This window comes from Bradyrhizobium sp. CW1 (genome assembly GCF_023100665.1).
Lineage (GTDB): Bacteria > Pseudomonadota > Alphaproteobacteria > Rhizobiales > Xanthobacteraceae > Bradyrhizobium > Bradyrhizobium canariense_D.
In genome coordinates, this window is sequence record NZ_CP064684.1 from 7,169,192 (window position 1) to 7,283,181 (window position 113,990).

General features: G+C 64.3%; 109 protein-coding genes, 1 other RNA gene and 2 pseudogenes (2 of these 112 running past the window's edge). 53 read left to right on the forward strand and 59 right to left on the reverse strand.

All coding sequences use genetic code 11. The annotated features are described in order from the left end of the window. Positions 1-1,331 carry the 3' portion of a methyl-accepting chemotaxis protein gene (locus IVB54_RS34365; RefSeq protein ID WP_247294131.1) on the forward strand. Its footprint begins 94 nt before the window's first position, so 1,331 of the gene's 1,425 nt are visible here — the last part of the coding sequence; its start codon lies off the left edge, out of view; its stop codon occupies positions 1,329-1,331. Between the two features lie 742 nt (positions 1,332-2,073). Here the strand turns inward: IVB54_RS34365 and IVB54_RS34370 are convergent. Beyond that, positions 2,074-2,463, reverse strand: a complete 390-nt coding sequence (locus tag IVB54_RS34370; protein WP_231191003.1) for a hypothetical protein — start codon at positions 2,461-2,463, stop codon at positions 2,074-2,076. Continuing rightward, a complete protein-coding gene (locus IVB54_RS34375) occupies positions 2,429-2,692 on the reverse strand; it encodes a hypothetical protein (RefSeq protein WP_083926371.1) in 264 nt (87 codons plus the stop codon). Before IVB54_RS34375 ends, IVB54_RS34370 begins: the two co-directional genes overlap by 35 nt. Positions 2,693-2,867: 175 nt before the next feature. Between IVB54_RS34375 and IVB54_RS34380 the strand changes: the two genes are divergently transcribed. The 5 genes from IVB54_RS34380 (at position 2,868) to IVB54_RS34400 (ending at position 9,900) form a co-directional block, all read left to right on the forward strand. Next, positions 2,868-3,203, forward strand: a complete 336-nt coding sequence (locus tag IVB54_RS34380) for a hypothetical protein (RefSeq protein WP_083926372.1) — start codon at positions 2,868-2,870, stop codon at positions 3,201-3,203. A gap of 366 nt (positions 3,204-3,569) precedes the next feature. After that, positions 3,570-5,474 (forward strand): ATP-binding protein, encoded by a 1,905-nt coding sequence (locus tag IVB54_RS34385; RefSeq protein ID WP_247336589.1) that lies wholly within the window; start codon positions 3,570-3,572, stop codon positions 5,472-5,474. A gap of 435 nt (positions 5,475-5,909) precedes the next feature. Continuing rightward, complete coding sequence (locus tag IVB54_RS34390; protein WP_247776943.1) at positions 5,910-6,374, forward strand: (2Fe-2S)-binding protein; 465 nt, start codon at positions 5,910-5,912, stop codon at positions 6,372-6,374. Between the two features lie 8 nt (positions 6,375-6,382). Continuing rightward, positions 6,383-8,560: a molybdopterin cofactor-binding domain-containing protein gene (locus IVB54_RS34395; protein WP_026232772.1), complete on the forward strand. Its 2,178-nt coding sequence runs from the start codon at positions 6,383-6,385 to the stop codon at positions 8,558-8,560. Continuing rightward, positions 8,557-9,900, forward strand: coding sequence for a cytochrome c (locus IVB54_RS34400; RefSeq protein ID WP_018454598.1), 1,344 nt, complete (start codon positions 8,557-8,559; stop codon positions 9,898-9,900). The genes IVB54_RS34395 and IVB54_RS34400 overlap by 4 nt, the downstream gene beginning before the upstream one ends. A gap of 190 nt (positions 9,901-10,090) precedes the next feature. On the opposite strand, the gene IVB54_RS34405 is transcribed toward IVB54_RS34400, so the two are convergent. From IVB54_RS34405 to IVB54_RS34425, 5 genes are all read right to left on the reverse strand, one after another. After that, a complete protein-coding gene (locus IVB54_RS34405) occupies positions 10,091-10,915 on the reverse strand; it encodes a TIGR00282 family metallophosphoesterase (RefSeq protein WP_018454599.1) in 825 nt (274 codons plus the stop codon). Continuing rightward, positions 10,893-11,489, reverse strand: coding sequence for a 5-formyltetrahydrofolate cyclo-ligase (locus IVB54_RS34410; protein ID WP_018454600.1), 597 nt, complete (start codon positions 11,487-11,489; stop codon positions 10,893-10,895). The genes IVB54_RS34405 and IVB54_RS34410 overlap by 23 nt, the downstream gene beginning before the upstream one ends. A gap of 228 nt (positions 11,490-11,717) precedes the next feature. Beyond that, positions 11,718-11,877, reverse strand: a non-coding RNA gene (gene ssrS / locus IVB54_RS34415) — 6S RNA. A 48-nt stretch (positions 11,878-11,925) separates the two neighbouring features. After that, on the reverse strand, positions 11,926-12,309 hold the full coding sequence (locus IVB54_RS34420; RefSeq protein WP_007599950.1) for a cell division protein ZapA: 384 nt from the start codon (positions 12,307-12,309) through the stop codon (positions 11,926-11,928). Next, complete coding sequence (locus IVB54_RS34425) at positions 12,306-12,596, reverse strand: DUF4164 domain-containing protein (RefSeq protein WP_007599949.1); 291 nt, start codon at positions 12,594-12,596, stop codon at positions 12,306-12,308. Before IVB54_RS34425 ends, IVB54_RS34420 begins: the two co-directional genes overlap by 4 nt. Here IVB54_RS34425 and IVB54_RS34430 point away from each other — a divergent pair. The 9 genes from IVB54_RS34430 to IVB54_RS34470 all read left to right on the forward strand — a co-directional run bounded on the left by IVB54_RS34430 (position 12,595) and on the right by IVB54_RS34470 (position 22,515). Continuing rightward, positions 12,595-12,753 (forward strand): hypothetical protein, encoded by a 159-nt coding sequence (locus IVB54_RS34430; protein WP_018454601.1) that lies wholly within the window; start codon positions 12,595-12,597, stop codon positions 12,751-12,753. The two genes, IVB54_RS34425 and IVB54_RS34430, sit on opposite strands and share 2 nt — an antisense overlap. Before the next feature lie 185 nt (positions 12,754-12,938). Continuing rightward, positions 12,939-14,924 (forward strand): transketolase, encoded by a 1,986-nt coding sequence (tkt, locus tag IVB54_RS34435; protein ID WP_018454602.1) that lies wholly within the window; start codon positions 12,939-12,941, stop codon positions 14,922-14,924. Positions 14,925-15,071: 147 nt separating this feature from the next. After that, positions 15,072-16,079, forward strand: a complete 1,008-nt coding sequence (gap, locus tag IVB54_RS34440) for a type I glyceraldehyde-3-phosphate dehydrogenase (RefSeq protein WP_018454603.1) — start codon at positions 15,072-15,074, stop codon at positions 16,077-16,079. Positions 16,080-16,231: 152 nt separating this feature from the next. After that, positions 16,232-17,428 (forward strand): phosphoglycerate kinase, encoded by a 1,197-nt coding sequence (locus IVB54_RS34445; protein ID WP_018454604.1) that lies wholly within the window; start codon positions 16,232-16,234, stop codon positions 17,426-17,428. Between the two features lie 67 nt (positions 17,429-17,495). Continuing rightward, positions 17,496-18,563, forward strand: coding sequence for a class II fructose-bisphosphate aldolase (gene fba / locus IVB54_RS34450; protein ID WP_018454605.1), 1,068 nt, complete (start codon positions 17,496-17,498; stop codon positions 18,561-18,563). Between the two features lie 274 nt (positions 18,564-18,837). Beyond that, positions 18,838-19,863 carry a class I fructose-bisphosphate aldolase gene (locus IVB54_RS34455; RefSeq protein ID WP_018454606.1) on the forward strand — a complete coding sequence of 342 codons (1,026 nt, stop codon included), beginning with the start codon at positions 18,838-18,840 and terminating at the stop codon, positions 19,861-19,863. A 3-nt stretch (positions 19,864-19,866) separates the two neighbouring features. Continuing rightward, positions 19,867-20,541 carry a thiamine phosphate synthase gene (locus tag IVB54_RS34460; protein WP_018454607.1) on the forward strand — a complete coding sequence of 225 codons (675 nt, stop codon included), beginning with the start codon at positions 19,867-19,869 and terminating at the stop codon, positions 20,539-20,541. A gap of 8 nt (positions 20,542-20,549) precedes the next feature. Next, the gene (locus tag IVB54_RS34465; RefSeq protein ID WP_018454608.1) at positions 20,550-21,644 is read left to right on the forward strand and encodes a tetratricopeptide repeat protein; all 1,095 of its coding nucleotides are present in this window, start codon (positions 20,550-20,552) and stop codon (positions 21,642-21,644) included. 85 nt (positions 21,645-21,729) lie between these two features. Continuing rightward, entirely contained in the window at positions 21,730-22,515 is a 786-nt protein-coding gene (locus IVB54_RS34470) for an inositol monophosphatase family protein (protein ID WP_018454609.1), read from the forward strand. A gap of 33 nt (positions 22,516-22,548) precedes the next feature. On the opposite strand, the gene IVB54_RS34475 is transcribed toward IVB54_RS34470, so the two are convergent. The 4 genes from IVB54_RS34475 to IVB54_RS34490 all read right to left on the reverse strand — a co-directional run bounded on the left by IVB54_RS34475 (position 22,549) and on the right by IVB54_RS34490 (position 29,554). Then, the gene (locus IVB54_RS34475) at positions 22,549-23,688 is read right to left on the reverse strand and encodes an AAA family ATPase (RefSeq protein ID WP_018454610.1); all 1,140 of its coding nucleotides are present in this window, start codon (positions 23,686-23,688) and stop codon (positions 22,549-22,551) included. 262 nt (positions 23,689-23,950) lie between these two features. After that, positions 23,951-27,103 (reverse strand): efflux RND transporter permease subunit, encoded by a 3,153-nt coding sequence (locus IVB54_RS34480; RefSeq protein ID WP_018454611.1) that lies wholly within the window; start codon positions 27,101-27,103, stop codon positions 23,951-23,953. Positions 27,104-27,109: 6 nt separating this feature from the next. Next, a complete protein-coding gene (locus IVB54_RS34485; protein ID WP_085351844.1) occupies positions 27,110-28,303 on the reverse strand; it encodes an efflux RND transporter periplasmic adaptor subunit in 1,194 nt (397 codons plus the stop codon). A 231-nt stretch (positions 28,304-28,534) separates the two neighbouring features. Beyond that, positions 28,535-29,554, reverse strand: a complete 1,020-nt coding sequence (locus tag IVB54_RS34490; RefSeq protein WP_247294142.1) for a cyclopropane-fatty-acyl-phospholipid synthase family protein — start codon at positions 29,552-29,554, stop codon at positions 28,535-28,537. Positions 29,555-29,770: 216 nt separating this feature from the next. Between IVB54_RS34490 and IVB54_RS34495 the strand changes: the two genes are divergently transcribed. The 4 genes from IVB54_RS34495 (at position 29,771) to IVB54_RS34510 (ending at position 32,598) form a co-directional block, all read left to right on the forward strand. Then, on the forward strand, positions 29,771-30,790 hold the full coding sequence (locus tag IVB54_RS34495) for a flagellar motor protein MotA (protein WP_018454614.1): 1,020 nt from the start codon (positions 29,771-29,773) through the stop codon (positions 30,788-30,790). A gap of 4 nt (positions 30,791-30,794) precedes the next feature. Continuing rightward, the gene (locus IVB54_RS34500; protein WP_018454615.1) at positions 30,795-31,823 is read left to right on the forward strand and encodes a peptidoglycan -binding protein; all 1,029 of its coding nucleotides are present in this window, start codon (positions 30,795-30,797) and stop codon (positions 31,821-31,823) included. Further along, positions 31,823-32,269, forward strand: a complete 447-nt coding sequence (locus IVB54_RS34505) for a GNAT family N-acetyltransferase (protein ID WP_018454616.1) — start codon at positions 31,823-31,825, stop codon at positions 32,267-32,269. The genes IVB54_RS34500 and IVB54_RS34505 overlap by 1 nt, the downstream gene beginning before the upstream one ends. Positions 32,270-32,379: 110 nt before the next feature. Further along, on the forward strand, positions 32,380-32,598 hold the full coding sequence (locus IVB54_RS34510; RefSeq protein WP_018454617.1) for a hypothetical protein: 219 nt from the start codon (positions 32,380-32,382) through the stop codon (positions 32,596-32,598). Between the two features lie 15 nt (positions 32,599-32,613). On the opposite strand, the gene IVB54_RS34515 is transcribed toward IVB54_RS34510, so the two are convergent. The 4 genes from IVB54_RS34515 to IVB54_RS34530 form a co-directional block, all read right to left on the reverse strand. Further along, on the reverse strand, positions 32,614-32,784 hold the full coding sequence (locus tag IVB54_RS34515) for a hypothetical protein (protein ID WP_157642917.1): 171 nt from the start codon (positions 32,782-32,784) through the stop codon (positions 32,614-32,616). 146 nt (positions 32,785-32,930) lie between these two features. Then, positions 32,931-33,104 (reverse strand): hypothetical protein, encoded by a 174-nt coding sequence (locus IVB54_RS34520; protein WP_018454619.1) that lies wholly within the window; start codon positions 33,102-33,104, stop codon positions 32,931-32,933. 25 nt (positions 33,105-33,129) lie between these two features. Next, a complete protein-coding gene (locus IVB54_RS34525; RefSeq protein ID WP_018454620.1) occupies positions 33,130-33,339 on the reverse strand; it encodes a hypothetical protein in 210 nt (69 codons plus the stop codon). Positions 33,340-33,761: 422 nt separating this feature from the next. Then, a complete protein-coding gene (locus IVB54_RS34530) occupies positions 33,762-35,588 on the reverse strand; it encodes an ABC transporter ATP-binding protein/permease (RefSeq protein ID WP_018454621.1) in 1,827 nt (608 codons plus the stop codon). A gap of 220 nt (positions 35,589-35,808) precedes the next feature. Here IVB54_RS34530 and rpmE point away from each other — a divergent pair, with 220 nt between their 5' ends. Next, positions 35,809-36,036 (forward strand): 50S ribosomal protein L31, encoded by a 228-nt coding sequence (rpmE, locus tag IVB54_RS34535; RefSeq protein WP_018454622.1) that lies wholly within the window; start codon positions 35,809-35,811, stop codon positions 36,034-36,036. 88 nt (positions 36,037-36,124) lie between these two features. Here rpmE and IVB54_RS34540 read toward each other — a convergent pair whose 3' ends face one another. Further along, positions 36,125-36,634: a DUF1465 family protein gene (locus IVB54_RS34540; protein WP_018454623.1), complete on the reverse strand. Its 510-nt coding sequence runs from the start codon at positions 36,632-36,634 to the stop codon at positions 36,125-36,127. Positions 36,635-37,158: 524 nt separating this feature from the next. Further along, a complete protein-coding gene (locus tag IVB54_RS34545; RefSeq protein WP_018454624.1) occupies positions 37,159-37,350 on the reverse strand; it encodes a DUF1192 domain-containing protein in 192 nt (63 codons plus the stop codon). 111 nt (positions 37,351-37,461) lie between these two features. Between IVB54_RS34545 and IVB54_RS34550 the strand changes: the two genes are divergently transcribed. Then, positions 37,462-38,460: an NAD(P)H-quinone oxidoreductase gene (locus tag IVB54_RS34550; protein ID WP_018454625.1), complete on the forward strand. Its 999-nt coding sequence runs from the start codon at positions 37,462-37,464 to the stop codon at positions 38,458-38,460. A gap of 154 nt (positions 38,461-38,614) precedes the next feature. Further along, the gene (locus IVB54_RS34555; protein ID WP_247776944.1) at positions 38,615-41,491 is read left to right on the forward strand and encodes an EAL domain-containing protein; all 2,877 of its coding nucleotides are present in this window, start codon (positions 38,615-38,617) and stop codon (positions 41,489-41,491) included. 13 nt (positions 41,492-41,504) lie between these two features. Here the strand turns inward: IVB54_RS34555 and IVB54_RS34560 are convergent, their stop codons facing one another. Beyond that, entirely contained in the window at positions 41,505-41,774 is a 270-nt protein-coding gene (locus IVB54_RS34560; RefSeq protein WP_018454627.1) for a hypothetical protein, read from the reverse strand. A gap of 144 nt (positions 41,775-41,918) precedes the next feature. Here IVB54_RS34560 and IVB54_RS34565 point away from each other — a divergent pair, with 144 nt between their 5' ends. After that, positions 41,919-43,415: a diguanylate cyclase gene (locus IVB54_RS34565; RefSeq protein ID WP_247294148.1), complete on the forward strand. Its 1,497-nt coding sequence runs from the start codon at positions 41,919-41,921 to the stop codon at positions 43,413-43,415. Between the two features lie 106 nt (positions 43,416-43,521). Here IVB54_RS34565 and IVB54_RS34570 read toward each other — a convergent pair whose 3' ends face one another. Continuing rightward, positions 43,522-44,397, reverse strand: coding sequence for a UTP--glucose-1-phosphate uridylyltransferase (locus tag IVB54_RS34570; RefSeq protein ID WP_026232775.1), 876 nt, complete (start codon positions 44,395-44,397; stop codon positions 43,522-43,524). A gap of 203 nt (positions 44,398-44,600) precedes the next feature. On the opposite strand from IVB54_RS34570, the gene IVB54_RS34575 reads away from it, so the two are divergent. Both IVB54_RS34575 and IVB54_RS34580 read left to right on the forward strand, forming a co-directional pair. Further along, positions 44,601-45,998, forward strand: a complete 1,398-nt coding sequence (locus tag IVB54_RS34575; protein WP_198293349.1) for a lytic murein transglycosylase — start codon at positions 44,601-44,603, stop codon at positions 45,996-45,998. Positions 45,999-46,213: 215 nt separating this feature from the next. Continuing rightward, on the forward strand, positions 46,214-47,902 hold the full coding sequence (locus IVB54_RS34580; protein WP_018454631.1) for an SGNH family hydrolase: 1,689 nt from the start codon (positions 46,214-46,216) through the stop codon (positions 47,900-47,902). Between the two features lie 174 nt (positions 47,903-48,076). On the opposite strand, the gene IVB54_RS34585 is transcribed toward IVB54_RS34580, so the two are convergent. Then, positions 48,077-48,445, reverse strand: a complete 369-nt coding sequence (locus tag IVB54_RS34585; protein WP_018454632.1) for a CsbD family protein — start codon at positions 48,443-48,445, stop codon at positions 48,077-48,079. Between the two features lie 73 nt (positions 48,446-48,518). Continuing rightward, on the reverse strand, positions 48,519-49,256 hold the full coding sequence (locus IVB54_RS34590; protein ID WP_018454633.1) for an SDR family oxidoreductase: 738 nt from the start codon (positions 49,254-49,256) through the stop codon (positions 48,519-48,521). A 99-nt stretch (positions 49,257-49,355) separates the two neighbouring features. On the opposite strand from IVB54_RS34590, the pseudogene IVB54_RS34595 reads away from it, so the two are divergent. Together IVB54_RS34595 and IVB54_RS34600 are read left to right on the forward strand one after the other, a co-directional pair. Then, positions 49,356-50,136 (forward strand): annotated as a pseudogene (locus IVB54_RS34595) (SDR family NAD(P)-dependent oxidoreductase). A gap of 201 nt (positions 50,137-50,337) precedes the next feature. Then, entirely contained in the window at positions 50,338-51,225 is an 888-nt protein-coding gene (locus IVB54_RS34600; RefSeq protein ID WP_018454635.1) for a TauD/TfdA family dioxygenase, read from the forward strand. Positions 51,226-51,382: 157 nt separating this feature from the next. Here the strand turns inward: IVB54_RS34600 and IVB54_RS34605 are convergent, their stop codons facing one another. Then, positions 51,383-52,027 carry a YqgE/AlgH family protein gene (locus tag IVB54_RS34605; protein ID WP_018454636.1) on the reverse strand — a complete coding sequence of 215 codons (645 nt, stop codon included), beginning with the start codon at positions 52,025-52,027 and terminating at the stop codon, positions 51,383-51,385. A 142-nt stretch (positions 52,028-52,169) separates the two neighbouring features. On the opposite strand from IVB54_RS34605, the gene IVB54_RS34610 reads away from it, so the two are divergent. The 3 genes from IVB54_RS34610 to IVB54_RS34620 all read left to right on the forward strand — a co-directional run bounded on the left by IVB54_RS34610 (position 52,170) and on the right by IVB54_RS34620 (position 55,526). Beyond that, the gene (locus IVB54_RS34610; RefSeq protein WP_018454637.1) at positions 52,170-53,009 is read left to right on the forward strand and encodes a protein-disulfide reductase DsbD domain-containing protein; all 840 of its coding nucleotides are present in this window, start codon (positions 52,170-52,172) and stop codon (positions 53,007-53,009) included. Between the two features lie 138 nt (positions 53,010-53,147). Beyond that, entirely contained in the window at positions 53,148-54,506 is a 1,359-nt protein-coding gene (locus IVB54_RS34615) for a flippase (protein ID WP_018454638.1), read from the forward strand. 195 nt (positions 54,507-54,701) lie between these two features. Continuing rightward, positions 54,702-55,526, forward strand: a complete 825-nt coding sequence (locus IVB54_RS34620) for a sulfite exporter TauE/SafE family protein (protein ID WP_018454639.1) — start codon at positions 54,702-54,704, stop codon at positions 55,524-55,526. 47 nt (positions 55,527-55,573) lie between these two features. Here the strand turns inward: IVB54_RS34620 and IVB54_RS34625 are convergent, their stop codons facing one another. From IVB54_RS34625 to cysG, 12 genes are all read right to left on the reverse strand, one after another. Next, positions 55,574-56,362, reverse strand: a complete 789-nt coding sequence (locus IVB54_RS34625) for a 3-hydroxybutyrate dehydrogenase (protein ID WP_018454640.1) — start codon at positions 56,360-56,362, stop codon at positions 55,574-55,576. Position 56,363: 1 nt separating this feature from the next. Next, positions 56,364-57,539 (reverse strand): patatin-like phospholipase family protein, encoded by a 1,176-nt coding sequence (locus IVB54_RS34630; protein WP_018454641.1) that lies wholly within the window; start codon positions 57,537-57,539, stop codon positions 56,364-56,366. A 78-nt stretch (positions 57,540-57,617) separates the two neighbouring features. Then, complete coding sequence (locus IVB54_RS34635) at positions 57,618-58,121, reverse strand: CAP domain-containing protein (protein ID WP_026232777.1); 504 nt, start codon at positions 58,119-58,121, stop codon at positions 57,618-57,620. A 90-nt stretch (positions 58,122-58,211) separates the two neighbouring features. Next, positions 58,212-59,249, reverse strand: coding sequence for a sulfate ABC transporter ATP-binding protein (locus IVB54_RS34640; RefSeq protein ID WP_026232778.1), 1,038 nt, complete (start codon positions 59,247-59,249; stop codon positions 58,212-58,214). After that, complete coding sequence (cysW, locus tag IVB54_RS34645; protein ID WP_018454644.1) at positions 59,239-60,150, reverse strand: sulfate ABC transporter permease subunit CysW; 912 nt, start codon at positions 60,148-60,150, stop codon at positions 59,239-59,241. The genes IVB54_RS34640 and cysW overlap by 11 nt, the downstream gene beginning before the upstream one ends. A 10-nt stretch (positions 60,151-60,160) precedes the next feature. After that, positions 60,161-60,997 carry a sulfate ABC transporter permease subunit CysT gene (cysT, locus tag IVB54_RS34650; protein ID WP_083926373.1) on the reverse strand — a complete coding sequence of 279 codons (837 nt, stop codon included), beginning with the start codon at positions 60,995-60,997 and terminating at the stop codon, positions 60,161-60,163. Between the two features lie 36 nt (positions 60,998-61,033). After that, the gene (locus tag IVB54_RS34655) at positions 61,034-62,047 is read right to left on the reverse strand and encodes a sulfate ABC transporter substrate-binding protein (RefSeq protein WP_018454646.1); all 1,014 of its coding nucleotides are present in this window, start codon (positions 62,045-62,047) and stop codon (positions 61,034-61,036) included. A gap of 108 nt (positions 62,048-62,155) precedes the next feature. Continuing rightward, positions 62,156-62,887 carry a phosphoadenylyl-sulfate reductase gene (locus IVB54_RS34660; protein WP_018454647.1) on the reverse strand — a complete coding sequence of 244 codons (732 nt, stop codon included), beginning with the start codon at positions 62,885-62,887 and terminating at the stop codon, positions 62,156-62,158. Continuing rightward, positions 62,884-63,399 (reverse strand): DUF934 domain-containing protein, encoded by a 516-nt coding sequence (locus IVB54_RS34665; RefSeq protein WP_018454648.1) that lies wholly within the window; start codon positions 63,397-63,399, stop codon positions 62,884-62,886. Before IVB54_RS34665 ends, IVB54_RS34660 begins: the two co-directional genes overlap by 4 nt. Next, positions 63,386-65,041, reverse strand: a complete 1,656-nt coding sequence (locus tag IVB54_RS34670; protein ID WP_018454649.1) for a nitrite/sulfite reductase — start codon at positions 65,039-65,041, stop codon at positions 63,386-63,388. Before IVB54_RS34670 ends, IVB54_RS34665 begins: the two co-directional genes overlap by 14 nt. Before the next feature lie 11 nt (positions 65,042-65,052). After that, positions 65,053-65,370, reverse strand: a complete 318-nt coding sequence (locus IVB54_RS34675) for a DUF2849 domain-containing protein (RefSeq protein ID WP_007599842.1) — start codon at positions 65,368-65,370, stop codon at positions 65,053-65,055. Then, positions 65,367-66,791, reverse strand: coding sequence for a siroheme synthase CysG (gene cysG / locus IVB54_RS34680; protein WP_018454650.1), 1,425 nt, complete (start codon positions 66,789-66,791; stop codon positions 65,367-65,369). Before cysG ends, IVB54_RS34675 begins: the two co-directional genes overlap by 4 nt. Positions 66,792-67,036: 245 nt before the next feature. Between cysG and cysD the strand changes: the two genes are divergently transcribed. From cysD to IVB54_RS34695, 3 genes are all read left to right on the forward strand, one after another. After that, on the forward strand, positions 67,037-67,831 hold the full coding sequence (cysD, locus tag IVB54_RS34685) for a sulfate adenylyltransferase subunit CysD (RefSeq protein WP_026232781.1): 795 nt from the start codon (positions 67,037-67,039) through the stop codon (positions 67,829-67,831). Positions 67,832-67,850: 19 nt separating this feature from the next. Next, the gene (gene cysC / locus IVB54_RS34690; RefSeq protein WP_018454652.1) at positions 67,851-69,767 is read left to right on the forward strand and encodes an adenylyl-sulfate kinase; all 1,917 of its coding nucleotides are present in this window, start codon (positions 67,851-67,853) and stop codon (positions 69,765-69,767) included. 294 nt (positions 69,768-70,061) lie between these two features. Next, positions 70,062-72,227: a malate synthase G gene (locus IVB54_RS34695; protein WP_018454653.1), complete on the forward strand. Its 2,166-nt coding sequence runs from the start codon at positions 70,062-70,064 to the stop codon at positions 72,225-72,227. Positions 72,228-72,325: 98 nt separating this feature from the next. Here IVB54_RS34695 and IVB54_RS34700 read toward each other — a convergent pair whose 3' ends face one another. Then, complete coding sequence (locus IVB54_RS34700) at positions 72,326-72,481, reverse strand: Thivi_2564 family membrane protein (RefSeq protein ID WP_007599832.1); 156 nt, start codon at positions 72,479-72,481, stop codon at positions 72,326-72,328. Positions 72,482-72,754: 273 nt separating this feature from the next. On the opposite strand from IVB54_RS34700, the pseudogene IVB54_RS34705 reads away from it, so the two are divergent. Then, positions 72,755-74,847, forward strand: a pseudogene (locus IVB54_RS34705) (methyl-accepting chemotaxis protein). Between the two features lie 48 nt (positions 74,848-74,895). Here the strand turns inward: IVB54_RS34705 and IVB54_RS34710 are convergent. Beyond that, positions 74,896-75,549 (reverse strand): DUF2865 domain-containing protein, encoded by a 654-nt coding sequence (locus IVB54_RS34710; RefSeq protein WP_018454654.1) that lies wholly within the window; start codon positions 75,547-75,549, stop codon positions 74,896-74,898. Between the two features lie 17 nt (positions 75,550-75,566). Beyond that, complete coding sequence (locus tag IVB54_RS34715; RefSeq protein ID WP_204513289.1) at positions 75,567-76,385, reverse strand: L,D-transpeptidase; 819 nt, start codon at positions 76,383-76,385, stop codon at positions 75,567-75,569. 210 nt (positions 76,386-76,595) lie between these two features. Here IVB54_RS34715 and IVB54_RS34720 point away from each other — a divergent pair, with 210 nt between their 5' ends. The 5 genes from IVB54_RS34720 to IVB54_RS34740 all read left to right on the forward strand — a co-directional run bounded on the left by IVB54_RS34720 (position 76,596) and on the right by IVB54_RS34740 (position 80,706). Beyond that, the gene (locus tag IVB54_RS34720; RefSeq protein WP_026232782.1) at positions 76,596-77,708 is read left to right on the forward strand and encodes an AI-2E family transporter; all 1,113 of its coding nucleotides are present in this window, start codon (positions 76,596-76,598) and stop codon (positions 77,706-77,708) included. 78 nt (positions 77,709-77,786) lie between these two features. Continuing rightward, positions 77,787-78,158 carry a DUF883 family protein gene (locus IVB54_RS34725; protein WP_026232783.1) on the forward strand — a complete coding sequence of 124 codons (372 nt, stop codon included), beginning with the start codon at positions 77,787-77,789 and terminating at the stop codon, positions 78,156-78,158. 76 nt (positions 78,159-78,234) lie between these two features. Beyond that, the gene (locus tag IVB54_RS34730) at positions 78,235-78,690 is read left to right on the forward strand and encodes a hypothetical protein (RefSeq protein WP_018454658.1); all 456 of its coding nucleotides are present in this window, start codon (positions 78,235-78,237) and stop codon (positions 78,688-78,690) included. A gap of 176 nt (positions 78,691-78,866) precedes the next feature. Further along, the gene (locus IVB54_RS34735) at positions 78,867-80,009 is read left to right on the forward strand and encodes an OpgC domain-containing protein (protein WP_018454659.1); all 1,143 of its coding nucleotides are present in this window, start codon (positions 78,867-78,869) and stop codon (positions 80,007-80,009) included. Between the two features lie 67 nt (positions 80,010-80,076). Then, positions 80,077-80,706, forward strand: a complete 630-nt coding sequence (locus tag IVB54_RS34740) for a TetR/AcrR family transcriptional regulator (RefSeq protein WP_026232784.1) — start codon at positions 80,077-80,079, stop codon at positions 80,704-80,706. A 7-nt stretch (positions 80,707-80,713) separates the two neighbouring features. Here IVB54_RS34740 and IVB54_RS34745 read toward each other — a convergent pair whose 3' ends face one another. From IVB54_RS34745 to urtA, 15 genes are all read right to left on the reverse strand, one after another. Next, the gene (locus IVB54_RS34745; RefSeq protein WP_018454661.1) at positions 80,714-82,372 is read right to left on the reverse strand and encodes an HWE histidine kinase domain-containing protein; all 1,659 of its coding nucleotides are present in this window, start codon (positions 82,370-82,372) and stop codon (positions 80,714-80,716) included. A 296-nt stretch (positions 82,373-82,668) separates the two neighbouring features. Further along, positions 82,669-83,292: an urease accessory protein UreG gene (gene ureG / locus IVB54_RS34750; protein ID WP_026232785.1), complete on the reverse strand. Its 624-nt coding sequence runs from the start codon at positions 83,290-83,292 to the stop codon at positions 82,669-82,671. Between the two features lie 158 nt (positions 83,293-83,450). Beyond that, complete coding sequence (locus tag IVB54_RS34755) at positions 83,451-84,179, reverse strand: urease accessory protein UreF (RefSeq protein ID WP_018454663.1); 729 nt, start codon at positions 84,177-84,179, stop codon at positions 83,451-83,453. Then, positions 84,160-84,777 (reverse strand): urease accessory protein UreE, encoded by a 618-nt coding sequence (locus IVB54_RS34760; protein ID WP_018454664.1) that lies wholly within the window; start codon positions 84,775-84,777, stop codon positions 84,160-84,162. The genes IVB54_RS34755 and IVB54_RS34760 overlap by 20 nt, the downstream gene beginning before the upstream one ends. Positions 84,778-84,791: 14 nt before the next feature. Further along, a complete protein-coding gene (locus tag IVB54_RS34765; protein ID WP_007599815.1) occupies positions 84,792-85,091 on the reverse strand; it encodes a putative quinol monooxygenase in 300 nt (99 codons plus the stop codon). Between the two features lie 142 nt (positions 85,092-85,233). Further along, on the reverse strand, positions 85,234-86,949 hold the full coding sequence (gene ureC, locus IVB54_RS34770; protein ID WP_018454665.1) for an urease subunit alpha: 1,716 nt from the start codon (positions 86,947-86,949) through the stop codon (positions 85,234-85,236). 37 nt (positions 86,950-86,986) lie between these two features. Next, positions 86,987-87,526 carry an HD domain-containing protein gene (locus IVB54_RS34775; RefSeq protein WP_026232787.1) on the reverse strand — a complete coding sequence of 180 codons (540 nt, stop codon included), beginning with the start codon at positions 87,524-87,526 and terminating at the stop codon, positions 86,987-86,989. A 57-nt stretch (positions 87,527-87,583) separates the two neighbouring features. Continuing rightward, on the reverse strand, positions 87,584-87,889 hold the full coding sequence (locus IVB54_RS34780; protein ID WP_007599812.1) for an urease subunit beta: 306 nt from the start codon (positions 87,887-87,889) through the stop codon (positions 87,584-87,586). 9 nt (positions 87,890-87,898) lie between these two features. Next, positions 87,899-88,201 (reverse strand): urease subunit gamma, encoded by a 303-nt coding sequence (locus IVB54_RS34785; protein WP_018454667.1) that lies wholly within the window; start codon positions 88,199-88,201, stop codon positions 87,899-87,901. Positions 88,202-88,225: 24 nt separating this feature from the next. Next, positions 88,226-89,056 (reverse strand): urease accessory protein UreD, encoded by an 831-nt coding sequence (locus IVB54_RS34790; RefSeq protein ID WP_018454668.1) that lies wholly within the window; start codon positions 89,054-89,056, stop codon positions 88,226-88,228. Between the two features lie 30 nt (positions 89,057-89,086). After that, positions 89,087-89,782 (reverse strand): urea ABC transporter ATP-binding subunit UrtE, encoded by a 696-nt coding sequence (urtE, locus tag IVB54_RS34795; RefSeq protein ID WP_007599806.1) that lies wholly within the window; start codon positions 89,780-89,782, stop codon positions 89,087-89,089. A 3-nt stretch (positions 89,783-89,785) separates the two neighbouring features. Further along, positions 89,786-90,547, reverse strand: coding sequence for an urea ABC transporter ATP-binding protein UrtD (gene urtD, locus IVB54_RS34800; protein ID WP_018454669.1), 762 nt, complete (start codon positions 90,545-90,547; stop codon positions 89,786-89,788). Next, on the reverse strand, positions 90,544-91,722 hold the full coding sequence (gene urtC / locus IVB54_RS34805; RefSeq protein ID WP_026232788.1) for an urea ABC transporter permease subunit UrtC: 1,179 nt from the start codon (positions 91,720-91,722) through the stop codon (positions 90,544-90,546). Before urtC ends, urtD begins: the two co-directional genes overlap by 4 nt. After that, the gene (gene urtB / locus IVB54_RS34810; RefSeq protein WP_018454671.1) at positions 91,719-93,326 is read right to left on the reverse strand and encodes an urea ABC transporter permease subunit UrtB; all 1,608 of its coding nucleotides are present in this window, start codon (positions 93,324-93,326) and stop codon (positions 91,719-91,721) included. Before urtB ends, urtC begins: the two co-directional genes overlap by 4 nt. An 84-nt stretch (positions 93,327-93,410) precedes the next feature. Further along, a complete protein-coding gene (urtA, locus tag IVB54_RS34815; RefSeq protein ID WP_247776945.1) occupies positions 93,411-94,733 on the reverse strand; it encodes an urea ABC transporter substrate-binding protein in 1,323 nt (440 codons plus the stop codon). Between the two features lie 479 nt (positions 94,734-95,212). Between urtA and IVB54_RS34820 the strand changes: the two genes are divergently transcribed. The 3 genes from IVB54_RS34820 (at position 95,213) to IVB54_RS34830 (ending at position 97,547) form a co-directional block, all read left to right on the forward strand. Further along, the gene (locus IVB54_RS34820; RefSeq protein ID WP_051112971.1) at positions 95,213-96,754 is read left to right on the forward strand and encodes a DEAD/DEAH box helicase; all 1,542 of its coding nucleotides are present in this window, start codon (positions 95,213-95,215) and stop codon (positions 96,752-96,754) included. A 23-nt stretch (positions 96,755-96,777) separates the two neighbouring features. After that, positions 96,778-97,065, forward strand: a complete 288-nt coding sequence (gene infA / locus IVB54_RS34825; RefSeq protein WP_007599789.1) for a translation initiation factor IF-1 — start codon at positions 96,778-96,780, stop codon at positions 97,063-97,065. A 269-nt stretch (positions 97,066-97,334) separates the two neighbouring features. Further along, on the forward strand, positions 97,335-97,547 hold the full coding sequence (locus IVB54_RS34830) for a cold-shock protein (RefSeq protein WP_007599788.1): 213 nt from the start codon (positions 97,335-97,337) through the stop codon (positions 97,545-97,547). A 101-nt stretch (positions 97,548-97,648) separates the two neighbouring features. Here the strand turns inward: IVB54_RS34830 and IVB54_RS34835 are convergent, their stop codons facing one another. The 4 genes from IVB54_RS34835 to IVB54_RS34850 all read right to left on the reverse strand — a co-directional run bounded on the left by IVB54_RS34835 (position 97,649) and on the right by IVB54_RS34850 (position 100,610). Then, the gene (locus IVB54_RS34835; protein WP_039799130.1) at positions 97,649-98,269 is read right to left on the reverse strand and encodes a TadE/TadG family type IV pilus assembly protein; all 621 of its coding nucleotides are present in this window, start codon (positions 98,267-98,269) and stop codon (positions 97,649-97,651) included. Between the two features lie 23 nt (positions 98,270-98,292). After that, entirely contained in the window at positions 98,293-98,865 is a 573-nt protein-coding gene (locus IVB54_RS34840; RefSeq protein WP_026232791.1) for a TadE/TadG family type IV pilus assembly protein, read from the reverse strand. A gap of 270 nt (positions 98,866-99,135) precedes the next feature. Then, positions 99,136-99,630 carry a pilus assembly protein N-terminal domain-containing protein gene (locus IVB54_RS34845; protein ID WP_018454676.1) on the reverse strand — a complete coding sequence of 165 codons (495 nt, stop codon included), beginning with the start codon at positions 99,628-99,630 and terminating at the stop codon, positions 99,136-99,138. A 152-nt stretch (positions 99,631-99,782) separates the two neighbouring features. Beyond that, the gene (locus IVB54_RS34850) at positions 99,783-100,610 is read right to left on the reverse strand and encodes a sterol desaturase family protein (RefSeq protein WP_018454677.1); all 828 of its coding nucleotides are present in this window, start codon (positions 100,608-100,610) and stop codon (positions 99,783-99,785) included. Positions 100,611-100,871: 261 nt separating this feature from the next. On the opposite strand from IVB54_RS34850, the gene IVB54_RS34855 reads away from it, so the two are divergent. The 10 genes from IVB54_RS34855 (at position 100,872) to IVB54_RS34900 (ending at position 109,792) form a co-directional block, all read left to right on the forward strand. Continuing rightward, the gene (locus IVB54_RS34855) at positions 100,872-101,036 is read left to right on the forward strand and encodes a Flp family type IVb pilin (RefSeq protein ID WP_007599783.1); all 165 of its coding nucleotides are present in this window, start codon (positions 100,872-100,874) and stop codon (positions 101,034-101,036) included. 73 nt (positions 101,037-101,109) lie between these two features. Beyond that, entirely contained in the window at positions 101,110-101,250 is a 141-nt protein-coding gene (locus IVB54_RS34860; protein WP_162496356.1) for a hypothetical protein, read from the forward strand. A 122-nt stretch (positions 101,251-101,372) separates the two neighbouring features. Continuing rightward, positions 101,373-101,897, forward strand: a complete 525-nt coding sequence (locus tag IVB54_RS34865) for a prepilin peptidase (RefSeq protein ID WP_018454679.1) — start codon at positions 101,373-101,375, stop codon at positions 101,895-101,897. 127 nt (positions 101,898-102,024) lie between these two features. After that, complete coding sequence (gene cpaB / locus IVB54_RS34870; protein WP_018454680.1) at positions 102,025-102,822, forward strand: Flp pilus assembly protein CpaB; 798 nt, start codon at positions 102,025-102,027, stop codon at positions 102,820-102,822. Between the two features lie 11 nt (positions 102,823-102,833). Beyond that, positions 102,834-104,309, forward strand: coding sequence for a type II and III secretion system protein family protein (locus IVB54_RS34875; RefSeq protein ID WP_247776946.1), 1,476 nt, complete (start codon positions 102,834-102,836; stop codon positions 104,307-104,309). Between the two features lie 17 nt (positions 104,310-104,326). Further along, positions 104,327-105,064, forward strand: coding sequence for a CpaD family pilus assembly protein (locus tag IVB54_RS34880; protein ID WP_018454682.1), 738 nt, complete (start codon positions 104,327-104,329; stop codon positions 105,062-105,064). Further along, positions 105,061-106,329 (forward strand): AAA family ATPase, encoded by a 1,269-nt coding sequence (locus tag IVB54_RS34885; protein WP_018454683.1) that lies wholly within the window; start codon positions 105,061-105,063, stop codon positions 106,327-106,329. The genes IVB54_RS34880 and IVB54_RS34885 overlap by 4 nt, the downstream gene beginning before the upstream one ends. A gap of 21 nt (positions 106,330-106,350) precedes the next feature. Further along, on the forward strand, positions 106,351-107,814 hold the full coding sequence (locus tag IVB54_RS34890; protein WP_247776947.1) for a CpaF family protein: 1,464 nt from the start codon (positions 106,351-106,353) through the stop codon (positions 107,812-107,814). 16 nt (positions 107,815-107,830) lie between these two features. Continuing rightward, complete coding sequence (locus IVB54_RS34895; protein ID WP_026232794.1) at positions 107,831-108,808, forward strand: type II secretion system F family protein; 978 nt, start codon at positions 107,831-107,833, stop codon at positions 108,806-108,808. A 9-nt stretch (positions 108,809-108,817) separates the two neighbouring features. Further along, positions 108,818-109,792, forward strand: coding sequence for a type II secretion system F family protein (locus tag IVB54_RS34900; RefSeq protein WP_018454686.1), 975 nt, complete (start codon positions 108,818-108,820; stop codon positions 109,790-109,792). Between the two features lie 74 nt (positions 109,793-109,866). On the opposite strand, the gene IVB54_RS34905 is transcribed toward IVB54_RS34900, so the two are convergent. From IVB54_RS34905 to IVB54_RS34915, 3 genes are all read right to left on the reverse strand, one after another. Continuing rightward, on the reverse strand, positions 109,867-110,694 hold the full coding sequence (locus tag IVB54_RS34905) for a tetratricopeptide repeat protein (RefSeq protein ID WP_026232795.1): 828 nt from the start codon (positions 110,692-110,694) through the stop codon (positions 109,867-109,869). Between the two features lie 94 nt (positions 110,695-110,788). Then, a complete protein-coding gene (locus IVB54_RS34910) occupies positions 110,789-112,297 on the reverse strand; it encodes a metallophosphoesterase (protein WP_085361622.1) in 1,509 nt (502 codons plus the stop codon). A gap of 281 nt (positions 112,298-112,578) precedes the next feature. Continuing rightward, positions 112,579-112,782: a hypothetical protein gene (locus tag IVB54_RS34915; RefSeq protein WP_018454690.1), complete on the reverse strand. Its 204-nt coding sequence runs from the start codon at positions 112,780-112,782 to the stop codon at positions 112,579-112,581. A 202-nt stretch (positions 112,783-112,984) separates the two neighbouring features. Between IVB54_RS34915 and IVB54_RS34920 the strand changes: the two genes are divergently transcribed. Further along, a protein-coding gene (locus tag IVB54_RS34920; protein ID WP_085361623.1) for a leucyl aminopeptidase family protein crosses the window boundary here: on the forward strand, positions 112,985-113,990 show its 5' portion. The gene runs 368 nt beyond the window's last position; the window shows 1,006 of its 1,374 coding nt (coding positions 1-1,006); the start codon lies at positions 112,985-112,987; its stop codon lies beyond the right edge, outside the window.

Below are 113,990 nucleotides of genomic sequence, written 5' to 3' on the forward strand. Positions count from 1 at the left end.
TCGGCGTGGAACTGGCTGACATCGCCGGCAACGTCCAGGAAGTCGCAAGCCGCGTCGCGAACCAGTCGGAACGTTTCCACCACCTCCAGGAAACCGCCGAGACGATGGTGTCGGCCAACCACGACATCGCCAATGCGTCACAGGCGGTGCAAACGACCACGTCAGCGGCGGTCGGCGAGATCGCGCAGTCGCGCGGCGCAGTCGACGCCGCGGTTAGCCACATCTCCGAACTCGTTGCAGCCGTCGAACGCATCGAGGCGCGGCTCAGCGCAGTCGGCTCCGCGCTGGCACAAGTCGCAAAGGTCTCCGGCTCGATCGAGGCGATCGCGAAGCAGACCAATCTGCTCGCGCTCAATGCCACCATCGAGGCGGCACGCGCCGGCAATGCCGGCCGCGGCTTCGCGGTGGTGGCAAGCGAGGTCAAGAACCTCGCGGAAGCCACCCGCCAGGCCACGCACCAGATCTCCGACACCGTGCGCGATCTCGACGGCCAGATCGAAGGTCTGATCGGCGAGAGCAGCGATGCCTCGCAGCGCGCGAAGACGGCCGGCGAAGGCGCCCAGCGGATCTCCGGCATCATCTCGCGGGTTCAGCAGGGCTTCGCCTCGGTGGAAGCGGAGATCGGCAGCGTCACGCGCGCGGCAACCTCCAACCTCGGACACTGCGACACCGTCATCAGCGAGCTCAACGAACTCGCCAAGGGCGTCGATCTCTCCTCACGCGATCTCAAGAACGCCGATCAGCGCGTGACCAAACTGCTCGACACGTCGGAAGGGCTGATCGCGCTGATCGCCGACAGCGGCGTCGAGACATCGGATGCGCCGCTGATCCGAATTGTCGTCGAGATCGCAAAGCGGATCTCGGACGAGTTCGAAGCCGCCATCGGCCGCGGCGAGATCACGCTCGACCAGTTCATGGACGAGAACTATCGGGAAATCCCCGGCACCGATCCCAAGCAGTACAACACCAACTATGTCGACTTCACAGACCGCGTGCTGCCCGCGATCCAGGACCCGATCCAGAAATCCGATCCCCGCATCGTGTTCTGCGTCGCCTGGGCCAAGGGCGGCTATCTGCCGACGCACAACCCGAACTACCGCCTGCCGCAGGGCAAGGACCCGGTCTGGAATAACGCCAATTGCCGCAACCGCCGCCTGTTCACCGATCGCGCGGTGCAGAAGGTCGCGGCCAACACCAAGCCGTTCCTGCTGCAGACCTATCGCCGCGACATGGGCGGCGGGCAGTTCGTGCTGATGAAGGACCTGTCCTCGCCGATCATGATCCGCGGCAAGCACTGGGGCGCCTTCCGGATGGGCTTTCGGCAGAGCTGAGGGTCGTCGCGACGCGCTTGCGGCGGGGGCGCATGGTCTCCCTGAATCAGAAACCTCGAAAACAACCCCATGCACAGTAGCCGGGGCGGGCAGAATCAATGGCTTAAGCGCCTGATGAATCCCTCGATCCAGACGCCTCTGAAGCGCTTGCGCCGTCGGGCAAAACAGGCGTATACTGCTATTATTCCGAAATTTCCATCCCCTCCTCTTCTCCCCTCGCGAGAGAAGCCGATTTCGATAGCCCCGCCCCGCTTTCCGTAGACGGCGCTGGCCGCGCGCTGTACGGCCTTCCGGGCCTACGCTTGGGCGGCCCGGTAGCTGTGCTTGGCAATGAACGGACTACTTCTTTTGCTCGGTGGTCGTCGTGGCGGCCGGGGTGCCGTCGCGAGCGTCCCGTCGCTCGTCGCGTCCCGTACGCCTCTCTTGGCGCCGCTCTGTGCGTCCCGTGCGGCGTTCCTGGCGGCGCTCTGTTCGCCCGCTGCGCCGCTCCTGGCGGCGTTCTGTGCCTGACTTCGGCGCGTCCGCTGGCGGCGTGGTAGGCGCGGCGGCTGGCGCAGTGGTTTGAGCAACAGCCTCTGAGGCCGCCAAAATTGAGGACGAAACCACAAGCCCAAACACCCCTGCGTATCCAAGGAAGGTTAGTGCGTTGCGACGACAGACCTGTTTCGGCTCCGAACGTTCATTCATGGTCAGGCTCCCGGTTGCTGCCCCTTAGAGCATGTCACCAGCGTCGGTGGCCTAGTTATTGATCTGGATCAACTTGGTTCGGTGCTTCGAGCCACGTTGGGATTTCGGCCGATGGGATCGACACTCTCGGAAAGTGAGGGATGACAGTCCCTGCACTGACGATCAGTCCGTCGTTGAATTTGGTTCGCGCAAAATCCTTGGCTGCTGCTTCGCTTTCAAACGTGTTGGTTAGCCGCGGATGTCGCCGTCTTGACAGTGTGCCATCCAGCGGCACTTCAAAAGTGACGTACCAAGTGTGTTTCATGCCTAAAGCCGCCCCGTCGGTACCGTGGCCTATCCCCGCCAGACAAAGCAAAGCCGCCACCGGGACGAAGCGATGGCGGCTTCTTCCTGGCTTGCGAAACCGGCCTTTACCGCCTGGCTCCGACACGATTGACGCCACCATTCGCATTGCCGCCGGCGTTATGACGGACTGCGGCGCGCGCCACCGGGCGGGGCCTGAGCACGACGCCTGCCCGAGCAACGCAACCCGCTGGGTAGGCAGTGTATTGGCAATACACGACCGCATTGGCTGGGCCTGGATTGAGCGTGAGACCTGCAAGGCCCAACAGGGCGCTGGCAGCAATCCCGGCAACAGTCGCTGACCTGATCGAAAGATGCTTGCTCGGATGCATGGCGGACCTCTCTCTTGGAACTTGCGCAACTGAGGCTCATCGCCTTCTCAGGTGCGGCAGAACACAGCGTAGTCGCCGCAGTGCGCGGGTTCGATTGATCTACATCAAGCTCCTGCGCGGAGAGAGCCGCAATCTCGCGAGCGGGGCTTAAGGAATTCATGGAAGGGTTTCTGTCATGCTCCGCTTCATTCTTGCTTCTCTTGCAGCTTTCGTTTTGCTCACCGCCTGCTTGATCCCCGATGATGCCGAGGCTCGGCGCGGCGGAGGTGCCTATCGGGGTGGCGGCGGTTATCGCGGCGGTGCGGTCGCAGTTCGAGGACCGCGAGGCGGCGGCGCTGTTGCGGTGCGCGGCGCAGGCTACCGTGGCTACGGCTATCGGGGCGGCTATCGCGGCTACGGCTATCGGGGCTACGGTGTAGGAGCGGCAGCGGTAGGCGCGGCTGCCGTTGGCACTGCTGCGTACCGCCGCAGTTGCTACGATGCTTACGGAAACTATATTTGCGCCTATTAACCCGTCGACCGCGACTTCCATCGTCTTCCGCTCAAGTCCGCGCCTGATCGAGCGAATAGGCGTGGACGGTGAAGAGCGGCTTCGGGCTTTGGCCGGGACCGGCTGATAGACGGTGAACGGCTTCGGGCTTCGCATGGCTTGCTCCTGTTGAAGCTCGGGCGAACCCCGAGCTTCAACTTTCAGCCACCGTTAGCGCGTGCAGTTAAACCAAGATTTCGGCTGGAATTCATTGTCCCCGGAATCGTTGCGGTCCGCTGCCGCTGGGTCCAGTCCTGATCGCTCTCCCCGGCCAAGCCGCCGACAGCCGTTTTTCGGCCTATTAAACATTCGGCCGTGCCATTAGGCTCCGGGACCGAGGGGACTAGGATGGCAATGCGGTTTTGCCTGTTCTCACTATCCTGGCGATCCTTTTGCAGGCGGACCTTCGCCGCCCCGCTGGTCGTCGCATTGTTGCTGGCAACACTGGGGCCGGGTCGGGCGGCTGATCCTGAGCCCAAGCGCGTTTTGATGCTGCAATCATTCGGCCTCCGCTTCAAACCGTGGACCGATTTCGCTGAGTTTCTTCGCCCTCAAATGATCAAGCAATCGAAAGTCCCAATCGACTTTCAGGACCACTCGCTGCTAAGCGCCCTTGTGGACGACGACAAGGCGCTCGCACCCTTTATCGGTTACCTCCAAGCATTGTACGGGGCCAAACCTCCCGACCTCATTGTCGCCCTCGGTGCGCCAGCTGCCGAGTTTGTGCAGCGGTATCGCGCTCAGCTTTTCCCCAAGACACCAATGATGTTTACTTCCGTCGAGGCGCGACGGGTCCAATACGACAAGCTGACCGAGTATGACACCGTGGCCGCTGCGGCTCATAATTTTCCTGCCGCCATCGAAACTATTCTGAAGGTGTTGCCCGACACGAAAGTGATCGCCGTCGTGAATGGGGCTTCGCCCAATGAAACATTTTGGCAAGGGGTATTGGAGCGAGAACTCGCACCGTTCAGCGGGCGGGTTGAACTACGATGGTATAACAAGCTGTCATTTGAAGATATCCTGAAAGACGCGGCACATCTTCCACCTCACAGCGCCATCTTCTGGCATCTGATGAGCGTTGATGCGGCGGGTGTTACACATGAGGGCACTGCCGCCTTGCACAGGCTCTCGGCTGCCGCCGATGCTCCCATCTTTTCCTATCTTGACGGATTTTTTGATGGCTCGATTGTCGGCGGCTCTATGCATTCGATCGAGAAGGGCATGACTATCGCAGCCGCGGCGGCAATCCGTATTCTAAACGGTGAAAAAGCTGGCGACGTAAAGGTCGCACCCAGCCAATTCGAGCTGCCAAGGTTCGATTGGCGGCAAATGCAGCGGTTCGGGATCAGCGACAGCCACCTGCCGCCCGGCAGCACGGTCTACTTCCGCGAGCCATCGGTGTGGGAACGGTATTTATGGCTGATCGCATCCGTCGTCGCGGTTTTTCTCATACAAGCCGGGCTTATTGCTATCCTGCTACGTGAGCATCGCCGTCGTCAATTCGCCGAAGTACAGTCGCGACAGCGCATGACTGAACTGGCCCACGTTAATCGCTTCGCGACCGCTGGCGAACTGACCGCCTCGATTGCTCACGAGATCAACCAGCCGCTTGGGTCTATTCTGACGAACGCCGAAACCGCAGCCGCGATCCTGCAATCGCAGCGTCCCGATATCGCTGCACTTTCCGATGTCGTTGAACTCAGGGAAATTGTGAACGATATTTTACAGGATGACCGGCGTGCCACCGAGGTCATTCGCAGGATGCGCAGCCTCCTAAAGAAGGCGCCGTTCGAATTGAAGCAACTGGACCTCAATGAGGTTGTGCAAGAGACGGTCAGATTTCTTTCGGCGCTAACCGTCAGCCGAAAATTCGAAATGGTCAACGTGATCACGCCAGATGCGCTACCGATCCTCGGCGATCGCATTCAGCTTCAACAAGTCATTTTGAACCTTGTGCTGAACGGGGTCGAGGCTATGAAGGACACGTCTCACGAAAGCCGCACTATCAGCATCCGGACCGCGCGCGTCGAGCAATTCGCCGAGCTATCCGTGTCAGATCGCGGACCCGGCATTCCAGAAGACAAATTGAAACAGGTTTTCGAGCCGTTTTACAGCAGTAAAGCGGAAGGCATGGGCATGGGCTTGTCCATTGCGCGCACCATTATCGAAGCACACAACGGGTTCATATCAGCGAGCAATCGGGAGCATGGCGGTGCCTCGTTCGCGATCAGGCTTCCCTTTGTCGCTTGATCCAAAACGGCGCCCGTACGCGGAGACGGACCCCTCACCCGAATGAGCCTGCGTCTACCGGCCTCGCTGCCCTCTCCCACAAGGGGAGAGGGCACAACAATGAGTCGCGGCAATTGATCGCGCCGTCGATCGACTTCCACAATCGCACGAGTTTCGTCATCGCATGATTTTGCGCATTCGCACGATCTTCTGTGGCCATCAATGACGCTTGTGAGCAAAATGCGTCAGAAAATGACGATTATCATATCAATTAGCCCAAAATTACTGCAGTGATCGCCGCACAAATTCGTGAACGTCATGGCCTAACGCGCTCACTGCGCAAAAATGCATTGCCGGACATGTCGACGCTTCATCGTTTCGCATCGATATGATTATTGTGCGCGCAAATTCGCTGACTAGATCGCCGCAAGCGATCGAGCGAGCAAGGGGATGCATATGGCAACTGTTCTCACCATCAACGGCGAAACGAAATCGTTCGACGCGCCACCTGACATGCCGCTGCTGTGGGTGCTGCGCGACGTCCTTGGGATGACCGGCACCAAGTTCGGCTGCGGGATTGCGCAGTGTGGCGCCTGCACCGTGCACGTCGACGGCAAGGCAGTCCGCTCCTGCGTCTTGCCGGTCAGCGCGGTCGCGAACCGCGCCATCACCACGATCGAGCATGTCGGCAGCACGCCAGCGGGCGCAAAGGTGCAGAAGGCCTGGCTCGATGCCGAGGTGATCCAGTGCGGCTACTGCCAGTCCGGCCAGATCATGTCGGCCGCGGCACTGCTGGGGGCAACGCCCAGCCCTGACGATTCCGACATCGACGCCGCGATGGCCGGCAACATCTGCCGCTGCGGCACCTATGTGCGCATCCGCGAGGCCATCAAGCAAGCCGCCTCCGGCCGTCAGTCGTGAGGTCCGCCATGATCACCGACAAGACTCTTCCTGACGTCTCCCGCCGTGCGGTTCTGACCGGCGGTCTCGCCACCGGCTTCCTGCTCGCCTTCCATCTGCCGCTCCGCGCCGCCGTCAACGAGCCGGAGCAGCCGAAGGACACGACCGACGGCAAATTCGCGCCGAACGCCTTCATCCGGGTCGAAGACACCGGCCGCACCGTGCTCCTGATGCCGCAAGTCGAGATGGGCCAGGGGGTCTATACCTCGATTGCGATGATCCTGGCCGAAGAGCTCGACGCGGATTGGGCAAAGGTTGCGGTGCTGCACGCGCCGCCCAACGACAAGCTCTACGCCAATCCGGCGTTCGGCCTGCAGGCCACGGGTGGTTCGACCTCGATCCGCGCCTGGTGGAATCCGTTGCGCGCCGCCGGCGCCAGCGCGAAGGCGATGCTGGTGCAGGCCGCAGCGGCGCAATGGCAGGTCGAGCCGGCAAGCTGCACGACATCGAAAGGCGAGGTCGTGCATGCCGCAAGCGGCCGCAAGCTCGGCTATGGCGAACTGGCACTGGCCGCACAGGGCCAAACGCCGCCGAAGGACGTCCGGGTGAAGGACCCCAAGGACTTCGTCATCATCGGCCAGCCGCTGAAGCGGCTCGACACGCCGGACAAGGTCAATGGCAAGGTCGTCTACGGCATCGACGCGATCCTGCCCGGCATGAAGATCGCCGCGATCGCCAATTGCCCGGTCTTTGGCGGCAAGGTCGGCAAGGTCGACGACAGCGCGGCGGTCAAAATTGCGGGCGTACGCAAGGTCGTGGTGCTCGAGGATGCGGTCGCGGTGATCGGCGATCACATGTGGGCCGCAAAGAAGGGCCTCGATGCGCTCAAGATCGAGTGGAACGAGGGACCGAACGCGAAGCTCAGCACGAAGGACGTCTGGCAGCATCTGCGCGCCGCCAGCGAGAAGGACGGCGTGGTCGCGAAATCGGTCGGCGACATCGCCAAGGGGCTCGCCAGCGGCGACAGGTTCGAGGCAAGCTTCGAACTGCCGTTCCTTGCGCATGCCTCGATGGAGCCGATCAACGCCACCGTTCACGTCAGGCCGGATGCCTGCGAGATCTGGACCGGCACGCAGATCATGACGCGCGTGCAGTCGGAGGCGGCGAAGGCTGCGGGCCTCCCGGTCGACAAGGTGATTGTCAACCAGCATCTGCTCGGTGGCGGCTTCGGCCGCAAGCTCGAGCCGGATATGGTGGTGGCCGCCGTGAAGATCGCAAAGCAGGTCGACTATCCCGTCAAGGTGATATGGACCCGTGAGGAGGACATCCAGCACGACGTCTACCGTCCGGTCTATCGCGACCAGGTCACGGCGTCGCTGGTCGACGGCAAGGTCGCGGCCTGGAAGTACAAGGTCGCCGGTTCCGCCGTGCTGGCGCGCTGGCTGCCGCCGGCGTTCCAGAAGGGTATCGACATCGACGCGGTCGATGCCGCCGTGGATGCACCCTACGACTTCACCAACTTCCATGTCGAATATGTCCGCGCCGAACCGCCGGCGGTGCCCACCGGCTTCTGGCGCGGCGTCGGTCCGAACAACAACGTGTTTGCGGTCGAATGCGCGATGGACGAGCTCGCGCGCAAGGCCGGCAAGGATCCGGTCGAATTCCGCCGCTCGATGCTGACGAAGAATCCGCGCATGCTCGCGGTGCTCAATCTTGCCGCCGAGAAATCTGGCTGGGGCCAACCGCTGCCACCGCGCGTCGGCCGCGGCGTCTGCGTCCAGCCGTCGTTTGCAAGCTTCCTCGCCACCGTGGTGGAAGCGGAGATCGACGATATCGGCGAGATCGTGCTCCGCCGTATCGTCTCGGTGGTCGACACCGGCATCGCGGTCAACCCCGACACGGTGAAGGCGCAGATCGAAGGCGGCCTGGTGTTCGGCCTCACCGCCGCACTCTATGGCGAGATCACCATCGAGAAGGGCCGCGTGCAGCAGTCGAACTTCCACGACTACCGCATGATGCGCATCAATGAGACACCGAAGATCGAGGTCGTCGTCGTCAAGAGCGGCGAAGCGCCCGGCGGCATCGGCGAGGCCGGCGTCAACGCCGGCCCGCCGGCGCTGCGCAACGCCATTTACGCAGCAACCGGCGTGGCGCTGCGGCGCCTGCCGATCGATCGGAAACTGCTGGCTGCGGGGAAAAAGGCATGAGCGGCAAGATGCGTATCCTCACTGGCATCGTCGTGATCGCCATTGTCGTCGTGGCGCTCGGCGTCTGGATCATCCGCGGGCCCGGCCCGCTCGACTTCGCCGGCGGCACCAAGGTGGCGCTGGCGGATTACCGTGCCGGCAAACCGGCCGGCGTGCCGGCAAAGTTGGAGAAGGCGAGCCTGGTCGAACGCGGCGAATACCTGGCGAAGGCGGCCGACTGCATGGTTTGCCACACCAAGCCCGGCGAGACGGACTATTCCGGCGGGCTCGGCTTCAAGCTGCCGTTCGGCACGCTCTATTCCACCAACATTACGCCGGACACGGACACCGGCATCGGCAATTACAGCGACCAGGATTTTCTCAACGCCGTCCAGCGCGGCAAGCGCCATGACGGCGCCCGGCTCTATCCGGCGATGCCCTACACGTCCTACACCTACATGACCGACGACGACGTGCTGGCGGTGAAGGCCTATCTGTTCAGCCTGCCTGCGGTGCGCGCGAAGCCGCCGGAGAACACGCTGTCCTTCCCTTTCAACCAGCGCTGGGCGATGATTGTCTGGTCGGCCGTGTTCAATCCGGACACGCGCTTTGCGCCCGATACGTCGAAGAGCCCGCAGTGGAATCGCGGCGCCTATCTCGTGGAGGCGCTGGCGCATTGCGGCGAATGCCACACGCCGCGCAATCTCGGCTTTGCGCTGGACAACCGCAAGAAATTTGCAGGCGCGATCACGGCCGGGTGGCGCGCCTTCAACATCTCCTCCGACAAGGCCACCGGCCTCGGCAGCTGGCGTGACGAGGACCTGGTCTCCTATCTGTCGCTCGGCCATGCGCCGGGCCACGGCTCGGCGTCGGGTCCGATGGGCGAAGCGGTCGACCACAGCTTTAGCCAGTTCGCGCCTGAGGACATAAGCAGCATCGTCGCTTATCTGCGCAGCGTGCCGCCGCAGCCCTCGCCCGACCTGCCCGCAATCACCGCGCCCGTCGCACCCGCCTCGCACAAGGACGGCGTCACGGCGGATGCGCGCGGCAAAATGGTGTTCGCCAGCGCCTGCGCCAGTTGCCATGGCTGGAGCGGCGAAAGCCCGGTCTCGCCGATGGCGACGCTGACCGGCACCTGGGCCGTCAACGACCCCGCCGCCACCAACGTCGCGCAAATCGTGCTGTCAGGCACCAAGCGCGACACGCCGGACGGCGCGCTGTCGATGCCGGCGTTCGGCAAGGCCTATAGCGACGACGAGATCGCGGCGGTGGCGAACTACGTGACAGCGCGGTTCGGCGCGAAGGGCTCGAAGCTGACGGCGAAGGATGTTGCGGAGTTGCGGGAGCAGACGGCGGAGTAATTCTCGCGCCGACTGACGCTGCACCCTCTCCCCTTGCAGGAGAGGGTGGCTTCGCGAAGCGAAGCCGGGTAAGGGGTTGTCTCCACGCGTCCAACTCGCATTTGAATTCGCGGAAGCGACCCCTCATCCGGCGCTTCGCGCCACCTTCTCCCACAAGGGGAGAAGGTGCAGCGGGATCTGCCGCTGCAATTCAGCTCAGCCAGAATTTCGGCGTCGTCGGCTCCAGCCTGCCGCCGGCGCGCACCGGCCCAATACGGAGCGCAAGCCCCGTCGCGTCATCCGTCTCGACCGCAACGCCGCTGAGCGTCGCAGCGCCCGCTGCCGGCTCGAAGCGGCCTGAGGGGATCCCGGAGGTGAACCTGCGCAACGGCTCCTCCTTCTGCATGCCGATGATGGAATCGTAGTCGCCGGTCATGCCGGCATCGGTCATGTAGGCGGTGCCGCCCGACAGGATCTGGTGGTCGGCGGTCGGCACATGGGTGTGGGTGCCGACGACGAGGCTGGCGCGGCCGTCGCAGAAGAAGCCGATGCCCTGCTTCTCGCTGGTCGCCTCGCAATGGAAGTCGACGACGATGGCGTCCGCGGCAATGCCGAGCGGGCAGGCGCCGAGCTCGCGCTCGAGGGCCGCGAAGGGATCGTCGAACGGGGTCATGAAGACGCGGCCCAAAGCGTTGACGACGAGCGCGTGCTTGCCGTTCTTGGTCTCGACCAACGCGGCGCCACGGCCGGGCGTCCCGCGCGGATAGTTCGCCGGCCGCACCAGGCGCTCCGCGCGCTCGATGAACACCAGTGCTTCGCGCTGATCCCAGGAGTGATTGCCGAGCGTCACCGCGTCGGCGCCGGCGTCGAGAAACTCCTGATAGATCGCTTCCGTGATGCCGAAGCCGCCGGCGGAATTCTCGCCGTTGACGACGACGAAATCGAGCGACCAGTCCTTGACCATGCCAGGCAGATATTCGGCGATGGCATTGCGCCCGGCACGGCCGACGACATCACCCACGAAGAGAATGCGCAACTTCAGAACTCCGGAAATCGAATACGTCCGATTCCGTTAGCACATAATCCAGCGCCACGTCGTGGGCTAGTGCCGGAACCGCCTTGATCTCCTGCGCTGCAAAAGCGAGCCCGATGCCGACGATGGTCTTGGTTTTTCGCAGATGCGCGAAGGTGTGGTCGTAGTGCCCCGCGCCATAGCCGATGCGATGGCCGAGACGATCGAAGGCAGCGAGCGGCGTCAGCATGATGTCGGGAATGACTTCAGCGGCCCCAGGCGACGGCTCGGGAATGCCGAGCGGGCCGAGCATCAGGCGATCGTTCGGATGGAAGATGCGGAAGATCAGCGCCTGGCCCCGCGCAGTGACGCAAGGCAGCGCAAGCCTGGCACCCTGCTCGGCGAGCTTCTTCAGCAGCGGCATCGGATCGATCTCGCTGCGGATCGGCGAATAGCCCGATACGATGCTGCCAGGCAGAAGCTGGAATGGCAGCCCGCGCTTGGCGAGCTTGGCGGCGGCGGCGATGCGTTTCTTTTCGCTCAGCGCATCGCGCGCCGCGAGGGCTTTGGCACGGAGTTCGGCTTTGGTGTTGGTCATGCGCGCTTGCTCCGAAGGCTGAGCCTTGCTCCGCCGTCATCACCCGCCTTGTGCGCCCTTGCGCACTGGGGCGGGTGATCCAGTATTCCAGAGACGCCAATGCAAAAACCTCGACAGCGCGGCGTACTGGATGCCCCGCCTGCGCGGGGCATGACACCGAAATCAAACCGCGAGCGTGTCGGGGACGCAATTTCGACAGGCACGAACCAGAAGGAAGAAAAACAAAAGTGCGAAGCCGCGAACGCCGTTGAAGCACTCGATCCCGGAGTTCCCTACGAAAGTAGGTGGGCACCATATGTCCGAGCCCACGGGCCCGGCCAGGGACAGTTCCCTAAAGGATCGATAAGGCCCCGGGGATAATGGCTCCTGACGCGCGTCGCAGCCCCGCTTGGGCAATGTAACAACGATGCTGACGAATCGCCAGCCCGGTGAAGGGTCAGCCGATGGCGATCCCGTTGCCGACGGTGCGGTTCAGGACCTGGGTCGACTTCTCGATGCGCTCGGCGGCAGAGTTCAGTGCGTTCACGACCGCGGTCTGGGTCAACCGGGCGCGCTCGACGGCGGCGTTGCGGAAATCCCGCAGTTCGGTCAGCTCCTGCTCCATGGTCCGGATGCGGTTGCCGGCATCGACCAGTTCGTCGCAGACGGTCAGCGCCGCCATCACGGTGAGCCTGGCATCACCGATCTCGCCGAACTTTCCGCGCAGCGACTGAATCCGCGTCTCCAGGCTTTCAGCCAGCTTGAGCAGCCGCACCTCCTGGCCTTCCTCGCAGGCCATGCGGTATTGCCGGCCGTTGATGGTGACGTTGATGTGGCTCATCCGTCCTCTCCGGTATCGAGCACCGAACGTATCGTGACGATCGCGGAATCCAGCCGATCGGAGATCTCGCGGCTGGAGCGCTCGAGCTTGCGTGCCTTCACCAGCGCGCCGTCGAGCTCGTCGGCAAGCCGCGAGCGGTCCGCGCCGAGCGCCTGAATCCGCGCCGCGAGCTCGTTCTCGTCGCGATCGGCATCGCGCCGCCGCTCCACCGCGCTTTCGAGCGAGTCGAGCGCCGCCATGAGCCTGCGGGTCGCGATCTCGATCTCGACGGCCGAGGACTCGGTCATGGCAGAGCTGTTGGATACGCGATCGTTCATGCAGTCAGCGGCGGAACCTGTGGCCTTGCCCTTGGAGTTTTCCTTTGGGCTTTTCCTGGGGCTTGCCGTCCGGCAAAAGACTCGGTTCGGCAAGCGGTTAGAAGCAGAAATTTACGTGGCAAGCTAGGGAATCGCAACGCCGCCGCGAAACCTATGCACTGCTAAGCAACTTTTGCGGCCAAACCGGCGTTTGATTGCCTTGGCCTGTCGGAACCGAGATGCTATCCCAGCCGCGACCCCAGCGGCCGAAAGGCTCCTTCCGGCGCGGCCAAATCCAGCCACAAGCGCCTCATTTCAGACGGATTTTCAGACATGACGCAGGTCGATCACAACCGTATGGCCAATGCGATCCGCGGCCTTGCCATGGACGGCGTCGAGAAGGCGAAATCGGGTCATCCGGGCCTGCCGATGGGCGCCGCCGACATGGCGACCGTGCTGTTCACGCAATTCCTGAAATTCGACGTCGCCGCGCTGGACTGGCCGGACCGCGACCGCTTCGTGCTCTCGGCCGGGCACGGCTCGATGCTGATCTATTCGCTGCTGTATCTGATCGGCAGCCCAGAGATGACGATCGACCAGCTCAAGGACTTTCGCCAGTTGGGATCGCTGACACCCGGACATCCCGAGCACGGCCACACCAAGGGCATCGAGACCACCACCGGTCCGCTCGGCCAGGGCATTTCCACCGCCGTCGGCATGGCGCTCGCCGAGAAGATGCTCGCCGCCGAGTTCGGCAAGAAGATTGTCGATCACCATACCTATGTGATCGCTTCCGACGGCGATTTGATGGAAGGCGTGTCGCAGGAAGCGATCGCGTTGGCCGGGCACTGGAAGCTCAACAAGCTGATCGTGCTCTATGACGACAACGGCATTTCGATCGACGGTCCGACCTCGCTTTCCGACTCCGTCGACCAGGTGAAGCGGTTCAAGTCGGCGGGCTGGGCCGCCGAAAAGATCGACGGCCACGACCAGGCCGCAATCGCCGCCGCGATCACGCGCGCGCAGAAATCAAACAAGCCGACGCTGATCGCCTGCCGCACCACCATCGGCTTCGGCGCCCCGCATAAGGCCGGCACCAACAAGGTGCACGGCGAAGCGCTCGGCGCCGACGAGCTCAAGGCCGCCAAGGAAAATCTCGGCATTTCGCTGGAGCCGTTCTCGGTGCCCGACGACGTGCTCAAGGCCTGGCGCGCGGCCGGCAGCCGCGGCGCGGCGGCACGACAGGAATGGGAAGCAAGGCTCGGTGAACTCGGCAGCCGCAAGCGCGCCGAGTTCGAGCGTCGCCTGCGCCACGAGCGCCCGGCCGCGCTCGCGAAGGCGGTGCGCGCCTACAAGAAGGAGCTGCTGGAAAAGCCGATGAATGCGGCGACCCGCAAATCCTCCGAAGCCGTGATCGAAGTGATTGCCGGCGCGATGCCGATGGAATTTCTGGCGGGCTCGGCCGACCTCACCGGCTCCAACAACAACAAGGCGAAGTCCGCAACCGCGTTCTCGGCCAAGACGCCGAAGGGCCGCTTCATCCATTACGGCATCCGCGAGCACGGCATGTGCGCGGCGATGAACGGCATCTTCCTGCACGGTGGTTTTGCGCCGAACGGCGCGACCTTCCTGGTGTTCACCGATTATGCGCGGCCCGCGATGCGGCTCGCCGCATTGATGGGGACCGGGGTCGTTTATGTCATGACCCACGATTCCATCGGCCTCGGCGAAGACGGCCCGACCCACCAGCCGGTCGAGCATCTCTCAGCACTTCGCGCCATTCCCAACATGCGCGTGTTCCGTCCGTGCGATTCCATCGAGGTTGCCGAGTGCTGGGAGCTCGCGCTCAACCGCATCGACGGCCCGACAGTCTTGGCGCTGACCCGTCAGAACCTGCCGCAACTGCGCACCACCGCACCGAACGAGAGCCCCTGCCGGTTCGGTGCCTACGAGCTGGTGGCCGCCCAGGGCGAAGCCAAGGCGACGCTGTTCGCCTCGGGCTCCGAAGTGGAGATGGCCGTGGCCGCCCAGAAGCAGCTCGCCGAGCGCGGCATTCCGACCCGGGTGGTTTCGGTTCCCTCGCTCGAGCTCCTGCTAGCGCAACCAAAGGAGCGCCGCGACGAGATCATCGGCAATGCCCCCATCAAGGTCGCAATCGAGGCCGCCGTGCGCTGGGGCTGGGACGCCGTGATCGGCCAGGATGGCGAGTTTATCGGCATGCACTCCTTCGGCGCCAGCGCCCCTCTCAACAAGGTATTCCAGCACTTTGGCATTACCGCCGAGGCCGCGGTTAACGCCGTTCTGAAACGCGTTTCCTGAGAGTTGAGATTACCGAAAAAAAGGACTACCTAACGTCCCATATGATCAAGCCCCGCCCGGCCGAACCGGGCGTCCGCCCTAAAAAAACCCTCGCAGGCGCGCTAGCGCGTTGTGCGGGATGACAACGGTCATTGAAGGAGACGAAACATGGCAGTCCGCGTCGGAATCAACGGTTTTGGCCGCATCGGCCGCAACATTCTGCGGGCCATCGCTGAGTCCGGCCGCAAGGACATCGAGGTCGTCGGCATCAACGACCTCGGCCCGGTCGAGACCAACGCCCATCTGCTTCGCTTCGACAGCGTCCATGGCCGTTTCCCCGGCACCGTGACCGTCGATGGCGACACGATCAGCCTCGGTGGCAACAAGATCAAGGTGACCGCCGAGCGCGATCCCTCGAAGCTGCCCTGGAAAGATCTCGGCATCGACATCGCGATGGAATGCACCGGCATCTTCACCTCGAAGGACAAGGCCTCCGCGCATCTGACTGCCGGCGCCAAGCGCGTTCTCGTTTCTGCGCCCGCCGACGGCGCCGACGCCACCATCGTCTACGGCGTCAACCACGACACGCTGACCCGGGAACATCTGGTCGTCTCCAACGGCTCCTGCACCACCAACTGTCTTGCGCCGATCGCCAAGGTGCTGAACGACCTCGTCGGCATCGAGACCGGCTTCATGACCACGATCCACGCCTATACCGGCGACCAGCCGACTCTCGACACCATGCACAAGGATCTCTATCGCGGCCGCGCGGCTGCGATGTCGATGATCCCGACCTCGACCGGCGCCGCCAAGGCGATCGGCCTCGTGCTGCCGGAACTGAAGGGCAAGCTCGACGGCGTCGCGATCCGCGTGCCGACCCCGAACGTCTCGGTCGTCGATCTCAAGATCGTGGCCAAGCGCGCCACCGATCCGAAGGAAATCAACGAGGCGATGAAGCGTGCCTCCGAGCAGCAGCTCAAGGGCATTCTCGGCTACACCACCGCGCCGAACGTCTCGATCGACTTCAACCACGACCCGCACTCCTCGACATTCCACATGGACCAAACCAAGGTGCAGAACGGCACGCTGGTGCGCGTGATGTCCTGGTACGACAACGAGTGGGGCTTCTCGAATCGTATGGCGGATACCGCCGTCGCGATGTCGAAGGTGATCTAACTCCGCTCTCGTGTCCCGGACGCGACGTAGCGTGAAGCGCTGCGTCGCAGAGCCGGGGCCCGTTTAACTAACCGCGGGACTCGCCGCAATTTGGGTCCCGGTTCTGCACGGCGGCACTACGCGCCGCGGTGCGCCCGGGACAAGGGCCTCCGATGACGAAATCATTCCGCACCCTCGACGACGTCGATGTGAAGGGCAAGCGCGTGCTGCTGCGCGTTGACCTCAACGTGCCCATGGAGAACGGCCGCGTCAGCGACGCAACCCGGCTCGAGCGCGTCGCGCCGACCATCACCGAAATCTCGGACAAGGGTGGCAAGGTCATCCTGCTCGCGCATTTCGGCCGGCCGAAAGGGCGCGATGCCAAGGACTCGCTCAAGCCCGTGGCCGAGGCGCTGTCGAAGGTGGTGAAGAAGCCCGTCGCCTTCGCCGACGACTGCATCGGCGAGCCCGCGGTCAAGGCCGTTGCCGGCTTGAAGGACGGTGACATCCTCTGTCTCGAAAACACCCGCTTCCACAAAGAGGAAGAGAAGAACGATCCGGCCTTTGTCGCGGAGCTCGCAAAACTCGGCGACATCTGGGTCAATGACGCGTTCTCGGCCGCGCACCGCGCCCACGCCTCGACCGAAGGCCTCGGCCACAAGCTGCCCGCCTATGCCGGCCGCACCATGCAGGCCGAATTGGTCGCGCTGGAGAAGGCGCTGGGCTCACCGACCAAGCCTGTCATCGCTATCATCGGCGGCGCCAAGGTCTCGACCAAGATCGACCTGCTCGAAAACCTCGTGACTAAGGTCGACGCGCTCGTGATCGGCGGCGGCATGGCCAACACCTTCCTGCACGCCCAGGGCGTCGGCATCGGCAAGTCGCTGGCCGAGAAGGATCTCGCCGCGACCGCGTTGCGCATCATGGAAAAGGCCGAAGCCGCCAACTGCGCCATCATCCTGCCGGTCGACGCTACCGTCGCCTATCATTTCGCGGCCAACGCGCCGTCGCACGCCTATGGCCTCGACGCGATCCCGGCCGACGGCATGATCCTCGACGTCGGTCCGCAGTCGATCGCACGTGTCCATGCCGCGATCGACGATGCGGCGACGCTGGTCTGGAACGGACCGCTCGGTGCCTTCGAGATGCAGCCGTTCGACCGCGGCACGATGTCCGCCGCCAAGCATGCCGCCGAGCGCACCAGGGCCAAGAAGCTGATCTCGATCGCGGGCGGCGGCGACACCGTCGCGGCTCTCAACCAGGCCCATGTGGCCGGTCAGTTCACCTATGTCTCGACCGCCGGTGGCGCATTTCTTGAATGGATGGAAGGCAAGCCCCTGCCCGGCGTCGAAGTTCTGCGCACCAAGTAATCGGTCGGCAAGTCGTCAGCCGCCTTCAAGCAGTGGCCTTGCAGGCCCAAACGGGAGAAAAACACAGATGGCTCGGATCACGTTGCGTCAATTGCTCGACCATGCGGCGGAGAACGATTACGGCGTCCCGGCCTTCAACATCAACAACATGGAGCAGGCGCTGGCGATCATGGACGCGGCCAACCAGGTCGACGCGCCCGTCATCATCCAGGCCTCGCGCGGTGCGCGCTCCTACGCCAACGACGTCATGCTCAAGCACATGATGGACGCGGTGACCGAGATCTACCCGCACATCCCGGTCTGCGTGCATCTCGACCACGGCAACGAGCCGGCCACCTGCATGACCGCGATCCAGGCCGGCTTCACCTCGGTGATGATGGACGGCTCGCTCAAGGCCGACGGCAAGACCCCCGGTGACTGGGGCTACAATGTCGGCGTCACCAAGACCGTAACCGACATGGCCCATCTCGGCGGCATCTCGGTCGAGGGCGAGCTTGGCGTGCTCGGCTCGCTCGAGACCGGCATGGGCGACAAGGAAGACGGCCACGGCGCCGAGGGCAAGCTCAGCCACGACCAACTCCTGACCAATCCGGATGAAGCCGTGAAGTTCGTCCAGGAGACCCAGGTCGACGCGCTCGCGATCGCGATGGGGACGTCTCACGGTGCCTACAAATTCACCCGCAAACCCGACGGCGACATCCTCGCCATGAACGTGATCGAGGAGATCCACCGCAAGCTGCCGAACATGCATCTCGTCATGCACGGCTCCTCCTCGGTGCCGCAGGACCTCCAGGACATCATCAACGCCTATGGCGGCAAGATGAAGCCGACCTGGGGCGTGCCTGTTGCCGAGATCCAGCGCGGCATCAAGAACGGCGTGCGCAAGATCAACATCGACACCGACAACCGCATGGCGATGACCGGCCAGATCCGGAAAGTGCTCAAGGACAATCCCGAAGAGTTCGATCCGCGCAAGTACCTGAAGCCCGCGATGGAAGCGATGACCAGGCTGTGCAAGCAGCGGCTCCAGGAATTCAATACCGCGGGCCAAGCCTCCAAGATCAAGAAGGTGCTGACCACGGCCGAGATGGCCAAGCGCTACGCCAAGGGCGAGCTCGCCCCGAAGGTGGCGTAAGCTGCTCTATCCTTCCCCTCTCCCCGCCCTTCGCGGGGAGAGGGTTGGGGTGAGGGGCTCTCTCGGCAGATGAGATGACTGCGGGACCTGTACCCCCCTCACCCGGATCGCAAGGGCGATCCGACCTCTCCCCGAAGCGGGGCGAGGTGAAGAGTCGCCCGGCCGGCCCAACGCTGCCCCAGCCCTTACCCTGCGACGAACGTTAACTCGGCATTTGCCCGAGAACGGTCTATTTTCACCGGCAAGGGCAGAATCGTTTTGGGAGGACATCTCGATGAATCTGACTGAGCTGAACAGGATCGCGACCGCCCTGGTCGCGCCCGGCAAGGGCATCCTTGCCGCCGACGAATCCTCCGGCACCATCAAGAAGCGTTTCGACGCGATCGGCGTGGAATCGACCGAAGAGAACCGCCGCGACTATCGCGAGATGCTGTTCCGCTCGAACGAAGCCATGAGCCGCTACATCTCCGGCGTCATCCTCTATGACGAGACGATCTGGCAGAACGCGAAGGACGGCACGCCCCTGGTCAAGCTGATCGAGAGCAGCGGCGCCATCCCCGGGATCAAGGTCGACGAAGGCACCCAAGCCCTGCCGATGTGTCCGGGCGAGCTCGTCACCGTCGGGCTCGACAAGCTCGCCGAACGGCTGAAGAAATATCACGAGCGCGGCGCACGCTTCGCCAAATGGCGCGCGGTGATCGACATCGGCAGTGGCATCCCTTCCATGACTGCGATCAGCGTCAACGCCCACGCGCTGGCGCGCTACGCAGCGCTGTGCCAGGCCGCGCAGATCGTGCCGATCGTCGAACCCGAAGTGTTGATGGACGGCGATCACGACATCGATCGCTGCTATGAGGTGACGAGCCGTGTGCTCAACAAGACGTTTCAGGAATTGCGCGTGCAGCGCGTCGCGCTCGAGGGCATGGTGCTGAAGCCGAACATGGCCATCTCCGGCAAGAAGTGCGCGAAGCAGGCTTGCGTCGAGGAGGTCGCGGAGAAGACGATACGGCTGCTCAAGGCGTGCGTGCCCGCGGCGGTGCCCGGCATCGCCTTCCTCTCCGGCGGCCAATCGGATGAAGAGGCAACGGCGCATCTCAACGCCATGCACAAGCTCGGCCCGCTGCCCTGGGGCCTGACCTTCTCCTATGGTCGCGCACTCCAGGCCGCGCCGCAGAAGGCCTGGTCAGGCAAGGCCGAGAACGTCGCGGCCGGACAAAGCGCATTCAGTCACCGCGCGCGCATGAATGGCCTCGCCTGCAAAGGCGAATGGCAAAGCAGCCTGGAACAGAAAGCGGCCTAGATCTTGTCGAACAAATCTCCTCCGCCGCGCCCGGCGCCGCGCCTTTATCTCGCGACGCCTGTCGTCGACGATCCCGCTTCGCTCCTGGCCGAGCTGCCCGGCCTGCTCGCCGCCGCCGATGTCGCGGCCGTGCTGCTGCGGCTGAAGCAGACCGATCAGCGCACCATGATCTCGCGGATCAAGGCCTTGGCGCCGCCGGCTCAGAAAGCGGGCGCGGCGCTGCTTGTCGATGGCCATCCTGAGCTCGTCGCACGCGGCGGCGCCGACGGCGCGCATCTGCCCGGCATCGCCGCGCTGAAAGAGGCGCTGCCATCGCTGAAGCCCGATCGCATCGCGGGCGTTGGCGGGCTGACGACGCGGCACCATTCGATGGATGCGGGCGAGATTGGCGCGGATTACGTGCTGTTCGGCGAACCCGACGCAAAGGGCCAGCGGCCGTCGTCGCAAGCGATCGCTGAGCGGCTGGACTGGTGGGCCGAGCTGTTCGAACCGCCCTGCGTCGGCTTTGCCATCTCGCTGGAGGAGGCCCACGAATTCGCCGCCAGCGGCGCCGATTTCGTGCTGGTGGGCGACTTCATCTGGGCCGATCCGCGCGGACCCAAGGCTGCGCTGATCGAGGCCGACGCTGCGATCAAGAAGGCTCATGCGACTGCGCTTGCAGACCAGGAGCACGGCTAGCGCCCGACATGAAGCTCCCGCGCATCATCATGCTGGCCACGCTGCTGCTGACGGCGCCCGCGGCCGCGCAGCTCCAGATCACGCCGCCGGTGGCAACGCCGGGCGCTTCGGCCGAGAAAACCAAAGACAAGCCGAAGGCCACGCCGCACACCATCACCAAGAAGAAGGAAGCGCCGCCGGCACCCAAACCTTCAGCCTCCCCGAAACCTTCCGCTTCCCCAAAGCCTGCTCCGGCCGCGACCGTGATTCCGGCGCCGCCGACCGACAACCCCAACGTCGATCTGGTGTACGGCGCCTATCAGCGCGGCCAGTACAAGACCGCCTTCGAACTCGCCACGGCCCGTGCCGAAACCGGCGATGCCAAAGCGATGACCATGCTGGGTGAGCTCTATTCCAACGCCATGGGCATCCGACGCGACTACACCAAGGCGCTGCAATGGTACAAGCGCGCCTCCGACGCCGGAGACCGCGAGGCGATGTTCGCGCTCGCCATGCTGAGGATGACCGGCCGCGGCGGCCCGGTCGACAAAAATGAGGCGGTCAAGCTGATGGCGTCCGCCGCCAAGCTCGGCGAACCCAAGGCGGCCTATAATCTCGCGCTGCTCTATCTCGACGGCCAGACCCTGCCGCAGGACGTCAAGCGCTCCGCCGAGCTGCTGCGCCAGGCGGCTGATGCCGGCCTGCCCGAGGCGCAATACGCGCTCGCGACCTTCTACAAGGAAGGCACTGGCGTGCCGAAGGATTTGGAACGGGCGGTGCGTCTGCTCCAGGTCGCCACGCTGACCGACAATGTCGATGCCGAGGTCGAATACGCCATCGCGCTGTTCAACGGCACCGGCACGCCGAAGAACCAGCCGGCGGCCGTCGCCCTGCTCCGCAAGGCGTCCCGCCAGGGCAGCGCGATCGCGCAGAACCGGCTGGCCTGGGTGCTGATCAACGGCATGGGCACGGCCGTGGACAAGGTCGAAGGCTTCAAGTGGCATCTGGTGGCCAAGACCTCCGGCAAGGGCGATCCGGAGCTGGACAAGCAATTGTCCGATTTGCCGGCCGAGGACCGGGCCAAGGCCGAGGCCGCCGCCAGGAAATGGCTCGGGGCCAAATGACTTGACGTTGAGGCCCCCGCAGGGCACCCCATCCCTCAAACAGGCGCGATTTCGCGCCATTTCCCCCGATCAAGACCGGAAGCTCATGCTATATTCCGCAACTATCAACGTCATGGTCAAGGCCGCGCGCCGCGCCGGCCGCAGCCTCAAGCGCGATCTCGGCGAGATCGAGCATCTCCAGGTCTCGCTGAAGGGACCGGCGAATTTCGTCTCGCTGGCCGACAAGCGCGCCGAGGAGATCCTCTACCAGGACCTCGCCAAGGCGCGGCCCGGCTACGGCTTCATCGGCGAGGAAGGCGGAACGCGCGAGGGCTCCGACAAGAGCCACACCTGGATCGTCGATCCGCTCGACGGCACCACCAACTTCCTGCACGGCATCCCGCAATTCGCGATCTCGATCGGGCTTTCGCGCGAGGGCACGATCATCGCCGGCGTGATCTACAATCCCGCCAATGACGAGCTCTACATCGCCGAGCGCGGCAAGGGCGCCTTCCTCAACGACCAGCGGCTGCGCGTGGCCGGCCGCCGTCAGCTCAACGAATGCGTGGTGGCCTGCGGCCTGCCTCATATCGGCCGCGGCGACCACGAGGAATTCCGTCGCGAGATGACCGCGATGCAGGAGCGCGTCGCCGGCCTGCGCCGCTTCGGCGCCGCCTCGCTCGACTTGGCCTTCGTCGCCGCCGGCCGCCTCGACGGCTACTGGGAGCGCAATTTGCAATCCTGGGACATCGCGGCGGGTCTGATCATGCTGCGCGAGGCGGGCGGAACGATCACCGACATCGATACGCCGGGCGACGCGCTGGTGACAGGCAATGTCGTGTGCGGGAATGAATACGTGCACGGGGAATTGGTGAAGATCTTGCGGAAGTAGGCCGCAGCAGCACGACGGCTCGATCGACGACGGTTAGGAATCGTCGTCCTCATCGTCCTCGTCGGCTTCGTCGTCGCGATATTCACCGCCGATGGTCAGGCCCTCGATCGCCGTGGCGCCTTTCGACTTGATCACCCGGCGGAGCGGGACCGAACTCTCGCTTCGCAGTGCGTCCATCAACTGTTCCGAATGGGTGACAATCCAGATGTCGGCGCGGCGCGATGCCTTGGCGATGAGCCGGGCCAGCGGCGCAAGCAGCGACGGATGCAGGCTGGTCTCGGGTTCGTTCAGCGCAATGAACGGCGGCAGCCGATAGCCCATGAATACCGCGAGCAGGCAGATGTATTTCAGCGTCCCGTCGGATAGTTCATGAGCCCTGAACGGCCGCGGCATATCCGGCAATTGCAGATCGAATTCACACCTGCCATTTTCTTCCCATGCGCGGAGTTCGGCACCCGGGAATGCATCCTGGATCGCGTCCTGCAGGTCGTCGGCGTCTTCCCGAATGACATAGAGGGTCGCCAGGGTGGCAGCCAGATCGATGCCATCGGCGCTGAGCGAGGGCGTTGCGATCGCCAGACAAGGCTTTCGTATCGGTGACGCCGGATCAGTGCGAAAGTCATGATAGAATCGCCAGCCCAGCATTGCATTTCTGATCAGGTCGATTTCCGGGCATTGCTTGCCATCGGAAAAAGCCGCAAGCGCGGTCTCTGACGGCAGCACCGCATCCTTGTGAGCGTTCCAGGCGCCACTCTCGCCGCGGACGCTGATGAGCGAATTGATCCGCTCCATCAGCTTGACCGTGCGTTTGCCGCGCGTCGTTTCGATCGTTTCGGCCTTGATCATCGGCTCGCCGGAAAATGCCGCCTGAAGCGGGCTGGGAAATCCGAGCTCGATGGAATATCTCATGCCGTCGAATGTCGCCGACAGCCGCAGCCGCCCGTCTTCGCCTCGCTTGCGTATGCCGGACCAGCAGACCGAATTCAAACCGCCTTCATCGGCGATCGTGCGGGTGATCTGACCGGTCGCCGCGTCGCGCAACAGCGACAAGGACTTGTAGAGATTGGACTTGCCGACTCCATTTTCGCCGACGAACACCGACAGGGGATGGATGGGTATGGAGAGCCGCCGAATGGAGCGATAGTTCGAGATCGCAATGTCGGTCGGACGCATCACATGCTCTCAATCGGCGGGCTATCTCCGCATTCGCAGTAAGGTGCGAATACGATGTTTCAATCCAGGGGTGCAGTCTGGATTGAGGCCTCCGAGAAATCAAGCCGACCGATCCGGCGTTCAATGGCCGACTCTCACCAGCGCAAACCCGACGGTCATCATCCGCGAAGGCGGATGATCCAGTATTCCAGAGACGCCGCTCGGATACGGAAAGGCCGCGGGGTACGGCATGCCCCGCCTGCGCGGGGCATGACACCTCACCTTACAGCTCGGCCGGCGCCGGCGGCCCGTACATCTCGCCCTGCTTCGCCGCCTTCTCCCGATCCCCGCCCAGCACGCGCTGCACCGAGACGAAGAACACCGGCACCATCAGCAGCGCCAGGATCACTACCGCGATCATGCCGCCCATCACGACACTGCCGAGCGCCTGCTGGCTGGCGCCGCCGGCGCCATGGGCGATGGCCATCGGCAGCACGCCGCAGATGAAGGCAAGGCCGGTCATCAGGATCGGGCGGAAGCGCAGGCGGCAGGCCTCGATGGTGGCGTCCACCAGCGGCTTGCCTTCTTTCCGCAGATCCTTGGCGAACTCGATGATCAGGATCGCGTCCTTGGCCGCAAGGCCAATGATGGTGATCAGGCCGACGGTGAAATAGACGTCGTTGGGCAGGCCGCGCAGCATCGCCGCGACCACCGCGCCGACGATGCCGAGCGGCACGGTGAGCAGCACCGCGAGCGGAATGGTCCAGCTCTCGTAAAGCGCGGCCAGACACAGGAACACCACGAATACCGAGAGCCCGAGCAGGAACGGCGCCTGCGAGCCCGACAGCTTCTCCTGGAGCGACTGCCCGGTCCATTCATAGCCGAAGCCGCGCGGCAGCTTGCCGGCAAGCCGTTCCATCTCCGCGATGGCATCGCCCGAGGTGAAGCCGGGTTTCGCCTCGCCCGAGATGCGCACCGCCGGATAATAATTGAAGCCGGCGATCTGCGTCGGTCCGCGCGCCCATTCCACGGTGGTAAAGGACGAGAACGGCACGAGCTGGCCGCGGCTGTTCTTGACGTTGTAGTTGAGGATGTCCTCGGTCCGCATGCGGTCGCGGGCATCGGCCTGCACCACGACACGCTGCATGCGGCCGCGGTTCGGGAAGTCGTTGATGTAGTTCGAGCCGAGATTGGTCGAGATCGTATTGTTGATGTCCTCGAAGGTGACGCCGAAGGCGCCCGCCTTTTCGCGGTCGATCACGAGATTGACCACGCCGGCCTCGGGCAGGCCCTCGACATAGACCTTCTGCAGCACAGCGCTCGCATTGGCCTCCGCGATCAACTGATCGGCGGCGCGCATCAAGGCCGGATAACCCTTCTGGCCGCGGTCCTGGAGACGGAACGAGAAGCCCGAGGAGTTGCCGAGATTGTCGATTGGCGGCGGCTGCAGCGCGGAGATTTTTGCGTCGCGGATCGACGACGACAAATCGCGGTTGATGTCGGCGACGATCGCGGCCGCAGAATCCTTCGGCCCGCGTTCCGACCAGTCCTTCAGGGTGATGAAGGCCTGCGCGGTGTTCATGCCCTGGCCGGAGAAGCTGAAGCCGGTGAGGAAGGTGACGTTGTCGACGCCCGGACGCTGCGCCAGGTATTTTTCCACTTTCTCGATCACCGCCTCGGTTCGGCCGTAGGACGAGTCCGACGGCGTCTGCACGTCGGTGGTGACGAAGCCCTGGTCGTCGACGGGCAGGAAGCCGCCGGGCAGATTGACGAAGGCCCAGGACAGGCCGGCGAGCAGCGCGACATAGACCAGCATCAAGCGGCCGGTGCGCTTCAGCGAGAAGCCGACGGTGCGGGAATATCCCTCCTTGCTGCCGTCGAGCATGCGGTTGAACCAGCCGAACACGCCCTTCTTGGCATGGCCATGACCGGCCGCGACGGGCTTGAGCAGCGTCGCACACAGTGCCGGCGTCAGCGACAGCGCGAGGAAGGCCGAGAAGCCGATCGCGGCGACCATGGTCACGGAGAACTGGCGGTAGATGATGCCGACCGAGCCCGGGAAGAACGCCATCGGCACGAACACGGCCATCAAGACCAGCGTGATGCCGATGATGGCGCCGGTGATCTGCGACATCGCTTTCCGCGTCGCTTCCTTGGGCGGCAGCCCCTCCTCGGCCATGATGCGCTCGACGTTCTCGACTACGACGATGGCATCGTCGACGAGGATGCCGACGGCGAGCACCATGCCGAACATCGAGAGCATGTTGATGGAATAGCCGGCGAGCAGCAGCGTGGTACAGGCGCCCAGCAGCGCCACCGGCACCACGATGGTCGGAATGATGGTGTAGCGGATGTTCTGCAGGAACAGGAACATCACCACGAACACCAGCACGATGGCTTCGACCAGCGTCGACAACACCTTCTTGATCGAGGCCTCGACCACGGGCGTGATGTTGTATGGAATCTCGTAGCCGATATTGGCCGGGAAGAAGCGAGACAGCTCCTTCATCTTCTCTTCGACGGCGCTCGCGGTCGCCAGCGCATTGCCGGTCGGCGACATCAGCACGGAAAGACCGGCGGTCGGCTTGCCATCGAGACGGGTGTTGAACTGGTAGCTGAGGCCGCCGACCTCGATCCGCGCGACATCGCGCAGCCGCACGGTCGACCCGTCGGCATTGGCGCGCAGGATGATGGTACCGAATTCATCCGGGGACGAGAGCTGGCCCTTGACCAGCACCAGCGCGGAGGTGCGCTGGGTCGAGGTCGACGGCTCGGCGCCGATGCTGCCCGAAGCGACCTGCGCGTTCTGCGCGGCAATGGCCTTGTTGACGTCGTCGGCGGTCAGGCCATAGCCGACCAGCTTTGCCGGGTCGACCCAGACGCGCAGGCTACGTTCCGTCGAATACAGCGTGGCGCGGCCGACGCCGGGGATGCGGCGGATCTCGCCCAGCACGTTACGGATCATGAAGTCGCCCAGGCCGACCTCATCCAGGCTGCCGTCGGTCGAGTTCAGCGTGATGATCTGGAGCACCGCGCTGGAGGCTTCCTCGATCAGAATGCCCTGCTGGATCACCGCGCGCGGCAGCCGCGCCTCGACGCGCTTGATGCGGTTCTGCACCTCGACCGAGGCGGCGCTGGTATCGGTGCCCGGCACGAAATTGGCGATGATCTCGACCTGGCCGAGCGAGTCGCTGGTCGATTCGAAATTGAGGATGCCGGAGGCGCCGTTGAGCTCCTCCTCGATCAGCCGCGTGACGCTGTTGTAGAGGTTCTCGGGCGAGGCACCGGGATAGCTGGTCGAGATCGAGATCGAGGGCGGCGCGATGATCGGGTACTGCGCGATCGGCAACAGCGGAATCGAAATTGCGCCGACCAGACAGATGAACAGCGCGACGACCCAGGCGAAGATCGGCCTGTCGATGAAGAAGCTCGCCATGGTCTATTACCGCATCAGCTTCTGGGCGTGCCGGTTGTCGGCGGTCGCATCCGCTTCCGACCAGGATTGCGGCTTGACCTTGTCGCCGGCGGCGAACTTCTGGAAGCCTTCGACCACGACCTTGTCGCCAGCCTTCAGGCCGTCGGTGACGAACCAGATGCCGTCCTGCACCGAACCGGTGCGCACCGGCTGCACCGAGATGCGATTGTCGTCCTTGACGACGAACACCTCGCTGCCGCCGCCGCCATTGCGCTGAATCGCCTGCTGCGGCACGGCGATCGCATCGCTATCGAGACCCTGGTCGATGCGGACGCGGACATACATGCCCGGCAGCAGCTCGCGCTTCGGATTGCGGAACTCACCACGCAAGGTCACCTGACCGGTATTGGCGTCGACCTTGGCATCCGAAAACAGCAACTTGCCGTCGAGCGAGTAGAGGGTGTTGTCGTCGAGCACGAGATGCACCTTGGCGGCGTCGGGCGCGATGCGCTCGAGGTCACCGCTCTCGAAGGCGCGGCGGAGCTGGTTGAGCTCGTTCACCGACTGGGTGAAATCCGCATAGATCGGATCGAGCTGCTGAATGGTGGCCAGATTGGTCTCGTTCTGGACCGCGAGCGCGCCCTCGCTGACCAGGGCGGCACCGACGACGCCGTCGATCGGCGCGCGTACGGTGGCATAGTCGAGATTGAGCTTTGCGCGCGCGAGATCGGCCTTGCGGCCCTCGACCTCGGCATGGGCCTGGCGCTCGGCCGCGATCGCCTTCTCGTTCTCGGCTTCGGGCGCGGCGCGCTGGCTGGTGAGCGTGGCGATGCGGCGCGCCTGCTGCTGGGACTGCATCAACGCGGCCTCGGCCTTGGCGACCGCAGCCTCGTTGGCCATCACCTCGACCTCGAACGGACGCGGATCGATCCGATACAGTGGATCGCCGGCCTTCACCTCGCTGCCCTGCCGGAACAGGCGCTCGACCACGATGCCGGACACGCGCGGCCGCACGTCGGAGACGCGCGTCGGCGCAATGCGGCCCGGCAGCTCGCGCACCACGGCACGCGGCTGCGGCTTGACGATGACGATGCTGACGTCGGGGTCGTTGGGCTGGGCGGCTGAAATGGCGGAGCTGGATTCGTCGCAGCCCGCCAACAGCGGCGTAAAGGCCGCGAGCATCATTGCAACGCATGCCGATCGCGCGCGAAGTCCTGACATGAAATGGGGTGCCCCGATATTGTTGAAACCGATCCCGCTCGGCGCGAGGCCCGTTCTGGGCCATGGCACGCGGCTGATGCGGTCAAAATAGAGCGGACGTGCTGCGACGCAACGCACCTTGCGGGCGGCCCAATGTCACACGGCCTAGGGTGCTGAGTTCACGGCGTTTTTCGCGTCTCACCCGATTGTGAGTCCGGTTCCATCACCGCGTGCTGCGTCAGAAGACCGCAATTACCCCGCCGCCTTCATGCGGTAGTGGCTGACGCCCCACTCGGTTCCGTCGGCATAGCCGAACAGGCCCGAGGTCGCGAGAAAGAACCAGCGCCAGCGTCGCATTCGCTGGGCGGTCTCCTCGCCATGGATGTTGCGCAAGGCCGCTTCGATGAAACAGCGATGCGCGTCGAAATTGGCGAGCCAGTCGTTGGCGGTGCGCTGATAGTGCGTGCCGCTCCAGCACCATTCCTTCTCGACTGTGAAAATATCGTCGAATTGCCTGACGAGGTGATGGCTCGGCATCAGCCCGCCCGTGGAGACGCGCTGCGCGATCCAGTCGTCGCGATCGGCCCGGTCGAACAGGTGAGAGCCGGAGCGATGGGCGACGATGTGCATGAAGAACCGCCCCTCCGGCGCGAGCCATGATCGCAAGCGCGTCATCAGCTTGCGCCAGTTCATCACATGCTCGAACATTTCGACCGACACGATGCGGTCGAATTGCCCGTCGGGCGCGAACACGTTGATGTCCGCGCAGACCACCCGCAGATTAAGAAGACCGCGCAGCCGCGCCTCTTCCTCGATATGGGCGCGCTGCGCCTGCGAGCTCGACACCGCCGTCACCTTGGCGTGCGGAAACTGCCGCGCCATCCACAGCGACAGCGAGCCCCAGCCGCAGCCGAGTTCGAGGATGGTCTGACCATCGGCGAGAGCGGCATGCTCGGCGGTCTGACGCAGCGCCTCCTCCTCGGCCTCCCGCAAGGTGGTCGCGTCGGTCTTGTAGAAGCAGCAGGAGTATTTGCGGTTGGGGCCGAGCACCTTCGCAAAGAACGAAGCGGGCACCTCGTCGTGCTCGGCATCCGCGTCCTCGGCGATCGGCCGCAGCATCATCCGCCCGGCGAAGGCGGCATCGTCCGCCCCGCCCAGCGCGGACAGGCGCGTCACCGTGCGCGAGCACAGGCGCTGGATCGCCGCGCGGATCACGACATCAGGCAACGGCACCCGTTCGGCAGTCCCGATGATCGCGGACACGACGCTCATGCGACGACTCCGTCTTGGGCGGCGGGTTTTGGCGCCAGGGGAAAAGTGCGACTTGAACCTGTGGAATGCCGACGATTTGCAAAGTACGTCCTTACCAAAGCCGGTTTCAGCCTTGGGTTCCCCAGCTCTCCCCGAAATCGGCGCATCCGGCGCTTTTTTTGGGCTGGCGCTGTGCCATAGTGCGCGCCGCAAGCAAGTTAACGGATGATACCGGCCATGCCGCCAGGCGCCTCGCCCCGCTCCTCCCTCGACATCGAATACACCAAGCTATCCTCGCCCAGCGTCTTCCTGGTGCGGATGCTGGTCTTCCTGGTGCTCTGCACCCTGGTGGGCGTGGTGCTCTATAAGCAGATCATCCAGGCCTTCTTCGCCAATCCCGGCCTCAATGCCCTGATCGGCGGCGTGCTGTTCATCGGCATCATCCTGGCCTTCCGCCAGGTGATCCGGCTGTATCCCGAAGTCTCCTGGGTCAACAATTTCCGCATCGCCGATCCCGGCCTTGCGCCCGCCCGCCACCCCAAGCTGCTGGCGCCGATGGCGATGATCCTCGGCGGCGAGCGCACCGGGCGGATGTCGATCACCCAGACCACCATGCGGCACCTGCTCGATTCGATCGCGACCCGCCTCGACGAGGCCCGCGACATCTCCCGCTACATGACCGGGCTTCTGGTCTTCCTCGGCCTGCTCGGTACCTTCTGGGGCCTGATCGAAACGGTCGGCTCGGTCGGCAAGGTGATCGACGGGCTCAAGGTCGGCGGCGATTCCGGCGCCCTGTTCGACACGCTGAAGGAGGGGCTGGCCGCCCCGCTCGGCGGCATGGGCATCTCGTTCTCGAGCTCGCTGTTCGGCCTCGCCGGCTCGCTGATCCTGGGCTTCCTCGACCTGCAATCGAGCCAGGCGCAGAACCGTTTCTACACCGACCTCGAAGACTGGCTTGCCACCACCGTGCGCGAATATGGCAGCGGCGAGGTGGCTGTTGCCGGCACTGGCGGTGGCATTGCCAGCGGCGAGCTTCAGGCCGTCGTCGAGCGCTTACGCTCCGTGCTCGAGGAAGGCAGCGGCAGCCGCGGCACCACCGCGGCGATGGCGAGCCTCGCCGAAGCCATCCAGGCGCTGGTCTCGCATATGCGGACCGAGCAGCAGATGATCCGCGAATGGGCCGACGGCCAGGGCGAGCAGAACCGCGAGATCCGGCGCCTGCTGGAGCGCATCGCGCGTCAGCCCGAGAAGGGTTAGCGACATGGCACTGGCGCGCGGTCGCCGCGGCGATACCTCCTTCAACTACTGGCCCGGCTTCGTCGACGCGCTGTCGACGCTGGTGCTGTCGATCGTGTTCCTGCTGTCGGTGTTCCTGGTCGTGCAGTTCTTCCTGTCGCAGGAGGTCACCGGCAAGGACAAGGCGCTGGAGCAGCTCAACGCCAAGATCGCGCAGCTCAACGAATTACTGTCGCTGGAGAAGCTCGGCAAGCTCACGCTCGACGACCAGGTCTCGTCACTGAAAGCCGGCCTCGCTTCGGCCGAGAGCGAGCGCGACCGCATCAAGGGCCTCTATGAGGGGCTCGCCGCGGCCGGCAACGATGCGCAAGGCAAGTCCTCCGAGCTCGGCAAGGCGCTGGATTCCGAGAAGGCGGTTTCGGCCCGGGCGCTGGCGCAGATCGAGGTGCTGAACCAGCAGATCAGCGCGCTGCGGCGGCAATTGGCCGCGCTGGAAGAGGCGCTCGACGTTAGCGAGAAGCGCGACAAGGAATCGCAAAATCGCATCGCCGACCTGGGCTCTCGCCTGAATGTCGCCCTGGCGCAGCGCGTGCAGGAATTGTCGCGCTATCGCTCGGAATTCTTCGGCCGCCTGCGCGCCATCCTCGGCAACCGCCCCGACATCCGCATCGTCGGCGATCGCTTCGTATTCCAGTCCGAAGTGTTCTTCGACACCGGACAGGCGGTGCTGCTGCCCGAAGGCCGCGCCGAGCTCGACACGCTCGCAACCGCGCTGATCGATCTCGACAAGAAAATCCCGAACGAGATCCCCTGGGTGCTGCGTGTCGACGGCCATACCGACGTGCGCCCGGTCAACGGTCCGAACTTCAAGTCGAACTGGGACCTCTCGGCCGCGCGCTCGATCTCCGTGGTGCAGTACCTGATCTCGCTCGGCGTGCCGGCCCAGCGCCTGGTCGCCGCCGGCTTCGGCGAATTCCAGCCGCTCGACACGGCCAACACGGAGGAAGCCTACAAGCGCAACCGCCGCATCGAGCTGAAGCTGACGGAGCGGTAGTGAGCGCCCTCCACCTCCGCCGTTACCGTCCCGAGGACGAGGCCGCCTCGATTGACCTGTGGCATCGCACCTGGCAGCAGGCCTATCCGCAGATCGACTTCGCGGCCCGCCTGGACTGGTGGCGCGAGCGCTGGCGCAAGGAGCTGGTGCCGAAGGCTTCGATCGTGGTCGCGGAGCAGGACGGCGCGCTGACCGGCTTCGTCACCATCGACGGCGACGGTTATCTCGACCAGCTCGTGGTCGATCCCGCGCACTGGGGCTCGGACGCGGCGCGGCTGCTGGTGGATGAGGCCAAGCGCCTGTCACCGGCGGGCGTGACGCTGCTTGTCAACAAGGACAACAGCCGCGCCATCCGCTTCTACGAGCGCAAAGGCTTCGCGCATGCCGGCGACGAGGTGAACCCGACCTCGGGACGTCCGGTGCTGAAGATGATTTGGCAACCTTAGATTCTGGCGATCTTGATTCTGGACGCGTGACGGCCGTCACGTCGGGATCCCAGGACGTCAGCTAGTCGTTGTGCCCGCAAGTTGCGCCGGCAAGCGGATGGAGATGACCGATGAAATTGAGCGATCTGGCCAAGGGGTCTTCGGTCCTGCTCGGCGTCATCGTCGCCGGATATGTTTCGACGAGCTATGTCGACCAGCACCTCGCCACGCCGGTCAAGACGACGAGTGCTCCGACGAATGGCCTTGGGCCATCGGCCTGCGTTGATGAGGACGGGAGCTGGAAGAACTGGCCATGGCCGAACGTGCCGGCGCTGTCGCCGAAGTGCTGATAAGCAGTGCTGCCGTCAACTCGCCGCGGTGCGCTCTCGGCTCAAGCGGAGTTCAAGCTCGAACTGCCAGCTTTCGGCTTGGCGGATCGCGCGTTGGCTGTCTTCGCGAAGCCGGATCGACTCATCGATCGCTCGCTGCGCCCGCTCCAAAAGTTCGTGGGTTTCCTTGCTGAATGGCGGGGCCATGAGGCGCACTCCCATTGAGGCGGGAGCACAAATCATCTCTCAGGCACCGACGCCTACGGACGAGCCTTTGGCCGGCGATACCTGATTAGGCGCCACATCCGGGGGAACTGCAAGGTTCATCCACTCGGCTCAGGGCGCGGGCTGCCCTATCCGAAATTCCGGAAGCCCACGATGGGCAATCCGAAACTCAGCACAACGATGACGCCGCTACCAGCGACAACAAGCAGCGCCGCTTTCCACCCCGCAAGGCCGCGCATCTGCTGTCGAATAGCGAACAGGATGAGGAGGATGAACAGTACCGGACCGATCAGAACAATCATTCACAACACCGTCCACTCCGTCAGCTCAACGAACAACGCCTGCCGCATCGTTCTTGCTAGGAACCACCCAATCGATTGCGAGCAGGCAACTTTCGACGACAATGAAGGCGGCCAGACCGCCGAGCCAACCGAAGAAGACCACGGAAAAGGTAGCAAGCAAGAGCGCGCAGAAGACGTCGGCGACAAGCTTGCCGTTGCGCTCGCCTCGGGTCTGGTCGGCTGTCGAATAAGGCATTTGGCGTCTCCTGGGTCGGCCCGAACCCTAGCTTCAGCAGCCGCGGCCGTCCACTCCCTCCGGGCGCGCCAACGCTGTCCGAAATTCCGGAAGCCAACGACGAGCATTCCGAAACTCATCAAAACGACGACGCCCATGTTCTGCGACAGCCAGCAGCGCCGCTTCCATCGATCACCTTACGATGTGGCCGATTCGAATCGCGCAGCCGATCAGATCGACAAATGTCCGCTATCGACCCGGCTACGAAGGGAGACCACGTGGTGCGACGCTCTCGCCAAAAGCTCCGCTGTCATTCCCCGCGGAGGCGGGGAATCCAGTACGCCGCGGCTTATCGCTTGATCACTTCCGTCTCGGAGTACTGGATCGCCCGCCTGCGCGGGGGATGACAGCCTGAATGAAGCGGCAGTCCAGACTACCTCGCCTCACGCCCCCTCGAACTGCAACCTCGCCAGCCTGGCATAGAGCCCGTTCGCAGCGACGAGCTCCGCATGCGTGCCCTGCTCGACGATCCGGCCCTGGTCCATCACCAAGATGCGGTCGCACGACAAGACGGTTGCGAGGCGGTGCGCGATGACGAGCGTGGTGCGGTGGCGCATCAGCTCTTCCAGCGCGGTCTGCACCAACGTCTCGCTTTCGGCATCGAGCGCGGAGGTGGCTTCGTCCAGAAGCAGCAGCGGCGCATCGCGCAGGATCGCGCGCGCAATCGCGATGCGCTGGCGCTGGCCGCCGGACAGCGTCACGCCGCGCTCGCCGAGCGGGGTGTCGAAACCTTCGGGCAGGCGGCGGATGAACTCGGCGGCGTGCGCCAGCTCGGCCGCGCGCTCGACCTCGGCATCGGTGGCATCGGGCCGGCCGAAGCGGATGTTGTCGCGGGCACTGGCCGCGAACACGTTGGATTCCTGCGGCACCAGCGCAATGCGCGAACGGAATTCACGGGGATCGGCGGATTTGACCGGCACGCCGTCGAGCGAGATCGCGCCGCTGCGCGGATCGTAGAAGCGCAACAAGAGATGAAAGATCGTGCTCTTGCCGGCGCCGGACGGACCGACGATCGCGACCTTCTCGCCGGGACGCACGGCGAACGACACGGCATCGAGCACATTGACGTCGCGCCGCGCCGGATAGGCGAAGCTGACCTGGTCGAAGCCGACTTCGCCGCGCGCCGGCACCGGCAGCGCGCGCGGCGACGCGGGCGCGGTGATGTCGGGCTGCACATGCAGGATCTCGAACAGGCGCTCGGCAGCGCCTGATGCCGCCGAGATCTCGCCCCAGACTTCGCTGAGCTGGCCGAGGCCGGCCGCGGCGAAGGCCGCATAGAGCACGAACTGGCCGAGCCGGCCCGGCGTGATGGTGCCGGTCAGCACGTCGTGCGAACCGATCCAGAGGATCGCGACCACGCTTGCGAACACGATGAAGATGATGATGGCGGTGAGCACGGCACGCGCCTGCGTGGAGGTGCGCGCGGCTTCATAGGCCTGCTCGACCTCGCCGCCGAAGCGCCTCTCGGCGAGGCTCTCGCTGGTATAGGCCTGCACGGTACGGATCGCACCGACCAGCTCGCTCGCATAGGCGGAGGCCTCGGCCAGCGTGTCCTGCGCGTTGCGCGACAGCCGCCGCACCCAGCGCCCGAAGGCGACCAGCGGCAGCACGATCAGGGGAATCGCCAGCAGCACGAATCCCGACAGACGCGGGCTGGTGATCACCATCATCGCCGCGGCACCGAAGAACATCATCAGATTGCGCAGCGCGATCGAGACCGAGGCGCCAACGGAGGATTTGATCTGCGTGGTGTCGGCGGTGAGGCGCGACACCAGCTCGCCGCTGCGCGCGGAATCGAAGAAGGCCGGCGACAGCGAGAGCAGATGGGCGAAGACGTCGCGCCTGAGATCGGCGACGATGCGCTCGCCGATCGTCATTACGAGGTAGTAGCGCGCGGCACTCGCCAGCGCGAGCACGGCGACGACGGCGATCATCACCGAGAAGTAACTGTTGATCAGCTCGATGCCCTCAGGCGTCAGGCCGAAATCGATCATCCTGCGCACCGCGACCGGCACCAGCAGGGTGGTCAGCGCCGCGATCGTCAGCGCGACAAAGGCCAGCGCCGCCCGGCCGCGATAGCGGGCGACATAGGGCGCGAGCGCCAACAGCGGCCGCAGCTTCGCGCGGCTCTTCGCCGGCGCCTCGATCAGGTCGGCCTCGATCGACGGGGCTTCCGCGGGCCCGGTTTCAAGCCGTTCTACTGCGCTCATGAGATCCGACCAAAAGACAAAGAGAAGGTGGTCCGTCCCAAATAGGCCGGGCGAGCGGGAGTGGCAAATCCGGGAAGTCCCTTAGGGGGCAGCCCGGCCCGCTAAGGCCCTCAAAAGGCTTGCAATGGCTTGTTTTACAGGGGCCCGTGGGGTATAGACCCCGCCAAATCCGTCATTCGATAGCCACTCAAGTGAGGCGCCGGGGCGCCGAGGAATTGCCATGAAAGCCGAAATTCACCCGAACTATCATACGATTAAGGTCGTGATGACCGACGGAACCGAGTACCTGACCCGCTCCACCTGGGGCAAGGAAGGCGACACGCTGAACCTCGACATCGACCCCAAGTCGCACCCGGCCTGGACCGGCGGCAACGCGCAGCTGCTGGATCGCGGCGGCCGCGTCTCGCGCTTCCAGAAGAAGTTTTCGGGCTTTCTCAAAAAGGATTGATCCGGCCCCTCGAGGCTGGAGACGAAAACGCCCCCGGAGAGCCGGAGGCGTTTTTTGTTTTGGGGGCGCTCGTCGCGATGACGGGAGCTTACCGCTCGAACGCCGCCTTCAACGCGTTGAGATGCGGCACCAGCGGGTTGCCGATCGAGGAATGATCGACCGGCGGGGTGTGGATGGTGTTGTCCAGGCGGCGCACGCGGGTCTGAAGGCTCATCGAGCGATGGATCAGGTCCTGGAGCTGCGACGGCAGCTTCTCGATGGTGTCGGTTGAGCCGGGATCGGCGGCGGAGAGCTTGACCTTGGTCTTTTCGCGATTGGCCTGGCCCAGCGTCATCTCGCCTTCCTTCACGGCGCGGTGCAGCAGCAGCCACGAGGCGAGCTGCATCAGGCGGGTGGTCAGACGCATGCTCTCGGTCGCATAGGTGAGGCTGACGGCACGATCGAGCGCCTTGGCCTCGGTGCGGCCGGCGCCATCGAGATAGGCGGCGGTCTCCTCGACCAAGTCCATGCCCTCGCGGAAGAGGACGCCGAACGCCGCAGAATTGGTGAACCGCTCGCTGAGTTGAACGAGAGCGCCTTCGGCTTGCAAACGTTCCATGGTTAACGCCCCTTACGCAACTGTCTGACGCCCGGCTTTGGCACCGGCTTATGATGAACAAATCATTGCGCGGGCGAGACGCCGAGTCCAGTGACAAGCGCGGATATGGTTTCCGCGGGTCTTTGCCCGGAATTCAACCGCGGCGAGACGCAAAAAGGCGGAGCTGGGCGCAAAAAAAGAGCCGCCGGAAAACCGGCGGCTTTGAAAGTTGATAACAGGGAGGCGTCAAACAGAGTGGACAGGAGCCACTCGGTGTCCAAACGAGGACAGTTCCCAGTCATAAACTCGAAAGCTTAATGTGGAGTAAACGAGCGATTATCTTGAGGGTTCGTTAGCCATGTCGGTCAGTGGCCGAGTGGGCCCGCGGAACAAACTGCCCGTCATGCCCGGGCTTCCACGTCCTCTCCTTCGGCGAAAGATCAAGAACGTGATGGCCGGGACATAGGCGAGCGGAAGCGACGCCGTCCTTCGGACGTGCCCGGCCATGACGCCGTGGAAGTGGCTGGCGCTCCTCTTCCAATCCGCTACTTCTTGAAAACGCTGTTGGCCGCATCACGCGAGGCGCGCTTCTTTGTTGCGGCTTCTTCCAATCTTGCGATCTCGCCCTTGAGAAGCGCGATGCGGTCGGTCAGTTCCTCCACCGACAAGAGTGAGAGATCCTGTCCGATGTCATGGCTGATCTTCTTGCGCGGGCGGTCGTCGTCTTCCATCGCCATCCTGGTTCCTCCTGCGTTCGCCTCACAAGCGGCTGAGGCGGTTGCCAGCCTGCACCGCGCTGGCTAAGCAATGGCCTCGTTCCATCCCGCACCTTTGCTCAAGGACACATCATGGACAAGCTGCCCGCGCAAATGACCGTGGTCGCCATCTCGAAACCCGGCGGACCGGAGGTGCTGGTGCCGGAACAACGGGCGCTGCCGCAGCCCGGCCCCGACGAGATCCTGGTCAAGGTGCAGGCCGCCGGCGTCAACCGGCCCGATGTCGCGCAGCGCTCCGGCGCCTATCCGCCGCCGCCCGGCGCCAGCGACCTGCCCGGCCTCGAAATCGCCGGCGAAGTGGTGGCCGTCGGCAGCAACGCCAAGCGGCACAAGATCGGTGACAAGGTGATGTCGCTGGTCGCCGGTGGCGGTTATGCGCAGTACTGCATCGCGCAGGACGGTCAGGCGATGAGCGTGCCGCCGTCGCTGTCGATCAAGGAAGCCGGCGCACTGCCGGAAACACTGATGACGGTCTGGCACAATGTGTTCGAGCGCGGCGCCCTGAAGGCCGGCGAGACGCTGCTGATCCACGGCGGCTCTTCCGGCATCGGCACCATGGCGATCCAGCTCGCAAAAGCTTTCGGCGCCAAGGTGATCGTCACCGTGGGATCGCAGGACAAGATCGATGCCTGCCTCAAGCTCGGCGCGGATCGTGCCATCAACTACAAGACCGAAGACTTCGTCGCCGTGGTCAAGGCGGAGACCAACAATGCCGGCGCCAATCTGATCCTCGACATGGTCGCCGGCGACTATGTCGATCGCAACTATGACGCCGCAGCGCTCGACGGCCGCATCGTGCAGATCGCGACCCTCAACGGGCCCAAGGTCACCGTCAACATCGCCAAGGTGATGGTGAAGCGCCTGACCCATACCGGCTCGACGCTGCGCCCCCGTAGTAATGCGGACAAGGCGGCGATGGTGGCCGCGATCGAGGCGAAAGTGATGCCGCTTTTGCGCGAAGGCCGCGTCAAGCCGCTGATGGACAGCACTTTCCCGCTGGAAAAGGCATCCGACGCGCACCGGCGGATGGAAACCTCGGCACATATTGGCAAAATTGTGTTGGAGGTCTAGGCCAACGGCCCACAGGGCAAGCCGGAAACCCTTTGATTTTCCTTGCTTTCGTGGCATCTATCGCGACGCACCGAACCACCTTGTTCCGTTCGGAAAACGCCGTGCACCGAAGAGCCTGCACCGAAGAGTTTGCGTCGAACGCGGAGAACTGACCTTGCGTCTGATCAGGTGCCTCGCGCCCATAGCGCTGGGCCTCATGATTCTCGTCTGCGCGTTCCCGGCGCGCGCGCTGGACGCTGTCAGCGTCCGCGGTGACGCGCCCGCGATCGACCTCACCGGCGTGCTCGAGCATCAGCGCAGCGACGCCGACCGCATCCAGGTCTCGACCGCGCCCGGCACCGACGGCATCGTCCGCCGCATCGAGGTGCGCGCCCGCGAAGGCGGCCAGAACTGGGTGGTGTTCGCGCTCGCCAACAACACCGACGACCAGCTCGACCGCCTGATCGTCGCTCCGCATTACCGTATCGTCTCCTCGGGGCTGCTGTGGCCCGACCTCGGGCTGTCGCGCATCGCGACCATCACGCCCTCGACCGGCGACCGGCCGGAGCGGCAGGAGAGCCCGACCGCCGACGTCTTCCGCGTCACCCTCGATCCCGGCGCGGTCGTCACCTTCGTCGCGGAGCTGCGCACCGACAAGCTGCCGCAGCTCTATCTGTGGGAGCCGGAATCCTACAAGGACAAGGTCAACTCGTTCACGCTGTACCAGGGCATCGTGATCGGCATCTCCGGCTTGCTGGCGCTGGTGCTGACAATCCTGTTCGTGGTCAAGGGCAGCATCATGTTCCCGGCCGCCGCGGCGCTGGCTTGGGCGGTGTTGGTCTATATCGGCGTCGATTTCGGCTTCTGGGGCAAGGTGCTCGACATCTCGAACAACGCCGAGCGCATCTGGCGCGCGGCGGGTGAGGCGATCCTGGCGGCGACGCTGCTGGTGTTCCTGTTCGCCTATCTCAATCTCAGTCGATGGCACGTGCGCTATTCCCACATCACCGTGGGCTGGCTCGCGTTCCTGGGATCACTGGTGGCGCTGGCCCTGTTCGACCCTGCGGTGGCCTCCGGCATCGCGCGCATATCGCTGGTGCTGATTGCCTTCGCCGGCTTCGCGCTGATCGTCTATCTCTCCACCCACGGCTTCGACCGCGCTGTGCTGCTGATCCCGACCTGGTTCCTGCTGGTGGTCTGGGTGGTCGCGGCCGGCATGACGGTCGCAGGCTCCGTCACCAACGACATCGTCGGCCCTGCGCTGCTCGGCGGCCTCGTGCTGATCGTGATGCTGATCGGCTTCACGGTGATGCAGCATGCGTTCGCCGGCGGCGGCGCCACCACCGGCGTCGTCTCCGACATCGAGCGCCGCGCGCTGGCGCTGGCCGGTTCCGGCGATTTGATCTGGGACTGGGACGTGTCCGCCGACAAGGTCTTTACCAGCCCTGAGACCGAGGCCCTGCTCGGCCTCAAGCGCGGCACGCTGGAAGGCCCGGCCGCCTCCTGGCTCGAAGTGCTGCACCCGCTCGACCAGGACCGTTTCCGCGCCGCGCTCGACAGCGTGCTCGACCAGCGCCGCGGCCGCTTGGTGCAGGATTTCCGCCTGCGCACGCCGGACGGTCACTTCATGTGGTTCGCGCTGAAGGCGCGCCCGGTGGTCGGCTCCGACGGCGAGGTCTCGCGCGTGGTCGGCACCCTCACCGACGTCACCGAGCTGCGCAACGCCGAGGAGCGCCTGCTGCACGATTCGGTGCATGACAATCTCACCGGCCTGCCCAACCGCAAGCTGTTCATGGACCGGCTCGGCGCCGTCGCGCATTTCGCCAAGACCATGCCGACGCTGCGGCCGACGCTGATGGTGATCGACCTCGACCGCTTCAAGCAGGTCAACGATTCCGTCGGCATCGCGGTCGGCGATTCCATCCTGCTGACGCTGGCCCGCCGCCTCACCCGCATCCTGAAGCCGCAGGATACGCTGGCGCGGCTCGCGGGCGACCAGTTCGGCTTGATCCTGCTCTCGGAGCAGGACCCCGCCCGCATCACCGCCTTCGCCGAGACCATCCGCAAGACCATCCGCGCGCCGATCGCCTTCAACGAACGCGAAATCTTTCTCACGGCCTCGATCGGCCTCGCCTTGTCCGATCCGCAAGTTCAGCTCACGGACGAGATCATCAAGGACGCCGAGCTCGCGATGTATCACTCCAAGCGCATCGGCGGCGACCGCATCGACGTCTACAAGTCCGCGATGCGCGCGCGAAAAACCGACCGGCTGACGCTGGAGAGCGAACTGCGCCGCGCCATCGAGCGGCAGGAGCTCACGATCCTGTACCAGCCGATCGTGCGGCTTGAAGACCGTTCGGTCGCCGGCTTCGAGGCGCTGGTGCGCTGGGATCATCCCAAGCTCGGACGCATGGCGCCCTCGGAATTCATCACCATCGCGGAAGAGACCGGCCTGATCATCGACCTCGGCATGTTCGTGCTCGACCAGACCGCCAAGCAGCTCTCGATCTGGCAGCGCGCGATGCGCTCGCGCGAGCCGATCTTCGCATCGGTCAACGTCTCCTCGCGCCAATTGCTGCGCCACGATCTGATCCACGACATCCGCACCGTGCTGTCGCGCTCCTCGGTCGCGCGCGGCACGCTGAAGCTGGAGCTGACGGAATCGCTGGTGATGGAGAATCCGGAGCACGCGGCGCAGATGCTGACGCGCATCCGCGAACTCGGCACCGGGCTGTCGCTCGACGATTTCGGCACCGGCCATTCGTCGCTGGCCTATCTGCAGCGCTTCCCGTTCGACACCATCAAGATCGACCAGTCCTTCGTGCGCACCACCAACCGCGGCACCCGCCCGGTGATCCTGAAGTCCATCATCGCGCTCGCGCACGACCTCGGCATGGACGTGGTCGCCGAAGGTGCCGAGACCGATTCCGACGCGGTCGAGCTCTACCAGATGGGCTGCGAATACGCGCAAGGGTTTGCCTTTGGCGAACCCATGGATGCCGACGCCGCGATGCGCCTGCTCACGGAAGTGCGCCTGGAAGCGGCGAGCTGACTTTCCCTTCGCCTCACCCAGGCCTGCGCCGGTCACTCTTCAGCTTGGTGAACCGCACGCTCGCACCGTCCGGCATCCGCATCGCCTTGAAACCCGCGGCGAGGCAGGCTTCGCGTTGCGGCATCTGGATATCCGGGCTGCGCAGGCTGTCCCACCATGAGGCACGATTCGCCGCGCGCGGCAGGGCCGCGCCGATAATCTCTTCGATCTGTTCATAGGTCAGCACGAATTCCGCCTGCTTCTGCCGCATCAGATAATCGCGCAACGCGTCGTAGTCGTTCACCGCTGTCCTCTTCGCTGGTCGAAGCTCCGCTTTGCCCAAAAACGTGAGCCGCGGAAACCAATTTTTAACTCATTCCGGCAGCGCCGTCCCGGCTTAAACACTACTCAAGCTTTCGGGCGCATTCACTGGTGTCGGGAGCAAACGATGTTGTCTCGATGGCGCGACGTCACGGCCCGCCGGCCATGGCGGCTTTCGGCGAAGCTGCTGATCATCTCGTCCGTGGTGACGGTGATCGGCTTTTCCGCCATTTGCGTCAACGTCATGCTGGACATGCGCCGCGGCGAGGAGGCGCTCGCCCGCCAGACGCTGGAAAACCTGGCGACGACCATCGAGTCCGACGTCAGCCGCAACATCGAGATCTACGATCTGGCCCTTAAGGCGGTCGCCAGCAACATGCTGCTGCCGGAAATCGCCACGGTCTCGAAGCCGATCCGTCACCTCATCCTGTTCGACCATTCGACCACGGCGAGGCATTTCGGCGCGATCCAGGTGTTCGACGCCGACGGCCGGTTGACCATTGACGCCTCGACGCTCGATCCCGTTGTCGTGAACCGGGGCGACGAGGATTACTTCAAGGCCCATCGGGACAATCCGCAAGCCGGGCTCTTCATCAGCCGTCCCATGCTGTTCCGCGGCGCTTATTCGATCGTGCTGAGCCGGCGCATCAGCGATACCGACGGCGGCTTTCTCGGCGTCGTCGCCGGATCGATCCGCTTCAGCTATTTCCACGAATTGTTCGAGCGGCTGAGCCTCGATCCCGACGATACCATCACCGTGCTCAGGCGCGACCGTACCGTCATGATGCGGCGGCCGTTTGATCTCGACGTGATCGGCACGAATCTGGCCGACCGGCCGGTCTGGAAGGCCGAAAATCTGAAGGTCGGCAGCGCATTCGCCGGACAGGGGCCGATCGACGGCACGCCGCGGCTCTATGTCCGCAGCGGTGGGACCAGCCCGCTATTCGTGGTGGCAGGTAAGCCACTGAACACCGTGTTCGAGCTCTGGCAGAGGGAAGCCTACCGCATCGGCGCCGTGGTCGTGGCGCTCAGCCTGTTCATGCTGGCATCGACGCTGGTGCTCGCGCGCGAGATCGGCCGGCGCGCCGAGGCCGAGCGCAAGCTCGAGGAGATGGCGACGACCGACGCGCTCACCGGCCTGAAGAACCGCCGCAAGTTCGACCAGGTGATCGACGTCGAATGGCGCCGCGCGATGCGGCAGCAGACGCCGATCGCGCTCTTGATGATCGATGCCGATCACTTCAAGGCCTACAACGACACGTTCGGCCACCAGGCCGGCGACCAGGTGCTGGTCGGCATCGCCATCTGCATTTCCGATTCGGTGAGCCGCGCCGGCGACTGCGCCGCGCGCTATGGCGGTGAGGAATTCGCCGTGCTGCTGCCGGGCACCTCGGTCACGGACGCCCTCCTGGTGGCCGAGACGATCCGCGCCAAGGTGCAGGGATGGTCCGACGACCACACGAGCTCGACGGTGTCCTGCGGCATCGCGAGCCTCGTTCCCACCACCGGCATGGACTGGCCGATCCTGGTCGCCGCCGCCGACAAGGCGCTCTACGCCGCAAAAGCCGGCGGCCGCAACCAGTCGGTGGTCGCAAGCTTGCCGAAGCTGTCGCTGGTGGCGTGAGGGTTTCGTTCCGTCATTGCGAGCGAAGCGAAGCAATCCAGACTGTCTCCGCGAAGACAGCCTGGATTGCTTCGTCGCTTCGCTCCTCGCAATGACGAGCGGAGCGCTACTGCCCCAAATACTTCTTCATTTCCGCAATGAGCCCGTCACGCAGCTCCGGCCGCTTCAGGCCGTAGGCGATGTTGGCGCGGAGGAAGCCGGGCTTGGAGCCGCAATCATGGCGCTCGCCCTCGAACTCGACGCCGTAGAAGCTTTGCGATCTGGCGAGGCCGATCATGGCATCGGTGAGCTGGATCTCTCCGCCGGCGCCGCGCTCCTGGGTCTCCAGGATCTTGAAGATCTCCGGCTGCAGGATGTAGCGGCCGGTGATCGAGAGGTTGGAGGGCGCGGTGCCCTTGGCCGGCTTCTCGACCATGCCGTCGACCTCGAACATCTTGCCGGTGCGTTTGCCGACGCCGCAGATGCCGTATTGATGGGTCAGATGGTCGGGCACCGCCTCGACCGCGATGACATTGGATTTTTCGCCGAGCTTGCTGGCGGTGTCGATCATCTGCTTCAGGCAGCCGGGCGAATTGAGCACGAGCTCGTCCGGCAGCACGACCGCGAACGGCTCGTTGCCGACGATGTCGCGTGCGCACCAGACCGCGTGACCGAGGCCGAGCGGCGCCTGCTGGCGGGTGAAGCTGACGGCGCCGGCCTCCGGCTGGTTCTGCGCCAGAACGTCCTGCTCGGTCTTCTTGCCGCGCGCGGCCAGCGTCGCATCGAGCTCGAACATCCGGTCGAAATGATCTTCGATGACACTTTTGTTGCGGCCGGTGACAAAGATGAAGTGCTCGATGCCGGCTTCCCGGGCCTCGTCATAGACGTACTGGATCAGCGGCTTGTCGACGATCGTCAGCATTTCCTTCGGCATCGCCTTGGTGGCGGGCAGGACGCGGGTGCCGAGGCCGGCAACGGGAAATACGGCTTTGCGGATTTTCATGGGATTGATCGAATACCTGAGGAACACGTGAAGGGAGCAATGGCATCTTGCTAGCTTGTTTGCAGCCGCCAACAAAGGCGGATGTGGGGCCTCATCCTCACAGAGTTAAGAAAAAGGCCACCATCAAAATTTCACCTTTGTTAAGCTGTTGGCAACCGTAACCAGGCCTCCTGATGGCGGATTTTGGCCGGACAGGTGTGGACATGATGCAATCAATGGCAGGGCTGGCAAAACGGGGCGGGTCCGTGACCGGTGCGACGATGATTGCGACCGCCCTGCTGTTCCCACTTCCCGCCAGCGCGCAGGCTCAGAACGGTTTGTCCAATCTGTTCGGCGGTATTTTCTCCGGCCCGAACCAGGCGCCTTCGCCAGCAGCGCCCGGGCCCAGCGGCGCTCAAACGGGAGTTCAACCTTGGACCGGCGAGGATGGCGCCTCCGGGCATCCGCTGATGACAGCCGCCGCGATCCGAGAGGCCGCGGGTAACTTCAACAATTGCGTCGCAGGCATGTGGCCCGATGCCGCACGGCGCAACATCACGCAGGAAAATTTCCAGCGCTTCACTGAAGGCCTCGCGCCCGATCTGCGCATCATGGACCTGATGGATTCGCAGCCCGAGTTCACCAAGTCGATTTGGGATTATCTCGACATCCTCGTGAACGACAACCGCCTCGCCAAGGGCCGCGAGGTCCTGGCCAAATACAAGGCGCAGTTCGAGGCCACCGAAAAAGCCACCGGCGTCGATCGTTATGTCATCGCCTCGATCTGGGGCATCGAGTCCAACTACTCGACGCAGATGGGCGACCGCAGCGTGCTGCAATCGACCGCGACGCTCGCCTGCATCGGCCGCCGCCAGGCTTACTTCAAGGACGAATTCCTCTCCGCGCTGGAGATCCTCAACCGCGGCGATCTCAGGCCCGAACAATTGCGCGGCTCCTGGGCCGGCGCCTTCGGCCCGACCCAGTTCATGCCGACCGCGTTCAAGCGCTTTGCCGTGGACGGCGACGGCGACGGCCGGCGTGACGTCGTCGACAATCCCTCCGACCTGATTGCGTCGACCGCCAACAATCTGAAGAAGGACGGCTGGCAGGCCGGCCAGACCTGGGGCTACGAGGTCGTGGTGCCCCAAGGCTTCAACTACATGCTGGCCGACCGCGCCAAGGCGATGACGGTAGCGCAGTGGGAGAAGCTCGGCCTCAAGCGCCCGACCAACCAGCCCTTCCCGCATCCAGCCGAGAAGGCCTATCTGCTGGCGCCGGCCGGTGCCCAAGGGCCCGGCTTCCTGATGCTGCAGAACTTCCGGGTCATCATGAAGTACAACCCGGCCGAGGCCTATGCGCTGGCGATTGGCCATTTCGCCGATCGCCTCCGCGGCGGCCAGCCGTTCGTTCAGCCCTGGCCGCGGCAGGAACGGGAGCTGTCCCGGACCGAGCGGCTGGAACTCCAGCAGCTGCTGGCCCAGCGCGGCTTCTACAGGGGCACCCCCGACGGCCAGTTCGGCGGCCAGACCCGGGAAGCCCTGCGCAACTTCCAGGCCTCGATCGGGGTCCCCGCGGATGGATTTGCCTCCTCCGACGCGCTGAATCGGCTGCGGGGGCAGTAAAATCGCGCCGAAAGTAACCCTGAACAGGGATTTTGGCCGGCAGTCTTGACCGGGGCGGCGGTTCGCCGTGTATGGGCCAATAATTCTGGGCCGAGAATCTGGGCCCAGAATCTCAAGGATCTGAAGAGAATCTGAAAGAGAATCTGCCCGTTTGGCGCCCGATTCCGTTATTATATCGAGCCTGTCCTGATCCCTATTGCACGTGCCGAGATCGCATGTCGAAGAAGTCCCTGTTCAAGGTGCTGACCGAGACCGGCCCGCTGATCGCGCTGGGGACGGCGCTTGCGATTCTGGTGTCGGTCGCGGGACCCGCCTCGGCGCAGTTCTTCAACTTCCCCGGCTTCGGCGGCCCGCCGCAGCGCTCGGCTCCGCCGCCGCCGCGCAACGGCGGAGGCGGAGGCGGCGGATGGTTCGGCGGCGACTTCTTCGCGCCGTTCCAGCAGCAACAGCCGCAAGCGCCGCGCCAGGATTTTTCGCGCGCACCGGCGCCGGCCAAGCGCGACACCATTCCCGACAGGAACGTGCTGGTGATCGGCGACGCCATGGCTGACTGGCTCGCCTACGGCCTGGAGGACGCCTACACCGAGCAGCCCGACATGGGCGTGATCCGCAAGCACAAGACCACGTCGGGCCTAATCAAGTACCAGCCCAAGGGCGAGCCCTCGGACTGGACCGCTGCTGCGAAAGGCATTCTCGAGACCGAGAAGCCCGACGTGATCGTGGTGATGCTCGGCCTCAACGACCGCATCGCGATCCGCGAGGCGGCAGCACCCGATAAATCGGACAAGGCGACGGACAAGGACAAGAAGAACGACAAGGGCGCGCGCGGCAAACCACCGGCCAAGCCTGGCGATGCCAAGCCCGGCGACACCGCCGCGAAGCCGGATGACAAGCCGGCCGATGCCGACCTGCCGCAGGATGATGCCGACAACGCTGACGCACCGGCGGTCGCCGCGCCCGAGAAGACCGCGCGCAACCCGAACGGCCTCTACGAATTCCGCGACGAGCGCTGGGTCGAGCTCTACGGCAAGAAGATCGAGGAGCTCGCCAACGTCCTCAAGTCCAAGGGCGTGCCGGTGCTCTGGGTCGGCCTGCCCGCCATCCGTGGCCCCAAGGGCACCGCGGACATGCTGTTCCTGGATTCGCTCTATCGCGAAGGCGCGGCCAAGGCCGGCATCACCTATGTCGACGTCTGGGACGGCTTTGTCGACGAAGCCGGCCGCTTCTTGCAGAAGGGCCCGGACTTCGAAGGCCAGATCCGTCAGCTCCGCAGCGGTGACGGCGTCTATTTCACGAAACCCGGCGCGCGCAAGCTCGCCCACTATGTCGAGCGCGAGATCACCCGCCTGCTCGCCGGGCGCTCCGGCCCGATCGCGCTGCCGAGCGAACCGGCGACCCCCGACACCAGTGCCGAACCCGGCAAGCCCGCGCCGCGGCCGCTGGCCGGTCCGATCGTGCCGCTGGTTGCGGCCTCGATCTCGACCGATCAATTGCTGGGTGGGCCGGGCTCACGTCCTGCCGCCGTCGATGCGCTCGCTGCGAAGACGATGGTGAAGGGCGAGCCACTGGCTGCGCCCGCCGGCCGCGCCGACGATTATGCCTGGCCGCGCCGCGAAGTCGGCCGCGAGCAGGCCAAGGGCGATACGCCGGTCGCCACGACGACACCCGATGGCGGTACGCCGGGTGCGGCCGCGGCGATCGCCCCGCCAAAGCTTGCGCCGAAGAAGCCACCGGCGCCGCAGCAACCGGCACAGGCAGCGCCATCGATGCGCGATTTCTTCGGCTTTGGCTCGCCGCCGCCCCCGCCGCGTCAATTGGCGCCGGCGCCGCGCAATCCGAATCCCAACCCTGCGATCCCGCGTCCGCCTGGCAACGTCGGGCGATCGGCGGAAGTGTTCCGATAATTTTCTAAGCTGAGCTCTCGTGTCCCGGACGCGCTGCAGCGGGAAACGCTGCTGCGCAGAGCCGGGACCCAGCTCGTCCGACAGTCACAAAAAGAATGGGCCCCGGCTCGGCAACGCGGCGTACGCGCCGCGCTGCGTCCGGGGCCCTGATGCTTATCGCGCGTTGGCTTTAGCCTAGTAGCGCCAGCGCGGCGGCGGGCGGCGCGAAGGCCGCGCCATCAGCAGTGCCAGTGCAAAGCCGATGCCGCCGGCGACCAGCAGCGCGCCCATCGGGTTGTCCTGCACCTTCTGGGCAATCGCCTGCGAGCCGTCACGCAAGGTTTCGGCCGGCTTGTCGTAGGCGTCCTTGGCATAGCTTGCCGCGGTGTCCGTGGCGTCACGTACGGCATCCTTGGCCTGGCCGTAAAGATTCTGCACACTGCCGGCGGCTTCGCGTGCCTTGCCGGACGCCTGTGTCTGCGTATCGCTAGCCAAATCTCCGATAGCGCCTTCCGCGCGTCCGGCGAATTCCTTGGCCGATCCGACAATCCGATCCTTATCCATGATGCTCCTCCTCGGGGGTCAGCCCAAGTAACCGATCAGGAGCGGCGCAGTTCCATCTGACTTGAAATTGGACTCAGAGAATCAGCCCGCCGTCGACGACCAATGTCTGGCCGATGATGTAGGACGACAGCGGCGATGCCAGGAACAGCGCCGCGCCCGCCATGTCAGCCGGGGTGCCCAATCGCCGCAGCGGAATGCGTGAAAGTGCACCTTCGAGCCGCTTGGGATTGTCGGTCGTCACCTTCGTCATCTTGGTGTCGACCAGACCGGGCGCGATGCCGTTGACGCGGATGTCATCTTCGGCCCAGGCCTCGCCCAGCGTCCGCGTTAGTCCGACCGCGCCGGTCTTCGACGCGTTGTAAGCGGGATTGCCCATGGTGGAATGATAGGCCGCGGTCGAGGACACCATAATCAGCGATCCCCGCGCGTCCCGCAACATGGGATGGAAGCGCGTGGCGCAGGCCATCAGGCTCATCAAATTGACCTCGACGACCTTGCGAAAGCCCGCCATCTCGAACTCGCCGCGGCGATAGAGCACCGCGCCCTGTGCGAGCACCAGGATATCGAGCCGATCGAACGACGGCTTGAACGCTTCGACCGCTCCGGCATTGCCGACGTCGAGCTGCGCATAGGAAAGACCGGTGAGATCCGAGCCTTCAGCTTGCGAATATTCCTTCGCGTGAGCACGCGTGCCGCAGACCGCAACCTGCGCGCCCCTGACGCGAAAGGCTTGCGCAATGCCGTTGCCGATGCCGCTGGATCCGCCGACAACCAGCACCTGCTTGCCTGAGAAATCGAGCTCGTTCGTCATCGCTGGCCTCCCTCATTGTCTTGCTTGTTTGACCTGTCTGCGGATCGATGACAGCCTTGTCAATCACAACAAGAACAAGCAGGGCTCAGAGGAAACAGCATGGCCGATTTCAAACAACTCAGCCGGTCCGTGAAGGGCCTGACCGTTCTCGTTACCGGCGCGGCCAGCGGCATGGGACGCGCGACGGCGCGCGTGTTTGCCACTGAGGGCGCGAACGTTGCCGTCACCGATTATGACGAGCAGGGCGCGCTGGCCGTCGCGAAGGAGATCGTGGCAAGCGGCGGCGCCGCGAAAGCCTGGAAGCTCGACGTTGCCGACGGCGATAAGATCAAGCGCGTGGTCGGCGACGTCGCTGCACATTTCGGTGGACTCGACATCATCGTCAACAATGCCGGCATCTCCGTGCGCGTCGCGATCGACGACGACGCCTATGAGGAAGCCTGGGGCCAAGGGCCTCGCGGTGATGCTGACGGCGCATCCGCGCATCATCCGCGCCGCGCTGCCTCACTTGCGCAAGTCGAAAAGCCCGCGCATCGTCAACATCGCCTCGACCGAGGCGCTCGGCGCCACCGCATTGCACGGCCCCTATTCGGCGGCGAAGGGCGGCGTCGCCAGCCTCACCCGCTCGCTCGCGGTGGAGCTTGGCCGCGAGGGCATCACCGTCAACTGCATTTGCCCGGGGCCGATCCGCACCGCCATCACCGACCGGATCTCGGAAGAGCACAAGACCATCTACGCCAAGCGCCGCACGGCACTCGGCCGCTACGGTGATCCGGAAGAGGTCGCGCACATGACGCTGAGCCTGTGCCTGCCGGCAGCGTCCTTCCTCACCGGCGCGGTCATCCCTGTCGACGGCGGCCTGATGGCGCGCAACGCGTAAGCGGCACCAAAGGTGCGTAGCCTGGATGGAGCGCAGCGCAATCCGGGGTTCTCACATCGCAGGAAGACTCCCCGGATTACGCTTCGCTCCATCCGGGCTACGGGCAGCTATGCGCGCCCAGCGTTGACATCGCTTGTTACGGGAGTAACTTTTTCCTCGACAGAGCGGGACCAACCGCTCGCGGTTCGCGGGAGAAACGTCATGACGATCGCCATCCGGCAGCTTCACAAACATTTTGTCGGCGAGGTCTCGGGCCTCGACCTGCGGCAACCTCTCACCGAGGCCGAGGCGCGCGAGATCGAAGCCGCCATGGACAAATATGCAGTGCTGGTGTTCCACGACCAGGACATCACCGACGAACAGCAGATGGCCTTTGCGCTAAACTTCGGCCAGCGCGAGGACGCGCGCGGCGGCACGGTCACGAAGGAGAAGGACTACCGGCTCCAATCGGGCCTGAACGACGTTTCCAATCTCGGCAAGGACGGCAAGCCGCTGGCAAAGGACAGCCGCGCGCACCTGTTCAACCTCGGCAATTGCTTGTGGCATTCCGACAGCTCGTTCCGCCCTATCCCGGCAAAATTCTCGCTGCTGTCGGCCCGCGTGCTCAACCCGAAGGGCGGCAATACCGAATTCGCCGACATGCGGGCGGCCTATGACGCGCTCGACGACGAGACCAAGGCGGAGATCGAGGATCTCGTCTGCGAGCACTCGCTGATGTATTCGCGGGGATCGCTGGGCTTCACAGAATACACCGACGAGGAGAAGGAGATGTTCAAGCCGGTGATGCAACGTCTCGTGCGCACCCACCCGGTCCATCGCCGCAAGTCGCTCTATCTCTCATCGCATGCCGGCAAGATTGTCGGCATGAGCGTCCCCGAGGGAAGGCTGCTGCTGCGCGATCTCAACGAGCACGCCACACAAAGCGAGTTCGTCTACGTCCACAAATGGAAGCTGCATGACCTCGTGATGTGGGACAACCGCCAGACCATGCACCGCGTCCGCCGCTACGACCAGTCGCAGCCCCGTGACATGCGCCGCGCGACGGTGGCGGGCACGGAGCCAACGGTGCAGCAGCAGGCGGCGGAGTAGTTCTCCAGTCGTCCTGGACCAGCGAGCGAAGCAGCGCCGATCCAGGACCCATTACCACCGATGTCCAGTTCGGCGAAGGCTGGTGGTTGCCAGCCTGCTTCAACAATTGCAGCCTGGGGTAATGGGTCCTGACCTTCGCCAGGACGACACTGAGGCGCTACGCGTGCCCCGCCTCGTTCGAGAGCATGCCAGGATCGATGCCGATCTTACGCAGCGCGCGTCCGTATTTTTCGTCGACGTCGTCGCCGAAGATCAAATCCGAATCCGCGTCGCAATGCAGCCAGCCATTGCTCTGGATCTCGGTCTCGAGCTGGCCCGGCGCCCAGCCGGCATAGCCGAGCGCCAGGATGGCGTGCTTGGGGCCGGAGCCGTTGGCGATCGCGCGCAGGATGTCGACGGTCGCGGTGAGGCAGACGCCGTCGTCGATCCGGAGCGTCGCATTCTCGATGTAGAAATCGCTGGAATGCAGCACGAAGCCGCGGCCGGTATCGACCGGACCGCCGCGCAGCACCTTCATGCTTTCGGCATTCTCCGGCAGCTTGATGTGCTCGCCCTTGTTGATGATGCCGAGCTGCTGCAACAGCTCGGGGAAGTCGATGCTGCCGGCCGGATGGTTGACGATGATGCCCATCGCGCCTTCGGCGGAGTGGGCGCAGAGATAGATCACCGAGCGCTCGAAGCGCTCGTCGCCCATCACGGGCATGGCGATCAACAGCTGGCCGTCGAGGTAGCCCGCCGAACTCGGGAGCGCGGGGGCTGGCTTGCGGGTGCTTTCGCCCGTCCTCTTGCCTGTGGGAGCCATCGGTGAAGCACTCCGGTTTCAATTCCTATCCTGATGTCGGGCCGGGCCGCTGTCAAATCAAGGCTTTCAGGGACTTGATTCAAGTGCATCCATCACAAGCAATTCAATGGTTTGCCGCCGGGCGACCCTGTAAAGACGTACCATGCTGACAAGAGTTCCCCGGCGTGCGGCGATTGGCGTCGCGACAACCCTGCTCGCGTCCTCGCTGGCGCTTGCGGCCCATGCCGACGACGCATCGCCGTGGCAGCGCGACGGACATTCCGCGGTGCGGTTGCTGGCAGGATCGCGCAGCGGCGCCGTCCTGCTCGGCGGTATCGCCTTCCAGATCCAGCCCGGCTGGAAAACCTATTGGCGCATGCCGGGCGATTCCGGCGTTCCGCCGCGCTTCGATTTCTCGAAGTCCGACAATGTTGAAGCGGTGACGGTGATGTGGCCGGCCCCGCAGAAATTCGACGACGGCGCGGGCGGCCATTCGATCGGCTATCACGACCAGATCGTGCTGCCCCTGCGCATCATCGCCAAGGCGGCCGACAAGCCGGTGACGTTGCGCGCCGAGATCAATTATGCGGTGTGCGAAAAGCTTTGCATTCCCGTCGAGGCCCGCGCCGAGCTTGGCTTCAACAGCGTCGCCTCGACCGAGGACGCCAATTTGCGTGCAGCGCTCGACACCGTGCCCAAACCTGCCGCCATCGGCGATCCCAATCCGCTCACCATCCGCGACGTGAAGCGTGATGGGCCCAAGAATGTGGTGGTCGACGTGGTCGTTCCGGATGCGCGCACCGTCAGTCTGTTCGTGGAAGGTCCGACGCCCGATTGGGCGCTGCCCATCCCGGCGCCGGTCGAGCCCAGCCCACCGGGCGTGAAGCGATTTTCTTTCGAACTCGACGGCCTGCCGCCGGGCGCCCAGCCCGGCGGCGCAGCGCTGAAGTTCACGCTGGTCGGACCGGAGAAGTCGTACGAGTTCAATACCAATCTGGAGTGAGTGGTCGTCCTGGCGTTCGCCCGGACGACATCTTTGATCCAACCGAATCTTAACGAATGGTTGCTAATCCCCAGGGCTACTGCGGCAAGTCTGCCGCAGCATTCGTGTGCGCCTCGGGGATCCTTCGAATTGGCCGTGATGGATGCAGAACCCGCAACGACCGGACCTGCCGGCCTCATCGCGCGGCTGCGCGACAAATTGACGGGCGGGTCGAGCGAAGCGTCGCTGACGCGGCGGCTGGCAGGCACCATCTTCCTCATCCGCGTGATCAGCGCCGGCCTTGCATATTTCTCGCAGGTCCTGCTCGCGCGCTGGATGGGGACGTCGGACTACGGCGTCTATGTCTATGTCTGGACCTGGGTGCTGCTGCTCGGCAGCATGATGGACTTTGGCATCTCGGCCTCCGCGCAAAAGATCATTCCGGAATACCGCAGCCGTGGCGAGCATGCGCTGCTGCGCGGCTTTCTCTCGGGCAGCCGCTGGCTGACCTTTTGCGCCTCCACGCTGGTCTCGCTCGGCCTCGCGGGCATCGTCAAATTGCTCTCGCCCTGGATCGATCCCGCCGAAGTGCTGCCGCTCTACATCGGCTGCATGACGCTGCCCGCTTTCGTCGTCGCCAACACCCAGGACGGCATCGCCCGTTCGCATGACTGGATGCAACTCGGCCTGATGCCGCAATTCATCATCCGCCAGACACTAATCATCGGCATCACGGCTTGCGCCTTCCTGCTCGGCTATCATCTCGGCGCGGTTGCCGCGATGATCGCGAGCGCAGGCGCGGTGTGGATCGCGATGACCGGGCAGATGGTGGTGCTGAACCGCAAGCTCGCCGATCACATCGAGGCGGGCCCCAAGGCCTACGACGTCGGCGGCTGGCTCGCCGTGTCGCTGCCGATCCTGCTGGTCGAAAGCTTCTATTTGCTGCTGTCCTATACCGACGTGCTGGTGCTTCAGCAATTCCGCCCCTCCGACGAGGTCGGCGTCTATTTCGCCGTGGTGAAGACGCTGGCGCTGGTCTCCTTCATCCACTACGCGATGTCGGCGACGACCGCGCATCGCTTCGCCGAATACAACGCGGCTGGCGACAAGGCGCGGCTGTCGGCTTACGTGGCGCATGCCATCAACTGGACGTTCTGGCCGTCGCTGGCGGCGACCATCGTGCTGCTCGCGCTCGGCAAGCCCCTGCTCTGGCTGTTCGGGCCGCAATTCGTGATCGGCTACGACATCATGTTCGTCGCCGCGATTGGCCTCGTGGTCCGTGCCGCGATCGGCCCGGTCGAACGGCTGCTCAACATGCTCGGCCAGCAGAAGATCTGCGCGCTGGCCTATGCGCTGGCCTTTGCGATGAACCTGGTGCTCTGCATCGCGTTGGTGCCGCGCTTCGGCGGCCATGGCGCGGCGGCCGCGACCTCGATCTCGCTCAGTTTCGAGACGGTGCTGCTGTTCTGGATCGTGCGACAGCGGCTCGGCCTGCACGTGCTGGCGTTTGGGAAATAGACTTCCGACTGCCTTCGCGTGCTGCTCTCGGGGAACGGCTGCTTCGAAGCATGCCCGGGAACAACGCGAAACACCTATTTATTGCCAAGGGCACAGCACGATTTTTCTTATTTGGCCCAAGCGGTTGCACCGCAGGGAAAGTTTATTCTACGTCGTATTGCCCAACTGACGAGATAAACCTAAGATTCCCTGGACATGATCGATCCACTCTACGTCGCCTCTGGTTTCGGCGTCGGCCTGCTGGTCGGGATGACCGGCGTCGGCGGCGGTTCGCTGATGACGCCGCTGCTGATCCTCCTGTTCGGGATTCATCCATCGACCGCGGTCGGCACCGACCTGCTCTATGCTGCCGCCACCAAGACCGGCGGCAGCGTGGTGCATGGCTGGTCGCGCAGCGTGCACTGGCCGGCGGTGCTGCGGCTCGCCTGCGGCAGCCTTCCGGCGAGCGCGCTGACGCTGCTGGTGCTCTGGAAGCTCGACCTCAAGAGCGATTCCGAGCGCAATCTCGTCAACCTCGTGCTCTGCTTCGCGCTGCTGCTGACAGCGACCTCGCTGATCTTCCGCAGATCGATCATGGAGCGCTATCGCCGGCGCCTGGAGCAGGTCGATGACCGCGCCACGGCGATCGCGACGGTCGTCACCGGGATCGTGCTCGGTGTGCTGGTCTCGATTTCATCGGTCGGCGCCGGCGCGGTCGGCGTCACCGTTCTGCTGCTGCTCTATCCGCGCCTGCCGGTGGCGACCATCGTCGGGTCCGACATCGCCCATGCGGTCCCGCTGACGCTGATCGCCGGAATGGGGCACTGGGCGCTTGGCGACGTGGATTGGGCGCTGATGGGCGTGCTGCTGTTGGGCTCGCTGCCCGGCATCGTCGTCGGCAGCTTTAGCGCGACGCGCGTGCCCGAGACGGTGCTGCGCCTCACACTCGCCAGCGTGCTGTTCGTGGTCGCCGGCAAGATCATGTTCGCGGAGCTGCACCTGTCCTCGGCATTCGAGACGGCGCTGGCCTGGACGCACTGAACGAAAATGGCGGAGCTCGGCTTCCGCCATTCGCCAGCGATCGCGGTCTACTCCGCGGTCCAGCCGCCGTCGATCGACAGATTCGTGCCGGTGATCTGCGCGGCATCGTCGCCGCACAGGAACAGCGCGAGGGCTGCGACCTGCTCGGAGGTGACGAACTCCTTGGTCGGCTGCGCGTCGAGCAGCACGTCGTTGATGACCTGGTCGCGCGTGAGGTTACGGGCCTTCATGGTGTCGGGGATCTGCTTCTCCACCAGCGGCGTCCAGACATAGCCGGGGCTGATGCAGTTGCAGGTGATCTTGCTGGTCGCGACCTCGAGCGCCACGGTCTTGGTCAGGCCGGCGATGCCGTGCTTGGCCGAGACATAGGCCGACTTGAAGGGCGAGGCGACCAGCGAATGCGCGGAAGCGGTATTGATGATGCGGCCCCAGCCCTTCTTCTTCATGCCCGGGACGGCGGCGCGAATGGCATGGAACGCCGAGGACAGGTTGATCGCGATGATCTGATCCCATTTCTCCGGCGGGAATTCCTCGATCGGCGAGACGAACTGGATGCCCGCATTGTTGACGAGAATATCGACCGAACCAAAGCTCTTCTCGCCGAGCGCGACCATCCCGGCGATCTCGGCCGGCTTGGTCATGTCGGCCGGCGAATAGACCGCCTTCACGCCGAAATCGGACTCGATCTTGGCGCGCTCCTTCTCGATGTCCTCCGGCGAGCCGAACCCGTTGATGACGACATTGGCGCCGGCGGCGGCGAAGGCGCGCGCATAGGCAAGTCCGATGCCGCTGGTCGACCCGGTCACGACGGCGTTCTTGCCTGACAGACTACCCATATTATTCGCTCCTTCTTGGCGGGGGCGCAGTGACGTCCCCCGTGAGATCGTAGGTCACCATGGTCTCGCCGGATTGCGGCCGCTCGAGCCAATCCTTGTGGCGCATCGACAGATGCACGTCACGCACGCCGGCTTCCCAATGCTCGACCATGGCGACATGCGAGAAATCGTAATCCTTGGACGAGGATTCGTAGTTCTTGCTGCGGTAGATCAGGTGCACCACAGTCACGGTGCTTTCGCGCGATACCTTGGCAAGGAATTCCACGGAAGGGTCGTTCTTGAGATAATCGGGCAATTTGGAAATCAGGTCGCGCACGGCCCTGCGGGCGTTGTGCACCTGCTTGTTCTTGTCGGTGTTCATCCGCGTGCGGCTCGAGAAGCGGATGTCCTTCTCGCGCTCGGTCGCCTCGAGTAGCGAGGTCGGCAGATCGCCGCGGGCGCTGAACAGGTCGATCTGGAAGATCAGGAGATCGCGGTCGGTCTCGGCGTCCAGCACGTAGTCGAGCGGCGTGTTGGAGGCAATGCCGCCGTCCCAATAATGCTCGCCGTCGATCACGATGGACGGAAAGCCGGGCGGCAGCGCGCCGGAGGCCATGATGTGCTCGGGTCCGATTTTCTTGCCGAGCTTCCTGAACTCGAAATTGTCGAAATATTTGAAGTTGCCGGAGGTAACGCCGACTGCACCGACCGACAGCCGCGTCTTCAGATCGTTGATGCGGTCGAAATCGACCAGACGCTCCAACGTCTTCTTCAGGGGTGCAGTATCGTAATAGCTCTCGGCCTGGGGGCTGCCGGGCGGCCAGAGCGGCGCGGGCGGCATGCGCGGAACGAAGAAGCCGGGCACGCCGAAGGTCGCGATCAATGCGGCGCTGGTCGAATTGAACAGTTCGCGGCTGTGCTCGCTTTTGCCGATCGGCTTCCACGGCACCGGCGCGGAGACCATCTCCCAGAATTCCTTGAGCCGCTTGACGCGCGTCTGCCCTTCGTTACCGGCGATGATCGCGGCGTTGACCGCGCCGATCGAGATGCCGGCGACCCAGTCCGGCTCGAAGCCGGCATGGCAGAGCGACTGATAGGCGCCGGCCTGATAGGAGCCGAGCGCGCCGCCGCCCTGGAGGACCAGGACACGTTGCGCGTTCGCGGGGATAGTTGCGACTTCCGGGCTATGATCGGTCATGCGGGAACAGTAGCAGATGGCGAGCGACCGTGGCGACAGTCTGCCGCGGCGTCAATGCATCCCGTGATCAAGTCTGGCTTATCGGGAGTCCGTCGAGGCCAGGATCATGGTCCAGAACACCTTGTATTTGGTGCCGGGAGCATAGCCCGCCGCAATGCCCAATTTTGTGACACCGCTCTTGAGCATGTTCGCGCGGTGCGGGGGCGAGTCGCGCCAGCCGGAAAACGCTTCCGCCAGCGTATGATAGCCGGCCGAGACGTTCTCGACCGCAACGGTCGCCGGATAGCCGCCGGCGCTGAGGCGCTTGGCCAGCGGCGCGCGGACGTCATGGTCCATCTTGTTGGCGGCAGCCATGGCCTGGGACTGAGATTCGGCGAGCCGCATCAGTTCGGGGTCGATCACGAGGGTGCCGAGCCCGTTGTTCTGGCGGTATTGCGAGATCATGATCGCTGCGGCCTGCGCGTCGAGCTTTGCGCCCGGGACAGCCATATCGGCATACATCGAGGGCTGCTGGACCGATGCTTCGTTGCCGGCGCAGCCGGCGAGCAGCAAAAGGATTGATATCGCGGCCGCGACGCGCATGAACAGGAGCCCCCAAATCAGGCGCCGTTGTTGCATACCAACCGTGGCTGAAAGGTGAATATTGAGGAAAAATTGACCGGTTGACCCCGCTCAGGCGCCCCCAAATATCCGGTAGCGGCGGGGCTCCAGGCCGATCGTGTCGCCGGCGCGCAGTTCCCTGTCCCGCGGAGCGTCGATCTCGATGGTCTCTCCGCCTGATAATGCCACCTCGGCCCGCTGCACGGGACCGAAATTCCGGACGTGCTGCACGGCGCCCTCGAAGGCACCGCTGCCGGGCGGGCCAACGAGCATGTCGTGCCGCCGCACGAACAGTCTTGACGCGCCAGGCGCAAGCCCATCTGCCGCGAGCTGAAGCGGCCGGTCGCCAAGCCTGATGACGCCGTCGGCGATCAGGACCGGAAGCTCGATGGATTCGCCGATGAAGCTGTGGACGAAGGCGGTCGCCGGGCTCTCATAGACGTCATCGGGCGAGCCGATCTGCTCGATCTTGCCCTTGTCCATCACCACGACGCGGTTGGCGACTTCGAGCGCCTCCTCCTGGTCATGGGTGACGAAGATCGAGGTGACGTTGATCTCGTGGTGCAGCGAGCGCAGCCATTTACGCAGCTCCTTGCGCACCTTGGCATCAAGCGCACCGAAGGGTTCGTCGAGCAGCAGGATACGTGGCTCGATCGCGAGCGCGCGGGCCAGCGCGATGCGCTGGCGCTGGCCGCCGGAGAGCTGGCTCGGGTAGCGGTCGGCGAGCCAATCGAGCTGCACGAGATCGAGTAGCTCCTTTACGCGCGCACGGATGGTCGCTTCGTCCTTGCGGATCGCGCGCGGCTGCACGCGGAGGCCAAAGGCGACGTTCTCGAACACCGTCATGTGGCGGAACAGCGCGTAGTGCTGGAATACGAATCCGACGTGCCGCTCGCGCGCGCCCTGCGCCAGCGCGTCCTCGCCGTTGAAAGATACCTCCCCGGAATCGGGCCAGTCCAGCCCCGCGATGATCCGCAGCAGCGTGGTCTTGCCGGAGCCAGACGGACCGAGCAGCGCGAGCAGCTCGCCGTCATTGACCTTGAGGTCGACGCCGTCGAGAGCTTTGAAGCTGCCGAACTTCTTGACGAGATTCCTGACTTCAATGCTCACTTGCGTCATGTCCTTCGTCGAGATGATTTTCGAGAACGGTTTTCGCGACCAGCGTGATCAGCGCCAGCATCGCGAGCAGCGAGGCGATCGCGAACGCCGCGACGAACTGATATTCATTGTAGAGAATCTCGACCAGGAGCGGCATCGTGTTGGTCTCGCCGCGGATATGGCCGGAAACGACGGAGACCGCGCCAAACTCGCCCATCGCGCGCGCGTTGCAGAGCAGGACGCCGTACAGCACGCCCCATTTGATATTGGGCAGCGTGACGCGGAAGAAGGTCTGCAGGCCCGAGGCGCCGAGCGAGATCGCGGCCTCCTCCTCCTGCGTGCCCTGCTCCTGCATCAGCGGGATCAACGCCCGCGCCACGAAGGGGAAGGTCACGAAGGTGGTCGCAAGCGCGATGCCCGACACCGCGAACAGGATCTGGATGTCGTGATCGCGCAGCCAGCCGCCGAAATAGCCCTGCGCGCCGAACAGCAGCACGAAGACGAGGCCCGAAATCACCGGGCTGACCGAGAACGGCAAATCGATCAGCGTGATCAGGAAGGTCTTGCCCGAGAATTCGAATTTTGCAATCGCCCAAGCCGCGACCAGGCCGAAGACGAGATTGAGGCCGACGGAAATTGCAGCAACCAACAGCGTCAACTTGATCGCGGACAGCGCCTCCGGGTCGGTCAGCGCGGCGAAATAAGCGCCAATTCCCTTCGAGAAGGCCTGCGCGAACACCACGACCAGCGGCAACACGACGAAGACTGATAGAAAGGTCATCGCCAGCGCGATGATGACGATGCGGACCGCGCGCGGTTCGGTGCGAAGGTTGTTCCGCGCGGCGGCTGCGTACGCGCGTGCCTTGGCGTCGGAGGCCGGGAGTGGGACGGAATCTGCGATCTGCATCGTCATGGCCCCGTCCTCACCGCACCGGAATCCGGCTCTGCGCCCAGCGCTGGAGCCGGTTGACCGCGAAGATAATGACGAAGGACACGACCAGCATGACAACCGCGATGGCGGTCGCATCGGCATAGCGGAATTCGGAGAGCCGGATCACGATCAGCAGCGGCGCGATCTCGGAGACGTTGGGCAGATTGCCGGCGATGAAGATCACCGAGCCGTATTCGCCGACCGCACGCGCGAAGGCGAGCGCGAGTCCGGTGAGCAGCGCCGGACCGAGCGAGGGCAGGATCACGCGAATGATGGTCTGCCAGCGGCTCGCGCCAAGGCTGCCCGCGGCCTCCTCGATCTCTGGGTCGAGATCCTGGAGCACCGGCTGCACCGTGCGCACCACGAACGGGATACCGATGAAGATCATGGCGACGAAGATGCCGACCGGCGTGAACGCCACCTTGATGCCGGCCGCCGCAAGCGGCGCGCCGAGCCAGCCCTTCTCGGCGAACAACGCGGTCAGCGCGACGCCGGCAACCGCCGTAGGTAGCGCGAACGGCACGTCGACGATGGCATCGAACAGCCGCCGACCGGGGAAGCGGTAGCGCACCAGCGCCCAGACGATGATGCTGCCCATCACCAGATTGACGCAGGCGGCTGCGAAGGCGAGTCCGAAGGACACGCGCAACGCATTCAGGGTGCGGCGGCTGGAGAGGATGTTCCAAAACTGCTCGGGACTCAGCTCGACCGATTTCAGGAACAGGCCGGCGAGCGGAATCAGGATGATGATCGACAGCCAGGATAGCGTCAGCCCCATGGTGAGACCGAAGCCCGGCAATGTCCGGCGTCGTGCTGCGATTGCGCTCACCAGGCCCCCTGTTTAAGCCCCGCCGACAGCGCCCGATCAGTTCTTGTAGATCTGATCGAAGACGCCGCCGTCGGCAAAATGTTCCCTCTGCGCCTTGGTCCAGCCGCCGAAAAGTTCGTCGATCGTGAACAGCTCGACCTTCGCGAAGGAGTTTTCATGTTTTTTGGCGATCTCGGGATCGCGCGGACGATAGAAGTTGCGCGCCGCGATTTCCTGACCTTCCTTGGTGTACCAATATTGCAGGTAGGCATCGGCGACACTACGGGTGCCTTTTTTATCGGCAACCTTATCGACGATCGTCACCGGCGGTTCCGCCAAGATCGAGAGCGGCGGCGCCACGATCTCGAATTTCTCCGGACCGAATTCCTTGAGCGCCAGGTACGCCTCGTTTTCCCAGGCGAGCAGCACGTCGCCGACGCCGCGCTCGACGAAGGTCACGGTCGCGCCGCGCGCACCGGTGTCGAGCACCGGCACCTGCTGATAGAGCTTTCCGATGAAATCCTTGGCCTTGTCCGCCGAGCCGTATTTCTTCTGCGCAAAGCCCCAGGCGGCCAGATAATTCCAGCGCGCGCCGCCTGACGTCTTCGGGTTCGGCGTGATCACGGCGACGCCGAGCTTGAGCAGATCGTCCCAGTCCTTGATGGCCTTGGGATTGCCCTTGCGGACCAGGAACACAATGGTCGAGGTATAGGGCGACGAGTTTTGCGGCAACCGTTTCTGCCAGTCGGCCGTCGTGAGGCCTTTGCCCGCGATGGCGTCGATGTCGTAGGCGAGCGCAAGCGTCACCACGTCGGCCTGCAATCCGTCGATCACGGCGCGCGCCTGCGAACCGCTGCCCCCATGCGACTGCTTGATCTCGACGCTCTTGCCGGTTTCCTTCTGATAGGCACTCGCGAACGCCTTGTTGAACTCGACATAGAGCTCGCGCGTCGGATCGTACGAGACGTTCAGCAGAGTGATGTCAGCGGCAAGAGCCGCGCTTGCCAACAAGCCTGTCACGAGCAGTCCTGCCGCGAGCGGAACGATACGACGCATCATGTCCATCTCCATTCACATCAATGACGTCGGCGTCATCGATGGCAGGCATAACTCGGGGCGAAACGCGCTTAAGTCAACGGAACCGGATTTTCTTGTTCGTAGCCGGGCAGCGTAACTTTGCTACGAAGTCTTCATCGTGTGGATGCCGCATTCCGTCTTGGCCCGGCCACGCCAGCGACCGGCACGCTCATCCTCGCCTTCGGCCGTTCTGCTCGTGCAAGGCATACACCCAACCGATAGAAATCCCGACGCGACCAGGGGATGACGCGGCAATTTGGCGCGGGCGAAAATCGCCTCGAGTTCCTCCCGCGAGACATTGGCGAAGGGATTGAACTTCAACCGCGTACCGTCGTCCTCGACCACCGGGATGTCGGCGCGCGAGTTGCCCTGGAAGCGCTTGCGGCCGTTGAGCCATGCATCGAACGGTTTCAGCGCCCGCGCCAGCGGCTCGACCTTGCGGATACGGCAGCAAGCGTCGGGATCGGAAAACCAGAGGTCGCGGTCGGGATCTCCGCGCGACAGCGTCTCCTCGGCAGGCTTGATCGAGCGGACGTCCTTCAGGCCCAGCGTCGCGATCAGCGTATCACGATAGGCCAGCGTCTCCTCGAACAGCCAGCCGGTGTCGAGGAAGATCACCGGGATCGCCGGATCGACATCCGCCATCACCTTGAGCAGCGTCGCCGATTCCGTACCGAAGGACGACACCAGCGCAAGCTTGTCGCGCCCGACCGTCTTCAGCGCAGCGGCGATGATTTCGGCGGGCGAGGCATCGCGCAAGGCGCGATCGAGGTCCTCCGCCGAGGGCAGCGCCGAGGCGGAGATTGCCGAAATTGGAGACGCGATTGCGTTCACGTGCCGACACCCTCGGAATGACGCAGCTGCATGCGCCGGTGCAGCGCCGTGATGCGGCCATCGCCGGTGGGCTGGTAGAAGACCGAATAGCGCTTCGCGGTCTGCATGAACGCTTCCGCGTCGGCCTGCTTCTTGACGTCGAAGGAATCGAAGCCAGCGCGCAGCATGAACACGAACTGGTCCCGCAGGATCTGGCCCGTCGCACGCAACTCGCCGCGGTAATTGTAACGCTCGCGCAGCAGCCGCGCCTGGCTGTAGGCGCGTCCGTCGCGGAAGGTTGGGAACACCAGCGCGACGACGGCAATCTTGCCGAGATAGGGCACCAGCTCGGCGATGTCGCGATTGTTCGGCCAGATCACACCGACCTTGCCGGTCCGCTTGAGCAACGCATCCGCCTCGCCAACGAAACGCTCGGCCGGCACCAGAATGTCGCCGCCCTCGGGCAGCGGCGTGTCGACGGCGAGCTTGACGAAGCTGTCGTCGGCGATCTTTCCGCCGTTAACGAGTGGCATAAACGCGCTCCTTGAAGGGTTCGACGCCGAGGCGTTTTACCGTGTCCATGAACAGCTCTTCGGGCCGCTCGCGCAGCGCCAGATAGGCTTCCACGATGTCCTCGACGACGTCGGCGACCTCGTCGAACTTGACGCCGGGGCCGATCAGATTGCCGAGTGCGGCACTCTCGTCGGCGCGCCCGCCGATGGTGATCTGGTAGACCTCCTCGCCGTTCTTCTCGACGCCGAGAATGCCGATATGACCGACATGGTGATGGCCGCAGGCGTTGATGCAGCCGGAGATGTTGATGTGCAACCGGCCGATCAGATTGGCCAGCTCATGATTGGCGAAGCGCCGCGTCAGTTCCTGCGCGATCGGGATCGAGCGCGCATTGGCCAGCGAGCAATAGTCGAGACCCGGGCAGGCGATGATGTCAGTGATCAGATTGACGTTCGGCGTCGCCAGCCCGAGCTTGTCGAGCGCCTTCCACAGCGCCGGCAAGTCACGCTTGGCGACATGCGGCAGAGCGAGGTTCTGCTCGTGGCCGACGCGGATCTCACCGAAGGAGTATTCGTCGGCGAGATCGGCGAGCGCATCCATCTGCTCGGCGGTGGCATCGCCCGGAGGCGCGCCGATCGGCTTCAGCGAGATCGTGACGATGGAATAGCCCTGGGCCTTGTGCGGGGCCACCGAGTTCTTGCGCCATGCCTCGAAATCGGGATCGGCCGCGGCCTGGCGCAGCTCGTCCGGCATGTGCGGCAGCTTCTCGTAGGCAGGATAGGTGAAGCGCGAGCGGATGTCCTCGACCACCTCGTCGTCGATCTGGAGCGAGGAGTTGCGGATGTGCTGCCACTCCTCCTCGACCTCGCGCGAGAACTTCTCGATGCCGAGCTCGTGCACCAGGATCTTGATGCGCGCCTTGTAGATGTTGTCGCGGCGGCCGTACTGGTTGTAGACGCGCAGAATCGCCTCGATGTAGCTGAGAATGTCGCGGCCGTGGACGAAATGCTTGATGGTCTTGCCGATGAACGGCGTGCGTCCGAGCCCGCCACCGACCAGCACCTCAAAGCCGGTCTCGCCCTTCTCGTTCTTGATCAGCTTCAGCCCGATGTCGTGGATCTTGATCGCGGCCCGGTCGTGGTCCGACGCGGTGATCGCGATCTTGAACTTGCGCGGCAGGAACGAGAATTCCGGATGCAACGTGGTGTGCTGGCGGATCAGCTCCGACCAGATGCGGGGATCCTCGATCTCGCCGGGCGCGACGCCGGCCCACTGATCCGAGGTGACGTTGCGCATGTTGTTGCCGGAGGTCTGCATCGCATGGATGCCGACCTCGGCGAGATCGGCCAGCGCATCCGGCAATTCGGCGAGCTTGATCCAGTTGAACTGGATGTTCTGCCGCGTCGTGAAATGGCCGTAGCCACGGTCGTATTTGCGCGCGACGTGGGCGAGCGCCCGCAGCTGGTTCGACGCCAGCGTCCCGTAGGGGATCGCGACGCGGAACATATAGGCGTGCAGTTGCAGATAGACGCCGTTCTGCAGCCGCAGGATCTTGAACTCGTCCTCGGTGAGCTCGCCGGAGAGGCGGCGCTTCACCTGGTCGCGGAATTCCGAGACGCGCTCGTTGACGAGCGTGCGGTCGATTTCATCGTAAGCATACATAAGAAAGCGCCTTAAACCTGAACCGGCTGTCCGATGGTCACGCCGGTGCGGCGGATCTGTTCGCGCAGATTTCCGGGTTCGACCTTGCCGTCTGCACCGACCTGTACCGGCGCGATATAGGGGCCGATCGCGCCGACGTCATCGGCAACGGATTCCGCAAGCAACGCCTTCGCCTCGTCGGAGTTGCGCACGATCGCGGCTTCCGACAGGTCCGCGGACCAGCTCTTGGCGGCGGTGCGGTAAACCACGATGCCGTCCCAGGTGCGGTTGGCGGTCACGACCGAGGGGCCGGCGATCTTGATCTTCTTCTGTTCAAGCGGGGAGGTCATTCGGCTGCATCCAATAGGTCAGAGATGATTTGCTTTGGGGTTTGGCGGCGAAGCGAGCCGGCATGCCGGACCACATCGCCGATGATGAGAATGGCGGGACCGCCGTTGGTCCGGCGGACCAGTTCGGGCAGATCGCGCAGCGTGCCGATCTCGCCTTGCGCATCGGGACGCGTGACGCGGGCGAATACGCCGACCGGCGTCTCCGGCGAACGGCCGGCGGCCAAGAGGCCGGCGCGTATGGCCGGCGCAGCCGTCATGCCCATGTAGACCACGACGGTCATCCTGGCGTCGGTCAGCGTCGACCAGTCCACGACTTCTGCGTCGCGCGCCTTGTGCGCGGTGAGGAAGGTGATGCGCGTTGCTTCGTGACGATAGGTGAGCGGCACCTCGAAATCGGCGGCGCCGCCGAGACCTGCGGTGATGCCGGGAACGATCGAATAGGCAAGGCCGGCGGCACGAAGTGCTTCGACTTCTTCGCCGCCGCGGCCGAACACGAAGGGATCGCCGCCCTTCAGCCGCACCACACGCTGGCCGGATTGCGCGGCCTCGATCATGCGCTTGTTGATGGCGTCCTGCCCGATGCCGGGCTTGCCGACGCGGCGGCCGACCGGCACGCGCGTGGTGTCACGGCGGATGCGGTCGAGAATTTCAGGCGAGACCAGCTCGTCATGGAAGACGATGTCGGCATCCTGGAGCGCGCGCAACGCCTTGATGGTGAGCAAATCCGGATCGCCAGGCCCGGCGCCGACCAGCGCGACGGATCCTTCCGGCTTGTCGGCCCGCGCGAACGCGGATGGATCTGAAATCGCCTTGAGCGCTGCGTCCGCCTCGCCTTTGCGGCCGGCCAATACGGCGGCACCGATCGGGCCGTCGATGACGCGCTCCCAGAAGCGGCGGCGCAGCGGAAACTCGGCAATACGTTCGTTGATGGATTTGCGGAAGCCGCCGATGAACTCGGCGAGCTCGCCGATGCGCGCCGGCAGCAGCGCCTCGATCTTCTCGCGCACGCGCCGCGCCACCACCGGCGACGTGCCGCCAGTGCCGACGGCGACCACGACATCGCCGCGATCGACGATCGCCGGAAAGATGAAGCTCGAATGCTCGAGATCGTCCATGACATTGACCGGCAGGCCGAGCGCCTTGGCGCGGACCGACATCGCCACGCCGACATCGCCGGCGCCGGCGCAAACCACCGCGATGATTCCCGAGAGATCGGCGGTCAGCGGATCGGTGGCCGAGATGTCGATACGCGCCGCGTCCTCGGAGCTCAGACCCAGGTCGTGATTGCCATCGATCGCATGCACGCGAATGCGCGCACCGGCAGCGGTCAGCACGCGCAGCTTGGCGCGCAAAAGCTCACCCGCACCGATGAGGACCACCGGACCGGCCTTGAGATCGAGGAACACGGGCAAGAACCGCATACGATACTCGCTTACCCCACATGCGGGGTTGACTGGAATTATTTTCTATATATGTGTCGTTTCAGGCGCGCAAAGAGAAAATTTTTTCTTCTCTCTTGCACCGCAACTATAGAATTTTCGCCTCCAAACGCAAAGTGGCAGAGATGCATCTTCTCAAGGACAATTCCACTGCTGGCGGGCTGAGCAGCCCCGCTCTCGCCGAGCGCGTGCCCGCGCAAGAATTTTCTTCTGACCTTGCCCCGAGCATGGACCATCTCGACCAGCTCGAGGCCCAGAGCATCTACATCTTCCGCGAAGCCTTCGGCCGCCTCAAGAAGATCGCCCTGCTGTGGTCGCTCGGCAAGGACTCCAATGTCATGATCTGGCTGGCGCGCAAGGCATTCTTCGGCCGTCTGCCGTTCCCGGCCCTCCATGTCGACACCGGCAAGAAGTTTCCGGAGATGTATCGCTTCCGCGATCACTACGGCAAGGAATGGGATCTCGATCTGCGCGTCGAGCCCTGCCCGCCGATTGATGCCGTCGACCCAACGCTGCCGCCCGCCGCCCGTTCCGCCGCGCGCAAGACCGAGGGCCTCAAGATGGCGCTCGCCAAATACGGTTTCGACGGTCTGATCGCCGGCATTCGCCGCGATGAGGAGGCGACGCGCGCCAAGGAGCGCGTGTTCTCGCCGCGCGGCTTGGAGGGTAATTGGGACGTGCGCGACCAGCCGCCGGAGTTCTGGGATCATTTCAATGCGTCGCCGCCGCAGGGCGCGCATTTGCGCATCCATCCGATCCTGCATTGGACCGAGTCCGATATCTGGGCCTACACCAAGCGCGAGAACATCCCGATCATCCCGCTGTATCTGTCGCAAAACGGCAAACGCTATCGCTCGCTGGGCGATCAGGACATCACCAATCCGGTCGCCTCAAACGCGTCGACTATCGACGAGATCCTGATCGAACTCGAGCAGACCAAGGTGCCGGAACGTTCCGGCCGCGCGCTCGACCACGAGACCGAGGACGCTTTCGAGCGCCTGCGCGTCGCCGGCTATCTCTGATCAAGGACGCGAGCGTCGTATGAACATGATCGTCACCCCCGCATCGCCCGCCACCCCGAACGGCACCACGCGTCCGCAGGTCCGCATCGTCATCGTCGGCCATGTCGACCACGGCAAGTCGACGCTGGTCGGCCGCCTGCTGCACGAGACCGGCAGCCTGCCCGACGGCAAGCTCGACATGCTCAAGGCCGTCAGCGCGCGGCGCGGCATGCCGTTCGAATGGTCGTTTCTGCTCGACGCGCTCCAGACCGAGCGCGACCAGGGCATCACCATCGACACCACGCAGATCCGCTTCCGCACCAATTCGCGCGACATCGTACTGATCGACGCGCCCGGCCACGCCGAATTCCTGCGCAACATGATCACCGGCGCCTCGCAGGCGGACGGCGCGGTGCTGATCATCGACGCGCTCGAAGGCGTGCGCGACCAGACGAGGCGGCACGGCTATCTCCTGCATCTGCTCGGCGTGAAGCAGGTCGCGGTCGTCGTCAACAAGATGGACCGCGTCGACTTCTCCGCAGCGCGCTTCAAGGAGATCAGCGACGAGATCTCGGCGCATCTGCAAGGCCTCGGTGTGAAGCCCACGGCCGTGATCCCGATTTCCGCCCGCGAGGGCGACGGCGTCGCTGAGCGCACCGACCGCATCGGCTGGTACAAGGGTCCGACCGTGGTCGAAGCGCTTGACCGGCTCGAGCCGGCCCGGCCGCTGGAAGCGCTGGCGCTGCGGCTGCCGGTGCAGGCGATCTACAAATTCGACGATCGCCGCATCGTGGCGGGCCGGATCGAATCCGGCAGCCTGGTTGCCGGCGACGAAATCGTGATCATGCCCGCCGGCAAGATCGCCAGAATCAAGACGGTCGAGAGCTGGCCGGTGACGCCGGTCGCAGGCCGCCAGGGTGCGGGCCGCTCGGTCGGCATCACGCTCGACCGCGAGCTGTTCCTCGAGCGCGGCGACATCATCGCGCATGCCAACAGCGCGCCGCGCGAGACACGACGGCTGCGCGCGCGGATCTTCTGGCTGCACGACAAGCCGCTGGCCAAGGGCGACCAGCTCCTGGTTCGCTGCGGACCGAAGGAAAGCCGTGCCACCGTCGTCGCCATCGAGAAGGCGGTCGATCCCGGTGAGCTGTCGAGCGTCGAGAACAAGGCAATCGGCCGCAACCACGTCGGCGAGATCGACATATCCCTTTCGAATCCGATTGCCACCGATCCCTACACGGAAAATCCGCGCACCGGCCGTCTCGTGATCGAGGTGTCCGGGCGCATCGCCGGCGGCGGTCTCGTGCTGTCGGTCGATGCCGGCCAGCGCGCCTTGCCCGTCGACATCGTGCCGGTGGAATCCGCGCTGCGGCCCGACGAACGCTCCGCGCGCTATCGTCACAACGGCGCCGTGGTCTGGCTCACCGGCCTCCCCGCCTCCGGCAAGTCGACTCTAGCCAAGGCGCTGGAGCGGCGGTTGTTCAGCAATGGCGGCTCACCGATCCTGCTCGACGGCGACACGCTGCGTGCCGGGCTCAACAGCGATCTCGGCTTCTCGGCCGCCGATCGCAGCGAGAACATCCGCCGCCTCGCCGAAGTCGCGACGCATCTCGCCCGTAACGGCCACATCGCCATTGTCGCCGCCGTCTCGCCCGCCCGCGAGGACCGCGCCACCGCGCGCCGCATCGCCGACACGTCGTTCCGCGAGATCTACGTCGCGACGCCGGCGGAAATTTGCGAGGAGCGCGACCCCAAGGGCCACTACAAGAAGGCCCGCGCCGGCACGCTCGCGTCGTTCACCGGTATCGGCACCGACTACGAGCGGCCCGAGGCCGCCGAGCTCGTGATCGACACCTCGACGCGGACGGTCGCCGAGGCGGCGGACGAGATCGAACAGATGCTCAAGACGACCGGCGTGCTGTTCGACGAACTCGTGGACCTCGCCGCGAATATTTGAAGCCGGGCTGCTGCTCCGCTGTCGTCGCCCGGCTTGACCGGGCGACCCAGCATTCCACCGACAGCAGTGATTCAGGCGAGAGGCCGCGGCGTACTGGATTTCCCCGCCTTCGCGGGGAATGACACCGTGCGTGGGCCGCCCACCTCGCCTTGACATTTTGACAACTTTTGGGGGCCTTCTCACGGCCCCGATTTTGGGGCTAATAAGACCCCGAAAGCCGCTCCTTGGAGCGCATTTTGCTGCTGTCGGGTCAAAAGCAGCCAAAAACAGCCATTTCCAACAAGAAAGCCCATCATGAAACGCGTCGACGCCCACGGACTGAAGATCGCTCCCGTCCTGTTCGATTTCATCGCCAAGGAAGCGGCCCCGAAGACGGGGATCGCGCCGGATGCGTTCTGGGCCGGGCTCGCCGCCATCATCAAGGAGCTGGGGCCGAAGAACCGCGCGCTGCTGGCGGTGCGCGACACGTTGCAGGCCAAGATCGACGACTGGCACCGGGCCAACAAGGGCAAGGCGTTCGACCTCAACGCCTATACCGCCTTCCTGAAGGAGATCGGCTATCTCCTCCCGGAGCCGGCGACGCAGAAGGTCGAGACCGCCAATGTGGACGAGGAGATCGGCAAGATCTGCGGCCCGCAGCTCGTCGTGCCGCTGACCAACGCACGCTATGCGCTGAACGCGGCGAATGCGCGCTGGGGCTCGCTCTATGACGCCTTCTACGGCACCGACGCGATCCCGCACGATCCATCCGAGAGCGGCAAGGGCTACAACAAGGCGCGCGGCGACAAGGTGATCGCCAAGGCAAAAGCGTTCCTCGATGCCGCCGTGCCGCTGGCGACCGGCAGTCACACCGACGTCACCGCCTATAGCGTGGTCGCGGGCCAGCTCGCGGTGAAGCTGAAGAGCGGCAACGCCACCGCCCTGAAGAACGCCGCGCAATTCGCAGGCTTCCAGGGCGACGCAGCCGCACCGAGCGCGGTACTGCTCGTCAACAACGGCCTGCACGTCGAGGTAAAAATCGACCGCACCAGCGCGATCGGCAAGGACGATCCGGGCGGCGTCGCGGACATGGTCATGGAGTCCGCCGTCTCCACGATTCTCGACATGGAAGACTCGGTCGCTGCCGTCGATGCCGAGGACAAGGTGCTGGTCTATCGCAACACGCTCGGCCTGATGAACGGCACGCTGTCGGCCGATTTCGAGAAGGGCGGCAAGACGCTGACGCGCTCGCTCAATGCCGACCGCAGCTACAAGATGCCTGACGGCAAAGGCGAAGTGAAATTGCACGGCCGCAGCCTGCTGCTGATGCGCAATTGCGGTCACCACATGTTCACCGACGCGGTGCTGGACGACAAGGGCGAGGAGATTCCGGAAGGCTTGCTCGACGCCGCCGTCTCCGGGCTTCTTGCTGTCCATGATCTGAAAGGCAACTCCAAGGTCAAGAACAGCCGCACCGGCTCGGCCTATATCGTCAAGCCGAAGATGCACGGCCCCGACGAGGTGTCGCTGACCTGCGAGATCTTCGACCGCGTCGAGAAGATGCTGTCGCTGCCCGAGAACACGCTCAAGGTCGGCATCATGGACGAGGAGCGGCGCACCACCGTCAACCTCAAGGCCTGCATCCAGCGCGCCTCCAAGCGCATCATGTTCATCAACACCGGCTTCCTCGACCGCACCGGCGACGAGATCCACACCTCGATGGAGGCGGGTCCGATGATCCGCAAGAACGAGATGAAGGCGCAGCCCTGGATCAAGTCCTATGAGGACTGGAACGTCGATATGGGCCTGACCTGTGGCCTGCCCGGCCATGCCCAGATCGGCAAGGGCATGTGGGCCGCGCCGGACAAGATGGCGGACATGCTGGCGCAGAAGCTCGCCCATCCGCAGGCCGGTGCTATCACCGCCTGGGTGCCCTCGCCGACCGCCGCGACGCTGCACGCGCTGCACTACCACCAGGTCAACGTCACCGCGCGCCAGCAGGAGCTCGCCAAGGGCGGCCCACGGGCAAAGCTCGAAGACATCCTCACCATCCCCGTGTCGAAGTCGAACTGGGCGCCCGACGACGTCAAGCAGGAGATCGACAACAACTGCCAGGGCATTCTGGGCTATGTCGTGCGCTGGATCGACCAGGGCGTCGGCTGCTCGAAGGTGCCTGACATCCACGACGTCGGCCTGATGGAAGACCGTGCCACCTTGCGCATCTCCAGCCAGCACCTCGCCAACTGGCTGCACCAGGGCGTGATCACCGAGGCGCAGGTGATGGAATCGCTCAAGCGCATGGCGGTGGTCGTCGACAAGCAGAATGCGGGCGATCCCATCTACAAGCCGATGGCGCCCGCCTTCGACGGCACAGCCTTCAAGGCGGCCAGCGACCTCATCTTCAAGGGACGCGAGCAGCCGAACGGCTACACCGAATACATCCTCACCGCCCGCCGCCGCGAGGCCAAAGCCCTTGGCTGACAACGCCCTGGCTGACAAGGCGGCCTGCCGACCCGACTAGAACACCAAAAGCCCCGGCTCGCGCCGGGGCTTTTTCGTTGCGCTAGCTAAGCGCCCGGCTAAAACACTGCCAGATATTTCAGCAGCGAGACGATGCCGATGATGATGACGACGACGCGCGCGATCTGCTTGGCGCGGCCGTCCATCGGCAGCATGTTGATGAGGTAAAGTACGAGAATGACGACGAGAAAGGTGACGAGTACGCCGACCAGCATCGCTAGGACCCCCCTTTAGGCAAAATTGCTGACAGTCTCCTAACGCGCAGCTCGTGGCTTGGTTCCATCGACGCAACCCTTTGCAACTTCTAGTAAATACGTACTTCTACGATCAGCCGGCCTGCTGAAAACTTTACCCTTTTCCTTTCAGATGCGGAAACCGTTTGGGCCCTGAGCCGCAAACGGCATGCGATTGCCTTGTCTGACGGGCCCCTTTTTCTGCTGTTGCCGGGGCGCCTTTACGAACTTTGTATTGGGAATTGGGGGACTTCGATGCTGAATCGTCTGACCGTATCCGCGCTGCTGAAGGCGGTGATCGCGATCACGTCGATCTGCGTGGTGATCGCGCTCTCGCTCACCGCCTACGAGTCCTGGGATCGCCTGAAGACCGCCAACCGCATCTCGCAGATCGCCGACACGTCCGCCGATCTGTTCAAGGCGATGCACAATCTGCGCACCGACCGCTCGACCACGGTCCGCCTCCTGAATGCGACCGAGCCGATGGACGGCGAGATCGAGAAATATCTGCGCGCGCTGCGCGATGCCCAAATGCCCGCCATGGCGCGCGCGATCGAGCTGCTGCCGGCCATGGACTTTCCGCAATCAGGCACGCTGGTACCGGAGCTTGCGCGCCTCTACAAGCTGCTGATCGAGGAGCAGAAGCAGTTCTGGGAGGATGTAGCCAAGCCGAAGGACCAACGCCGCGCCGGTCTGCCCAAGGAATATATGGAGACAACGCAGGGCCTGCTCGACACGCTCGACAAGCTCTCGAACACGTTGGCCGCCACGGTCAATCACCTGGACGCCGCGATCGACCAGCTGCTGTCGATCAAGCAGAACGCCTGGCTGCTCCGCAACACCGCAGGCGAAGCATCGCTGATCGTCTCGACCGGGCTGGCCGCCGGCAAGATCACGACGGAGGGCCGCTACGCCTATACCCAACATGTCGGCGGCACGAGCGCGATGTGGAAGGCGCTGGAGCTGTCGACGTCCGGCATGCAGTTGCCGTCGGGGCTCGCCTCCGCGATGGCCTCCGCCAAGACCTCGTATTTCGAGCCGCAATATCTGGCCTTGCGCGACCGTCTCACGGACGCGCTGGTCAAGGGTGAGAAGCCCGAGATGACGGCGAACCAATGGAGCCCGCTCACGGTCGCCCGTATGGCGAGCGCCGTCACAGTGGCAGAAGGTGCGCTCGATGCTGCCAAGATCCACACGCAGGAGCAGCGCGGCGCCGCACAGCGCGCACTGATCGTGCAGCTTACGCTGCTGGCGCTCGCCGTGGGGCTTGCCGTCGGCGCGATCATGCTGGTCAGCCGCCGCGTCATCACTCCGCTCAACACCATCCGGGACGCCATGCTGAAGGTCGCCGGCGGCGACCTTGCCGTCGATAGCGGCTATCTCGACCGCAACGACGAGATCGGCGCGCTTGCCGGCGCGCTGGAGACCTTCAAGCAGCAGGCCAACGACAAGCTCACGATCGAGGCGCAGGAGCGCGAACGCAATGCGGGCGCCTCCGCGCGCCAGCGCGCGGTCGAGACCTATGTCGGCGAGTTCGAGGGCGCGGTGCGCAAAACGCTCGGCGAATTGAGCGAAGCCTCTGGCGAGATGCGCAAGACCTCGGGCGATCTCTCCGCGGTGTCGCGGCAGACCAACGACCGCGTGCAGATCGCCGGCAAGGCCTCCAATGACGCCTCCATGAGCGTCGACAGCGTCGCCGCCGCCGCCGAAGAGCTGAGCGCCTCGATCAACGACATCAGTCAGCAGGCCGCGCATGCCGCGGGCATCGCCAGCCGCGCCGTGACCCAGGCGCGCGAGACCGACGGCACGTGCAGGGACTTCAAAAGTCGGCCGGCCGCATCGGCGAGGTCGTCGGCCTGATCAACACCATTGCGCAGCAGACCAATTTGCTCGCGCTTAACGCCACGATCGAGGCGGCCCGCGCCGGCGAGGCCGGTCGCGGCTTTGCCGTGGTCGCCTCCGAGGTGAAGTCGCTGGCGAGCCAGACGGCGAAGGCGACCGAGGAGATCTCCGAGCAGATCGCCGACATCCAGAAGGTCGCGGCCGACGCCATCAGCGCCATCCAGACCATCGGCGGCATCATCGGCGAAGTGAACGAGGTCGCGACCGCAATCGCCGCCGCCGTGCAGGAGCAGGGAGCGGCCACCCAAGAGATCACCCGCAGCACCCAGTTTGCGGCGCAGGGCACCAAGAACGTCTCGGACAACATCACCGGCGTCAAATCCGATGCAGACGCTGCTGCCGCTGCCGCCGACAACGTGAAACACGCCTCCGAGATGCTGGAGAGCCAGAGCCGCCAGCTCGGCCATGACGTCAGCGACTTCCTCGGCAAGATCCGGGCGGCATAGCCCACACTCTTGGTGTCGTCCTGGCGAATGCCAGGACGACGTTGAGGCCTATTCCTTCGCCACCACCGGCACCTGGCGGAATCTTGCGCGAACCGAGTCGGGCAGCGGCGAGAAATTCATCGCGACGCCGCGGCGGTCGTTGGCATTGCGGCTGGCGACCACCAGGCCGTCCGCGCCCGCGACGATGTCGCCCTTGCGCAAGGTGGGATCGTCGTCGACCTTGACCTGAGCGAGCCCGACCGGATCCTTGCCGTTGCAGGTACAGCCTGCGACAATCTCATTGCGATAGCGGAACGCGTTAGGCAGGTCGGAATAGGATTTCCCCTTATCCGTCGTCGCGTCGTCGATGTTGCCGCCATAGACCAGCGAGGTCTCCGAGGCCGGGCAGAAGCTCTTGCAGGATTGCGCCTTGCTCTCGGAATCGTTTCCCTGCGCCGGGAAATAACGTCCGTCGCAGCCGCGCACGCAATAGGCCGTGCCGCCACCGTAGGAGGCCCGCTGGCGCGGCGGGTCGTAGCGCGGCGTGTCATCGGTCTGGAAAGGCATGCGAATCTCGGGCGCCGGCCGTCCGCGGAAGCCGCCGAACAGCGCCGAGAAAAAGTCCTCCGCATGGGCGGATGGCGTCAGCGCGAGGCCGAAGGAGGCAATGGCGACGAACGCCGCCGCGCCCCCGGCGAGTTTGCCGATCGAACGTCTCTTCATGTGACCTCACTCGACCCTTAGTTCACGGCCGAATTCGAAATGTTCAGCGCCTGCCGGCCTGAGGGCAGCGCGGTCACGGCTGGGCGCTTGCGCACGGAATCACTGCCTTTCGCCATCAGCGGCGCGTTCTTCGGTAGCACGACCACCTTGGCGCCGACATTGACACGGCCGAACAGGTCGGTGACATCCTCATTGGTCATGCGGATGCAACCGGACGAAACGAACTTCCCGATCGTGGTGGGATCGTTGGTGCCATGGATGCGGTATTCGCTCGACCCGAGATACATCGCACGCGCGCCGAGCGGATTGCCGGGGCCACCAGCGACGAAGCGGGGCAGATAGGGTTGGCGCGCGATCATCTCAGCCGGCGGATGCCAGTCCGGCCACTCCGCCTTGCGGCTGACGCTCTGCACGCCCGACCAGGTGAAGCCCTCGCGGCCGACGCCGACGCCATAACGGATCGCGCGGCCCTGGCCGAGCACATAGTAAAGGTAAGTATTGTTGGTATCGATGACGATGGTGCCGGCCGGCTCGCTGCGGTCGAAGCTGACAATCTGCCTGCGCAGGCGATCTGGCAGCGCGGCATCCTCGTCGGGCGCTTGCGCGTTCTGACTTGCATAGCCTTGGTTCGCATAGCCCTGGTTCGCATAGCTTGGGCTCGCATAACCCTGCGAATAGCCCTGGTCCTGCGGGTAAGCCTGATCTTGCGGATAGGTGTAGCCCAGCGTCTGTGCGCTTGCGGCGCCGAACGGCACTGCCAGCAAAGCGGTTGCAAAGGCAAAAGCGGTGATGCGGCGCTGCGATAAGCGGCGTCGGACTGCAGAGAACTTCGTCATGTGCTGCCCCGTGTGGATGCCTGCATCAGGGTGATGCGCTGGTTTGTTCAACGCGGTCCAACCGCTACAAGTTCCGCGGCGGGATGCAGCAGCGACGTCAGAGTCAAGCGAGCGCTTCTTCGCGAAGCCGCGATGGAACCCGCAGGGCGCGAGGACGTTCTCCCCTGGTCATGGGCGCGAGGACTGAAGTCTCCGTGCCGGAGAGGTATTGTGCGCGTCCTTCCCAGTGAACGTATGACTCCCGGCAATGGCGAAGGCACTCCGCTTCCCGAGAGCCACGGCGAACTCCCGCCGGTGATCCGCCGCACCGAACTCGTCGCCTTCTCGCTCGCCGGACTGCTCCTCATCGCAATCGTCGCGGTGCTCTATGTCGGAAAGGCGTTCTTTTTGCCTGTCGTGATGGCGTTCGTCACCGGCACGATGCTCTCGCCGGCAGCGACCTTTCTGGAGTACCGGAAAGTGCCGCGCGGGCTTGCCGCCGTCTTGATCGTGTTCGCGGTGACCGCCGTGGTCGGCTTCATCGTCGCGCTGATCGCCTCGCCGGCGATGGAATGGAGCTCGCGCCTGCCCGAACTCGGCGCGCAGTTGAAAGACAAGGTCCACGTGTTCGACCGGCCGCTGGCGCTGTGGCGAGAGCTGCAGACGATGCTCGGCGGCTCGGAGGGATTGCCAAGCTTCCAGATGCCGAAATTCGAGTGGGTGCAGCCAACGATTGAATTCCTGTCACCGACCTTTACCGAATTCCTGCTGTTCTTCGTCACCCTGATCCTGTTCATCGCCAGCTGGCGCGACCTGCGACGGGCAATGATCATGACCTTCAGCGATCACGACGCACGGCTGCGCACGCTTCGCATCCTCAACGAGATCGAGGTCCATCTCGGCAACTACCTTTTGACTGTGACCCTGATCAACGTCGGCGTCGGCGTCGCCGCCGGAATCGTCTGCGCCCTCACCGGAATGCCCAATCCGGCTGGCCTCGGCGCGCTGGCGGCCACCCTCAATTTCATTCCGATCATCGGACCGGTGGCCATGTTCGCCATTCTGGTCGTGGTGGGGCTGGTCACCTTCCCGACCGTCAGCGGCGGCCTGATGGCGGCGCTCGCCTTTGGCGGCATCACCTTCCTGGAGGGACATTTCGTCACGCCGACCATCATCGGCCGGCGGCTGGCGCTCAATGCGCTCGCGGTGCTGCTGGCGCTGGCGTTCTGGACCTGGCTGTGGGGCCCGATGGGCGCGTTCCTGTCGTCGCCGCTGCTGATCGTCGCCCTGATCCTGAAGGAGCATCTGTTGCCTGAGGATTCGCCGCAGCTCCCGCAGGACTGACCGGTTTCCGTGAACGGAACTTACACCACGACGAAACGTTTCCCGGCTGTCTCAACCGTCAACAGCCCGGAGCCCCTGATGTCCACCACCAATGCCGAAGCCGGGATGAGAGACTGGACCGACAAAGCCACCAGAGAACGCCTCGAGAAGGATGTAGCAGCCGTGAAAAGCGATATCGCCGCCCTCACTGATCAGATCACCGACGCGCTCAATACTTTTGCCAACTCCTCCAGCAAGCAAGCCCGCCGCGGCTATAGCCAAGCGCGCGAAAACGTGGATTCCGCGATCGACGACATGTCGGAACGCGGCAGCGCGATGATGGGCGCGGCACAGGAGGCCTACGGCTCGATCGAGGAGACGCTGGAGGACGCGATCACGCAGCGGCCGCTCGCGACCGTCGGGCTTGCGCTCGGCATCGGCTTCCTGATCGGCGCGGTCTGGCGTCGCTGAGATCGCGAACGGGTATCGAGACGGTGGCGCAGCGGCGCCGCCGGTGCCGGCTTGTGGGGATCTGAGGAGCAAGACCATGTTTCAGCGCATCATCGACGGGATCAGCGCATCCACCGGCACCACTGTGCGGCTGACCTCGCTGGCAGCAGGCGCGGCGTTCGCACTCTTCATCACCACGTGCTTCCTGTGCGCGGCGGCATTCATTTCGGTGCTCAACAAATATGGTCCGGTGCAGGCCTGCCTCGCCGGTGCGGGCATTTTCTTTCTGCTGACCCTCACCGCGGCGGTGAGCTATTGGGTCTACAAACGGCAGCTGCGCAAGCAAGCTCATATCGCGGCCGAGCGCGCCACGAAATCGGCGGCCTCGAGCATGCTCGCGGACCCCATGCTGCTCGCCACCGGTCTCCAGATCGTTCGCGCCATCGGGATCAAGCGGCTGTTGCCGATCCTGGCGATCGGCGGCGTCGCCCTCGGACTCATGGCGAGCCGCGCCGGCGTACCCGACGAGGCCTCGGCTGAGCCTGCCGAGTAGCAGCTACCGGGTTAGAAAATTTCGTCACGGGTCCCGCGAACGCGCCTATCCAATCGGCACCGGCGGCCCCGCGCCAATTTCGCGCCGTTTGCCTGCGCCATCACGCAAACGCTACTCGGATAGGCAGGCGGTTGCCGCTAAAAGCAGCGCCCCTGATTCCAAAAGCCATTTTTTCGATGAAACCGTCCGTCCAGGCGAACCTCGCCGCATTTCAACACGACCCCCGGCTCTATTTGACGCTCGGTATCGCCAACTGGTCGGTTTTCGTCGACCACATCCCGAACAACGTCGTCAATTTGCTGACGCTGCGCAATTTCGGCTTCAGCGGCGCCGCAGACTTGTTCGTGTTCGTGGCCGGCTATGGCATGGCCATCATTCACGGCAAGATCGCCCTGGAGCGCGGCTACGTCGTCGCGGCGACGCGCATCTTCCAGCGCATGTGGCGGCTCTACGCCGCCTATGTCGTCCTGTTCGTGATCTACATCGACGCCATCGCCTATGTCGCCTCGCAATCGATGGCGCCCGAGATCATCAACGAATACAACATCTCGGGCATCATCGAGCATCCGCTGCGGATCCTGATACGCGGACTGGTGCTTCAGGAAGAGCCGCTGAACCTCGATCTTCTTCAGCTGATGATCCCGCTGATGGCCCTCCTTCCACTCGCGCTGTGGGGGCTGTTGCGGCGTCCGAACCTGACGCTGGCGGCGTCGGTCGCGCTGTACGTTGCGGCGCGCTGGTTCGGCTGGAATTTCCGGGTTTATCCGGACCAGGAGTGGACCTTCAACCCGTTCTGCTGGCAGATGCTGATGGTGCTGGGCGGCTGGTTTGCCGTGACCGGCACGTCGGGCCGCGCGCTGCATGGCCTGTCCTGGCTGCGCGTGCTCGCAGGCGCCTATCTCGTATTCGCGATGGCAATCACGCTGATGCGACACTCGCCGACGCTAGCGGCCTATTTGCCGGATATCGCGCTCAACACCATCACGCCGACCGACAAGGAAGACCTCGCCCCCTATCGCGTGGTCCACTTCCTCGCGCTCGCTTTCCTCGCGACATATTTCGTCCCGGCCGATCATCCCGGCCTGCGACTGAAGCCGCTTCAGGCGGTGATCAGATGCGGCGAGGAATGGCTCGCGGTGTTCTGCGTCGGCGTGTTCCTGTCGTTTGCCGGCCATCTCATCCTGATCACCGGCGCCAATTTGGTGGTGATGCAGATTGCCGTGAGCCTGGCCGGCTTCGCGGCGATGGCCGCGGTCGCATATTACATCGCCTGGTCGAAGCGGCAGGACCTGCCCGCGGCCTTGCGGCAACAGGCCTAACCCGGCACCTTCCGATTCCCCTAGGCCGGCCATTACGGCTGGGCTATGCGGAGCGGCAGCGGATTGCATGGGGAGGCCGGGCGTGGTGATGGCGAATGGCGGGGATGAGGGAGCCGACGGCGCGCCCCGGCGCGGCCGGCCAAGGTCGATCGAGACCACCAACGCCATTCTCCAAAGCGCCTATGCGCTGATGGCCACTACCGGCCTTGCCGCCACCACCATTGACGCGATCGCGCGCCACTCCAGCGTCTCCAAGATGACGATCTACAAATGGTGGCCGTCGCGCGAAGCCTTGCTGATCGACGCCTTTCTTCACCATGCCGCGCAGATGCTGCCGCTGCCGCATGCAAGCTCGGGCAGCCCCGCCGCGCGCGCACGCCGCCATGCCGCCGCCTATGCCGAAGCCCTCCAGGGCGAGTTCGGCAAGGTCCAGCTCGCCGTCATCTCCGAATGCATCTCCAAGACCGGCTCGGCGGAGCTGTTCTACGCCCGCTACCTGCAATTCCGCCGCGACGCGCTGATCGAGATGATCGCCGCGGGCCAGAACGACGGCAGCATTCTGGCGGAAGCACCGCCCCAGGATCTCTACGACGCGATCTATGGCAGCCTGTTCTACCGCTACGTCTTCGGCATCGCGCCGATCACGCCGGCCTACGCGCGGACCCTGGTTGACCTCGTGCTGCGGCCGAAGAGCTAGCCTCGAATTACCGCGCAGGCCGGATCGGTGCTGACAGCTTGTCGGTGCGGTCGCGCTCGGTCATGTCCTCGACCGTCTCCATCGGCGCGGTCAGCTCGTAGACATAGGAGACATCGGTGAAATAGCGCTTGGCGGTGCCGCCGAGCGCCTCGGGCGCGACGCGGTCGAGCAGGATCAGGCCGAAGTCGGAATCGGGGCGGCGCGTCGCTTCGCTGGTGTTGAACTCCTCCCAGCGGAAATAGAAGACCTCGCCGGACCCCTCGTTCGTCACCGTCCAATTGGCAGTGATGTGCGGATGCTTGCCGACAAGCGACAGGCCCTCGTCGGAGTGCGAGGCGAGCTCGAAGAACAGCAGCGACAGACTCTGCGCCGCGCGCGCGCTGACTGCGATATCAGGACCGGTGACGGCAATGCGGTCGGCATGCGGGATGGCGCGCGCCTCGAACAGGCCCTTCAGCTTGACACCCTGCCACTGGCTCTCGCTGAGCAGCGAGACGACGTTGGACATGGCGTGGATGCGGCCGATCAGGAGCTCGCGCGCGACATCGATGTCGGAGCCATGGCGCAGCGTGCGGGTCACGATCGACTGGATCACCGCCAGGATGTTTTTGACCCGATGGTTGAGCTCGTCGATGACAGCCGTCAGCCGGCGCTCGAAGCCGATTCTGACCTGGATTTCCCGGCTGAGCCGCAAATTGTTGTAGGCGACATAGCCGAACAGGCCGCACACCATCGCGGTGATCGCAAGGCCGATCGCCGCCACGATGATCGCAGTCTGCTCGGCGCGGCGCGCCGAATTGGTCTTGGCGTAATAGCCGAGCTGCCAGTCGCGACCACCGAAGCTCACCGTGCGCGTCGCCGACGGCGCCGGCCCATCGGCCGCTGTCGGGCGGGCCGAGACCACGCCTTGATCGTTGGCGACCAACTCGCCACCCTCCCGGCGCGGATCCTTCAGCGCAACCGCGAACAACGACATGTCGTCGTTGGTCAGCATCAGGGAAGAGAGCTCATAGGAAAATGTGATGAAGCCCGCCGGCTCCGTCGCGCCCTCCGGGATGACGGGAGCCGCCACAATGATGCCGATCGACCCGTCGCCACGCAGGAGGGCAACCGGTTCTGAGGCAACCGACCTCTTCTCCACTCTGGCGCGCGCCAGCATGGCGCCGCGCACCTGATCCTGGTCGTAACTGCGGCCGGGCAGCCCCTTGGTCTCGTTGCTGCGCGGCTCGAGATCCATCAGCACATCGATCGGCTGGGTGACACCTGCCGGATCGATCGGCTTGTCCTCATAGCTGCGGATTCGCGGATTGGGGAAGCCGGCGCTCGCGATCGCGGCTTGTGCTGCGGCAAGCTCGTTCGGCTTCAGGCGGGCGACCCAGCCCGCCACCACGAAATCGGTCTTGAAGGCGTAGATGGCCGAGCGCAGCGGCTCGAGCATGTTGGGCTTGAGCACCGACGGCGCCCGGAACAGGCCGGAGGCAACCCGCGCGAGCAGTTCGCGCTCGGTGAGCCGGTCCTGGACCAGGCTCGCATGGACATCGATCGCGCGCGCCAGCGCGATCCGGTCCAGCGCCAGCTCCTGGTCGTGGACGCGATAAGCCGCAAGCCCGGAGAGCAAGGCCCCGAGAAGAGCAATGAAGCCGATGATGAAACCCAGCCGGACCACGCGACTACTCAGGCGAAAGCAGGAGGTCGGCAATAAATACGGAGCATATGGACGCCGCTCGAACGGGCACGTGCCGAAACAGGGTGAACCCCAATCGCCGAGATAATGAAGGAGGAGGCATCGGTACGCAACTTGGTCGCCTGAGAAGCTTAAATCGGCCCGCCGATGGTCCGGCCGAGTTGGATTTGCTCCGGGCACCGGAGGTAATCAATTGCCGTGACCGAAATTTGTTCCGCGGACACGGCTCTGCCCACGGTGTTAACGGGGGAAACGCCTGCGTTAGGTCGTCGCGCCGGTCAGCCGGCCCGTTTCAAGCCGCCTTTGGCCTCAATGAAGCCGATGATGCGGTCCAGCCCCTGGCTCTTTTTCAGGTTGGTCATGACGAACGGCCGCTCGCCGCGCATCCGCCTGGCGTCCGTCTCCATCTTTTCCAGGGAGGCGCCGACATGGGGCGCCAAGTCGATCTTGTTGATGACAAGGAGGTCGGACCGGGTGATGCCGGGGCCGCCCTTGGACGGGATCTTGTCGCCGGCCGCCACGTCGATGACGTAAATGGTGAGATCGGCGAGCTCCGGGGAAAAAGTGGCAGCGAGGTTATCACCGCCGGATTCGATCAGCACGAGATCGAGTCCGGGAAACTTGGCGCGCATATCCGCCACCGCGGCGAGATTCATCGAGGCGTCCTCGCGGATCGCGGTGTGCGGGCAGCCGCCGGTCTCGACCCCGGCAATGCGATCCGGCGTCAGCGAGCCCGAGCGTACCAGGAATTCCGCATCCCATTTGGTGTAGATGTCGTTGGTGATCGCGGCGATGTCGTAGCGCTCGCGCATGGTCTTGCAGAGCAGGTCCATCAGCGCAGTCTTGCCCGATCCGACCGGACCGCCGATGCCGACACGCAAGGGGCCGTGAGATGTAGCCATTGCTTTTTTTCCTATCGTCGTCCTGGCGAAAGCCAGGACCCGTTACCACTGAATCCGATTGTCACGGCACGCTGCAGCCACATCTGTGCATAACCACGCGCACCCGTGGTTATGGGTCCTGGCTTTCGCCAGGACGACAGTGAAAGCGACGAACCCGCTCAAGATCTGAACAGCCGCGTATATTGCGTCTCGTGCCGCACGCTGGCGAGGTCGGCGCGGAACGTCGCGCCGCCGACATCGTCCAATGTCGCATTCAGCGCACGATTCGCCGTCGCGGCAACCGCGGCTTCCAGCCTCACCAGCACGCGCTGGCTGTCGGTCTGGCCGAGCGGAATGAGCCGGCTGGCCGCGGAAATCCAGTTCGAGACCAGCGCATGCAGGAAGGCGTGCAGCGTCGGCGCCAGCGGCACGCCGTGCATCGCAGCGACCACGCCAACGGCAACGGGATAGACCAGTGGCGTACGGCATGCCGCAACCATCGCATCCAGCCCGTCTGCATCCCACGCGGCGCGGGCGATGTCGATGAAGGCACGGCCCTGCGATGTCGTCTCCAGCTGCCGCTCGCGCGACGGCACGAAGGCCGCGGCGAGCTCGGCGATATCGCCCAAGGTGTCGCCCTCGCCCGCTTCAGTGGCGCGATAGGCGTGGACCAGAAACGTCGCATCGCAGAAGCCAGAGCCATCGCGAAGCATCGCATCGAGCCAGTCCGCCAGCGACGCGGTGTCGTTGATGTCACCGGCTTCGACCGCCCATTCGATGCCGCTGGAGTAGGAAAAGCCCCCGACGGGAAACGCCGGCGACAGCCAGGTCATCAACCGGTACAGCGCCGCCGCCTCGCACTCCGCGAGGTCGCGGGCCGCGACCGGCTCATTTGTGGTCATGAGCATGCTTGTGGCCGTGGTGATGGTCCGGGTGATCGCAATGCTCGTCGTGGTGGTGATGGTGATCGTGACCGTCGCCATGTGCGGCATGATCATGATGGTGATCATGACCGTGATGATCATCGTGGCCGTGATCGTGATGCGCGTGGTCGTCGTGTCCATGCGCATGTCCGGCATCCGCATAGGCGCCGCCTTCGGGATCGAACGGCGCCTCGATCTCGATCACGCGCGCGCCGAGGCCCTTCACCATGGCTTCGATGACGTGGTCGCGGCGGATGCGCAGGCTCTTGGCCATGATCTGCGTCGGCAGATGGCGATTGCCGAGATGCCAGCCGACACGAATAAGGTGGTGCGGATCGTGGCCGCGGATCTCGAGCAGCGGCTCGGGCGCAGCGACCACCTCGACCAGCCGGCCGTCCTCCAACACCAGCGCATCGCCGCCGCGCAGCGCGACGGCATTCTCCAGGTCGAGCAGGAACTCGAGTCCCCGCGTCCCCGTCATTGCCATGCGGCGGCGGTGCCGATCGTCGAAATCGAGCACGACCGTATCCGCCGGCGCTTCCGCGAAGCGGTGTTGTCCCCTGACCTGCGTCGCCCGGATCATCCGCGTTTACCCCGTTACCGTGTCTCGACCTTCTCGGGCGTGATCACTTCGATCTTCGGCGGCGCCGTAAAACACTTCACCGCGACGCGGCCGAACGTCTTCATGTGCTCCATGGCGCGATGCGGCACCAGCGCCTCGGCATTCTCCCACTGCTCGACGAACACCATCTTGGCGGGATCGGTGACGCTCTCATGCAGATCATAGGCGATATTGCCGGGCTCTTTCCGCGTCTCCTTGATGCAGGCGGTGGCGGCTGCAATGAATTCGGCGCGCGTTTCAGGCTTGATGGTCAAGGTGGCGACGACGTAGATCACGAGAAATCCTCCCGGCTTTTCTTCTGGGCTTCAGATACCGGGCGGGACCTTAGACCAGGCGGGATCGAACGCAAAACCCGGAAAAGCCGCTCCCGGATATGCGACCAGGACATGGTCCTGGGACATGCGTTGAGGCGCTATTTCAGTACATGAAATATCGCTGCGCCATCGGCAGCACCTCGGCGGGGGCGCAGGTCAAAAGCTCGCCGTCGGCGCGGACCTCATAGGTCTCAGGATCGACCTCGATATTGGGCGTGGCGTCGTTGTGGATCATGCTTTTCTTCGAGATTTTTCCGCGGGTGTTCTGGACCGCATAGAGCTTCTTGTCGATGCCGAGCTTACGCGCGAGGCCGCCGGTGATGGCGGCCTTCGAGGTGAACACCACCGAGGACGCGGTGCGCGCCTTGCCGAAGGCGCCGAACATCGGCTGATAATGCACCGGCTGCGGGGTCGGGATCGAGGCGTTGGGATCGCCCATGGGAGCGGCGACGATCATGCCGCCCTTGACGACGCAATCCGGCTTGACGCCGAAGAAGGCCGGCGACCACAGCACGAGATCGGCGAGCTTGCCCTTCTCCACCGAGCCGATCAGCTTCGAAACGCCATGGGCGATCGCGGGATTGATCGTGTATTTGGCGATGTAGCGCTTGACGCGGAAATTGTCGTTGTCCTTGCCCTTGTCCTGCGGCAGCGAACCGCGCTGCTTCTTCATCTTGTCGGCGGTCTGCCAGGTCCGGATGATGACCTCGCCGAGGCGGCCCATGGCCTGGGAGTCCGAGGAGATCATCGAGAGCGCGCCGAGATCATGCAGGATGTCCTCGGCCGCGATGGTCTCCTTGCGAATGCGGCTTTCGGCGAACGCCAGGTCTTCCGCGATCGAGGGATCGAGGTGGTGGCACACCATCAGCATGTCCAGATGCTCGTCGATGGTGTTGCGCGTGAAGGGCCGCGTCGGGTTGGTCGAGGACGGCAGCACGTTCTTCAGCCCTGCGACCTTGATGATATCGGGGGCGTGACCGCCGCCGGCGCCCTCGGTGTGGAAGGCGTGGATGGTGCGGCCTTTGAACGCCTTGATCGTATCCTCGACGAAGCCGGATTCGTTGAGCGTGTCGGTGTGGATCATCACCTGGATGTCGTAGTCGTCGGCGACCGACAGGCAATTGTCGATCGCGGCAGGCGTGGTGCCCCAGTCTTCGTGCAGCTTCAGCGCACAGGCGCCGGCCTTGATCATCTCGACCAGCGCGGCGGGCCGCGAGGCGTTGCCCTTGCCGGAGACGCCGAGATTGACCGGGAATGCGTCGAACGATTGGATCATCCGCCCCATGTGCCACGGCCCCGGCGTGCAGGTGGTGGCGAACGTGCCGTGCGAGGGGCCGGTGCCGCCCCCTAGCATCGAGGTGACGCCCGACATCAGCGCGTGCTCGATCTGCTGCGGACAGATGAAATGGATGTGGCTGTCGAAGCCGCCCGCGGTGAGGATCTTGCCTTCACCCGCGATCACGTCCGTGCCGGGGCCGATGATGATGGTGACACCGGGCTGGATGTCGGGATTGCCGGCCTTGCCGATGCCGGCGATCATGCCGTCCTTGATCGCGACGTCGGCCTTCACGATGCCCCAGTGATCGACGATCAGCGCATTGGTGATGACTGTGTCGGCCGCGCCCTGCCTGTTGGTGACCTGCGACTGGCCCATGCCGTCGCGGATCACCTTGCCGCCGCCGAACTTCACTTCCTCGCCGTAGCTGGTGAAGTCCTTCTCGACCTCGATGATGAGATCCGTGTCGGCCAGCCGCACCTTGTCGCCGGTGGTCGGGCCGAACATGTCGGCATAGACGGAACGCTTTATTTTGACGGACATCACAAGCCCCGTTTGCGTTTGAATTCTGGATCGGTGCTCACAGAGAGGTTCTCGCTGTGAGCACCATGTCGTCGAAGGTCGTATCGAGCCAAGAGTTACCGCCGCGGCAACCAGCGACAACCTGTTCGGCCCAGTCGGTATAATCGACGAGATCGTCACGTTCCTCGGCCGTCGGATCCGAATGTACGCGCGCGCCGATATTGCTGATCTTGTCGGCGATCTTGATCAGCCTGGCGCCAGCCGATTTTTTCGGTGCGTCGAGCACCTGACGCCGCCGCCGCTCCGGCTTCGACAGGCTCATATCGTCGGTGCACTCGTCGACAAGCGACGCGACACGGTCGGAGAATTTTTGCGCGAGCTCCTCGCGCGTGGTGTCGGTGTCCTCGATCGCATCATGCAGCCAGCCGGCTGCAACCAGTTCGGCGTCGGCGCCGTCGGTCGCGGTCGCAAGCAGGTTCGCGACCTCGGCGAGGTGGTTGATGTAAGGCTCATGACCGCGGCCCTTGCGCGCCATGCCGTTGTGACGGCGCGCGGCGAGTTCGGCGGCTTCGGAGACGAGGCGGACAGGTGACAGCATGGCAAAGTCCTCCGTTTTCGCCTCAACCATGCCGCGCCACGCTCGTTCCTGTGGAATTCACAGCTTCCCCATCACGTCGCCGCGGAAGCCGTAGATGGTCTTCTTGCCGGCCACCGCGACGAGTTGGACGTCGCGGGTCTGGCCGGGCTCGAAGCGGACCGCGGTGCCGGCGGCGATGTCGAGGCGCATGCCGCGGGCCTTCTTGCGGTCGAACTTCAGGGCCGGGTTGGTCTCGAAGAAATGGTAGTGCGAGCCGACCTGGATCGGGCGGTCGCCGGTGTTGGCGACCGTCAGCGTCACCGTCTTGCGGCCGGCGTTGAGCTCGATCTCGCCGTCCTGGATGAAGAGTTCGCCGGGGATCATGCTTCGCTCCTACCTGATCGGCTCGTGCACAGTGACGAGCTTGGTCCCGTCCGGAAACGTCGCCTCGACCTGGATGTCGTGGATCATCTCGGGAATGCCCGGCATCACCTGGTCGCGGGTGAGAACCTGCGCACCCGATTGCATCAACTCGGCGACGGTGCGGCCATCCCGCGCGCCTTCGAGGATGAAATCGGAGATGAGCGCGATCGCCTCCGGATGGTTGAGCTTGACGCCGCGATCCAGCCGGCGGCGGGCCACGATCGCCGCCATCGAGATCAGAAGCTTGTCCTTTTCGCGAGGAGACAGGTTCATACGAAATCTCTTCCGTTCACTTCGTCAATTCAACCAGAGCCGCGGCAGCGCCGCGCCGGTGCGCGCCAGCACGGTCATCATGTCTGCGCGCAGACGCGCCGCATCTTGGGCACAGAACCGCGCCATTGCAAAGCCATTCCAGGCGGATATCCCGACCTCGCTGGCGAAGGATTCCGAGGCCTCGCGGATGCGCTCGATCAGGGCCTCGTCGCCGGGCACGATCAGCGCCGTGCCAATCGCAGCGCCGCCCCTGGCCACCGCCGATCGCGCAAGCTTTGCGCCAATATTGCCGTCGAGCCTGACGGTCTCGGCGAACACTAGCTTGCCGCCGCGACGCAGCCGCCAGCGATCGACGAACTCACCCTGCTCCATCCGTTCGCCCATCGCGGTACGGCCGAACACCACGATCTCGCACAGCAGGAGCGAGGCAGTCGCATCGAGGTCTATGTCGAAGCGACGACGCACGCGCGCGCGGTCGAACAGGATCGTCTCCTGCGGCAGCCAGCCGAGATGTGCGCCTGCGGCAACGTTCAGTGCGATATTGAGCTCCGCCGCCTGACCGGGCGCGCGATAGACCTTTTCCGCGGCCGCCGTCGTCAGCGTCAGCTTCGAACCATCTGCGGCAGCGATCTCGATGTCGAAGCGATCGCCGCCGGCGACACCACCGGCCGTGTTGACGAACACGCCGGAGAGCCCCTCGTCCTCCGGCGAAGGGAAGCGCACGCGCAGGGAGCCGGACTCATGCAATATCCCGCGACGTGTCACACCGTCGCGCGCGTGGACGTCGAAGCGCACCGCGCCGCGGGCACGGTTGGCGTCGAACACCGAAGATGCCGTTAGAACGTCGCTGCGCATCCGCCCCCCAGCCGGTCGCGGCAGAATGGCCTACAGCGCCATCTGGCGGCTGATTTCGCTCGCGTCGAGATTGGAGCGGTCGCAGGTGAACTTCACCGCGCCGCGATCCATCACCGCAAAACTGTCGCCGAGTTCGCAGGCAAAGTCGAGATATTGTTCGACCAGCACGATGGCGATGTTGCCGAGATTGCGCAGGTACGAGATGGCACGGCCGATGTCCTTGATGATCGAGGGCTGGATGCCCTCGGTCGGCTCGTCGAGCAGCAGCAGCTTCGGCCGCATCACCAGCGCGCGCCCGATCGCGAGCTGTTGCTGCTGGCCGCCGGAGAGATCGCCGCCACGCCGTCCGAGCATGGATTGCAGCACCGGAAACAGGGAGTACACGTCGTCCGGAATGTGCTTGTCCTCGCGCCTGAGCGGCCCGAAGCCGGTCTTGAGATTCTCCTCGACCGTCAGAAGCGGAAATATCTCGCGCCCCTGCGGCACGAAGCCGATACCCTTGCGCGCGCGCTCATAGGGTTTCAGGCCCGTGATATCGTTGCCGTCGAGCACGATGGCGCCCGAGGAGATCGGGTACTGCCCGACCATGGCACGCAGGAGCGAGGTCTTGCCGACGCCGTTGCGCCCGAGCACGCAGGTGACCTTGCCGGGCTCGGCCGCAATCGACACGCCGCGTAGTGCCTGCGCCGCGCCGTAGAACAGGTTGATGTCCTTGACCTCAAGCATCGCTCAGCGCCCCAGATAAACTTCGATGACCCGCTCGTTGGACGAGACCTGGTCGATGGTGCCTTCCGCGAGCACGGTACCCTCGTGCAAGCAAGTGACCTTGACGCCGAGCTCGCGCACGAATGTCATGTCGTGCTCGACCACCATCACGGTGTGGGTCTTGTTGATTTCCTTGAGCAGCTCGGCGGTGAGATGCGTCTCGACGTCGGTCATGCCGGCGACGGGCTCGTCGACGAGCAGTAGTTTCGGATCCTGGGCGAGCAGCATGCCGATCTCGAGCCACTGCTTCTGGCCGTGGCTGAGGCTGCCGGCGAGACGGTTGCGGGCATCGGTGAGGCGGATCGTCTCCAGCACCTTGTCGATCTGCTCGGCCTCCGCCCGGCTGCCGCGCCAGAACAGCGTACCCTTGACGCTGTGGTCGACATTGAGCGCGAGCAGCAAATTGTCCTGCACGGTCTGGCTCTCGAACACGGTCGGCTTCTGGAATTTACGGCCGATGCCGAGCTCGGCGATGCGGGTCTCGTCCAGTCGCGTCAGATCGGTGACTCCGTCGAACAGCACGGTGCCTTCGTCGGGCTTGGTCTTTCCGGTGATGATGTCCATCATCGTGGTCTTGCCGGCGCCGTTCGGGCCGATGATGGCGCGCATCTCGCCGGGCTCGAGCGTCAACGAGAGGTTGTTGATGGCGTGGAAGCCGTCGAACGAGACGTGCACACCGTCGAGATACAGCATTGCGGAGGTCGCGCGGGTGTCCATGACGTTCATTGCGCCTCCTCCGCCATTTTGGGTTGGGTGACGCCGTCTTCGGCCGCGGCGCTCGCAATGGTCGCGGCGTCGCGCCTTTCCTTCGACGAGTCCCACCAGGCGTTGAAAGTGCCGACGATGCCCTTAGGCAGCAGCAACGTTACCAGGATGAACATGGCACCCAGCATGAACAGCCAGTAGGGCGCGAGCATGCCGGAGGTGAAGAACGTCTTTGCGTAGTTGACGACGACGGCGCCGAGCGCGGCGCCGACCAGCGTACCGCGGCCGCCGACCGCGACCCAGATCACGGCCTCGATCGAATTGCCCGGCGCGAATTCGCTCGGGTTGATGATGCCGACCTGCGGCACATAGAGCGCGCCGGCGACGCCGGCCATGCAGGCCGACACTGTGAACACGAACAGCTTGTAGGATTCGACCCGGTAGCCGAGGAAGCGCGTGCGCGATTCCGCATCGCGCACGGCGATCAGCACCTTGCCGAGCTTGGACGAGACGATGGCGCGGCAGATCAGAAAGCCGGCGATCAGCGCCAGGCAGCTCAGCGCGAACAGCGCAGCACGCGTGCCCTCGGCCTGCACGTTGAAGCCCAAGATGTCCTTGAAGTCGGTCATGCCGTTGTTGCCGCCGAAGCCGAAATCGTTGCGGAAAAAGGCGAGCAGCAGTGCATAGGTCATCGCCTGGGTGATGATTGACAGATACACGCCAGTGACGCGCGAGCGGAAGGCGAGCCAGCCGAAGGAAAAGGCGAGCAGGCCCGGCACGATCAGCACCATCAGCGCGGCAAACCAGAACATGTCAAAGCCGTACCAGTACCAGGGCAGCTTCGAATAGTTCAGGAACACCATGAAGTCCGGCAGAATCGGATTGCCGTAGACGCCGCGGCTGCCGATCTGCCGCATCAGGTACATGCCCATCGCGTAGCCGCCGAGCGCGAAGAAGGCACCGTGACCGAGCGAGAGGATGCCGCAATAGCCCCAGATCAGGTCGATCGAGAGCGCCAGGATCGCGTAGCAGACATATTTGCCCCAGAGCGCGACGAGATAGGTCGGCACTTGCAGGAACGAACCTGCGGGCAGCAGCAGGTTGGAGAGCGGGATGAGGATGCCGCAGGCCACGACGATGGCAAGGAAGATGGTCGCGCCGCGGTCCAGCGATCGCGTCAGCATGTGAGGGGTCATGCTTCCACCGCGCGGCCCTTGAGCGCGAACAGGCCGCGCGGCCGTTTTTGAATGAACAGGATGATGAGAACGAGGATGGCGATCTTGCCGAGCACGGCGCCGGCGACCGGCTCCAGGAATTTGTTGGCGATGCCGAGCGTGAAGGCGCCGACCAGCGTGCCCCAGAGATTGCCGACGCCACCGAACACCACGACCATGAAGCTGTCGATGATGTAGCTCTGGCCGAGATTGGGGCTGACATTGTCGATCTGCGACAGCGCCACGCCGGCGATGCCCGCAATGCCCGAGCCGAGACCAAAAGTCAGCGCGTCGACCCGCGAAGTGGCGATGCCCATCGAAGCCGCCATGCGCCGGTTCTGTGTCACCGCGCGCATCTCGAGCCCGAGTGCCGTGTAGCGCAGCATCGCGAGCAGAATGACGAACACCGCGAGCGTGAAGACAAGGATCCAGAGCCGGTTATAGGTGACCGTGATCTGGCCGATCTCAAACGCGCCGCTCATCCAGGAGGGGTTGCCGACCTCGCGGTTGGTCGGGCCGAACATGGTGCGCACGGCCTGCTGCAGCACCAGCGACAGGCCCCAGGTCGCCAGCAGCGTCTCCAGCGGACGGCCATAGAGAAAGCGGATGATGCTGCGCTCGATCACGACGCCGAGCGCGCCGGCCACCAGGAAGGCGAGCGGCACGGCGATCAGCAGCGAATAGTCGAACAGGACGGGATAGCGGGTACGGATCACCTCCTGCACCACGAAGGTGGTGTAGGCCCCGATCATCACCATCTCGCCATGGGCCATGTTGATGACGCCCATCACGCCGAACGTGATGGCAAGCCCGATCGCAGCAAGCAGCAGCACCGAACCGAGCGAGAGGCCGTACCAGGCATTCTGCACCATCGACCAGACCGCGAGCGAACTCTGGATCGAGCCGATTGCGCTCGCGGCAGCCTTGGTCACCGAGGCCGGCTGGTCGCCCATGCCGGTCAGCAGCGCCATCGCCTCCTGGTCGCCGCGCGCCTTGATGGTGGCAACGGCTTCGAGCTTCTCGAGCTCGGTGGCATCCGGCTTGAACAACAGGATCGCCGCGCGGGCGTCGCCCAGCGCAGCCTTGACGGATCGGTTGGTTTCCTTGGCGAGCGCGCCATCGACCGCTTCGAGCGACGTCTCCTCATGCGACTTGAAGACGGATTGCGCGGCCTGGAGCCGCGCTCCGATGTCGGGTGACTGCAGCGTCAGGCTGCCGATCGCCGCATCGACGCTGCGGCGAAGGCGGTTGTTGAGGCGGACCGCGCTCGCACTGTCGGGCACGCTGGCCACGGCCTGACCGGTCGTGGCATCGATCGACTTGCCGTCGGTGCCGCTGACGTAAACCTTCTTGCTATCAGGGTCGGCCATGAGCCGGCCGTCCTGGAGCGCGCTGATGATCGGAAAGGCCAGCGTATTGCCGCTGCTTGCGACCACGCCGATCGCCTCCTCCGTGTCGGAATAATCGTCGTTGGCGAATTTGGCGACCGCATCCTCGAACGGGCCGGCCAAGGCCGGCAGTGCGAACGCGATCAGGAAGAACGAGAGCAGGAGCGAACAGAGGCGGGCGGACAAATTGGCTGGCACTGTGAAAGACCCCGGCAGAAAAGGGTGGAGAAGGCGGCGGGATCGCCGCCTTCTCCGATCGTGCAATGGAGCGTCAGATCCGGATCAGGAGCCCGAACCGAGGCACTTGTTGGTTTTGGTGTTGAAGTTACCGCACTTCTTGCCGACCCAGTCGCCGACCAGGTCCTTGGAGCCGTCGAGCTCCTTCGACCAGGCGTCGCCCGCGACAAGACCCGGGGTCTTCCACACCACGTCGAACTGGCCGTTGGCTTTGATTTCGCCAATGAACACCGGCTTGGTGATGTGATGGTTCGGAAGCATCTTGGAGGTGCCGCCGGTCAGGTTCTTGGCTTCGATGCCGGGGAGCGCATCGATCACCTTGTCCGGATCGGTCGACTTCACCTTCTCGACCGCCTTGATCCACATGTCGAAGCCGATCACGTGCGCTTCCATCGGATCGTTGGTCACGCGCTTCGGATTCTCGGTGTAGGTCTGCCACGCCTTGATGAACTTCTCGTTCTCCGGCGACTTGATCGACTGGAAATAGTTCCAGGCGGCGAGATGGCCGAGCAGCGGCTTGGTGTCGATGCCGGCGAGTTCTTCCTCACCCACCGAGAACGCGACGACCGGGATGTCCTTCGCCTTGATGCCCTGGTTGCCGAGCTCCTTGTAGAAAGGAACGTTGGCGTCGCCGTTGATGGTCGAGACCACAGCGGTCTTCTTGCCGGCCGAGCCGAACTTCTTGATGTCGGCCACGATCGTCTGCCAGTCGGAATGACCGAACGGCGTGTAGTTGATCATGATGTCTTCCTGGGCGACACCCTTGGACTTCAGATAGGCTTCCAGGATCTTGTTGGTGGTGCGCGGATAGACGTAGTCGGTGCCCGCGAGCACCCAGCGCTTCACCTTCTCGTCCTTCATCAGATAGTCGACGGCGGGGATTGCCTGCTGGTTCGGCGCGGCGCCGGTGTAGAACACGTTGCGCTCGCTCTCCTCGCCCTCGTACTGCACGGGGTAGAACAGGATGCTGTTCAGCTCCTTGAACACCGGGAGCACCGACTTGCGCGACACCGAGGTCCAGCAGCCGAACACGACCGAGACCTTGTCCTTGGTGATCAGCTCGCGCGCCTTCTCGGCGAACAGCGGCCAGTTCGAAGCGGGATCGACGACCACGGCTTCGAGCTTCTTGCCGTTGACGCCGCCCTTCTTGTTCTGCTCGTCGATCAGGAAGAGGATGGTGTCCTTCAGCGTGGTTTCGCTGATGGCCATGGTGCCGGAGAGGGAGTGAAGCACGCCGACCTTGATGGTGTCGTCCGCGGCTTTCGCACCAGAAATGGAAGCCAGACCAAGCATCAGTCCGGCGGTCGCGGCGAGAACGCCACGGCGGCTAAATGGCGCCGCTATATCGTGAGTGGATTTGCTATGCATGAGTGTCTCATCTCCCTGACGCAGACGTGAAAAACGCTGCGAAACGGCCCCAACGGCCGCCTGCGATTAACCGATTCGCAAGAACTGTGCCATGGATTAGACACCCTTCAACGGATTGTTTTTGCTGGTGAAATTGACAGAAAACGAAGTATCGCACAGGCCGCGCCGCCTAAACATTGAGCAACTCTAATGTATGCGAATGCGGCAGGCAGGTTATTTTCTGAGCAAATTTGTCACTCTGGCTAAATTTCCGGCATAACTATTTCTGCACCGCGATCGCCGTTTCTGTGGGGCGTGCCTTGAAAGCGCCGCCTCAATGTTCCATATGAGGTCGAGGTCTCTTGCGAATCAGGAGACCGTTGCGAGCCGCGTGTTCTTAAGCCCTTACGGGCGTCTGGCTTGCCCCATCCCATCAAGCCATCCGACACCCCAAACACGCAGGTGTCCCACTCGACACCCTTTTGCGCGCGCCGCGCCGAATGCGCCGGGCGCCCGCTTTTGACATGGAAAGAACCCATCTTTTGACTTCGTTTCAGGATTTCGGCCTCGCCGAGCCCATCGCCCGTGCTCTCACCGAAGAGAACTACGTCACCCCCACCCCCATCCAAGCCCAGACAATTCCGACCGCGCTGACCGGCCGCGACGTCGTCGGCATCGCCCAAACCGGAACCGGCAAGACCGCGTCCTTCGCGCTGCCGATCCTGCACCGCCTGCTCGAGAATCGCATCAAGCCGCAGCCGAAGACGACCCGCGTCCTGGTGCTGTCGCCGACCCGCGAACTGTCCGGCCAGATCCTCGACAGTTTCAACGCCTATGGCCGTCACATCCGCCTGTCCTCGACGCTCGCCATCGGCGGCGTGCCGATGGGCCGTCAGGTCCGCTCGCTGATGCAGGGCGTCGAGGTGCTGGTCGCCACCCCCGGTCGTTTGCTCGACCTCGTGCAGAGCAACGGACTGAAGCTTGGCAGCGTCGAATTCCTCGTGCTCGACGAGGCGGACCGCATGCTCGACATGGGCTTCATCAACGACATCCGCAAAATCGTCGCCAAGCTGCCGATCAAGCGGCAGACGCTGTTCTTCTCGGCCACCATGCCGAAGGACATCGCCGAGCTGGCCGACGCCATGCTGCGCGACCCCGCCCGCGTCGCGGTGACCCCGGTCTCCTCGACCGTGGAGCGCATCCAGCAGCGCATCATCCAGGTCGACTTCTCCGCCAAGCCGGCGTTCCTCGCCCAGCTGTTGAAGCAGGAGCAGGTCAACCGCGCGCTGGTTTTCACCCGCACCAAACACGGCGCGGACAAGGTGGTGAAGACGCTCGAGAAGGCCGGCATCCCCGCCAGCGCCATCCACGGCAACAAGTCGCAGAACCACCGCGAACGGACACTCGCTCTGTTCCGCACCGGCGAGATCCGTACCCTGGTCGCCACCGATATCGCCGCCCGCGGCATCGATGTCGACGGCATCACCCACGTCATCAATTTCGATCTGCCCAACGTGCCGGAGACCTATGTGCACCGCATCGGGCGCACCGCGCGCGCGGGTGCCGAGGGCACCGCGATCTCGCTGGTCGCAGGCGGCGAGGAACTCGCCTATCTCCGCGACATCGAGCGGCTGATCAAAGTGGCGCTGCCGCGTGAGGATCGCCGCACCGACGCCGGCCGCCGCGATGCGGGCCCTCCCCCGCAGCAGCAACGACAGGGTCGGCCGGGCCGCCCGGGCCAGCGTCCGCAAGGCGCAAGGCATGGTGAGGGACGCCACGCTGACGGTCGCCGTGCCGACGAAAGGCATGCGGACGGGCGCCACCACAGTGCCGCCAAGCAGGGCGACGGAAGGCCCGGCAGTGGCCCGAAGGCAGCTCCTCGCAGCCGCTCCGGAGGCAAGGCGCATTCTTCGCCAAACGCCCGTCCGGAACAGCGTTCCGCGCATAGCGCCGGGGCGTCTGATGGGATACAAGGCGTTGCCTTTTTGCGCCGCGAGAGTCGGCCGAACGGCCAACCGAACCGCAAACCCCATTCGCACTAGCCGTCCACGACCTGGAGAAATTCATGGCTAAGGAAGAGCTGATCCAGTTCGAAGGACTGGTCACCGAAATCCTCCCCGACGCGCGCTACCGCGTGCAGCTCGACGCCGGACACGAGATCGTCGCCTACACCGCCGGCAAGATGAAGAAGAACCGCATCAAGACTCTGGCGGGCGACCGCGTGACGGTAGAGATGTCGCCCTATGACCTCGAAAAGGGCCGGCTGATTTTCCGCCACAAGGACGAACGTCCGAGCGGGATGGGCGGACCTCCGCGTCCCGGACAGCGCGGCGGCCAGTTCCGCCGCCGCTAGCGGGGGCCCAGCGCGCGAGCGCGGACCTGTAATTCCGACGTGTATGCTGATCCGCCGTGACCATCACGGCGGATCAAAAAATCGTGCACGTCAGCATTGTTTTGGGTGTCTGTTTCCAATAAAATGACTTAATCGATTTTCGGCCGGACGACATTAGCATCCACCGGTACAGCCGGTTCAGACACGCTGACGACCCTTCCAAAAATTCGATCTAACCTGTCCGCGCAAGCGGGCTCTGACATTGTGTTATCTGAGAAGGGACTACCCCCATGAGCATGGGAACCGTGAAGTGGTTTAACGCGACCAAAGGCTTCGGCTTCATCCAGCCCGACGATGGCGGCCAGGACGTGTTCGTTCACATCAGCGCTGTGGAGCGTGCAGGCCTCGGCACGCTGCGCGAAGGTCAGAAGATCTCCTACGAGATCGTCGCCGACCGCCGTTCCGGCAAGTCGGCAGCCGACAACCTCCGCTCCGCCGGCTGAGCCTACCGCTTACGGGCCCCGATCGGCTCGAGCGAACCAATCAATGAAAAGGCCGGGCGCGATGCCCGGCCTTTTTTTATTCCAGGATCTGCTCTCGTATTTCAGCACGGCGACTTTACACCCGTGTAAGGAACGCAGGTGACCTGGCGCGGCCGCGTGTAGGAGACATCGCTCAGCGTGATGCCCGTCTTCAGGACGAATTTGACAGAAGGCGTGTAGACGTAACTCGCCTGACTGAAGATAAGGTAGGTCGACGCGATCAAGAGCGATGGCGGAATCATCGAGGTGACCGTGGTGCCAGCTACCAGAGTCGGGGGCGGAGCCGTCAGCGTGGCCTGCGTCGCACCGTTGGCAATGGTGGCGGACTTGCTCCATTGAATCTTGGCGACCTTGCTTGAGTCGATATAGATCTGAAGGACCGTGCCGTTCACGAGCGTAGCGTCGTACGGCATGATCATCGATATGCTTGCCGTGAACGTGTCCTGCATGTCGCCATCGTCGACCGATGTCGACTGCGACGTCAAATCGGACAGAGTCCGTGCAATCATTGTGACTTTGCGATTGATCGCCACGGCCGATGAAAATTCGACGGTCCCGAAGAACATCACCAGCATCAGCGGCACGATGACCGCGAACTCGGTCGCCGCGATCGCACGCGTGTCGGCGACGAAGTCGCGCACGGAGTTACGGGCATTCCTCCAGATATTCGCAATCGCCTGCATCTGTCCGCTCGGATCCATCTGTCTCAGAAGGGTTCATTCTTGAAGGCCGCGGTCGCAATCAGCAGCCGCTTGTTGTTGCAGCCCATGTTGAAGCCAAGGCCAGTGACGAAGAGCGGCCACTGATAGAACAGCCGCACCACGACGACCTGGTTGGCGGCCCCGGCACTGTACTGCACGCCGGTTGGATTGAAGCTGCAGGAATCACCATAATTGGTGAGGCTCAGCGCTCCGAACGAGTTTGTACTCACGACGTCGACGTAGAGCTTGGTGCAATCAAACAGCGCCGGGATCTGGCTGCAGACGTAAGCCTTGAACGTCGTTTGCGAGCAGGGTGTGCTGACGCCGGAGACCGCGCAGGCCGTGAGCGTGCCGGATTGCGCCTGCCCGGTCAGCAACACGCGCGCAGAATTTTGCGAGGCACTCTCGAGCACCTGGCTCGCCAGGAACATCAGCGCCGACTCGATGATGGCGAACAGCAACGCAAAGAACATCGGCGCAACGAGCGCGAACTCGACGGCTGCGGAGCCGCGGCGGCTGCCACGAAACCGGCGCAACGTGGCGAGGAGCCTGAATCTCGTAGGTGCAGGCGAAGGCATCAAATTCCCCAGCAGCAGCAATCATCTGCCATGTTCAATAGCGGAAACTGATTGTTTAAGTGTTTCAGGCGATCCGCACCCGGCGGCCCGGGCCGTTAAGAGCGCGTTAACCGCGAACGACCCGGACCAGGGAGACGAGGACACGGAAAGAGAAACTCGCGCGCGTGCGGCGGGCGGGGACGATCCTTGCCCCCAAATCCGCCAATCAAACTTGCTGGTTGGTCTTACTTGGTTCGTCTTACTTGGTTCGTCTTGCTCAGTTCGCCTTAGTCAGTTCGTCTTGGCGCCCGCACCGGCACTGCCGCTCGCCGAGCTGCTCAACGAACCGGCCTGGCTCATCGTGCTGTTGAAGTAGGTGTCGCTGTCGCCGAGCGTCACGCGGCGCTGGCAAAGCGGCGCGCAGCTGTAGGACTCGCGTTCGATCCCGCGATAGACGGTAACGAGCCGGTCGCTCGGACCTTCGACCTGGACCTGGCGGTCGACCAGGATCTCGCCGCCGCGGTCGAGCGCGATGAAATTGGTGGCGCCATAGCCCTTTCCGGTGACGACGATCATGCCGCCGGGCTGGAGCGTGACGTCGGCGATCAGGGGATTGCCGACCACGATGGTTGCCACCTTGCCAGGCAGCCGCACCAGCTTGGCCTGGTCGACATTGACGGCGATGGTATCGGCGGACTCGGCAATGACGGCAGCCGGCGATGCCAGCACCGCTGTCGCAACCAGAAGACAGACGCGCGCATGACGGCGCAGCAGTTGTTTACGCATACTCTTACCCCCGGGACGTCACAAACCGGCAGAAGCGATCAGATAACAGCCGAGCCGGTGCCCGACCCGGCTAACCTGCCCTCAATTCGTGAACGTTCCGCAAACTCTCGGACTATTGTTTGAACGGACTGGCGTTCGCGGCTCTCGAGAACCTAGCGGCGGAACGGATAGGCAAGCTGCCCTCCGATTTCCTTCGGCATGGTGGCTTCATCCTTGCCGTAATCCTGCGGCAGTTGCCCCTCGGGCATGCGGAAAGTGCCGAACAGCAAGTCCCAGATCGGGAACGTGCCGGCAAAATTGGTGTCGCCGCCCTCTGCTAGCGCGGTGTGGTGCCAACGGTGGAACACCGGCGTCGCCAACACATATTTGAACGGCCCGAAGGTCCAGTTCAGGTTGGCGTGCACGAAGGCCGAATGGAAGGTCGTGAACGGGGCGAGCCAGACCATGGCGTTCGGCGAAATGCCGGCCATCAGCAGCACGACGTCGACCGCGATGGTACCGAGCACGAGATTGACGGGATGGAAGCGTGCCGCAGAAATCCAGCTGATCTCCTCCGAGGAGTGGTGGATCGCGTGGTACTTCCAGAACCCACCGCCGTGGAACAACCGGTGCAGCCAGTACAGCATGAAATCGGACAGCACCAGGAACAGCATGGCCTGGACCCAGAGCGGCAATAGCGCCAGCGAGCCGTGGCCATTGTCGTAGAAGGCGATGAGCCCGTCGGCATCATGGATGTTGAAGACGAAGCTCGCACCGACGATCAGAAGGCCGATCCGCATGACACGTGCGAACACCGGAACGATAAACCAGTAGCAGATGTCCGTGACGATCTCCCGCTTGCGCCACCACGGCACGCCGGGATTGCAGGCCCAGACATGCTCGAGCACGGTGAAGACCACCGCGAGCGCGAAGGTCGCGGGGATCACCTTCGCGATGGTCTCGCCAAGCATCAGGGCGATTTCCATGGGCAGGCTCGACATTGTCGCCTCTCTTGCGAATTGCTGGTCCCGCCTACGCGTACTCCCCCAAATTTAAGGGAGGGTGAAGCCGGTGCTGCGCTTGCTGCACATCCGGAACCGGAACGAATTGCAGCTGGCTGCCTTAAGGCGAAATTCACTCTGGCCAGCGGCAAGCGCGTTTGCCCGATCGAATTAACTCTCCCGAAAGAGCTCGGATCTCATGGTCGTTGCGTCAAGCACACCGCCGAACGAGGCGATCCCACCCCAGATGGAGTTTTGTTCATGAAGAACCTGATTGCGCGTTTCGCGAAAGATGAATCCGGCGCCACCGCCATCGAATACGGTCTGATTGCCGCCGGCATCGCGCTGGCCATCATCACCGTCGTCAACAATCTCGGCACCACGCTGAACGCCAAGTTCACCTCGATCAGCAGCTCGCTGAAGTAGGCGATCGATCAACGACTGCAAAAGCCCCGGATTTCCGGGGCCTTTGTTTTTAAGACGGCGAGTTCCAGTGGCGTTGAGCAAGTACAGAACCGATGCCGTGGTCGCGGCGAACGCGGCCGAGGCGGCGCAGACCGGCTCGCCGGCTTACTGGGTCTGCCTGGCCCTGCTGCTTGCGACCGTCGCGCTCGCCGCACGCATCGCCTCCCTCTGGTGAGCACGCCTTCGGCTGGTTCTACCCCTCAAGACCGCCGCCGCCGTTTTCGGTTTGTTTAGCACTGCCGGCTAGAATCCGGCGACGCCAGCTCCGCGGCACACCCAGGCCTCAAGACGCAGCCCATGATCCTCGACCTTGCGCGCCTTCTGCTCTTCCCGGCCCTGATGGCGTTTGCCGCCGCAAGCGATCTCTTCACGATGACGATCTCCAACCGCGTATCGCTGGCGCTGGTCGCCGGCTTTTTCGCGCTCGCTCTCGCCGGTGGCATGGCACCTTACGAGATGCTGGGCCATGTCGGCGCCGGCGCGCTCGTCCTAGTCGTGGCCTTCACCTGTTTTGCGATGGGCTGGGTCGGTGGCGGCGATGCCAAGGTGGCGGCCTCCGTCGCGCTTTGGTTCGGGTTCGCACAGCTGATGAACTTCCTGCTCTACGCCTCGCTGTTCGGCGGGGCGCTGACGCTGCTCCTGCTCCAGTTCCGGCAGTGGCCGCTGCCTTACGGGCTCGCTGGCCAGACCTGGCTCGCGCGGCTGCACGCCAAGGACAGCGGCATTCCCTACGGCATCGCGCTCGCACTGAGCGCGCTGATGGTCTACCCGGAGACCGAATGGGTGAAGGCGATCGACCTCGCTCACCTCGCATTGCGCTGAACGCATCGGGTAAACCCGGCGTTAAGGCGATTTAGATACGCCTCATTAACCATGCTTTGACGAATAGCTGGTCAACTGCCGATTACGGCGGCGTCAGCGTCGCGGCGTTTGTTGGAAAGTGAAGCGTATGAATAGGGCACGCATTGTCGTCCTGACGGTCGCCATCTGCGCCGGCGGTGTCGCCGCGTATCTGGCGAGCGGCTCGGACAATTCTGCACCGCCTCCTGCTCCGGTCGCGCAGCTTCCCACCGTCGACGTCCTGGTCGCGAAAAACGACATCGGCCTCGGCCAGACCGTCAAGCCGGAAGACGTGCAATGGCAGACCTGGCCGTCCGCGACCGCCAGCGCCACCTTCATCCGCCGCAACGAGCGCCCCGAGGGGGTAACCCAGGTCACCGGCTCGATCGCACGATCTCCCTTCATCCAGGGCGAGCCGATCCGGGACCAGAAGCTGGTCAAGGCCGAAGGCTCCGGCTTCATGGCGGCAATCCTGCCCACCGGCATGCGGGCGATCTCGACCGAGATCTCGCCGGAAACCGGCGCAGGCGGCTTCATCCTGCCCAACGACCGCGTCGACGTGCTTTTGACGCGCCGTCTCAAGAACCCGGACCAGAGCAGCGGCGCTCCCGATGTCGTCACGTCCGAGATCATCCTGGCCAATATCCGCGTCCTGGCCATCGACCAGGCTCCCAAGGAGAAGGACGGCCAGAACGCGGTGGTCGGCAAGACCGTCACTCTCGAACTCAATCCTGCGCAGACTGCGACGCTCTCCTCCGCACGCCAGAGCGGCACGCTGTCGCTGGCGCTGCGCAGCATCGTCGATGTCAAGCTGAGCGAGATCACGCTCGATGACTCCGCACAGAAGCGCGAGGGCATTTCGATCATTCGGTACGGTATCCCAAGCTCGACGGCGAAGGCACGATGAGGACTGTCGACATGAAATGCAGGGCGAATTTGGCGACGATGCGAACCCCGGTGGTCCGCGCCCTGTCGTTTTCGGCCGCCGTCGCGCTCGCGCTCAACCCGGTGCTCACCCCTGTGGTCGCCGCCGACTATCGCCCTGTGGCGCAGGCTGCGGCCGACGGTCAGATGAACGCGCGATTCCTCTCGCTCGGCATCGGCAAGTCGATCGTGATCGACCTTCCGCGCGACATCAAGGACGTGCTTGTCGCCGATCCGAAGATCGCCAACGCGGTCGTCCGCTCGGCGCAGCGTGCCTACATCATTGGCGCCTCGATCGGGCAGACCAACATCGTGTTCTTCGATTCCGCCGGCCAGCAGATCGCGGCCTATGACATCGCGGTCAAGCGCGACCTCAACGGCGTGCGGGCCGCGCTGAAGCAGGTCCTGCCGAGCTCAGACATCCAGATCGACGGGCTAGGCGACGGCATCATCTTGACCGGCTCGGCCGCGAATCCGGCCGAAGCCCAGCAGGCCAACGACCTCGCCGTGCGCCTCGCCGGCGGCCCCGAGAAGGTCGTGAACTCGATCGTGGTCCGCGGCCGCGATCAGGTCATGCTCAAGGTGACGGTCGCGGAAGTGCAGCGCAGCATCGTCAAGCAGCTCGGAATCGACCTCACCGCCAACCTCAGCTACGGCACCTCGGTCGTCAGCTTCAGCAACTCCAATCCGTTCACGGCTCTTGGCCACAACCTCGTCGACGGCAATAACCTGACCACGAAGTTCGGCGCGGCCCCGTCGGTGCAGGCCACGCTGCGTGCGATGGAGACCGCGGGCGTGATCCGGACGCTGGCCGAACCGAACCTGACCGCGATCTCCGGTGAATCGGCAACGTTCATTGCCGGCGGTGAATTTCCGGTGCCTGCGGGCTATGCGTGCGACCCCACCACGCACGTCTGTACCACCCAGATCAGCTTCAAGAAGTTCGGCATCTCGCTCAACTTCACCCCCGTCGTTCTCACGGAGGGCAAGATCAGCCTGCGGGTAATGACCGAGGTGTCCGAGCTCTCGAACGAAAACGCGATCACGCTGTCCCAGGCCGTGACCTCGACCTCGGTCAACTCGCTCACGGTGCCCTCGATCAAGACCCGCCGCGCAGAAACCTCGCTGGAAATTCCCTCAGGCGGCGCGATGGCGATGGCTGGCCTGATCCAGCAGCAGACCAAGCAAGCGGTCAGCGGACTGCCAGGTCTGATGCAGCTCCCGGTCCTCGGCACGCTGTTCCGTAGCCGCGACTTCGTCAACAACGCGACCGAGCTGGTCGTGATCGTGACGCCCTACATCGTTCGCGCAGTTGCGCAAAAGGACCTGTCGCGGCCGGATGATGGCTTCTCCGCACCGGCTGATCCGCAGGCCGAACTGCTCGGCAACATCAACCGCATCTACGGCGTGCCCGGCCGGACCGAACCGGCCAAGAACTACCGCGGCACCTACGGCTTCATCACCGACTGAGGCGGAACGGGGACTTCATGAAGATCACTAGACCACCCCAGATTCGCAGGCGCGCCATCCACCTCGGCGGCGCGCTCGTCGGCATGGCGCTCGCCCTAGGCGGCTGCCAGCATGACGAAGCGGTCACGGCCTCCATTCCCGACGACTACAAGCAGCGCCATCCGATCGCGATCGAGGAGCAGAATCGTTCCATCGTCGTCTTCGTCGGCCATGCCCGCGGCGGCTTGACCGCCGCCCAGCGCGCCGACGTGATGGGCGTCGCGTCGGCCTGGATGCACGAAGGCACCGGCGCGATCCGGATCGACGTACCGTCCGGCACGCCCAACGCGCGTCCGGTCGCGGACACCATGCGCGAAATCCAGGCAATGCTGTCGGCGGCGGGCGTTCCGCCGCGCGGCATCAACGCCCGCTCTTACACGCCGGACGACAAGCGATTCCTGCCGCCGATCCGCCTCACCTATTCCAAGATCGCCGCAGTCGCGGGTCCCTGCGGCCTGTGGCCGGAAGATATCGGCCCTTCGATGAAGAACAAGAGCTGGTTCGAGAACAAGGACTACTACAATTACGGCTGCGCCTATCAGCGCAACCTCGCAGCGATGGTCGACAATCCGTCGGATCTCGAGCAGCCGCGGCCCGAAACGCCGTCCTACACGCCGCGGCGGACCGCCGCGTTCGAGAAGTATCGCAAGGGAATGCCGACGGCGGTCGCCTATCCTGAGGCCGACAAGGCCAAACTCAGCGACACCGGCAGATGATCAGCTACGCTCGCCAGCCCCAAGAAGATCAGTCCGAGGCATCGCTCCCACCGGTCGAGGAGCATATTGCGCCGGCGCCCCGCGTTTCCGTCCAGGCTTTCTGCGAGACCGTGGAAACGGCGGCCGCCGTGCAGTCAGCCGGCGAAGATCGCCGTCTCGGCAAGGCCCATCTGAAGATCCAGATGGGCGGAATGGCGGCTGCGGTGGAAGCCTACCGCTCGGCCCCCACGCCGAACGTGATCGTGCTCGAAAGCGACGGCCGCAACGACCTCCTGGGCGGGCTCGACCATCTCGCGACCGTCTGCGATGCCGGCACCCGCGTGGTCGTGATCGGCCGCATCAACGACGTCACGCTCTACCGCGAGCTGGTCCGCCGCGGCGTCAGCGACTACGTGCTCGCGCCGGTCGGCGCGATCGACGTCGTGCGCTCGATCTGCAACCTGTTCTCGGCGCCGGAAGCCAAGGCCGTCGGCCGCATTATCGCCGTGGTCGGGGCCAAGGGCGGCGTCGGCGCATCAACCATCTCCCACAATGTCGCCTGGGCGATCGCCCGCGATCTCGCGATGGACGCGGTCGTCGCCGACCTCGACCTCGCCTTCGGCACGGCCGGACTCGACTACAACCAGGATCCACCGCAGGGCATTGCCGACGCCGTATTCTCACCCGATCGCGTCGACACCGCCTTCGTCGACCGCCTTCTGTCGAAATGCACCGACCACCTCAGTCTGCTGGCGGCGCCGGCGACGCTCGACCGGGTCTACGATTTCGGCGCCGACGCCTTCGATTCCGTGTTCGACACGTTGCGCTCCACGATGCCCTGCATCGTCCTCGACGTTCCGCACCAATGGTCGGGCTGGACGAAACGCGCCCTGATCGGAGCGGACGACATCCTGATCGTGGCGGCGCCCGACCTCGCCAATTTGCGCAACACCAAGAACCTGTTCGATCTCCTGAAGGCCGCGCGCCCCAACGACCGGCCGCCGCTCTACTGCCTGAACCAGGTCGGCGTGCCGAAACGGCCCGAAATCGCCGCGGCGGAGTTCGCCAAGGCGATCGAGAGCCAGCCGGTCGTCTCGATTCCGTTCGAGCCGCAGATCTTCGGCTCGGCGGCCAATAACGGCCAGATGATCGCGGAGATCTCGGCCAACCATAAGTCGATCGAGATGTTCCTTCAGATCGCCCAGCGCCTGACCGGCCGCAGCGAAACGAAGAAGCAAAAGTCGTCCCTGCTTTCACCCCTGATTGACAAGTTGCGGGGAAAATAGGTCGCCGCATGGAGTTTTTAAGTGTTCGGTAAGCGTAGCGGAACAGACGCCGACGCCCGGGCCCCGAAGCCCGGTGCCGTGTCGCCAGAGCCTGCCCAGGCTTCGGCGCCCGCCATGTCGCGCGTGCCGCCGCCGCCGGCAATCTCCTCGCCGCCGCTCGCCCCGGCGAAGCCTGCGCCGACCATGGAAGCCCGCCGCTCGGACAATTATTACGAGGTCAAGGCGACCATCTTCGGCGCGCTGATCGAGGCCATCGACCTCGCCCAGCTTGCCAAGCTCGATTCGGAGTCCGCGCGCGAGGAAATCCGGGACATCGTCAACGAGATCATCGCGATCAAGAACATCGTGATGTCGATCGCCGAGCAGGAAGAGCTGCTCGACGACATCTGCAACGACGTCCTCGGCTACGGTCCGCTGGAGCCGCTGTTGTCGCGCGACGACATCGCCGACATTATGGTCAACGGCGCCGACACCGTCTACATCGAGGTCGCCGGCAAGATCCAACGCACCGGTATCCGCTTCCGCGACAATCAGCAGCTCCTCAACATCTGCCAGCGTATCGTCAGCCAGGTCGGCCGGCGCGTCGACGAATCCTCGCCGATCTGCGACGCCCGCCTGGCCGACGGCTCCCGCGTCAACGCCATCGTGCCCCCGCTGTCAATCGACGGCCCCACGCTCACGATCCGCAAGTTCAAGAAGGACAAGCTGACGCTCGATCAGCTCGTCAAGTTCGGCGCAATCTCGCCGGAAGGCGCGGAAATCCTCCAGATCATCGGCCGCGTCCGCTGCAACGTGCTGATCTCCGGCGGTACCGGCTCGGGCAAGACCACGTTGCTCAACTGCCTGACCAACTACATCGAGCACGACGAGCGCGTCATCACCTGCGAGGACGCCGCCGAACTCCAGCTCCAGCAGCCGCACGTGGTGCGACTGGAAACCCGCCCGCCCAACATCGAGGGCGAGGGCCAGGTCACCATGCGCGAGCTGGTGCGCAACTGCCTGCGTATGCGTCCCGAGCGCATCATCGTCGGCGAAGTCCGCGGACCCGAGGCGTTCGACCTGCTCCAGGCCATGAACACCGGCCATGACGGCTCGATGGGCACGCTGCACGCCAACAATCCGCGCGAGGCGCTATCGCGCTGCGAATCCATGATCACGATGGGCGGCTTCTCCCTGCCTTCACGCACCATCCGCGAGATGATCTGCGCCTCGATCGACGTCATCGTCCAGGCCGCGCGCCTGCGCGACGGTTCACGCCGCATCACCCACATCACCGAAGTGATGGGCATGGAAGGCGACACCATCATCACCCAGGACGTGTTCCTCTACGACATGGTCGGCGAGGACGCCAACGGCAAGATCATCGGCCGGCACCGGTCGACCGGAATCGGCCGCCCGAAATTCTGGGAACGCGCCCGCTATTACGGCGAAGAGAAGCGCCTTGCCGCGGCGCTCGACGCGGCGGAAGTGGCGGCCACGACGTGAGCAGGTCAACGCAGCCATGAACATGCAAGTCCTTGCCCTCGCCTTCCTTGCCACCGCCACCGTCGGCGGCCTCGCCTGGGTCTTCCTTTATCCAATGCTGTCCGGGGAACGGAAGGCCGAGAGCCGCCGCGCCTCGATCTCGCGGGCCGAGGCGCCCACGGCCCGCGCCGCCGAGAAGACGCAGCGCTCGCGCCGCGAGCAGGTCGAAACCTCGCTCAAGGATCTCGAGGCGCGGCGCCAGCAGGAGAAGAGCGTACCGCTCAGTGTCCGCCTGTCGCAGGCCGGCCTCGATTGGGCGCCGCAGAAATTCTGGATCGTGTCCGCCGTCGTGGCGGGCGTGCTGTTCGCAGTCGCCTTGTTCATCGGCGGCGGCCTGCTCGGTGCCGCCGGCTTCGCGTTTGCCGGCGGCCTCGGTCTGCCCCGCTGGGCGCTCGGCTTCCTGAAGAAGCGCCGTGAAAACAAGTTCCTGGCCGCCTTGCCCGATGCCGTCGACGTCATCGTCCGCGGCATCAAGGCGGGCCTGCCGCTGTTCGAATCGATCAAGGTGGTCGCCGCCGACGCGCCAGAGCCGCTGCGCTCCGAGTTTCTGTCCATCATCGAGACGCAGGCGATCGGCATGCCGCTCGGCGAGGCCTGCACGCGGCTCTACGATCGCATGCCGCTGCCCGAGGCCAATTTCTTCGGCATCGTCATCTCCATCCAGCAGAAATCGGGCGGCAACCTCTCCGAAGCGCTCGGCAACCTTTCCAAGGTGCTGCGCGACCGCAAGAAGATGAAAGAGAAGATCCAGGCGATGTCGATGGAAGCCAAGGCCTCGGCCGGCATCATCGGCTCGCTGCCGCCGATCGTGATGTTCCTCGTCTACCTCACAACGCCAGGATACATCTCGATGCTTTGGACTCATCCCACCGGCCAGCTCATGCTGGTCGGCTGTGTTGTCTGGATGTCGATCGGCATCATGGTGATGAAGAAGATGATCAATTTCGACTTCTGATGGTGTCTTATGGTAGAGTTCCTCGTTGCGAAACTTCACGACGTCCACTTCATGACGATGCTGCTGGCGGCCATTGCCGCCAGCGCCACCGTCTATACGCTGGTGATGCCGCTGTTCGCCGGCGAGGGCCTTTCCAAGCGCATGAAGGCGGTGGCGAACGAACGTGAGCGCATCCGGCAGCGCGAGCGCGAGCGCCTCCACAAGAGTGAAAAAGTCTCGCTGCGCCAGACGCCGAAGCAGCTCGTCTCGAAGGTCGTCGATGACTTCAACCTGACCAAATGGCTCGCGCAGGAAGCTGCGCGGGACAAGCTCATCATGGCCGGCTATCGAGGCCAGGCGCCCTACATCACCTTCCTGTTTGCCCGCCTGGTTGCCCCGATCGTGCTGTTCGTCGGTTCGGTCGTCTACGTGTTCCTGATCGCGCATATGCAGCAGTCCATGCCGATCAAGATCGGCATCTGCGTCGGTGCGGCCTATCTCGGACTCCAGGCGCCGATGCTGTTCCTCAGGAACGCGATCTCCAAGCGCCAACTCTCGATCAAGCGCGCCTTTCCCGATGCGCTCGACCTGCTCCTGATCTGCATCGAATCCGGCATGTCGGTCGAGATGGCGTTCCGGAAGGTCGCGGTCGAAATCGTGGGCCAGTCGATCGCGCTATCGGAGGAGTTCACCCTGACCACGGCCGAGCTGTCGTATTTGCAGGATCGCAAGGTCGCCTACGAGAACCTCGCGCGGCGCACCGGGCTCGAGGGCGTCAAGTCGGTATGTCTCGCGCTCCAGCAGGCGGAGCGTTACGGCACCCCGCTCGGCCAATCCTTGCGGGTGATGGCGCAGGAAAACCGCGACATGCGCATGAACGAAGCCGAGAAAAAGGCCGCGGCACTGCCGCCGAAGCTGACGGTACCGATGATCCTGTTCTTCCTGCCGGTGCTGTTCGTCGTCATCCTTGGACCGACTGGCATCAAGGTCACCGAGATGCAATGACCTTAGACGTGGACCGCGTACGGTCCGAGGATGCCTTCAAGATTGGAAGATCAAGATCGGAAGATCACGTCTGATCAGTCGGGCAGGCCGAGCGAGGCGACCGGCGTCCGCTTCGGCGCACCACGCCGGACGTCGCTGCGGGTCAACATTTCCTTGAGATAGGCGACATTGGCCGTAGCCTGGTCCGGCGGCAGGTCCGCCTTCACAATAGTCTCGGCTTCGGCGAAGCGGCCCTGGAGACCGACGACAAGACCGAGATTCTGCCGCACCCGCGCGCTTGCGTGCGGCGAGGCATAGGCTTGGCGCAGCGCGTCTTCGGCCTTCGGCAGATCTCTCGACAACATGTAGGACAGGCCGAGATTGGAGAGCACGCCGGGATCGCCAGGCGCGATCTTGAGCGCACTCGCATAGTAGGAGCGCGCTTCCTCGTGACGCCCCATCTGATCGAGCGCGGTACCCTGCACCGAGAGCAGGCGCCAATCCGGGTTATCGGGCGAATGCGCCTTCGACAGCACGTCGAAGGCTTGCTGGAAATTGCCGTTGTCGGAGAGCGCGCGGCCGTATTGGGCCATCAGCGCCTTGTTGCCGGGATTGGCGATGGTCGCCTGCTCGAGCACGGCGGCAGCCTGGGCGCGCTGGCCGTTGGCGCGCAGGGCCTGGCCGTAGGCGAGCGCCGCGTCGGCGTCCTTGGGATTGGCACGATAGCGCTCGCCATAGACTTCAGCAGCGCGCGCGGGATCGGTGGGAGCGGCTTCCGCCCGCGGCCCGACCGAGCCCGTGACGTCGGAGAGTTTCGACATCGCCGTGCAGCCGCCGAGACCCATGGCCACCGCTGCGACCAGCGAGGTGGACGCAAGAAGCCGGGCAAGACTTAACCGTTCACGACTGAACCGTTGACGCATGACGCTTTGACTCTCGAGCCGATTGATCGAGCCGAACGCGCCAGCAATAGACTGTTAACCCTAACGGCCGGTTAATGCTCCCGGCCCGGGCCCGTCACTGCGGCGCCTGCGGCGGCACCTCGCCGCCGAGACCCGCATCGAGGCCGAGCGCCTTCGCCTGCTCGTTCAGGTCCCGCAGCAATTGCAGTCGTTGCCGCGTCTCGATCGCGACATCGATGCCCGGACGCACGACCCTCGGCAATTCGCGTCGAAGATCGTCACGATTGACCAGACGCCTCGCGCGGAGCTCGTCGAGCTGAACGTCGTCGATGCCGAGCACATTTGCAGATTGCTCGATCAGTCGGCGCAGTAGTGACGTCACCGCGGCCTCGACATCATGCTTGCGTGCGGATCTCGAGAACTTGCTTTCCAGATCGGCCCAGACATGAGAGGTCACGAGATAGACGTGGAGCAAATTGGCCCAATCCACCTCGTCGTCGGCATAGAAGGCGCGGCGCAGCAGGAGCCGGCGCGCGAATGCTGCGACCTGATTCCGTTTCAGCGTGGTGCATGCGTCGATCTCGATGCCCGATTGGACGGCCGGATCTCGGGAAAAATCCCGTCCGGCCGGCAGTCTGACGACGCCGTGCGGCAGGTTGGAATCGAGCGGCCTGAAGACACCATCCTTGCGCGGACGTGAGTAGCGGGCGATCGCGAAGCGATACTCTGTGCGGCCGCCATGGGACATCGGGTCGGACATCGGGCCGAAATGGATGACGTTGAAGCCGGCATCGTCACCGGCCTGCCCGGTCGATGACGGACAGGACAGGACGTAGATCGTGCGCCAGAATGCTTCAGCGCTCTCGCTCGACGTGGCGCGCGGATCGGGAATCGAATAACGCGTCAGCCCTTCGACATGCCGGTGTCCGTGCAGGACCAGATCGACATTGAGCGATGTCGCCGCTTCGAGGAAGGTCGCGGGCGCGGCGAGATACATCAGCGGCTCGTCGGGCACGCCGAGAAACCGCTTTCCTTCTCCGGTCGCCTGCGGCAGTGGATGATGGTGCAGCGCCAGCACGCGCACGAGGTTTTCCACCGGCTCGGCATAATCGGCGCGGCCGCCCGACCCGAGGCTGCCCGCGAGCTTGACGCTCAGCCGCGCGGAATCCGAAACCATGGCGCTATAGGCGCTCTGGTCGACGTTGCCGCTCACGAGCGTCGTGAGGCTCGCGCGGTTGGAATCCAGCAGCACCAGATCGAGGCCGGCCTGACGGTAGTAGACGCTCTTCGAGGTCCGCGGCAAATGCAGGTAATCATAAACATCGTGGCGACCTGCACGCTGGCTCGGTCGCTTGACGTCGTGATTGCCGGCAATTGCCTGGATGTCGGTGAACAGCCCGGTCTGCCGGAAGGACGCAATGACGGCGATCGCTTCGTCGAGCGCAGGCGGCGCCGGGTCGTCCACGATATCGCCGGTGATCAGCAGGATGCGATCGGGAACATCCGCGAAGTCCGCCATCCTCTCGCGAATTGCGGCATTGAGCGTCTCGATGGTCGCAAGCAGTCGACCAGACCCGTCCAGATGCAGGTCGGAAATCTGTACGATGACGAACGATCTATCCATTTTGCGTCGCTTATTTGCGAATGCCGCGCCGCGCAAACGATGAGAGAAATGCCTTCGACGATCAGGTTCAGTCCGGTATCAATCAGCCCGGGCCATGATGAGCCGGGTAAGAATTGACCCCATCCCCTGTTGTTGCACTCCGTGCAGAACCGTACGACACAATCTAAAATATTGGGCAATAATGCCACAACCGCAGCGCTAGTAAAGCCCTGCGGCCGCTCGCGTGGATCGTGTCCTCGGCATGAGACGGGGCTCGCCCGATGATGGTTTCGCTCACCCGATCAATATTCGATAGCGAGCCTCTTGCGAATTTCATCAATGCGCTTGTCCAATGCATCGAACCGCGCGTGAACGGAGCGGTCGTGGAGATAGAAGACGTAACCGCCGGCAAGGAACGCGAATATCCAATGATGATGCTCGACATAGCCAAAAATCGCCTCGACCGCCTGCCCGATGAAGGTGACCACGCTCCACACAAATTCCATTGCATTTCCTCCCGGCCGGCTTTGTCGTCGGCCGCCGGAGATCTGCACACCTGACGGCCGTTGCCGGAACCTAGCATGGCCCCTTTGCTGCGAGTAGCGGACCGCCGAACGGTGGCAGCAAAGCTGATTGCGGCGGCGGCAAAACTCTGCGAAATCTCGTCCGTTCGTATGACCCGCTCGATCTGACGATCCGGACCCGCCAATGCCTTCTGTCTTCGAGACGTCGCCTACCGCCATCCCGATCACCTTCGTCACCAAGTCGAGCTGGGATCAGGTCGCCGAGGGGCTACCGGCGGCGCAACGCCAGTTCGCCACCGCGAGCGCCTTCACCGCAAAGCCGGGCGGCTATCTCGCGCTGCCCGCGCCCGATGGCGCGATCGCGCAAGTGCTGTTCGGGCTCGAGGACGAGGGTGCAAAATCGCGCGACCTGTTCCGACCGGGCGCCCTGCCCGGCCTCCTGCCGCCGGGCATCTATCGCTTCGCCAATGCACCGCAGGATGCACGGCTCGCCGCACTCGCCTTCGCGCTCGGCAGCTACCGCTTCGCCCGGTACCGCAAGGCCGATCGCCCCGAGGTCAGCCTCGTTCCCCCCGACGGCGTCGACGCGACCGACATCAATCGCATGGCGGACGCCGCAATGCTGGCGCGCGACCTCATCAACACGCCGGCCAACGACATGGGGCCGGAGGAGCTGGCCGCAGCCGCGCAGGATCTCGCCGCCGAATTCGGCGCAAGCTTTGCCTGCACCATCGGTGACGACTTAAAGACGAATTTTCCACTGATCCACGCCGTCGGCATGGCATCTAGCCGCGCGCCGCGGCTGATCGACATTGGCTGGGGCGACCCGGCTCATCCCAAGGTGACGCTGGTCGGCAAGGGCGTCTGCTTTGACACCGGCGGGCTCGACTTGAAGCCTCCGAGCGGCATGCTGATCATGAAGAAGGACATGGGCGGCGCCGCCAACGTGCTGGCGCTGGCGCGCATGGTGATGGATGCGAAGCTGAAGGTGCGACTGCGCGTGCTGATTCCGGCCGTGGAGAACGCGGTCGCGGGCAATGCCTTCCGCCCGCTCGACATCTTCACCTCGCGCAAGGGCATCACGGTCGAGATCGGCAATACGGACGCAGAGGGGCGGCTGGTGCTCGCCGACGCGCTGGCGCTTGCGGACGAGGAAAAGCCGGACCTGCTGATCGATCTCGGCACGTTGA

Coding starts and splice junctions, on each gene's coding strand:
- IVB54_RS34370 (WP_231191003.1), bottom strand. CDS start 2,463: ATGGTGGCGTCAATCGTGTCGGAGCCAGGCGGTAAAGGCCGGTTTCGC.
- IVB54_RS34375 (WP_083926371.1), bottom strand. CDS start 2,692: ATGCATCCGAGCAAGCATCTTTCGATCAGGTCAGCGACTGTTGCCGGG.
- IVB54_RS34380 (WP_083926372.1), top strand. CDS start 2,868: ATGCTCCGCTTCATTCTTGCTTCTCTTGCAGCTTTCGTTTTGCTCACC.
- IVB54_RS34385 (WP_247336589.1), top strand. CDS start 3,570: ATGGCAATGCGGTTTTGCCTGTTCTCACTATCCTGGCGATCCTTTTGC.
- IVB54_RS34390 (WP_247776943.1), top strand. CDS start 5,910: ATGGCAACTGTTCTCACCATCAACGGCGAAACGAAATCGTTCGACGCG.
- IVB54_RS34395 (WP_026232772.1), top strand. CDS start 6,383: ATGATCACCGACAAGACTCTTCCTGACGTCTCCCGCCGTGCGGTTCTG.
- IVB54_RS34400 (WP_018454598.1), top strand. CDS start 8,557: ATGAGCGGCAAGATGCGTATCCTCACTGGCATCGTCGTGATCGCCATT.
- IVB54_RS34410 (WP_018454600.1), bottom strand. CDS start 11,489: ATGACCAACACCAAAGCCGAACTCCGTGCCAAAGCCCTCGCGGCGCGC.
- IVB54_RS34420 (WP_007599950.1), bottom strand. CDS start 12,309: ATGAGCCACATCAACGTCACCATCAACGGCCGGCAATACCGCATGGCC.
- IVB54_RS34430 (WP_018454601.1), top strand. CDS start 12,595: ATGGCAGAGCTGTTGGATACGCGATCGTTCATGCAGTCAGCGGCGGAA.
- IVB54_RS34425 (WP_007599949.1), bottom strand. CDS start 12,596: ATGACCGAGTCCTCGGCCGTCGAGATCGAGATCGCGACCCGCAGGCTC.
- tkt (WP_018454602.1), top strand. CDS start 12,939: ATGACGCAGGTCGATCACAACCGTATGGCCAATGCGATCCGCGGCCTT.
- gap (WP_018454603.1), top strand. CDS start 15,072: ATGGCAGTCCGCGTCGGAATCAACGGTTTTGGCCGCATCGGCCGCAAC.
- IVB54_RS34445 (WP_018454604.1), top strand. CDS start 16,232: ATGACGAAATCATTCCGCACCCTCGACGACGTCGATGTGAAGGGCAAG.
- fba (WP_018454605.1), top strand. CDS start 17,496: ATGGCTCGGATCACGTTGCGTCAATTGCTCGACCATGCGGCGGAGAAC.
- IVB54_RS34455 (WP_018454606.1), top strand. CDS start 18,838: ATGAATCTGACTGAGCTGAACAGGATCGCGACCGCCCTGGTCGCGCCC.
- IVB54_RS34465 (WP_018454608.1), top strand. CDS start 20,550: ATGAAGCTCCCGCGCATCATCATGCTGGCCACGCTGCTGCTGACGGCG.
- IVB54_RS34470 (WP_018454609.1), top strand. CDS start 21,730: ATGCTATATTCCGCAACTATCAACGTCATGGTCAAGGCCGCGCGCCGC.
- IVB54_RS34475 (WP_018454610.1), bottom strand. CDS start 23,688: ATGCGTCCGACCGACATTGCGATCTCGAACTATCGCTCCATTCGGCGG.
- IVB54_RS34480 (WP_018454611.1), bottom strand. CDS start 27,103: ATGGCGAGCTTCTTCATCGACAGGCCGATCTTCGCCTGGGTCGTCGCG.
- IVB54_RS34485 (WP_085351844.1), bottom strand. CDS start 28,303: ATGTCAGGACTTCGCGCGCGATCGGCATGCGTTGCAATGATGCTCGCG.
- IVB54_RS34490 (WP_247294142.1), bottom strand. CDS start 29,554: ATGAGCGTCGTGTCCGCGATCATCGGGACTGCCGAACGGGTGCCGTTG.
- IVB54_RS34495 (WP_018454614.1), top strand. CDS start 29,771: ATGCCGCCAGGCGCCTCGCCCCGCTCCTCCCTCGACATCGAATACACC.
- IVB54_RS34500 (WP_018454615.1), top strand. CDS start 30,795: ATGGCACTGGCGCGCGGTCGCCGCGGCGATACCTCCTTCAACTACTGG.
- IVB54_RS34510 (WP_018454617.1), top strand. CDS start 32,380: ATGAAATTGAGCGATCTGGCCAAGGGGTCTTCGGTCCTGCTCGGCGTC.
- IVB54_RS34515 (WP_157642917.1), bottom strand. CDS start 32,784: ATGGCCCCGCCATTCAGCAAGGAAACCCACGAACTTTTGGAGCGGGCG.
- IVB54_RS34520 (WP_018454619.1), bottom strand. CDS start 33,104: ATGATTGTTCTGATCGGTCCGGTACTGTTCATCCTCCTCATCCTGTTC.
- IVB54_RS34525 (WP_018454620.1), bottom strand. CDS start 33,339: ATGCCTTATTCGACAGCCGACCAGACCCGAGGCGAGCGCAACGGCAAG.
- IVB54_RS34530 (WP_018454621.1), bottom strand. CDS start 35,588: ATGAGCGCAGTAGAACGGCTTGAAACCGGGCCCGCGGAAGCCCCGTCG.
- rpmE (WP_018454622.1), top strand. CDS start 35,809: ATGAAAGCCGAAATTCACCCGAACTATCATACGATTAAGGTCGTGATG.
- IVB54_RS34540 (WP_018454623.1), bottom strand. CDS start 36,634: ATGGAACGTTTGCAAGCCGAAGGCGCTCTCGTTCAACTCAGCGAGCGG.
- IVB54_RS34545 (WP_018454624.1), bottom strand. CDS start 37,350: ATGGCGATGGAAGACGACGACCGCCCGCGCAAGAAGATCAGCCATGAC.
- IVB54_RS34550 (WP_018454625.1), top strand. CDS start 37,462: ATGGACAAGCTGCCCGCGCAAATGACCGTGGTCGCCATCTCGAAACCC.
- IVB54_RS34565 (WP_247294148.1), top strand. CDS start 41,919: ATGTTGTCTCGATGGCGCGACGTCACGGCCCGCCGGCCATGGCGGCTT.
- IVB54_RS34570 (WP_026232775.1), bottom strand. CDS start 44,397: ATGAAAATCCGCAAAGCCGTATTTCCCGTTGCCGGCCTCGGCACCCGC.
- IVB54_RS34575 (WP_198293349.1), top strand. CDS start 44,601: ATGATGCAATCAATGGCAGGGCTGGCAAAACGGGGCGGGTCCGTGACC.
- IVB54_RS34580 (WP_018454631.1), top strand. CDS start 46,214: ATGTCGAAGAAGTCCCTGTTCAAGGTGCTGACCGAGACCGGCCCGCTG.
- IVB54_RS34585 (WP_018454632.1), bottom strand. CDS start 48,445: ATGGATAAGGATCGGATTGTCGGATCGGCCAAGGAATTCGCCGGACGC.
- IVB54_RS34590 (WP_018454633.1), bottom strand. CDS start 49,256: ATGACGAACGAGCTCGATTTCTCAGGCAAGCAGGTGCTGGTTGTCGGC.
- IVB54_RS34600 (WP_018454635.1), top strand. CDS start 50,338: ATGACGATCGCCATCCGGCAGCTTCACAAACATTTTGTCGGCGAGGTC.
- IVB54_RS34605 (WP_018454636.1), bottom strand. CDS start 52,027: ATGGCTCCCACAGGCAAGAGGACGGGCGAAAGCACCCGCAAGCCAGCC.
- IVB54_RS34610 (WP_018454637.1), top strand. CDS start 52,170: ATGCTGACAAGAGTTCCCCGGCGTGCGGCGATTGGCGTCGCGACAACC.
- IVB54_RS34615 (WP_018454638.1), top strand. CDS start 53,148: ATGGATGCAGAACCCGCAACGACCGGACCTGCCGGCCTCATCGCGCGG.
- IVB54_RS34620 (WP_018454639.1), top strand. CDS start 54,702: ATGATCGATCCACTCTACGTCGCCTCTGGTTTCGGCGTCGGCCTGCTG.
- IVB54_RS34625 (WP_018454640.1), bottom strand. CDS start 56,362: ATGGGTAGTCTGTCAGGCAAGAACGCCGTCGTGACCGGGTCGACCAGC.
- IVB54_RS34630 (WP_018454641.1), bottom strand. CDS start 57,539: ATGACCGATCATAGCCCGGAAGTCGCAACTATCCCCGCGAACGCGCAA.
- IVB54_RS34635 (WP_026232777.1), bottom strand. CDS start 58,121: ATGCGCGTCGCGGCCGCGATATCAATCCTTTTGCTGCTCGCCGGCTGC.
- cysW (WP_018454644.1), bottom strand. CDS start 60,150: ATGACGATGCAGATCGCAGATTCCGTCCCACTCCCGGCCTCCGACGCC.
- IVB54_RS34655 (WP_018454646.1), bottom strand. CDS start 62,047: ATGGAGATGGACATGATGCGTCGTATCGTTCCGCTCGCGGCAGGACTG.
- IVB54_RS34665 (WP_018454648.1), bottom strand. CDS start 63,399: ATGCCACTCGTTAACGGCGGAAAGATCGCCGACGACAGCTTCGTCAAG.
- IVB54_RS34670 (WP_018454649.1), bottom strand. CDS start 65,041: ATGTATGCTTACGATGAAATCGACCGCACGCTCGTCAACGAGCGCGTC.
- IVB54_RS34675 (WP_007599842.1), bottom strand. CDS start 65,370: ATGACCTCCCCGCTTGAACAGAAGAAGATCAAGATCGCCGGCCCCTCG.
- cysG (WP_018454650.1), bottom strand. CDS start 66,791: ATGCGGTTCTTGCCCGTGTTCCTCGATCTCAAGGCCGGTCCGGTGGTC.
- cysD (WP_026232781.1), top strand. CDS start 67,037: ATGGACCATCTCGACCAGCTCGAGGCCCAGAGCATCTACATCTTCCGC.
- cysC (WP_018454652.1), top strand. CDS start 67,851: ATGAACATGATCGTCACCCCCGCATCGCCCGCCACCCCGAACGGCACC.
- IVB54_RS34695 (WP_018454653.1), top strand. CDS start 70,062: ATGAAACGCGTCGACGCCCACGGACTGAAGATCGCTCCCGTCCTGTTC.
- IVB54_RS34700 (WP_007599832.1), bottom strand. CDS start 72,481: ATGCTGGTCGGCGTACTCGTCACCTTTCTCGTCGTCATTCTCGTACTT.
- IVB54_RS34710 (WP_018454654.1), bottom strand. CDS start 75,549: ATGAAGAGACGTTCGATCGGCAAACTCGCCGGGGGCGCGGCGGCGTTC.
- IVB54_RS34715 (WP_204513289.1), bottom strand. CDS start 76,385: ATGACGAAGTTCTCTGCAGTCCGACGCCGCTTATCGCAGCGCCGCATC.
- IVB54_RS34725 (WP_026232783.1), top strand. CDS start 77,787: ATGTCCACCACCAATGCCGAAGCCGGGATGAGAGACTGGACCGACAAA.
- IVB54_RS34730 (WP_018454658.1), top strand. CDS start 78,235: ATGTTTCAGCGCATCATCGACGGGATCAGCGCATCCACCGGCACCACT.
- IVB54_RS34735 (WP_018454659.1), top strand. CDS start 78,867: ATGAAACCGTCCGTCCAGGCGAACCTCGCCGCATTTCAACACGACCCC.
- IVB54_RS34740 (WP_026232784.1), top strand. CDS start 80,077: ATGGGGAGGCCGGGCGTGGTGATGGCGAATGGCGGGGATGAGGGAGCC.
- ureG (WP_026232785.1), bottom strand. CDS start 83,292: ATGGCTACATCTCACGGCCCCTTGCGTGTCGGCATCGGCGGTCCGGTC.
- IVB54_RS34755 (WP_018454663.1), bottom strand. CDS start 84,179: ATGCTCATGACCACAAATGAGCCGGTCGCGGCCCGCGACCTCGCGGAG.
- IVB54_RS34760 (WP_018454664.1), bottom strand. CDS start 84,777: ATGATCCGGGCGACGCAGGTCAGGGGACAACACCGCTTCGCGGAAGCG.
- ureC (WP_018454665.1), bottom strand. CDS start 86,949: ATGTCCGTCAAAATAAAGCGTTCCGTCTATGCCGACATGTTCGGCCCG.
- IVB54_RS34775 (WP_026232787.1), bottom strand. CDS start 87,526: ATGCTGTCACCTGTCCGCCTCGTCTCCGAAGCCGCCGAACTCGCCGCG.
- IVB54_RS34780 (WP_007599812.1), bottom strand. CDS start 87,889: ATGATCCCCGGCGAACTCTTCATCCAGGACGGCGAGATCGAGCTCAAC.
- IVB54_RS34785 (WP_018454667.1), bottom strand. CDS start 88,201: ATGAACCTGTCTCCTCGCGAAAAGGACAAGCTTCTGATCTCGATGGCG.
- IVB54_RS34790 (WP_018454668.1), bottom strand. CDS start 89,056: ATGCGCAGCGACGTTCTAACGGCATCTTCGGTGTTCGACGCCAACCGT.
- urtE (WP_007599806.1), bottom strand. CDS start 89,782: ATGCTTGAGGTCAAGGACATCAACCTGTTCTACGGCGCGGCGCAGGCA.
- urtD (WP_018454669.1), bottom strand. CDS start 90,547: ATGAACGTCATGGACACCCGCGCGACCTCCGCAATGCTGTATCTCGAC.
- urtC (WP_026232788.1), bottom strand. CDS start 91,722: ATGACCCCTCACATGCTGACGCGATCGCTGGACCGCGGCGCGACCATC.
- urtA (WP_247776945.1), bottom strand. CDS start 94,733: ATGCATAGCAAATCCACTCACGATATAGCGGCGCCATTTAGCCGCCGT.
- IVB54_RS34820 (WP_051112971.1), top strand. CDS start 95,213: ATGCGCCGGGCGCCCGCTTTTGACATGGAAAGAACCCATCTTTTGACT.
- infA (WP_007599789.1), top strand. CDS start 96,778: ATGGCTAAGGAAGAGCTGATCCAGTTCGAAGGACTGGTCACCGAAATC.
- IVB54_RS34830 (WP_007599788.1), top strand. CDS start 97,335: ATGAGCATGGGAACCGTGAAGTGGTTTAACGCGACCAAAGGCTTCGGC.
- IVB54_RS34835 (WP_039799130.1), bottom strand. CDS start 98,269: ATGCAGGCGATTGCGAATATCTGGAGGAATGCCCGTAACTCCGTGCGC.
- IVB54_RS34840 (WP_026232791.1), bottom strand. CDS start 98,865: ATGCCTTCGCCTGCACCTACGAGATTCAGGCTCCTCGCCACGTTGCGC.
- IVB54_RS34845 (WP_018454676.1), bottom strand. CDS start 99,630: ATGCGTAAACAACTGCTGCGCCGTCATGCGCGCGTCTGTCTTCTGGTT.
- IVB54_RS34850 (WP_018454677.1), bottom strand. CDS start 100,610: ATGTCGAGCCTGCCCATGGAAATCGCCCTGATGCTTGGCGAGACCATC.
- IVB54_RS34855 (WP_007599783.1), top strand. CDS start 100,872: ATGAAGAACCTGATTGCGCGTTTCGCGAAAGATGAATCCGGCGCCACC.
- IVB54_RS34865 (WP_018454679.1), top strand. CDS start 101,373: ATGATCCTCGACCTTGCGCGCCTTCTGCTCTTCCCGGCCCTGATGGCG.
- cpaB (WP_018454680.1), top strand. CDS start 102,025: ATGAATAGGGCACGCATTGTCGTCCTGACGGTCGCCATCTGCGCCGGC.
- IVB54_RS34875 (WP_247776946.1), top strand. CDS start 102,834: ATGAAATGCAGGGCGAATTTGGCGACGATGCGAACCCCGGTGGTCCGC.
- IVB54_RS34880 (WP_018454682.1), top strand. CDS start 104,327: ATGAAGATCACTAGACCACCCCAGATTCGCAGGCGCGCCATCCACCTC.
- IVB54_RS34885 (WP_018454683.1), top strand. CDS start 105,061: ATGATCAGCTACGCTCGCCAGCCCCAAGAAGATCAGTCCGAGGCATCG.
- IVB54_RS34895 (WP_026232794.1), top strand. CDS start 107,831: ATGAACATGCAAGTCCTTGCCCTCGCCTTCCTTGCCACCGCCACCGTC.
- IVB54_RS34900 (WP_018454686.1), top strand. CDS start 108,818: ATGGTAGAGTTCCTCGTTGCGAAACTTCACGACGTCCACTTCATGACG.
- IVB54_RS34905 (WP_026232795.1), bottom strand. CDS start 110,694: ATGCGTCAACGGTTCAGTCGTGAACGGTTAAGTCTTGCCCGGCTTCTT.
- IVB54_RS34910 (WP_085361622.1), bottom strand. CDS start 112,297: ATGGATAGATCGTTCGTCATCGTACAGATTTCCGACCTGCATCTGGAC.
- IVB54_RS34915 (WP_018454690.1), bottom strand. CDS start 112,782: ATGGAATTTGTGTGGAGCGTGGTCACCTTCATCGGGCAGGCGGTCGAG.